This is a genomic window from Aeromonas sp. S11(2024), from assembly GCF_041402345.1.
Lineage (GTDB): Bacteria > Pseudomonadota > Gammaproteobacteria > Enterobacterales > Aeromonadaceae > Aeromonas > Aeromonas veronii.
In genome coordinates this window covers 1-113,753 of sequence record NZ_JBGLRC010000008.1, presented here as the reverse complement: position 1 = coordinate 113,753, position 113,753 = coordinate 1, and the positions used below count along the sequence as shown (strand labels likewise).

The 113,753-nt window shown below is 59.2% G+C and carries 100 protein-coding genes, 3 tRNA genes, 1 pseudogene and 1 riboswitch (1 of these 105 running past the window's edge); of the genes and pseudogenes, 62 read left to right on the top strand and 42 right to left on the bottom strand.

The genetic code is table 11. The annotated features are described in order from the left end of the window. On the top strand, positions 1–1,581 hold the 3' portion of the coding sequence (gene glnS, locus ACB040_RS09410; RefSeq protein ID WP_005350535.1) for a glutamine--tRNA ligase. Its footprint begins 81 nt before the window's first position; only the last 1,581 of its 1,662 coding nucleotides appear in the window; its start codon lies beyond the left edge, outside the window; it ends in the stop codon at positions 1,579–1,581. A gap of 116 nt (positions 1,582–1,697) precedes the next feature. Here glnS and fur read toward each other — a convergent pair whose 3' ends face one another. Then, positions 1,698–2,126 carry a ferric iron uptake transcriptional regulator gene (gene fur, locus ACB040_RS09405; RefSeq protein WP_005334301.1) on the bottom strand — a complete coding sequence of 143 codons (429 nt, stop codon included), beginning with the start codon at positions 2,124–2,126 and terminating at the stop codon, positions 1,698–1,700. Between the two features lie 241 nt (positions 2,127–2,367). Between fur and ACB040_RS09400 the strand changes: the two genes are divergently transcribed. Continuing rightward, a complete protein-coding gene (locus ACB040_RS09400) occupies positions 2,368–2,841 on the top strand; it encodes a DUF4442 domain-containing protein (RefSeq protein WP_371154447.1) in 474 nt (157 codons plus the stop codon). Positions 2,842–2,931: 90 nt separating this feature from the next. On the opposite strand, the gene fldA is transcribed toward ACB040_RS09400, so the two are convergent. From fldA to ACB040_RS09380, 4 genes are read right to left on the bottom strand one after another with little or no spacing between them, the layout of a single operon-like run. Next, on the bottom strand, positions 2,932–3,456 hold the full coding sequence (gene fldA, locus ACB040_RS09395) for a flavodoxin FldA (protein WP_005334298.1): 525 nt from the start codon (positions 3,454–3,456) through the stop codon (positions 2,932–2,934). Positions 3,457–3,495: 39 nt separating this feature from the next. Next, positions 3,496–3,792: a LexA regulated protein gene (ybfE, locus tag ACB040_RS09390; protein ID WP_005334297.1), complete on the bottom strand. Its 297-nt coding sequence runs from the start codon at positions 3,790–3,792 to the stop codon at positions 3,496–3,498. A gap of 20 nt (positions 3,793–3,812) precedes the next feature. After that, positions 3,813–4,034 (bottom strand): DUF2788 domain-containing protein, encoded by a 222-nt coding sequence (locus tag ACB040_RS09385; RefSeq protein WP_005334296.1) that lies wholly within the window; start codon positions 4,032–4,034, stop codon positions 3,813–3,815. A 55-nt stretch (positions 4,035–4,089) separates the two neighbouring features. Then, entirely contained in the window at positions 4,090–4,872 is a 783-nt protein-coding gene (locus ACB040_RS09380) for an alpha/beta fold hydrolase (RefSeq protein WP_371154450.1), read from the bottom strand. A 274-nt stretch (positions 4,873–5,146) separates the two neighbouring features. Between ACB040_RS09380 and seqA the strand changes: the two genes are divergently transcribed. Both seqA and pgm read left to right on the top strand, forming a co-directional pair. Further along, positions 5,147–5,656, top strand: coding sequence for a replication initiation negative regulator SeqA (gene seqA, locus ACB040_RS09375; protein WP_227094906.1), 510 nt, complete (start codon positions 5,147–5,149; stop codon positions 5,654–5,656). A gap of 58 nt (positions 5,657–5,714) precedes the next feature. Further along, positions 5,715–7,379, top strand: a complete 1,665-nt coding sequence (gene pgm, locus ACB040_RS09370) for a phosphoglucomutase (alpha-D-glucose-1,6-bisphosphate-dependent) (RefSeq protein WP_371154453.1) — start codon at positions 5,715–5,717, stop codon at positions 7,377–7,379. Between the two features lie 84 nt (positions 7,380–7,463). Here pgm and ACB040_RS09365 read toward each other — a convergent pair whose 3' ends face one another. Continuing rightward, the gene (locus ACB040_RS09365) at positions 7,464–8,345 is read right to left on the bottom strand and encodes a DMT family transporter (RefSeq protein WP_123173378.1); all 882 of its coding nucleotides are present in this window, start codon (positions 8,343–8,345) and stop codon (positions 7,464–7,466) included. Between the two features lie 95 nt (positions 8,346–8,440). Between ACB040_RS09365 and ACB040_RS09360 the strand changes: the two genes are divergently transcribed. Beyond that, entirely contained in the window at positions 8,441–8,923 is a 483-nt protein-coding gene (locus ACB040_RS09360) for a MarR family winged helix-turn-helix transcriptional regulator (RefSeq protein ID WP_005334289.1), read from the top strand. A gap of 48 nt (positions 8,924–8,971) precedes the next feature. Here ACB040_RS09360 and mltB read toward each other — a convergent pair whose 3' ends face one another. The 10 genes from mltB to ACB040_RS09310 all read right to left on the bottom strand — a co-directional run bounded on the left by mltB (position 8,972) and on the right by ACB040_RS09310 (position 18,823). Continuing rightward, the gene (gene mltB / locus ACB040_RS09355) at positions 8,972–10,063 is read right to left on the bottom strand and encodes a lytic murein transglycosylase B (RefSeq protein ID WP_338771681.1); all 1,092 of its coding nucleotides are present in this window, start codon (positions 10,061–10,063) and stop codon (positions 8,972–8,974) included. Between the two features lie 105 nt (positions 10,064–10,168). Beyond that, the gene (locus tag ACB040_RS09350) at positions 10,169–10,810 is read right to left on the bottom strand and encodes a CDP-alcohol phosphatidyltransferase family protein (RefSeq protein ID WP_338771678.1); all 642 of its coding nucleotides are present in this window, start codon (positions 10,808–10,810) and stop codon (positions 10,169–10,171) included. 14 nt (positions 10,811–10,824) lie between these two features. Beyond that, positions 10,825–11,475: an ATP-binding cassette domain-containing protein gene (locus ACB040_RS09345; protein WP_338771676.1), complete on the bottom strand. Its 651-nt coding sequence runs from the start codon at positions 11,473–11,475 to the stop codon at positions 10,825–10,827. 23 nt (positions 11,476–11,498) lie between these two features. Further along, a complete protein-coding gene (locus ACB040_RS09340; protein WP_371154457.1) occupies positions 11,499–13,133 on the bottom strand; it encodes an ABC transporter permease in 1,635 nt (544 codons plus the stop codon). Between the two features lie 77 nt (positions 13,134–13,210). Beyond that, entirely contained in the window at positions 13,211–14,407 is a 1,197-nt protein-coding gene (locus ACB040_RS09335) for an ABC transporter substrate-binding protein (RefSeq protein WP_371154459.1), read from the bottom strand. 17 nt (positions 14,408–14,424) lie between these two features. Then, positions 14,425–16,578, bottom strand: a complete 2,154-nt coding sequence (locus ACB040_RS09330; protein WP_371154461.1) for an FAD-dependent oxidoreductase — start codon at positions 16,576–16,578, stop codon at positions 14,425–14,427. Further along, positions 16,578–17,159: a carboxymuconolactone decarboxylase family protein gene (locus tag ACB040_RS09325; RefSeq protein ID WP_338771667.1), complete on the bottom strand. Its 582-nt coding sequence runs from the start codon at positions 17,157–17,159 to the stop codon at positions 16,578–16,580. Before ACB040_RS09325 ends, ACB040_RS09330 begins: the two co-directional genes overlap by 1 nt. Before the next feature lie 25 nt (positions 17,160–17,184). Beyond that, positions 17,185–17,859 (bottom strand): DUF1499 domain-containing protein, encoded by a 675-nt coding sequence (locus tag ACB040_RS09320; protein WP_338771664.1) that lies wholly within the window; start codon positions 17,857–17,859, stop codon positions 17,185–17,187. A gap of 179 nt (positions 17,860–18,038) precedes the next feature. Beyond that, positions 18,039–18,317 (bottom strand): peptidylprolyl isomerase, encoded by a 279-nt coding sequence (locus tag ACB040_RS09315; RefSeq protein WP_005334269.1) that lies wholly within the window; start codon positions 18,315–18,317, stop codon positions 18,039–18,041. Positions 18,318–18,448: 131 nt separating this feature from the next. Continuing rightward, positions 18,449–18,823 carry a hypothetical protein gene (locus tag ACB040_RS09310; RefSeq protein WP_005334267.1) on the bottom strand — a complete coding sequence of 125 codons (375 nt, stop codon included), beginning with the start codon at positions 18,821–18,823 and terminating at the stop codon, positions 18,449–18,451. A 514-nt stretch (positions 18,824–19,337) separates the two neighbouring features. Between ACB040_RS09310 and ACB040_RS09305 the strand changes: the two genes are divergently transcribed. After that, positions 19,338–21,113 carry an autotransporter assembly complex family protein gene (locus ACB040_RS09305; protein WP_005334265.1) on the top strand — a complete coding sequence of 592 codons (1,776 nt, stop codon included), beginning with the start codon at positions 19,338–19,340 and terminating at the stop codon, positions 21,111–21,113. 61 nt (positions 21,114–21,174) lie between these two features. Continuing rightward, a complete protein-coding gene (locus tag ACB040_RS09300) occupies positions 21,175–24,975 on the top strand; it encodes a translocation/assembly module TamB domain-containing protein (RefSeq protein ID WP_338771659.1) in 3,801 nt (1,266 codons plus the stop codon). 175 nt (positions 24,976–25,150) lie between these two features. On the opposite strand, the gene ACB040_RS09295 is transcribed toward ACB040_RS09300, so the two are convergent. Together ACB040_RS09295 and ACB040_RS09290 are read right to left on the bottom strand one after the other, a co-directional pair. Then, positions 25,151–25,235 (bottom strand) — tRNA-Tyr (locus ACB040_RS09295). Positions 25,236–25,269: 34 nt separating this feature from the next. Then, positions 25,270–25,354: transfer RNA gene (locus tag ACB040_RS09290), tRNA-Tyr, on the bottom strand. 124 nt (positions 25,355–25,478) lie between these two features. Here ACB040_RS09290 and ACB040_RS09285 point away from each other — a divergent pair. Beyond that, positions 25,479–25,988 carry a VC2046/SO_2500 family protein gene (locus tag ACB040_RS09285; RefSeq protein ID WP_338771657.1) on the top strand — a complete coding sequence of 170 codons (510 nt, stop codon included), beginning with the start codon at positions 25,479–25,481 and terminating at the stop codon, positions 25,986–25,988. A 111-nt stretch (positions 25,989–26,099) separates the two neighbouring features. Here the strand turns inward: ACB040_RS09285 and hpf are convergent, their stop codons facing one another. Then, complete coding sequence (gene hpf, locus ACB040_RS09280; RefSeq protein WP_005334257.1) at positions 26,100–26,438, bottom strand: ribosome hibernation-promoting factor, HPF/YfiA family; 339 nt, start codon at positions 26,436–26,438, stop codon at positions 26,100–26,102. A gap of 368 nt (positions 26,439–26,806) precedes the next feature. On the opposite strand from hpf, the gene ACB040_RS09275 reads away from it, so the two are divergent. From ACB040_RS09275 to ACB040_RS09265, 3 genes are all read left to right on the top strand, one after another. After that, positions 26,807–29,311, top strand: coding sequence for a putative bifunctional diguanylate cyclase/phosphodiesterase (locus ACB040_RS09275; protein ID WP_371154466.1), 2,505 nt, complete (start codon positions 26,807–26,809; stop codon positions 29,309–29,311). Positions 29,312–29,410: 99 nt separating this feature from the next. After that, on the top strand, positions 29,411–31,312 hold the full coding sequence (locus tag ACB040_RS09270; protein WP_181224383.1) for a transglycosylase SLT domain-containing protein: 1,902 nt from the start codon (positions 29,411–29,413) through the stop codon (positions 31,310–31,312). Between the two features lie 177 nt (positions 31,313–31,489). Beyond that, entirely contained in the window at positions 31,490–32,488 is a 999-nt protein-coding gene (locus ACB040_RS09265; protein ID WP_005350588.1) for a LacI family DNA-binding transcriptional regulator, read from the top strand. A 77-nt stretch (positions 32,489–32,565) separates the two neighbouring features. On the opposite strand, the gene ACB040_RS09260 is transcribed toward ACB040_RS09265, so the two are convergent. Both ACB040_RS09260 and ACB040_RS09255 read right to left on the bottom strand, forming a co-directional pair. Then, positions 32,566–33,630 carry a 3-deoxy-7-phosphoheptulonate synthase gene (locus ACB040_RS09260; RefSeq protein ID WP_129504332.1) on the bottom strand — a complete coding sequence of 355 codons (1,065 nt, stop codon included), beginning with the start codon at positions 33,628–33,630 and terminating at the stop codon, positions 32,566–32,568. A 125-nt stretch (positions 33,631–33,755) separates the two neighbouring features. Continuing rightward, complete coding sequence (locus ACB040_RS09255; protein WP_338771643.1) at positions 33,756–35,717, bottom strand: TonB-dependent receptor domain-containing protein; 1,962 nt, start codon at positions 35,715–35,717, stop codon at positions 33,756–33,758. Positions 35,718–35,983: 266 nt separating this feature from the next. Between ACB040_RS09255 and ACB040_RS09250 the strand changes: the two genes are divergently transcribed. The 11 genes from ACB040_RS09250 to ACB040_RS09200 all read left to right on the top strand — a co-directional run bounded on the left by ACB040_RS09250 (position 35,984) and on the right by ACB040_RS09200 (position 49,713). Then, entirely contained in the window at positions 35,984–37,132 is a 1,149-nt protein-coding gene (locus ACB040_RS09250) for an isochorismate synthase (RefSeq protein ID WP_338771640.1), read from the top strand. After that, positions 37,129–38,775 (top strand): (2,3-dihydroxybenzoyl)adenylate synthase, encoded by a 1,647-nt coding sequence (locus ACB040_RS09245; RefSeq protein ID WP_338771637.1) that lies wholly within the window; start codon positions 37,129–37,131, stop codon positions 38,773–38,775. The genes ACB040_RS09250 and ACB040_RS09245 overlap by 4 nt, the downstream gene beginning before the upstream one ends. Continuing rightward, positions 38,772–39,704: an isochorismatase family protein gene (locus tag ACB040_RS09240; protein ID WP_371154470.1), complete on the top strand. Its 933-nt coding sequence runs from the start codon at positions 38,772–38,774 to the stop codon at positions 39,702–39,704. The genes ACB040_RS09245 and ACB040_RS09240 overlap by 4 nt, the downstream gene beginning before the upstream one ends. Further along, positions 39,701–40,468 carry a 2,3-dihydro-2,3-dihydroxybenzoate dehydrogenase gene (gene dhbA / locus ACB040_RS09235; RefSeq protein ID WP_371154472.1) on the top strand — a complete coding sequence of 256 codons (768 nt, stop codon included), beginning with the start codon at positions 39,701–39,703 and terminating at the stop codon, positions 40,466–40,468. The genes ACB040_RS09240 and dhbA overlap by 4 nt, the downstream gene beginning before the upstream one ends. A 125-nt stretch (positions 40,469–40,593) precedes the next feature. Next, the gene (locus ACB040_RS09230; RefSeq protein WP_371154474.1) at positions 40,594–44,583 is read left to right on the top strand and encodes an amino acid adenylation domain-containing protein; all 3,990 of its coding nucleotides are present in this window, start codon (positions 40,594–40,596) and stop codon (positions 44,581–44,583) included. After that, positions 44,580–45,449 carry a hypothetical protein gene (locus ACB040_RS09225; RefSeq protein ID WP_371154476.1) on the top strand — a complete coding sequence of 290 codons (870 nt, stop codon included), beginning with the start codon at positions 44,580–44,582 and terminating at the stop codon, positions 45,447–45,449. The genes ACB040_RS09230 and ACB040_RS09225 overlap by 4 nt, the downstream gene beginning before the upstream one ends. Positions 45,450–45,734: 285 nt before the next feature. Next, entirely contained in the window at positions 45,735–46,823 is a 1,089-nt protein-coding gene (gene pdhA / locus ACB040_RS09220) for a pyruvate dehydrogenase (acetyl-transferring) E1 component subunit alpha (RefSeq protein ID WP_317113706.1), read from the top strand. Further along, positions 46,816–47,802, top strand: coding sequence for an alpha-ketoacid dehydrogenase subunit beta (locus tag ACB040_RS09215; RefSeq protein WP_021231077.1), 987 nt, complete (start codon positions 46,816–46,818; stop codon positions 47,800–47,802). Before pdhA ends, ACB040_RS09215 begins: the two co-directional genes overlap by 8 nt. Continuing rightward, positions 47,799–48,899 carry a dihydrolipoamide acetyltransferase family protein gene (locus tag ACB040_RS09210; protein ID WP_371154479.1) on the top strand — a complete coding sequence of 367 codons (1,101 nt, stop codon included), beginning with the start codon at positions 47,799–47,801 and terminating at the stop codon, positions 48,897–48,899. The genes ACB040_RS09215 and ACB040_RS09210 overlap by 4 nt, the downstream gene beginning before the upstream one ends. A 208-nt stretch (positions 48,900–49,107) precedes the next feature. Beyond that, entirely contained in the window at positions 49,108–49,317 is a 210-nt protein-coding gene (locus tag ACB040_RS09205; RefSeq protein ID WP_005302803.1) for a cold-shock protein, read from the top strand. A gap of 90 nt (positions 49,318–49,407) precedes the next feature. Continuing rightward, on the top strand, positions 49,408–49,713 hold the full coding sequence (locus ACB040_RS09200) for a hypothetical protein (RefSeq protein ID WP_338771620.1): 306 nt from the start codon (positions 49,408–49,410) through the stop codon (positions 49,711–49,713). On the opposite strand, the gene ACB040_RS09195 is transcribed toward ACB040_RS09200, so the two are convergent. After that, positions 49,700–49,948: a TIGR02647 family protein gene (locus tag ACB040_RS09195; protein ID WP_005334209.1), complete on the bottom strand. Its 249-nt coding sequence runs from the start codon at positions 49,946–49,948 to the stop codon at positions 49,700–49,702. The genes ACB040_RS09200 and ACB040_RS09195 overlap by 14 nt on opposite strands. Before the next feature lie 245 nt (positions 49,949–50,193). Here ACB040_RS09195 and ACB040_RS09190 point away from each other — a divergent pair, with 245 nt between their 5' ends. Next, complete coding sequence (locus ACB040_RS09190) at positions 50,194–50,742, top strand: hypothetical protein (protein ID WP_108540237.1); 549 nt, start codon at positions 50,194–50,196, stop codon at positions 50,740–50,742. A gap of 159 nt (positions 50,743–50,901) precedes the next feature. Continuing rightward, the gene (locus ACB040_RS09185) at positions 50,902–51,294 is read left to right on the top strand and encodes a DUF2750 domain-containing protein (protein WP_005334204.1); all 393 of its coding nucleotides are present in this window, start codon (positions 50,902–50,904) and stop codon (positions 51,292–51,294) included. A gap of 94 nt (positions 51,295–51,388) precedes the next feature. On the opposite strand, the gene ACB040_RS09180 is transcribed toward ACB040_RS09185, so the two are convergent. From ACB040_RS09180 to ACB040_RS09165, 4 genes are all read right to left on the bottom strand, one after another. Further along, the gene (locus ACB040_RS09180) at positions 51,389–53,239 is read right to left on the bottom strand and encodes an extracellular solute-binding protein (RefSeq protein ID WP_371154483.1); all 1,851 of its coding nucleotides are present in this window, start codon (positions 53,237–53,239) and stop codon (positions 51,389–51,391) included. Positions 53,240–53,366: 127 nt separating this feature from the next. Beyond that, positions 53,367–54,113 (bottom strand): DNA-binding transcriptional regulator YciT, encoded by a 747-nt coding sequence (locus ACB040_RS09175; RefSeq protein WP_139472878.1) that lies wholly within the window; start codon positions 54,111–54,113, stop codon positions 53,367–53,369. 96 nt (positions 54,114–54,209) lie between these two features. Further along, entirely contained in the window at positions 54,210–56,642 is a 2,433-nt protein-coding gene (locus ACB040_RS09170; RefSeq protein ID WP_371154485.1) for a formate C-acetyltransferase/glycerol dehydratase family glycyl radical enzyme, read from the bottom strand. A gap of 4 nt (positions 56,643–56,646) precedes the next feature. Continuing rightward, positions 56,647–57,543, bottom strand: a complete 897-nt coding sequence (locus ACB040_RS09165) for a glycyl-radical enzyme activating protein (protein WP_157161058.1) — start codon at positions 57,541–57,543, stop codon at positions 56,647–56,649. A 128-nt stretch (positions 57,544–57,671) separates the two neighbouring features. Between ACB040_RS09165 and fsa the strand changes: the two genes are divergently transcribed. Both fsa and ACB040_RS09155 read left to right on the top strand, forming a co-directional pair. Further along, complete coding sequence (gene fsa / locus ACB040_RS09160) at positions 57,672–58,325, top strand: fructose-6-phosphate aldolase (protein ID WP_338771603.1); 654 nt, start codon at positions 57,672–57,674, stop codon at positions 58,323–58,325. Positions 58,326–58,458: 133 nt separating this feature from the next. Further along, on the top strand, positions 58,459–58,638 hold the full coding sequence (locus ACB040_RS09155; RefSeq protein WP_338771601.1) for a hypothetical protein: 180 nt from the start codon (positions 58,459–58,461) through the stop codon (positions 58,636–58,638). Positions 58,639–58,656: 18 nt separating this feature from the next. On the opposite strand, the gene ACB040_RS09150 is transcribed toward ACB040_RS09155, so the two are convergent. Further along, entirely contained in the window at positions 58,657–59,856 is a 1,200-nt protein-coding gene (locus tag ACB040_RS09150) for an HD-GYP domain-containing protein (protein ID WP_019446125.1), read from the bottom strand. A gap of 168 nt (positions 59,857–60,024) precedes the next feature. Between ACB040_RS09150 and rsuA the strand changes: the two genes are divergently transcribed. Next, positions 60,025–60,717 carry a 16S rRNA pseudouridine(516) synthase RsuA gene (gene rsuA / locus ACB040_RS09145; RefSeq protein WP_371154489.1) on the top strand — a complete coding sequence of 231 codons (693 nt, stop codon included), beginning with the start codon at positions 60,025–60,027 and terminating at the stop codon, positions 60,715–60,717. A 19-nt stretch (positions 60,718–60,736) separates the two neighbouring features. Here rsuA and ACB040_RS09140 read toward each other — a convergent pair whose 3' ends face one another. Then, positions 60,737–61,636, bottom strand: coding sequence for a DMT family transporter (locus ACB040_RS09140; protein ID WP_101529462.1), 900 nt, complete (start codon positions 61,634–61,636; stop codon positions 60,737–60,739). A gap of 156 nt (positions 61,637–61,792) precedes the next feature. Between ACB040_RS09140 and ACB040_RS09135 the strand changes: the two genes are divergently transcribed. Both ACB040_RS09135 and yfcE read left to right on the top strand, forming a co-directional pair. Continuing rightward, positions 61,793–63,430 carry a peptide ABC transporter substrate-binding protein gene (locus ACB040_RS09135; RefSeq protein ID WP_338771594.1) on the top strand — a complete coding sequence of 546 codons (1,638 nt, stop codon included), beginning with the start codon at positions 61,793–61,795 and terminating at the stop codon, positions 63,428–63,430. Between the two features lie 10 nt (positions 63,431–63,440). Beyond that, positions 63,441–63,983, top strand: coding sequence for a phosphodiesterase (gene yfcE / locus ACB040_RS09130; protein ID WP_103250538.1), 543 nt, complete (start codon positions 63,441–63,443; stop codon positions 63,981–63,983). 36 nt (positions 63,984–64,019) lie between these two features. Here yfcE and ACB040_RS09125 read toward each other — a convergent pair whose 3' ends face one another. From ACB040_RS09125 to flgA, 3 genes are all read right to left on the bottom strand, one after another. After that, positions 64,020–64,436 (bottom strand): flagella synthesis protein FlgN, encoded by a 417-nt coding sequence (locus ACB040_RS09125; protein WP_040066163.1) that lies wholly within the window; start codon positions 64,434–64,436, stop codon positions 64,020–64,022. After that, complete coding sequence (gene flgM / locus ACB040_RS09120) at positions 64,433–64,753, bottom strand: flagellar biosynthesis anti-sigma factor FlgM (protein WP_005334177.1); 321 nt, start codon at positions 64,751–64,753, stop codon at positions 64,433–64,435. Before flgM ends, ACB040_RS09125 begins: the two co-directional genes overlap by 4 nt. A 91-nt stretch (positions 64,754–64,844) precedes the next feature. After that, positions 64,845–65,528 carry a flagellar basal body P-ring formation chaperone FlgA gene (flgA, locus tag ACB040_RS09115; protein ID WP_081990713.1) on the bottom strand — a complete coding sequence of 228 codons (684 nt, stop codon included), beginning with the start codon at positions 65,526–65,528 and terminating at the stop codon, positions 64,845–64,847. Between the two features lie 144 nt (positions 65,529–65,672). Here flgA and ACB040_RS09110 point away from each other — a divergent pair, with 144 nt between their 5' ends. The 14 genes from ACB040_RS09110 (at position 65,673) to mgtE (ending at position 80,327) form a co-directional block, all read left to right on the top strand. Next, on the top strand, positions 65,673–66,584 hold the full coding sequence (locus ACB040_RS09110; RefSeq protein ID WP_005334174.1) for a chemotaxis protein CheV: 912 nt from the start codon (positions 65,673–65,675) through the stop codon (positions 66,582–66,584). 17 nt (positions 66,585–66,601) lie between these two features. After that, entirely contained in the window at positions 66,602–67,426 is an 825-nt protein-coding gene (locus ACB040_RS09105; RefSeq protein WP_005350656.1) for a protein-glutamate O-methyltransferase CheR, read from the top strand. A gap of 295 nt (positions 67,427–67,721) precedes the next feature. Beyond that, entirely contained in the window at positions 67,722–68,120 is a 399-nt protein-coding gene (gene flgB / locus ACB040_RS09100) for a flagellar basal body rod protein FlgB (RefSeq protein ID WP_005334169.1), read from the top strand. Then, positions 68,120–68,539, top strand: coding sequence for a flagellar basal body rod protein FlgC (gene flgC, locus ACB040_RS09095; RefSeq protein ID WP_005350658.1), 420 nt, complete (start codon positions 68,120–68,122; stop codon positions 68,537–68,539). Before flgB ends, flgC begins: the two co-directional genes overlap by 1 nt. A 15-nt stretch (positions 68,540–68,554) precedes the next feature. Beyond that, on the top strand, positions 68,555–69,295 hold the full coding sequence (locus tag ACB040_RS09090) for a flagellar hook assembly protein FlgD (protein ID WP_076492060.1): 741 nt from the start codon (positions 68,555–68,557) through the stop codon (positions 69,293–69,295). 10 nt (positions 69,296–69,305) lie between these two features. Next, entirely contained in the window at positions 69,306–70,691 is a 1,386-nt protein-coding gene (gene flgE / locus ACB040_RS09085; RefSeq protein ID WP_005334163.1) for a flagellar hook protein FlgE, read from the top strand. A gap of 141 nt (positions 70,692–70,832) precedes the next feature. Further along, positions 70,833–71,579, top strand: a complete 747-nt coding sequence (gene flgF / locus ACB040_RS09080; RefSeq protein WP_005334159.1) for a flagellar basal-body rod protein FlgF — start codon at positions 70,833–70,835, stop codon at positions 71,577–71,579. A 14-nt stretch (positions 71,580–71,593) separates the two neighbouring features. Beyond that, a complete protein-coding gene (gene flgG / locus ACB040_RS09075; protein ID WP_005334158.1) occupies positions 71,594–72,382 on the top strand; it encodes a flagellar basal-body rod protein FlgG in 789 nt (262 codons plus the stop codon). A gap of 14 nt (positions 72,383–72,396) precedes the next feature. Beyond that, positions 72,397–73,068: a flagellar basal body L-ring protein FlgH gene (flgH, locus tag ACB040_RS09070; RefSeq protein WP_005334152.1), complete on the top strand. Its 672-nt coding sequence runs from the start codon at positions 72,397–72,399 to the stop codon at positions 73,066–73,068. An 8-nt stretch (positions 73,069–73,076) separates the two neighbouring features. After that, on the top strand, positions 73,077–74,174 hold the full coding sequence (locus ACB040_RS09065; protein ID WP_005350664.1) for a flagellar basal body P-ring protein FlgI: 1,098 nt from the start codon (positions 73,077–73,079) through the stop codon (positions 74,172–74,174). A 43-nt stretch (positions 74,175–74,217) separates the two neighbouring features. Further along, positions 74,218–75,291 carry a flagellar assembly peptidoglycan hydrolase FlgJ gene (gene flgJ / locus ACB040_RS09060; protein ID WP_338771586.1) on the top strand — a complete coding sequence of 358 codons (1,074 nt, stop codon included), beginning with the start codon at positions 74,218–74,220 and terminating at the stop codon, positions 75,289–75,291. A gap of 3 nt (positions 75,292–75,294) precedes the next feature. Next, the gene (gene flgK / locus ACB040_RS09055) at positions 75,295–77,298 is read left to right on the top strand and encodes a flagellar hook-associated protein FlgK (RefSeq protein WP_338771583.1); all 2,004 of its coding nucleotides are present in this window, start codon (positions 75,295–75,297) and stop codon (positions 77,296–77,298) included. Between the two features lie 4 nt (positions 77,299–77,302). Next, positions 77,303–78,508: a flagellar hook-associated protein FlgL gene (gene flgL, locus ACB040_RS09050; RefSeq protein WP_270819028.1), complete on the top strand. Its 1,206-nt coding sequence runs from the start codon at positions 77,303–77,305 to the stop codon at positions 78,506–78,508. Positions 78,509–78,691: 183 nt separating this feature from the next. Beyond that, positions 78,692–78,861, top strand: a riboswitch (M-box (ykoK) riboswitch). A 122-nt stretch (positions 78,862–78,983) separates the two neighbouring features. Beyond that, positions 78,984–80,327, top strand: a complete 1,344-nt coding sequence (mgtE, locus tag ACB040_RS09045; protein ID WP_160881801.1) for a magnesium transporter — start codon at positions 78,984–78,986, stop codon at positions 80,325–80,327. Positions 80,328–80,387: 60 nt separating this feature from the next. Here mgtE and ppx read toward each other — a convergent pair whose 3' ends face one another. The 3 genes from ppx to ACB040_RS09030 all read right to left on the bottom strand — a co-directional run bounded on the left by ppx (position 80,388) and on the right by ACB040_RS09030 (position 84,527). Next, a complete protein-coding gene (gene ppx / locus ACB040_RS09040) occupies positions 80,388–81,878 on the bottom strand; it encodes an exopolyphosphatase (RefSeq protein ID WP_069555280.1) in 1,491 nt (496 codons plus the stop codon). Beyond that, a complete protein-coding gene (ppk1, locus tag ACB040_RS09035; protein WP_005350671.1) occupies positions 81,868–83,937 on the bottom strand; it encodes a polyphosphate kinase 1 in 2,070 nt (689 codons plus the stop codon). Before ppk1 ends, ppx begins: the two co-directional genes overlap by 11 nt. 74 nt (positions 83,938–84,011) lie before the next feature. After that, a complete protein-coding gene (locus ACB040_RS09030; protein ID WP_047437655.1) occupies positions 84,012–84,527 on the bottom strand; it encodes a glycine cleavage system protein R in 516 nt (171 codons plus the stop codon). A gap of 196 nt (positions 84,528–84,723) precedes the next feature. Between ACB040_RS09030 and ACB040_RS09025 the strand changes: the two genes are divergently transcribed. From ACB040_RS09025 to ACB040_RS09005, 5 genes are all read left to right on the top strand, one after another. Continuing rightward, positions 84,724–85,602, top strand: a complete 879-nt coding sequence (locus ACB040_RS09025; protein WP_338771575.1) for a DUF2726 domain-containing protein — start codon at positions 84,724–84,726, stop codon at positions 85,600–85,602. Between the two features lie 268 nt (positions 85,603–85,870). Beyond that, positions 85,871–87,292 (top strand): sigma-54 dependent transcriptional regulator, encoded by a 1,422-nt coding sequence (locus tag ACB040_RS09020; protein WP_005350678.1) that lies wholly within the window; start codon positions 85,871–85,873, stop codon positions 87,290–87,292. Between the two features lie 106 nt (positions 87,293–87,398). Further along, positions 87,399–88,433: a PAS domain-containing sensor histidine kinase gene (locus tag ACB040_RS09015; RefSeq protein ID WP_005334126.1), complete on the top strand. Its 1,035-nt coding sequence runs from the start codon at positions 87,399–87,401 to the stop codon at positions 88,431–88,433. Then, complete coding sequence (locus ACB040_RS09010) at positions 88,430–89,773, top strand: sigma-54 dependent transcriptional regulator (protein ID WP_058056053.1); 1,344 nt, start codon at positions 88,430–88,432, stop codon at positions 89,771–89,773. Before ACB040_RS09015 ends, ACB040_RS09010 begins: the two co-directional genes overlap by 4 nt. 141 nt (positions 89,774–89,914) lie before the next feature. Continuing rightward, positions 89,915–90,676: a Nif3-like dinuclear metal center hexameric protein gene (locus ACB040_RS09005; protein ID WP_371154501.1), complete on the top strand. Its 762-nt coding sequence runs from the start codon at positions 89,915–89,917 to the stop codon at positions 90,674–90,676. Positions 90,677–90,793: 117 nt separating this feature from the next. On the opposite strand, the gene purN is transcribed toward ACB040_RS09005, so the two are convergent. Then, positions 90,794–91,432, bottom strand: coding sequence for a phosphoribosylglycinamide formyltransferase (gene purN, locus ACB040_RS09000; RefSeq protein ID WP_371154503.1), 639 nt, complete (start codon positions 91,430–91,432; stop codon positions 90,794–90,796). A gap of 32 nt (positions 91,433–91,464) precedes the next feature. Continuing rightward, a complete protein-coding gene (gene purM, locus ACB040_RS08995; protein ID WP_371154505.1) occupies positions 91,465–92,502 on the bottom strand; it encodes a phosphoribosylformylglycinamidine cyclo-ligase in 1,038 nt (345 codons plus the stop codon). 176 nt (positions 92,503–92,678) lie between these two features. Here purM and upp point away from each other — a divergent pair, with 176 nt between their 5' ends. From upp to hda, 3 genes are all read left to right on the top strand, one after another. Next, complete coding sequence (upp, locus tag ACB040_RS08990) at positions 92,679–93,305, top strand: uracil phosphoribosyltransferase (protein ID WP_005334115.1); 627 nt, start codon at positions 92,679–92,681, stop codon at positions 93,303–93,305. 150 nt (positions 93,306–93,455) lie between these two features. Then, the gene (locus ACB040_RS08985) at positions 93,456–94,475 is read left to right on the top strand and encodes a DUF2066 domain-containing protein (protein WP_338771562.1); all 1,020 of its coding nucleotides are present in this window, start codon (positions 93,456–93,458) and stop codon (positions 94,473–94,475) included. A gap of 102 nt (positions 94,476–94,577) precedes the next feature. After that, positions 94,578–95,279: a DnaA inactivator Hda gene (gene hda / locus ACB040_RS08980; RefSeq protein WP_021231044.1), complete on the top strand. Its 702-nt coding sequence runs from the start codon at positions 94,578–94,580 to the stop codon at positions 95,277–95,279. Positions 95,280–95,386: 107 nt separating this feature from the next. On the opposite strand, the gene aceA is transcribed toward hda, so the two are convergent. The 4 genes from aceA to ACB040_RS08960 form a co-directional block, all read right to left on the bottom strand. After that, positions 95,387–96,700, bottom strand: coding sequence for an isocitrate lyase (aceA, locus tag ACB040_RS08975; RefSeq protein WP_005344572.1), 1,314 nt, complete (start codon positions 96,698–96,700; stop codon positions 95,387–95,389). A 73-nt stretch (positions 96,701–96,773) separates the two neighbouring features. Further along, positions 96,774–98,381, bottom strand: a complete 1,608-nt coding sequence (gene aceB / locus ACB040_RS08970; protein ID WP_371154509.1) for a malate synthase A — start codon at positions 98,379–98,381, stop codon at positions 96,774–96,776. 687 nt (positions 98,382–99,068) lie between these two features. Beyond that, positions 99,069–99,209 (bottom strand): hypothetical protein, encoded by a 141-nt coding sequence (locus ACB040_RS08965; RefSeq protein WP_005334106.1) that lies wholly within the window; start codon positions 99,207–99,209, stop codon positions 99,069–99,071. Positions 99,210–99,432: 223 nt separating this feature from the next. After that, positions 99,433–99,509, bottom strand: a tRNA-Pro gene (locus ACB040_RS08960). 249 nt (positions 99,510–99,758) lie between these two features. Between ACB040_RS08960 and tadA the strand changes: the two genes are divergently transcribed. The 9 genes from tadA (at position 99,759) to ACB040_RS08915 (ending at position 110,868) form a co-directional block, all read left to right on the top strand. Further along, positions 99,759–100,304: a tRNA adenosine(34) deaminase TadA gene (gene tadA, locus ACB040_RS08955; RefSeq protein ID WP_371154511.1), complete on the top strand. Its 546-nt coding sequence runs from the start codon at positions 99,759–99,761 to the stop codon at positions 100,302–100,304. A 203-nt stretch (positions 100,305–100,507) separates the two neighbouring features. Next, positions 100,508–102,745, top strand: a complete 2,238-nt coding sequence (locus ACB040_RS08950; protein ID WP_371154513.1) for a phosphate ABC transporter permease — start codon at positions 100,508–100,510, stop codon at positions 102,743–102,745. A gap of 32 nt (positions 102,746–102,777) precedes the next feature. Continuing rightward, positions 102,778–104,427 (top strand): phosphate ABC transporter permease PstA, encoded by a 1,650-nt coding sequence (gene pstA / locus ACB040_RS08945; protein WP_371154515.1) that lies wholly within the window; start codon positions 102,778–102,780, stop codon positions 104,425–104,427. Positions 104,428–104,560: 133 nt separating this feature from the next. Then, complete coding sequence (pstB, locus tag ACB040_RS08940; protein ID WP_005334102.1) at positions 104,561–105,379, top strand: phosphate ABC transporter ATP-binding protein PstB; 819 nt, start codon at positions 104,561–104,563, stop codon at positions 105,377–105,379. 85 nt (positions 105,380–105,464) lie between these two features. Beyond that, a complete protein-coding gene (gene phoU, locus ACB040_RS08935; RefSeq protein ID WP_005334097.1) occupies positions 105,465–106,175 on the top strand; it encodes a phosphate signaling complex protein PhoU in 711 nt (236 codons plus the stop codon). Between the two features lie 190 nt (positions 106,176–106,365). Further along, a complete protein-coding gene (locus tag ACB040_RS08930; protein ID WP_201990378.1) occupies positions 106,366–107,685 on the top strand; it encodes a hemolysin family protein in 1,320 nt (439 codons plus the stop codon). Positions 107,686–107,704: 19 nt separating this feature from the next. Further along, on the top strand, positions 107,705–108,247 hold the full coding sequence (locus ACB040_RS08925; RefSeq protein ID WP_069555291.1) for a hypothetical protein: 543 nt from the start codon (positions 107,705–107,707) through the stop codon (positions 108,245–108,247). Positions 108,248–108,540: 293 nt separating this feature from the next. Further along, positions 108,541–109,443 carry a homocysteine S-methyltransferase family protein gene (locus ACB040_RS08920; RefSeq protein WP_371154518.1) on the top strand — a complete coding sequence of 301 codons (903 nt, stop codon included), beginning with the start codon at positions 108,541–108,543 and terminating at the stop codon, positions 109,441–109,443. A gap of 9 nt (positions 109,444–109,452) precedes the next feature. After that, positions 109,453–110,868 carry a basic amino acid/polyamine antiporter gene (locus ACB040_RS08915; RefSeq protein ID WP_338771545.1) on the top strand — a complete coding sequence of 472 codons (1,416 nt, stop codon included), beginning with the start codon at positions 109,453–109,455 and terminating at the stop codon, positions 110,866–110,868. Positions 110,869–110,963: 95 nt separating this feature from the next. Here the strand turns inward: ACB040_RS08915 and ACB040_RS08910 are convergent, their stop codons facing one another. Further along, the gene (locus ACB040_RS08910) at positions 110,964–111,803 is read right to left on the bottom strand and encodes a sterol desaturase family protein (RefSeq protein WP_371154521.1); all 840 of its coding nucleotides are present in this window, start codon (positions 111,801–111,803) and stop codon (positions 110,964–110,966) included. A gap of 169 nt (positions 111,804–111,972) precedes the next feature. Here ACB040_RS08910 and ACB040_RS08905 point away from each other — a divergent pair, with 169 nt between their 5' ends. Continuing rightward, positions 111,973–112,764, top strand: coding sequence for an ABC transporter substrate-binding protein (locus tag ACB040_RS08905; protein WP_005334089.1), 792 nt, complete (start codon positions 111,973–111,975; stop codon positions 112,762–112,764). A 129-nt stretch (positions 112,765–112,893) separates the two neighbouring features. Then, positions 112,894–113,175: pseudogene (locus tag ACB040_RS08900) on the top strand (transposase); the annotation flags it as partial. A gap of 7 nt (positions 113,176–113,182) precedes the next feature. Here ACB040_RS08900 and ACB040_RS08895 read toward each other — a convergent pair. Then, the coding region (locus tag ACB040_RS08895; RefSeq protein ID WP_371154523.1) for an IS3 family transposase at positions 113,183–113,753 on the bottom strand (571 nt) is incomplete at its 5' end.

Sequence of the window (113,753 nt, the reverse complement as noted above, 5' to 3'; positions counted from 1 at the left end):
CATACCCGTTTTCCGCCCGAGCCGAACGGTTATCTCCATATCGGCCACGCCAAGTCCATCTGCCTGAACTTCGGCATCGCCCGCGACTATCAGGGCCAGTGCAACCTGCGTTTCGATGACACCAACCCGGTGAAGGAAGATATCGAGTACGTAGAGTCCATCAAGCAGGACGTTCAGTGGCTCGGCTTCCAGTGGAATGGCGAGATCTGCTACTCCTCCGACTATTTCGACAAGCTGCATGGCTACGCCATCGAGCTGATTGAAAAGGGTCTGGCCTATGTGGACGAGCTGACGCCCGAGCAGATGCGTGAGTACCGTGGCACCCTGACTGAAGCTGGCAAGAACAGCCCGTTCCGCGATCGCAGCGTGGAAGAGAACCTGGCGCTGTTTGCCAAGATGAAGAACGGCGAGTTCGCCGAAGGCACCGCCTGCCTGCGCGCCAAGATCGACATGGCTTCTCCCTTCATGGTGATGCGCGATCCGGTTATCTACCGTATCAAGTTTGCCCATCACCACCAGACCGGTGACAAGTGGTGCATCTACCCGATGTATGACTTCACTCACTGCATCTCGGACGCGCTGGAAGGGATCACCCACTCCATCTGTACTCTGGAGTTCCAGGACAACCGTCGTCTGTACGACTGGGTGCTGGACAACATCACCATCGACTGCCACCCGCGTCAGTACGAGTTCTCTCGTCTGAACCTCGAATACACCGTCATGTCCAAGCGCAAGCTGAACCTGCTGGTGACCGAGAAGCACGTCGATGGTTGGGACGACCCGCGCATGCTGACCGTCTCCGGTCTGCGTCGTCGTGGTTACACCCCGGCCTCCATCCGCGAGTTCTGCAAGCGCATCGGCGTCACCAAGCAGGACAACATCGTCGAGATGAGCATGCTGGAAGCCTGCATCCGTGAAGACCTCAACGAGAATGCGCCGCGCGCCATGGCCGTGCTGCATCCGGTGAAAGTGGTCATCGAGAACCTGGCTGCCGACGAAGTGCTGACTGCCCCGGCCCACCCGAGCAATGCCGAGATGGGTACCCGCGAGCTGAACTTTACCCGCGAAATCTTCATCGACGAAGCGGACTTCAAAGAAGAGGCGAACAAGCAGTTCAAGCGTCTGGTGCTGGGCAAGGAAGTGCGTCTGCGCAATGCCTATGTGATCAAGGCCGAGCGCATCGAGAAGGACGCCGATGGCAAAGTCACCTGCATCTACTGCTCCTACGATCCCGAGACTCTGGGCAAGGATCCGGCCGATGGCCGCAAGGTGAAAGGGGTGATCCACTGGGTCAGCGCTACTCACTCCCTGCCAGCGGAAGTGCGTCTCTACGACCGTCTGTTCAAGGTACCGAACCCGGGCGCCGAGGATGACTTCGAAGCCGCGCTGAACCCGGAATCCCTGGTGATCATCGAGGGGGCCCGTGTTGAGGCTTCGCTCAAGAACGCCAAGCCGGAGCAGGCTTACCAGTTCGAGCGTGAAGGTTACTTCTGCGCCGACAACAAGCTCTCCAGCCCGGAACATCTGGTGTTCAACCGCACCGTTGCCCTGCGCGACTCCTGGGGAAAGGTAGAAGGCTAAGCCGATGGGGCAGGGGAGACCCTGCCCTGTGTGCTGCCAGCGGCCTTCGCCGGACAATAAAAAAGCCAGCATCAGCTGGCTTTTTTATTGTTCGTTATCTGCAAGTCGCGGCCGACTTATTCGTCGTGCTTGCACTCACCGGTAGCACAGTGACCGTAGAGGTAGAGGCTGTGGTTGGTGAGACGGATATTGAATTTCTTGGCGATCTCGCGCTGACGCTGTTCGATCACTTCGTCGGAGAACTCGATCACTTTGCCGCAGTCGAGGCAAACCAGGTGGTCGTGGTGCTCCTGAGTGGCCAGTTCGAATACCGACTTGCCACCTTCGAAGTGGTGACGGGTAACGATACCGGCATCATCAAACTGGTTGAGAACGCGATAGACGGTAGCGAGACCAATCTCTTCACCCAGGTCGATCAGTCGTTTATAGAGATCTTCGGCGCTGGTGTGCTGGCAGTCCGGCTGTTGCAGGATTTCCAGGATTTTGACCCGGGGCAAGGTGATCTTGAGCCCGGCCTTTTTTAACGCTTGGTTGTTGTCTGCCATATTCTACTTATTCGCATTCTCGAAGGTGGGGTTATTCTGATGGACTGCCGCAGGAATGGCAACCTTGAACTCGCTTGGCCTGTCATTATAGGTCGTAGCCTCCCTAAAAATAAACCTAGCAATTCAAGGGGTTTAGCCATAAATGGCCGGTTGGATTGAAATAATCAATCGTGTTGTCCGACTTGCTGGCATGGCAGATGTTGATAAGATGTAACTTTCATATTCTGGTCGGATGAGATCCATGGATTGGCTTTTTGACAATGCGGCCTGGGTGCGCCGCGCACTCAACGCTTGGCCCCCTTTCTGGGGTGCCGGTATCAAGATAGAGACCCTGAGCGATGACTTTCGCTACTGCCGGGTGACCCTCAAATCCCGCTGGTGGAACAAGAACGCCAACCGCACCCAGTTTGGCGGCAGCATGTTTGCCATGACGGACCCCATCTATCCGCTGATGCTGATGGGCTACTTCAAGAATCGCTACTATGTCTGGGACAAGGCGGGCAGCATCAACTACATCAAGCCGGGCAAGGGCAAGCTGGTGGCCGAGTTCAACCTGACCGAGGGCAAGCTGGACGAAATCGTGGCGGCGACTGAAGGTGGCAACAAACACTTCCCAGAATTCGAGGTCTCGGTGCAGGACAAGAGCGGCGAGCTGGTGGCGCAGGTCAAGCGCACCCTCTATGTGCGGGCCAAACCGGAGCACAGAGGTGAATAACAGGGGAGAATAAAGGCAGGCATCGCAACAAGCAGATACAACAAGGGCCCCGTCGGGGCCCTTGTTGTCAGAGAGAAGAGGGGAGGCGGATTACTCCAGCTCGCCCAGGCACATCTCTTCGTGCAGCTGCTTGCACCAGCCCTTGACGCGCTCGGCAGTCAGCTCCGGCTGGCGATCTTCATCGATACCCAGACCGACAAAGTGCTTGTCATCGACCAGTGCCTTTGAGGCTTCGAACTCGTAGCCGGCAGTCGGCCAGTGACCGATGATGATGGCGCCTTTGGCTTCGACGATGTCGCGCAGTGTGCCCATGGCGTCGAGGAAGTACTCGGAATAGTCTTCCTGATCACCGCAACCGAAGATGGCGACCAGCTTGTTGGTGAAGTCGATTTCGCCCAGATCGGGGAAGAAGTCGTCCCAGTCGGCCTGGGCTTCGCCGTAGTACCAAGTCGGGATGCCGAACATCAGCAGATCAAAGCTCTCGATGTCGGCCTTGCTGCTCTTGGCGATGTCACGGACTTCAATCAGGTTTTTGCCCAGCTCTTTCTGGATCATCTTGGCGACAGCTTCGGTGTTACCGGTATCGCTGCCAAAAAACAGACCTACACTTGCCATAGTGTTTAGTTACCCGTATTTGGTGTTAATGCTCAACGCTCAGACTGCAATGTCCACCGCAAAGGCGGACTCAATCTGTTGTTTCAGGATAGATTGGATCAGCTCGGCTCGGCTGATGTTCTGTTGTAACGCAAGTTGGTTCAGGCGCTCCAGCAACTCGGCCTCCACCTTTAACTCTACCCGCTTCAGCCCATTTTCCCGATCGCGCTTAAGCTGGTTACGCTTGTTGATCTTGAGCTGGGTCTCGCGGGGGAGTGGATTGGTCTTTGGCCTGCCGGGGCGCTTCTCATTTGCGAACAGATCCAGTGTTGTTCGATCAGTTTGCTGTTTGGCCATACATCACAGATGAAAATAAGTTAGCCGAGTCCTGAGCCTTCCCAGCCCAGTTCGATCAGCCCCTTGGCGACAAAACCCGCACAACCCAGAAACAGTACCAACCAGACGATAAAACGACCGAAACGGGGCACGTTGCCGCGCTTGAGCACGTCCTGAATGGCCAGGCCAATCAATATGAAAATGGCCACAAAGAATAACTTGAGGCCCAAACTTTCGATCAGGTCGATATGTTCACTTAGCATGGATTGCGCACACTCCTTATGACGGGCGCACTATATCACAAAGGATTTGAAACTGTTAACCGCCTGTCGACAGGAAATCCACAACCAATTTGTTGAACAGAGCCGGTTTTTCCGCATGCAGCCAGTGGCCGGTACCCGCGATGACACGCACCTTTGCCGCCGGGAATTGGGCCAGTGCCGTCTCGCTGTATTGGGGCTGCATATAGTCAGAACCCCCCCCCTTGATAAAGAGCACAGGCCCCTCGAAGCGATGCTCATCCTCTGGCCAGCCCATGATGTTGGCGTAGTTTTGCTCAAGGGCGGGCACATTGAAGCGCCAACCCCAGCCATGCTCGCCTCTGGCGAACGATTTGAGCAGGAACTGGCGTACCCCGGCGATCTCGATATGCTGCGCCAGCATGGCTTCCGCTTCACTGCGGCTTTGCGGCGGCGTGCGCAGTGTGGCGTTGAGTCCGGCAAAGACATTCTGGTGGCGGGAGTGAGGATAGGCGACCGGTGCCATGTCGGCCACCACCAGCTTGGTCACCCGCTCTGGCGCCAGCTTGGCGACCTGCATCGCCACCTTGCCACCCATCGAGTGGCCAATCAGGGTCGCTTCGGCAATCTTCAGCCGATCCATCAGGGTGAGGATATCGGCCGCTTGTGCCGGATAGCTCATCTCGCTGCTATGAAAGGAGGCGCCGTGGTTGCGCAGATCGACGCTGATGACCCGGTACTGTTCGCAGAGGGCTCGGGCCAGCAGGCCGAGGTTGTCGAGGCTGCCAAACAGGCCGTGGATCAGAATGACCGCCGGGCCCTGACCTTGCTCCTTGAAGTTCAATATGCTGTTTTGTTGCAAAATGACACCTTGTCGGTCGTGGGTGCGTATCGCTGTTTTATTTAACGCACTGGAAAGAAAAGGATTTCGTCCAATGGATTGGGATTTTATGTAGTTTTTTTTCTAAAAAATCCCGTCCGGATCGGCTATCAGTGCGGCTGATCACACACTTGGCCCGCTATTATGCCGTATTCTCGATGAGATTCATGTACATCTGCCAGCCCCTTGCTTGGGCTGTCGGGTTTGCCTATGTATAATCGCCGCATCCGAATTTCGACGAGTCCAGCGCATCCCTATGAAAACCATCGAGCTTGATGACGATCTCTACTTCTATATCGCCAGCCAGACCCGGCACATTGGTGAGAGTGCCTCCGATATCCTGCGCCGTCTGCTGGAACAGCCTGCTCACCAAGGTGTGCCGGTTGCCGAGCCCGTTGCCGTCGCGCAGCCCAGTACGGTAGCCACCCAACAAGGGCTGCAAGCCTTGCTCGATTCCAGTGAGCTGCAAAAAGAAGAGAAGTCCATCAACCGCTTTATGCTGGTGCTGAGTACCCTCTACCGGGATAACCCGGAAGGCTTTACCCAGGCTACCGAAATCAAGGGGCGCAAGCGCGTCTATTTCTCGCAGGATCCCGAGGCTCTGCGCGCCAGTGGCAGCACCACCAAGCCCAAGCCGGTACCGGAGACCCCGTTCTGGGTGATCACCAACACCAACACCAGCCGCAAGCAGAACATGGTGGCCCAGCTGATGGCCAGCATGGGCTATGGCGAAGAGGTGATCGCGCAGGTGTGCGGCGCCATTTAACGATTCTTCAAGACTCAGGCCTTGCCCGGCAAGGCCGCCATTACGCAAGGAAAACGCCATGGCTCAGCATTCCCACGCCGGTCAACCGGCCCGTTTAAGCGACCTGACCAATATCCCCCGTCTGGTCAGCGCCTACTACCTCAACAAGCCGGACATGAGCCGCCCCGAGCAGCGGGTTGCCTTTGGTACCTCCGGCCACCGTGGCAGTGCCTTGCACAGCGCCTTTACCGAATCCCATATTCTGGCGGTGACCCAGGCGCTGGTGGAGTATCGCCAGCAGGCCGGCATCACTGGCCCGCTGTTTGTCGGCATGGATACCCACGCCCTGTCTGAATCCGCCTTTGCCAGCGCCGTCGAAGTGCTGGCGGCCAACGGCGTCGAGACCCACATTCAGGCTGGCCTCGGCTTTACCCCGACCCCGGTCATTTCGCACGCCATCCTACGCCACAACTCTGGCAAAGAGGGGGCCAGCAAACCTGCTGCACGTGCTGACGGCGTGGTGATCACCCCGTCTCACAACCCGCCGGAAGATGGTGGCTTCAAGTACAACCCGCCCCACGGTGGCCCTGCCGAAGGGGAGATCACCAAGTGGGTGGAGGATCGTGCCAACGCCATTCTGGAAGCGGGTCTGGCTGGCGTGAAACGGATGCCGTTTGCCGAGGCGCTCAAGAGCCCGTTCGTGGTCGAGCACGACTATGTCACCCCTTACGTGGATGACCTGAAAAACGTGCTGGACATGGATGCCATCAAGAATGCGGGCATCAAGATCGGTGTCGATCCGCTGGGCGGCTCCGGCGTCGCCTACTGGGACGTCATCGCCAAGACCTACGGCCTGAACATCGAGGTGGTGAACTACAAGGTCGACCCGACCTTCTCCTTCATGACCCTGGATAAAGATGGCAAGATCCGGATGGACTGCTCCAGCCCGTTCGCCATGGCGAGCCTGATCGCTCTCAAGGACAAGTTCGACATCGCCCTTGGCAACGATCCTGACTACGACCGTCACGGTATCGTTACCAAGTCTGGCCTGATGAACCCGAACCACTATCTGGCGGTGGCAATCCAGTATCTGTTTACCCATCGCACCGGCTGGTCTGCCGATGCAGCCGTTGGCAAGACGCTGGTCTCCTCATCCATGATTGACCGGGTGGCCGGCGAGATTGGCCGCACCCTGAAAGAGGTGCCGGTCGGCTTCAAGTGGTTCGTGGATGGCCTCTACAGCGGTGAGTTCGGTTTTGGTGGCGAGGAGAGCGCGGGCGCCTCCTTCCTGCGTAAAGATGGCACCGTCTGGACCACCGACAAGGATGGTTTCATTCTGGCGCTGCTGGCTGCGGAAATTCTGGCGGTGACCGGCAAGGATCCGCAGGCCCACTACGACGCACTGGAAGCCAAGTTTGGTCGCTCCAGCTATCGCCGTATCGACGCCCCGGCCAACAGTGCCCAGAAAGCGGTGCTCTCCAAGCTGGATCCGGCACTGGTGGAAGCCTCAACGCTTGCCGGTGAGCCCATCATCGCCAAGCTGACCAAGGCGCCGGGCAACGATGCAGCCATCGGTGGTCTCAAGGTGGTGACCGAGAACGGCTGGTTCGCGGCGCGCCCCTCCGGCACCGAGTCCATCTACAAGATCTATATGGAGAGCTTCAAGGGCGACGCGCACCTAGATCTGATCCAGCAGGAAGCCCAGCAGATCGTCTCTGCAGCGCTGGCCAAGGCAGGCGTATAAGCCACCTTCCTGTCGCTGACCGTTGACAAAAGAGGAGCCGCAATGGCTCCTCTTGTTTATGCGCGGATTGAGGTGGTCTGGTGTTTACGCCTCGTTACAGATCCCTGTACTCGCTCGGCGGGCTTGCCAACGTTTGAAGAAGGGGCGTGCTGGCAGCTTCATCAGGAAGAGGGAGAGCAGGATCACCCCGATGCCGATCCACTGGCTGACATCCAGGGTTTCACCCACCATCAATACCCCAAGCGACACAGCCATCATGGGATTGGTGAGGGCCAGCATGCCCATTACCTCCGGGCCGTGGTGCTTTAATCCCCACAACCAGGCCCAGTAGCCCAGCGCGGTGTTGAGCAGGATCAACCAGAGCAATCCCGGCGCACTGGCCGGATCCGGTAACGGCATTGGGCCAGCCAGCCACCAGGCGAGCGGGATCAGCATCAAGCCCCCAAGCAGCAATTGCCATGCGGTCAGCGCCAGCAGATCGTTTACCGGCCAGTGGCGCATCCAGCGGCTGGATTGGCCGATCAGCACTGTGGCCAGCATGGCGCATGCGACTCCGACAGGATCCAGATTGGCAGAGGGGTTGAGCAACAGTAATACCCCAGCCAACCCCATCAATCCCAGCAGTAGCCATTTCAGGCTCGGTCGTGCGCCATCTTGCAACCAGGCCAGTAGCATCAGCACCAGCGGCAGGGTGGCACCAAGTGTACCTGCTACTGCCCCCGGCAGCCGGAAGGCCGCCACAAACAGCAAAGCGAAGAAGGCGGCAATGTTGCAAAACGCCAACAGGAACTGCTTGCCCCAGGGCAGAGGCGGCATGCGCGGATGCAACAGTAACAAGAGCAGCCCGGCAGGCAGTGCCCGCCATACGGCAACCCAGTAGGGTGAGTAGTCAGTCAGGTAGAGGCTGACGACAGCATAGGTGCTGCCCCACAGCAGTGGAGCCAGCAAGGCGATCAGCATTGGCATTATTTATCTCTTCACAAAGTATCTTTAAGTGAAGATAAATTAGCGCCAAATTGATTTATCATCAAGTATCTCGATATAAAGATAAGTGGTTGGCGATGGAATCAGATCATGTAGACCTGCTGCTGGCTCAGTGGGCCCGGCAGCGGCCGGATCTCGACTGTTCTCCTATGGGGGTGCTGGGTCGGGTAGCCCGGATGGCGGCAATTGCCGGTCGTGAGGTGAGTGAAGAGCTCAAGGAGTGCGGCCTGCTTGGCACGGACTTCGACATTTTGGCGACCCTGCGTCGGTCGGGTGAGCCACTGACGCCGACAGTGCTCTACCAATCGGCCATGTTGAGTTCGGGTGCCATGACGGCTCGGCTCGACAAGCTGGCCGAGCGGGGACTGATAGAGCGGCAAGCGGCGCCTAGCGATCGGCGCAGCCTGCTGGTCTGCCTCACCGAATCGGGCAAAGCGCTTATCGACCGGGCGGTTGAGCTGCACGTGGCCAACGAGCGTCGCCTGCTGGCGCCACTGACCGAGGCGGAGCAGGCTCAGTTAGCGGCACTGCTCAAACGCTGGTTGCTGGAAAACGAATAACAAAAACGGGCCAGCAGGCCCGTTTTTGTTGGCAAATCAGTGCTTGACTCAGTAACCGCCTTTGGCCTCTTTCACCGCCAGCCCCAGCTGCCACACCGCCATAGCGTAGTGGGTGCTGTGGTTGTAGCGGGTGATGGTGTAGAAGTTGGGCAGACCGTACCAGTATTGGTAGCCGGTGCCCACATCGAGGCGTAGCAGGCTCGACTCGCTGTGGTTGCCGAGGGGGCTGGTGGGCGTCAGCCCTGCGCGGCGCAGGGTGGCGACCGGGTAGCGGGTCTGGAAGCCATGCTCATAGCCGGGCAGTTGGCCCTGACCGCGCACCGCAACCGGTTGGCCTTTCTCCCAGCCGTGGGCCTTGAAGTAGTTGGCGACGCTGCCGATGGCATCTACCGGATCCCACAGGTTGGTGTGGCCGTTGCCGTCAAAGTCCACCGCATAGCGCTGGAAGCTGGAGGGCATAAACTGGCCGTAGCCCATGGCTCCCGCATAGGAGCCCTTGGGTTCGGTGGGATCCATCCCCTCGTCGCGGGTCATCACCAGGAAGGCTTCCAGCTCGCTCGTGAAGAACTCGGCGCGGCGCGGATAATCAAATGCCAGCGTGGCCAGCGCATCCAGAATGCGGGTCTTGCCCATCACCCGGCCCCAGCGGGTCTCCACCCCGATAATGCCGACGATGATCTCCGGTGGCACCCCGTAGATCTGCTCTGCCCGGTTCAGCTCGCTTGCGTATTCACGCCAGAAGTTGACGCCGTTCTGTACGTTGTCCGGGGTGATGAACTTGGCGCGATAGCGGTTCCAGGCGCCGGTCGGGCCGGTGGGCTTGGCGGTGGTCGGCGCCTGGGCATCCATCAGGCGGATGATCCAGTCGTAACGCTCTGCCTGTGCCAGCACCTGATGCAGCTGGGCGTTGTCAAAACCGTGCTTCTCGACCATTTTCTGGACGAACCTGTCCACGTTGGGGCGATTGGCGAAGTCCCCCTTGCTAACCCATTGTGTATAAACGGGTTTGCTCGATGGTGCCTGATTGATAAAGGCGCTCTTGGGCTGGGGGACGACCACGGGTTTTGGCGCTGGGGCGCTGCTGCAGCCACCGAGCAGGGGGAAGAACGACAGAGTGAGAAGAGAGGCAAGGCGACGCATAGGGTTCTCAAAGAGACTGATAAAAGTGTCGCAATGGTAAAACATTGTCATCCCCGTGCAAGTGTTCCGTGCGCCTTGTTTGCCGCCAATTCATCGTGCGATGGATTAGCCCTTCTGTGAGGGCTGTGCTGTTTCGCGCTGGGGGTGACGTAGCGTGTGGTAGCCGCTCCAGAGCCGGGTCAGGGTGGTGATGGCGCAGAGCAGGGCAAAGCCGTAGGCGAGCGGGGTAAAAGCGGCGGGCCACAGGCACATCAGCACAAAGAGGGCGATGGTCTCGCTCCCCTCGGTGAGGCCACCCAGATAGTAGAGGGATTTGTGGTGGTAGACCGGATTGTCGATGCCCCGCTTGCCCGCCATGATGGCAAACGCCAGAAAGCTCGACCCTGTGCCCATAAAGGCAAACAGCAGGGTGGCGGCGGGCAGTGCATTGGCGGGGGCGGCGAGGGCAAAGCCCAGCACCACAGCGGCGTAGAAAATAAAGTCGAGCGTGATGTCGAGAAAGCCGCCGCAGTCGGTGATGCCGGTTTCCCGCGCCACGGCGCCGTCGAGCCCGTCCAGCAGCCGGTTGAGCAGGATGGCCGCCAGTGCCCACTGATAGCAGCCAAAGGCCAGCAGCGGCAGCGCCAGCATGCCGATGGCAAAGCCGGTGAGGCTCACCTGATTGGCACTGACCCCGGCACGGCAGAGCGGTTTGGCGAGCTGGGTGAGAGGGCTGCGGATCACGGGGATCAGGTGGCGGTCAAACAAGGTGAACTCCTCGGTTAAAAACAGGATTCGGTGAGGTTGAGTATGGTGCCCGGCGCGTCTTCCGCATCGTGGGTCACCAGGATGGCGGGGATGGCCAGCGCCTTGATCTGCGCGAACACCAGTTCGCGAAAGGCGGCCCGCAGCGGCTTGTCGAGACGGGAGAAGGGCTCGTCCAGCAGCAGGGCGTCGGGTTCCGCCAACAGCGCCCGCAGCAGGCTGACCCGCGCCCGCTGACCGCCGGAGAGCAGTTGCGGCAGCTTGTCCGCCTGATCCGCCAGCGCGACCTGCGTTAACGCTGTCAGTGCCTTTTCCCGCCGAGCGTATTTTCCCTTGATGGTCGCAGGCATACCGAACATCAGGTTCTCCGCCACCGTCAGATGGTCGAACAGCAGGTCATCCTGAAACAGCATGCCGATGCGCCGCGCCTGCGCAGGCAAGGTGTTGAGTGGCCGCTCGCCGAGCCTTATCTCCCCCTCCAGCCGGATCGGGCTGCTCCCCGTCAGTGCGCCCGGTAGTACCCCGGCGAGCCCTGCCAGCAGGGAGCTTTTACCGCAGCCGCTCGGGCCCATCAGGGTCAATACCTCGCCGGGGGCCACCTGCAGGGCAGGGAGTGAAAGCAGCGGATTTTCAGCAAGGTAAAGTCGAAGAGGCGTGGTGCTCAGCATATGGCTGTTTCCATCATGAGAGTTCATCGTGAGCCGCCCCCCTTGAGCGCCGGATTGATCCGCGCCGGCAGCCAGAGCGCCAGCAGGTAGATAACGAGTGGCAACAGCAGTTGCAGCAGGCCGTATAGACCCGCCAGCCGCCGATTGAGGCCGCTGCCGATGGCCACCGCTTCGGTGGTGATGGTGACTACCCTGCCTGCGCCAAAGAGCAGGGTCGGCAGATATTGGGCCAAACTCACCGCCGCCCCGACGCTGAAGGCAAACAGCAGCGGGCGCGCCAGTAGCGGCGCTTTGACCTGCCACCAGGCTCGCCATGGCGTAGCCCCCAGCAGCAGGGCGCTCTGGGTGATCCGCGGATCGAACTGGCGATAGGGGCCGTGCAGGCACAAATAGACATAGGGAAAGACAAACAGCAGCTGGCTCCAGAGCACCCAGCCCCAGCCAATACCGCTGCTTATCGAGTCATGTGCAAGCCAGTCCAACCCGAGCCGGATGCCAAACAGCAGGCTTGCCTGCGGCAGCAACAGCGGCAGGCAGATAAGCCAGAGTGGCCAGGGGCGGCGCCCGGATTGTGCCTCCAGACTGCACACCGCCATCACCAGTGCCAGCAAGCCGCTCACCAGCGCCAGCAGTGCGCTGGTTGCCAGCAGCGGCAGCAGGGTTGGCAGCAGATCCAGCCAGTAGTGGCTGCTCCACTGACTGGGCCAGAGGGCGGGAAAGGGCCAGCGGCGCGCCAGCGACCAGAGCAGCAGGGCCACCAGCACCGCCAGATTGAGGGTGATCAGGGTGAAGGCAAAGCCTGCTGCGAGCCGGTTGGCAAAGGAGTGGGACGCAGCTCGTTTGCCATCGAGCCAGCAGCCTTTGCCCATCTCTTTATGAAGCCACTCCAGTAATCTGAGCAGAGCGATGAGCAACGCCGTGATGGCGAGCAGCAGCAGGGCGCCGCTGGCGGTGGCTCCGCGCCAGAGTAGATCCGGGTCCTGATACCAGAGCCACAACCGCACCGCCAGCGGGGTGGGGGCATCGGGCCCGAGCAGCTGGGCGAGATCCACCACCGCCACTCCGTAGGCCGCCACCGCATAGATGGGCAGGCGCAGGGCAGGCCAGAGTGCTGGCAGCAGCAGGCGCCACCAGATCTGGGGGGCGCTGAAACCGAGGCTCTCCCCCAGCCACTGCTGGCGTGCCAGCAGGATGGGTTGCTGCGCGGCCATCGCCATCAGCAGCAAAAAGGGGGTCTCCTTGAAAACGAGCAGTGCAATCAGCCCGAGCCCCAGAGGGTCACGAATGGTCTGCCAGTCGGGGGGGAGATCAAACCCCGTCAGAGCTGGCGAGACGAGCCGCAGCAGCCAGCCGGAGGGGGCTAGCAGAAAGGCAAAACCGATGGCAAAGGCGACGTGGGGCATGGCCAGCATGGGCGAGAGCAGGCGATGGAGCAGCCCGAAAGCCCGGTTGTTGCTGTGGGCCAGCAGCAGGGCGGTCAACAGCAGACTACCGAGGGTTGAGGCGGCGCCAATCCACAGGCTCAGTGCTGCTGAGTGCCAAAGAGCGGGTTGGGCGAGCAGCAAGGCGAGATGAGAGGCGGCCATCCCCTCCGCCAGCAGTTGCCACAGTCCCGCCAGCAATGGGATGACGAAGATCGCCAGATAAATGACCGCCATCCCTGTACTCATACTGGGGGGGCGTGTCAACTGGCGCCACGGTCGGGAGCGGGAAAGCGGGTGACCAGCGGCACTCATCAGTGACCGTAACGCTCGGCCCAGGCCGCTTCCAGCTTGAGCTGCCAGCTGGGGTGAGGCTCGGCCACCGCTTTGAAGCGCAGCGCCGGTTGCTCTTTGGCGGAGTCAGGCAGCATATCGGCCCGCAGCACGCTGGGATCACCCCAGAAGGCCGGATTGGCCTTGCGCGCCTGCGCCGCCGGGCTCAGCAGGAAGTTTGCCACCACCTTGGCACCCGCACGGGCACTGGCGTTGAAGGGGATGGCGAGAAAATGGCTGTTGGTGAGTGCCCCTTTCTCCATGGCCACCGCCTCCACGCTGGGGGGCAGGGCGCCAATCTGGGCGGCGCTCTGCGCCTCCTGCGGATTGAAGCTGATGGCCATGGCCAGTTCGCCATCATCGAGTAGCTGGCGGGTTTCGGCGGCGCTGGTGGGGAACAGTTTGCCCTTGCGCCAGAGTGCCGGATGCAGCTCATCGAGCCAGGCCCAGAGCGGGGCGGTGAGCTTGGCAAAGTCGCTCTCGGTCGCCTCCCGATAGAGGGGGGCGGGGTTTGGCGTCAACTCCAGCAGGATCTGCTTGAGAAAACTGGAGCCATGGAACTGGGGCGGCTTGGGATAGGTGAAGCGGCCGGGATGGGCCTTGGCCCACGCCAGCAGGGCTGATGCCGAGGTGGGCGCTCTGGTGACCTCTTCGGTGTCGACCATCAGATTGAGCTGGCCGATACCCCAGGGTGCTTCTAGCCCTTCCACCGGTAGGGTGAAGTCTTCACTCACCGGCAGGCTGCTGTCTACCAGCGCCATGTTGGGTAGCTCGGCGGTAAAGGGCGCGCCGAGCAGTCCCTGCTCCTTGAGCGCCTTGAAATTCTCGCCGTTGACCCAGAGCAGGTCGATGGGGCCGCCAGCTTGCTTGCCCGCCTGCTTGTTGGCCAGCAGCTGGCTGACGCTCTGGGCGATATCATCCACCTTCACCTGCACCAGCTTGACCTGATAGTCGCGCGCCAGCTCCTGCCCGGCCCACACCAGATAGGCGTTGATCTCCGGGCTGCCGCCCCAGGCGTTGAAGTAGACGGTCTGCCCCTTCGCCTCCTCAAGGGTCCGTTGCCAGTTGTCATCAGGAGTGGCTAACAGCGGGCCGCTGGCCAGCAGTGGCAGGGCGCACAGCAGGGCGTTTAGCCGCTGTTTGAGCTGTGAGTTGAGTTGTGAGAATGGCTTGAGCATAAACGTTTCCCTGATTGTCAGGCGCCACGGCGCCAGCGGTGATAACGGGCCAGCAACGCCAGCACCCGGGTGGGCTGGTGGGCCCGTTTCCATTCACCCGCCACGTATTTGTTCCCCTCCATCAGGGTGGGATAGGCGTGAATGGTGCCGAGGATCTTGCCAAGGCCGAGGCGGTGACGCATGGCGAGCACGAACTCGGCGATCCGCTCACCGGCGTGAGTGCCCACTATGGTGGCGCCAAGGATAGTATCCTTGCCCGGCACGGTCAGCACCTCGACAAAACCGTGGCGCTCCCCATCGGCAATGGCTCTGTCCAGCTCGGCCAGCTCGAAGCGGGTCGCCTCGAAGGGGATCCCCTGCGCTTCGGCTTCCTTGCGATTTAGGCCGACCCGGGCAATCTCCGGCGTGGTGTAGGTGGCCGCCGGAATGACCCGATAGTCGGCCCGAAAGCGCTTGAACTGGCCAAACAGGGCATTTACTGCCGCATACCAGGCCTGATGGGCGGCAAAGTGGGTGAACTGGTAAGGGCCCGCTACGTCTCCTACCGCCAGTATGCTGGGGAAGTTGGTGGCAAGAAAACCATCGACCGCTAGGGTGCCGCGGGGGGCAAGCTCGACTCCCAACGCTTCGAGCCCGAAGCCGCTCACATTGGCGACCCGACCCAGTGCCAGCAGCAGTTGATCCCCTTCCACCACTTGTGTCTCATCGCCCCGGCGCAGTTGCAGCCGGATGGGGAGATCCCCCTTGGCTGCGGGCAGATAGTCGGCTCGTTCGGCGCGCCAGCCGGTGAGGAGCCGCACGCCATCGCGGCTCATCTGCTCGGTCAGGGTGTCGGCTACCTCTCTATCTTCGCGGGGCAGTAGTTGCTCCGAGAGTTCCACCAAGGTCACGGGAATGCCGAGCAGGGCGAAGCTCTGGGCCAGCTCGCAGCCGATGGGGCCGCCGCCCAGCACCAGCAGGCGGCGCGGCGGAGTGCGCAGTTGCCAGAGACTATCCGAGGTGAGGTAAGGCACCTGATCCAGCCCCGGCAGGTTGGGCTCCAGCGGTCGGGCGCCGGTGGCGATGACGATATGGCGGCTGGCGAGGCGCTGGCCATTGACTTCTACCTCCCAGGGGGAGACCAGCCGCGCCTCCCCCTCGATGCACTCCACCCCAAGCCCCTGATAACGTGCGATGGAGTCGTGGGGCTCGAACTCCTTGATAACCTCAGCCACCCGCTCCATCACGGCGGCAAAATCGGCGCGGGAGTGGCTTGGGCTAAAGCCCAGCTCGTCGGCTTTACGCTGCTCTGCGGCAAAGCGGGCGCTTCGGATCAGCGCCTTGGAGGGGACGCAGCCGCTGTTGAGGCAATCGCCCCCCATCTTGTGTTTCTCGATGAGCGCCACCTTTGCCTTCACCGCTGCCGCGATATAGCTGGTAACCAGCCCACCTGCACCCGCACCGATCACCAGCAGGTTGTAGTCATAGCGAGCGGGTTTGCGGTAAGGGGCGAGCAGGCGCCGTTGGGCGAGGTGTGTGGTCAATTTCTTGACCAGCCAGGGCATCAGCCCCAGCAGGGTCAACGCGACCATCAGGCCGGGGGAGAGGATATTGCCGGTGCTGGTTAACTGGCCAAGCTCGCTGCCCGCCAGCACATAGACGAAGGTGCCAGGCAGCATGCCAAGCTGGCTGACCCAGTAGTAGGTGCTGACTCTGATGGGGGTGAGCCCCATCAGCAGATTGACCAGAAAGAAGGGAAAGATGGGGATGAGGCGCAGGCTCAGCAGATAGAAGGCCCCCTCCTTCGCCATGCCGGACTGAAAGGTGGCCAGCTTGTCGCCAAAGCGGGCGGTGACCCAGTCGCGCAGCAGAAAACGGGCGCTGAGAAAGGCCAGGGTCGCGCCTAGGGTGCTGGCAAAGGAGACCAGCAGCAGCCCCCAGGCGACGCCGAACACCGCGCTGCCACCCAGGGTGAGCAGGCTGGCGCCGGGTAGGGAGAGGGCAGTGCTCAGCACATAGATAAGCACGAACAGCAGGCTGGCCGAGACAAAGTGGCTGTCGACCCATTGCGCCACTGCCGCCTGCTGGGCCTGCAAGGCGTCCAGAGTGAGGTAACGACCGAGATCGAGGGCAAAAAAGGCGCCGATAAGGCCCCCCATCACCAGTGCAAGCAGCAGGCGGGTCCGGTTCATCAGGCGTCCTTGCTGTCTGGCTGGGCAGGGCGTTCCGGTTGCACCGGCAGCTGGCAGAAGCCCTGCGGCGCGATATCGAGGGCGGCGTTGAACTTGGCCGACATGTTCTGGAAGGCGATAAGACCGGTCAACTCCACCATGGCATCGTCATCGAACCAGAGCTTGAGGTGGGCCGCCTGTTCATCGCTGACCCCATCGAGGCCAGTCATCGCTTCGGTGTAGTCGAGCACTGCTTTCTCCCGCTCGTCGAACAAGGGGCTTTCGCGCCAGTTGGCCAGCGCCTCCACCTTCTCGCTGGAGCCGGCTCTCTTTACCAGGGTCATGGCGTTGATGTCGACGCAAAAACGACACCAGTTGAGCTGGGAGACCCGCACCGTCACCAGCGAGCGCAGCACGGGATCGATGGGGGAGCGCTTGCGGTTGATGACCCCGTAGAGGGTGGCGACGGCGGCAAAGAGGCGCGGCGAGCGGCCCCAGCACTTGCCCGGAATAAGCACCTGACCATAGTTGCGCTTTTGCAGCCAGAAAAAGGGGCGGATAAACCAGGCATATTCCCGGTCGGGTTTGACCTCAACGCGCATCAGTTACCTTCTTGTTGTTTCACACTTACGGTTTCAAATTGGGTTTGTAGGCCTGGCCGAGGCGCTCGTTCAGGCGGGTCAGGAAATCCTCGATCCGCGCCCGGTTGGTGCCCAGATCGCTTTGCCCCTGACGGGAGGCTGATCGCATATCGATGCGGGTCTCTTTGGGGCCAGCAAAGACCCGCAGCGCCACATCATCCTGAAAGCCGAACCAGCCGGTGGTAACCACCGCATCCAGACCGTCGGGGCTGAGTCGTACCTGCCAGCCCAGCTCCTGCATCAGTTCGTTGGCTTCAATCACCACTTCGGCAGGAGAGGCCCTGGTAAAGAGAGGACCGGGTTTTGCCTCAACTGCTTTCAGCGGAGCGCTATTTATTGGCAGATCCTGCGCTGTTCTGAGCTCTGCCGCCCAGCGTAGCTGGGGGGGATTGTAGGGATCTGTGCTCACATCGTTGATCAGCGGCATACGTAGCGCCTGCAGCACAAAGGTCAGCGGTAGCAGCAGTGGCAAGGCGCCAAGGCCGCTGGCGTAGCGGTTGCGGCTCCAGGGCAGACGCACCAGCAAGATCAGGGAGACAAGGGCTCCGATGAGACAGATCGCAAAACCTATCCACCAGGGCCAGAGATGAAGGCGGCTGCCGAGGGCGCCAGCGAGCGGGAGTAACCAGGCCAGCAGGGGCCACAAGCAAGAGCGGGGCATAGCACGGGATCCATCGTCGAATGTGGACAATGCCGAGAAGGATAAACTTAATTGCCTGATAACGTTAGTAAATTGATGAGAGTTTGGCGTGGTTTTGGTCAGTTTTGCGAGGGGAATGCAGAGGGAGGTGAAGCCCGCCTGACGGGAGCTTCACCGAGAAGATGGTCAGTTGTGATGACTTAGTTGCGATAGAGCACTTTGATCAGATGGAAGCCGAACTTGGTGCGCACCGGCCCCAGCACCTTGAGCAGTTCACCCTTGAAGACGGCATCGTCGAAGGGCTTGACCATGTCCCCCTTGTTGAACTCCCCCAGATCGCCGCTGCGTTTTGCAGAAGCGCAGGTGGAGAAGCGCTTGGCCATCTGGCCGAAGTCGGCTCCCTTCTCGATCTTCTCCTTGATCTCCAGACACTGTTTTTCGGTCTTGACCAGAATGTGCTGGGCACAGGCTTTTTTCATCGGGGCGCTCCTGGGAGTGATGGCGAAGGTTGTTAACGCCAAGGGTGGTAGCAAATGGGGGCGCAAGAGTACCCCAATTTGCCACCGGCGTCAGCCATCACCCCGCCATTTACCGGCGTTCGTCAGCCCTGTTACTGGCGAGCGCGGGTGGCCAGCATGGCGCGAGGACGCGCTTGCCAGATGATCTCCAGCCCGAGCAGGGCGTAGAGGCTCCAGATGGCCAGCGGATTGAGCCATTCGCCCCCCAGTTGCAGGGTCATCAGGGCGCAACCTGCCAGCAGCAAGGTGATCCCCGGCAGCCGCCAGTGGACGGGCAGGGGGGCCAGCAGCGCCATCGCCAGCAGAATGCCGAGGCCAAACGGCAGGTTCAGGGCGGTAAAGGCCAGCGCCTGTTGGCCACTCATGCCGGTCAGCAGGGCCAGCAGGGCGCTGCAACAGGCGAGAAAGGTGATGAACTCGAGACGATCGGCAATATAGTCAGCCATCTGTTCGCTACGTGCATGCATGATGTGTCTCCTTCAGTTGATGGTTCAAGTGTGAGGGAGGGACGCTTGCAAAGGCAGCGGGATAATTCGATTGCGCTGAACGAGCAATTCTTAATCACCCACTACGGCGGGCTTTGGTGTGTGCCGGGCCAGTTAAACGGTGAGGGTGGGGCGATGCCGACAAACTCTGTCGTGGTGGGTTTCTGGTGGTAAAGAGAGGGGGAGAGGTGACAAATGGTGCCTGACGACGAAGTGAACCTTGTTCAGGGCAGGTCAATTCGCCCTCATCATGAAAGCGGGCGGCGTCATTGTCACCAAAATGTGTGATTTGTGGTCAACCTCTTAAAAGATATGGTGAATTTGCCAATGGCGCCGCGCTGTCGCTGGCCGATGCCTATGTTAGGATAAGGTTCGCCATTTTTCTGGCGCGCATTTTTGTGTCACGGCCATGCACGGCATGGCGTGCTGCGCCGCATTCGGGGTTGGCCCGAAAGGGCGCTGGTTTCCTTCACCACAGATTCAGGAAAATTGACCTTTGACAGGATGCATTTCATCCCTGCTGGCAGGGCGTTCACTGTCCGGCCCTGCGTTTCGCCGCGGCCTGCGGGTACTGGGGGTGGGCCTGTTGCTGTCGCTGCTGGCTTCGCCCGCGTTTGCCGCCAAGCTCACCTATCAGGTCAAGGGGTTGAAAGGGGAGAACAAGGATAACGTTGAAGCCTACCTCAATGCCCTGCCGGTCTATCAGGAGCGGCAATATCGCCCGGCCCGCGCCAAAATCACCGAGAGTGTGCAAAAGGCGCTGCAGGTATATGGCTACTACCAGCCGAAAATCACCCTGAGTCGCGACAAGAAAACCCCGTCCAAAGTGGTGATTGAGGTGGACAAGGGGGAGCCGGTCATCGTCTCGCGCCTCGATATTCTGCTGGAGGGGGATGCGGGCAGCGACGAGCTCTACAGCGCCCTGCTGGACAAGTTGCCCCTCAAAGAGGGGGAGCCCCTCAACCACGCCAAATATGAATCCATCAAGGCCGATCTGGGCAGCCTCGGGCTGGCCCGCGGTTACTTTGATGCCAAGCTGAGCAAGAGTCAGGTCAAGGTGTTCCCGGACAAGGGGACGGCAGAGATATTCATTTTGTTCGAATCGGGCCATCGCTACCGTTTTGGCGAGATCCGCTACGATGCCACTCCCGAAGCGCTTCACCTGATCCGCCCGCTTATCAACATCAAGAGCGGTGACCCCTATCTCGCCATCCGTCTGGCCGAGATGTCGCAGGATGTCTCCTCCACCAAGCTGTTCCGTCAGGTCGATATCAAGCCGGTATTAAGCGAGGCGAGCAACTATCGGGTGCCCATCGCGGTGACGCTGGATAACAGGGTTGATCACGAAATCGAGACAGGTATCGGTTACGCCACCGACGTGGGGCCGCGGATGAGTGCCACCTGGGAGAAGCCCTGGGTCAACCGCTATGGCCACCGTCTGTTTGCCACCGCCAAGGTGTCGGCGCCGGAGGCCGAGCTCAGCTTCGACTACCAGATCCCGGTGGGTAACCCGCTGCGGGACTACTACTCCATCCAGACCGGTTACCAGTACAAGGACAACAACGATACCCGCTCCGATCTCACTACCATCGGTGTGCACCGCTGGACGCGGCGGCCGGAGAGCTGGGATCGGGACGTCTTTATCCGGCTGGAGAACGAGATCTATACCCAGGGCGCCGACGAGGGGAACAGCTTGCTGCTGATCCCCGGGGTCTCCTGGTCCCGACTGCGGGTGCGCGGCACCCTGGTGCCCGACTGGGGGGATCGCCAGCAGTTGACGCTGGAGTTCTCCGACCCCAGATGGGGCTCCGACATCAGCTTTATGCGGGTGTGGGGGCGCAGCAAGTGGCTGCGAACTCTTGGCGATAACCACAGATTCCTGATGCGGGCAGAGCAGGGGGCCATTATAGGTGACAGCTTCTCGTTGGTGCCGCCGTCCTTGCGCTTCTTTACCGGTGGCGATCAGACGGTGCGCGGCTTTGGTTACGAGAGCATCTCCCCCACCGGGCCGGATGGCAAGCTGACCGGTGGTCGCTACACCAGCGTGGCCAGTCTGGAATACAACTACCGCTTCAGCGAGAAGTGGCTGGGGGCCATGTTTGTGGATGGCGGCACCTCCACCACCGATTACAGCGAACCCTGGAAAATAGGTACCGGCGTCGGTGTGCGCTGGGTCACCCCCATCGGTCAGGTCAGGCTGGATCTGGCGGTCGGGGTATCTGAGGAGGACAAGCCCTTGCGGCTGCATTTCGCATTGGGGCCTGAATTATGATGTTGTCTAAACGCTTTTTTCTTTGGCCGCTGCGGCTGTATCTTGCGCGGGGGTCTGCATTGTGATCTGGCTAAAACGCATCTTTCTCTGGCTGATGGGGCTGGTGTTCCTGCTGCTTATCGGCGTCAGCCTGCTGGGCTTTACCCATCAGGGCAACAAGTGGTTGTGGCAACAGGCCAAGGGAGCGCTGCCCTCCCTAAAGGGGGAGCTGGTGGCCGGTCAGCTTGGCTATGGCTGGACCCTGGAAGGGGCCGGCTGGCAGGATGAGCTGGTGGATGTGACGGTGGATCGCGCCGTGCTCGACTGGGATCTGGGCAAGTTGCTGCAGGGGAAGCTCTGGATAAAATCCCTGGCGGTGACCCATCCGGTGGTCAAGGTAGCCGACTCCGAGCCTGCGCCGGAAGAGCCTTCCGAACCCTTTGTCTGGCACCCGTTGCCACTCAAAATTCAGGTCGACAGCCTTAAGGTGGCCGATCTCGATCTGGCTGTGCCCGGCGTGGCCGTGACCCTGGGGTCCCTGGATATCGGCGCCACCCTCAATCGCAAGGGGCTGATTGTGCGCGGCCCGGTGCTCGATAACCTGAAGGTGACGCTGGATGATGCGGCACCCGCCAGCGCAGCCAAATCTGCCAAGCAGCCGGCCGCTAACGAGAAGCAAGCCGGTGCTGCGGTGGCGCGCAACAACAAGGCCAGCGCCAAGATCCCCAAACAGGGCAAAGGGACGCCAGCTGCAAATACGGCAAAGGCTGCCCCCATTCTCCTGCCCGCCATTCATCTTCCTTTCCCCATCCAGCTGGAAGGGGTCAGCGCGACCCGGGTGCAATATAAGCAGGGCGAGCTGATCGAAGGGCTCGACAAGCTGCTGCTGTCGGCCACTGCCGCCGACGATCGCATCGAGGTGCGCGAGCTCTCGCTGCGCCACGCCATGGCCGATCTGGCGCTCAAGGGCCATATCCAGCTAAGTGATGACTACCCGCTGGCGGTGACGCTGGATGCCAAGGCCCGCAAGGGACTGCTGGATGGCGAGTTGCAAGGGGAGCAGGCCACGCTGGCGCTGAGCGGTTCGGTTGGCAAGCTGGGGTTGGCGTTGTCGGCCAAGGGGCCGATTGCAGCCAATCTCAAGGGCTCGCTGGCTGCTCTCGACCCGGATCTGCCTTTTGATGTGGCCCTCGACTGGAAGAGCCTCGGTTGGCCTCTTCACAAGCCCGCCAAAGATGAGCCGAGCTATCGGCTGGACAAGGGGAGCCTGACCGCCAAGGGCAAGCTCTCCGGCTACCAGTTTGCCCTCAATACCTCCGGCAAGGGGACCGATGTGCCCCCCTTCAAGCTTGCGCTGGACGGCAAGGGGGATCTGGAGCGGCTCAGCAAGATCGCCTTGCAGCTCAACGCCCTCAAGGGGGAGTTGAAGCTCGATGGCAAACTCGCCTGGAACAAGGGGATCGATTGGCAGGGAACCACCCTGTTCAAGGGGATCAATCCGGCCGAGCTGCTGCCCGAGCTGAAAGGGACGCTGGCCGGTGAGCTGGAGAGCCGCTTCGTGATGAACGAGGCGGGCCACTGGGAGCTGAAACTGCCCAAGCTCAAGGTGGATGGCAAGCTCAACCAGTACCCGCTGGCCCTCAAGGGTGAGCTTAGCGGCAACGACAAGATGGAGTGGCTGATCCCGGCGCTCTCGCTGCAAAGTGGCCCCAACCAGTTGCAGGCCAAGGGCAGTATCAGCAGCGCCCAGTGGAGGCTTGATGCCAACCTGCAGGCTCCCCAGCTGGGGGGCATCTATCCCGGCCTGAAAGGGGATATCAAGGGGCAGGTGAAGGTCAGTGGCAATCAGCAGACGCCAAAAATCGATGCGGATCTGGCCTCCGACCGGCTCTACTATGCCGGCACCGACCTGAAGGGGAGCAGTCTCAAGGGCAATGCGGTGATCGGCGCCAAACCGGCCGGTGAGCTCGCGTTGTTGGTGGCGCAGTTGAAACAGGGCGAAACCAAGCTCAGCCAGCTGGCCCTGAACCTCAGCGGCGATATCAGTCAGCATCTGTTGACCTTGACCATGAAGGGTGACCCTGTAGCGGCCAACCTCAAGCTCGGTGGCGGCGTGCGCGGGGATCACTGGCGCGGGGCGCTCTCCGAGTTGCAATTGAAAACCCCGCTGCGCCGTTGGGACTTGAGCTCCCCCTGGGCACTGGATCTCGATCTGCCGCGTCAGCGGCTGGCGATGGGGGATCTCTGCCTCGGCTCCCAGGGGGCCAGCCTCTGCGTCAAGGGAAGTCAGGTCTCCGCTGCACAGGGCACTCTGGAGTTTGCCCTGAGCGAGTTTGATCTCAAGCGGCTGCGCCCCTGGTTGCCGGACAACTTCCGCTGGCAGGCGATGCTCTCGGCCGATGGCCGCGCCAGCTGGCGTGGCAATCAGCCGACCCTGCATGCTGTGGTACGCACCACGCCGGGCACTTTTGTGGCAGATGGCCTCAAGACCGACTATCAGCAGCTGGCTCTGGCCCTGGATTTCGAGCGGCAGCAGGCGGCCATTAGACTCGATTTTGCCTCCAAACAGATCGGCAATATCGATACCGATCTGCTGATCAGGGAGCCTGCCGGTCGCGGTCTGCTCGGTGGTCAGCTCAAGTTTGACGATCTCAAGCTCAATACCTTCGCGCCGCTCATCCCTGAGGTGCGCTCCCTGCAAGGGATCATCTCCGCCGATGCCCGTTTCGACGGCACGCTTGCGGCGCCCCTGCTGTTTGGCCAGCTCAACCTGCGTGACGGTGAAGTGCAGACTCACTCCGATATGGTGACCCTGACCAAGCTGGTGACCCGCCTCAAGATCGAGGGAAATCGCGCCGAGCTCGATGGCTCCATGCTGGTGGGCAAGGGGCCGCTGGCACTGGGAGGCTGGCTCAGCTGGGCCAAGATGCCGGTCAGCGGCAGCCTCACCATTCAGGGCAAGGATCTGGAGGCGCAATATCCAGGCATGGGCCGGGTCAGAGTCTCGCCCGATATCGCGGTGTCGCTGGGGGAGGAGACCCGCATTACCGGTCAGGTGGATATTCCCTGGGCGCGCATTCTGGTCAAGAGCTTGCCGGATTCGGCGGTGGCGGTCTCAGACGATGTGACCGTGGTCTATGACGATCTGCCCCCGGCTCCCAAGCAGGCCAGCCTGCCGCTGGCGATGAAGGTGGCGATCCGCCTTGGCAACGATGTGAAGCTTGATGCCATGGGGCTGAAGACCGATGTCTCTGGCGGTCTCAATATCCGTCAGGATCCCGAGAAACCGCTGGCAGGCAACGGCCAGCTGGTGCTGACCAATGGCCGCTTCAAGGCCTATGGTCAGAACCTCATCATCAAGGAGGGGCGGATCCTCTTCTCCGGTCCGCTGGATCGGCCGTTCCTCAACATCGAGGCCAACCGGGATCCCGATACCATCGAAGGTCAGGTGACGGTCGGGGTGCGGGTGACCGGGCCTGCCAGCAAGCCGGAGATAACTGTCTACTCCGAGCCGCAGATGGCGCAGTCGGAACAGCTCTCCTATCTGCTGCGCGGCAAAGGGCTGCAAACCAACGGAGAAGATGGCGGTTTCAACGGTCTGCTGGTGGCCGGTGCGGTCAATCAGGCCAATGGCGTGGTGTCGAGCATCGGCGAGTCGCTCGGGATGAGCGATGTCTCCCTCGATACCGCGGGCAGTGGTGACAACACCCAGGTGACGCTGTCTGCATATCTGCTGCCGGGCTTGCAGTTCCAGTACGGGGTCGGGGTCTTCAGCCCCATCGCCGAATTCAAGCTGCGCTACGAGGTATTGCCACGACTCTATCTGCAGGCGATGAGCGGGGTGGCTCAGGCGGTCGATATCTTCTATCGCTTTACTCTGTAACGCATCATCCCGTAACAGGGCTGATATGAACGTAAACGGGAGGCACAGACCTCCCGTTTTTTATTGCACGATCGGCTGCAGGCAAACAGCGATAAGGGGCTGGAGGGTAGAGGAATAACGGATTGGGCAGACCAGAAATGCGAAAACCCGGCGCTAGGCCGGGTTTTCTGAATGATGGTGGAGGGAGAAGGATTCGAACCTTCGAAGGCAGAGCCGTCAGATTTACAGTCTGATCCCTTTGGCCGCTCGGGAACCCCTCCACGGGGTATTGCTTTCAAATTGTCGCACTTGAAATGGTGGAGGGAGAAGGATTCGAACCTTCGAAGGCAGAGCCGTCAGATTTACAGTCTGATCCCTTTGGCCGCTCGGGAACCCCTCCACAAGTGCGAGGCGCATACTAACAGATCCTCCGGTTTTGTGAACCCCCAAGCAGGATTTTTCCATTAAAAGAATTGGATTTGTGGCCGATAACCAGTGAAATCGCCATTTTCGAGAGTTATCTCATGCTGCCCAGTTCAATCCGTAATCACCTGCTCGTCGATGAGGGCCAGTTGGGGCAGCGCCTAAACCGTGACCTGCAGCATGGGGATCGGGCGGATTTCCGGTTGCATCTGGCCCTGCTGACCGACGCGGTGGAGGAGCAGCCCTGGTTTGATGCCAAACCGGCGGCCAGTTCCCAGAGCCGTGACTGGCGTCTGCACTTTGACCTGAGACCGTCAGAGGTGCTGGTGGCTGAAGGGGCGGGGAGTGACTGCAGTGCCATCAATGAGCGGTTGCAACAGGGGGGAAGCATGGTGGATGTGCGGCTCTGGCTGGCGCTGCAAACACCGCCGTTGGCGGTCAAACAGCCACTGCTCGATGAGGCTGTCTACGACAACCTGTCGCCGCTGGCGCGGGAGCGGTTGCAAGGAAAGCTGGCCGATATGCCACGCCAGGAGGATCCGCTGGTATTGCTGCCGATCCTCGATCGTTTGCAACAGGGGGTGGATACCCGGTTGCACTGGCTCAGTTGATGGTGCCTGTTTACTGGTGTAATGCTGTGCTTGTCGGGAGATCACAGGCAACAAAAAGGCGGGTAACCCCGCCTTTATGCTCTTTGGAATTTTTAGCCTTGCAGCATGCAATCAAGCGTCAGCTTCATCCGGTTGCGGCTGCTCTTTGAGCGCGGCATTGGCACGACGGGCAATCGGCTTTTCGGTGTGACGGTTGAGTTGGCGCTCCAGTTTTTGCCCCAGTTCGTTGATGGCGGCGTAGAGATCCTCATGCTCTGCCTGGGCAAACAGTTTGCCGTTGGGGATGCCAGCACTGGCTTCGACAGTGAACATCAGACGCTCTTTGGAAACAATCACATGGGGTGTGATGAGAGGCACCTGAAGACGTTCGAGCTTTTCAAAACGGGATTCGATGCGCTCGCGGATAGCCGGGGTGATGTCGATGATTTTGCTGGTAATTTCGATTTTCATATTGGCCCCCTTCGGGTCGTCTTGCTTGTGTCTTCACCTTCAGATTACTCATTGGTAAAGATTGAAATGTGATCCATGTCACATAACCTTCCCTTGGCTATTCAGCAACTTATAAATTGTGATCTTTTCCGGTTTCGTGCCAAAAACAGCTTGAGCTCCATGAAACGGGCAGGCAGTATGACGGGAATAGGATCGTTTCTGTCCCTTCTTGGCAGCACTTCGTGTCGACCTCATGTCCGGTTTTCACTGCTTGATATCGCATGTTTGTACTCTTCCCTCGCAACCTCTGATCTGATGAGCGGATGCAGGGGGCGTTGCTATGCCTGATTGGACATCAAACGTGGTTGGTTGTTGTGTTGGAGTGGTAAATGAAGCAGCAGGCCACGCAAGTCATGTGGTTTTTCGATCGGCAACATGATCAGTGGAGTCTCTCTGATCAGGGGGCCTACCAGCAGTGGCAAGGGGAGGGCAATCATCCCTGGGCCGCTCGCCTGTTACCGGAAGATGAGGCAGGCTTTGCCGACTTTCTTGTCCGGCTTCATGAATCACATCTGCCTGAACAGTTCATCGGTCATCTGAAAGATGATCAGGGGCAGCTCAACCATGTGCTCTGGAGCGGCCAGTTTGTGCCCACCCAGCAGATCTGCTGTGGCTGGCTGGCCCCTCTTGATACCGCTAACAGTGCAGTATCCTCTCTCAACCTCTCTTTGCCGTTGCTGCAAACCACCCTGCTCACCCAGTTGGCGCAGGCGCTCTCTGCCCGAACCGGGCTCGATTTCTTCAATACCCTGGTCAGCCAGCTGGCTCATATTCTCAAGGTGGATGCGGTCTGGGTGGGTGAGCTGTGCGGTACCGACCGGGTCAAAGTGCTGGCCGCCGACGGGCTGGCGCAGAAGGACTACCCGCTGGCGGGCTCCCCCTGTCAGGAGCTCTACAAGCAAGGGGCCATCTGTTTCGAGGTGATCGACGAGTCGCAGGAGTATCAACCCTGGCTGGCGGCTGGGCAGACTTATTATGGTCAGCCGCTGTTTGATGTCAGAGGCCAACTTCTGGGCCATCTGGCGCTGCTCTATTCGGCCCCGGCAGATACCAGCAATCTCACCTCGGTGCTCAATACCTTTTCGGTACGGATGGTGGCCGAGCTGGAGCGATTGCAATCAGATGCCCAGATGCGCCTCTCTGCCGTTGCATTCGAGACCCACGAAGGGATCATCATTACGGATCCGGGGTTCAAGATCCTGCGGGTCAACAACGCCTTCAGCCAGATCACCGGCTTTGACAGCCAGTCGGTGCTGGGCCTGCATCTGGAAGAGGATCTCTGGCCCAATCTGGGTGGGCTCGGCTACGAGCTCAATACCCTCAGCCGCTGGCAGGGGGAGACCCAGCGTCGCCATGTCGATGGTCACACCTATCCCCAGTGGGAGATAGTGACGCCGGTGCAGGACGAGAAAGGGGTGATCAGCCACTTTGTCATCTGTTTTGAGGATATCTCCGAGCGCAAGGCGGCCGAGCGGCGCATCCAGGATCTCGCCTATTACGACGAGCTGACCGGATTGCCCAATCGCCGTCAGCTCCACGAGACCCTGGTGCAGACCTTCAACGAGGCGACCCGTGACGGTCTGATTGGCGCCCTGCTCTTTATCGACCTCGATCACTTCAAGACCATCAACGACTCCCTCGGCCACGCCACCGGTGACTGGCTGCTCAAGGAGGTCGCCGCCCGTCTCAAACGGTTGGTGAGACAGGGGGATTGTCTGGCCCGCCTCGGCGGTGACGAGTTTGTGTTGCTGCTGCCATCACTCTCGGCCAGCCCGCCCCAGGCGGAGATGCAGGCCGATATCATTGCCGAACGGCTTATCACCGAGATTGCCGCTCCTTATACCTATGTGGGGCAGGTGCTGCACATCGGAGCCAGCGTCGGCATTACCCTGTTTCCGGATCGGGAGCAGGGGGTCGATGATCTGCTCAAGCAGGCGGATACCGCCATGTATCAGGCCAAGTCCGCTGGCCGCAAGACCCGTCGCTTCTTCGATGCCTCGATGCAGCAGCAGGCGGATCGCCGTCTGCTCATTCACAACGAACTGCGTAACGCCCTCAGCCAGCAAGAGCTGACCCTCTATTATCAGCCCCAGCATATGGTCGATGGCGGCGATATCATTGGTGTCGAGGCGCTCATTCGCTGGCAGCCGGCCGGTCGCTCGCTGGTCTCGCCGGCCGAGTTTATTCCCATCGCTGAGGAGACGGACCTGATTGTCGATATCGGCAACTGGGTGCTGCACGAGGCGTGCGCCCAGTATGTGCTGTGGGAGGAGAACGGCATCCATATTCCGCAGATCTCGGTCAACGTCAGTGCCAAGCAGTTCCATGCCACCGATTTTGTCGAGCGGATCCACGATGTGTTGGCGCAAACCGGCATGGATCCGGCCTGCCTCAATCTGGAGATCACCGAGTCCGTGGTGCTGGGTCATGCCGAGGACACCATCAGCAAGATGACCGAGCTCAAGGAGCTCGGCATCAGCTTTGCCATCGACGATTTTGGCGCCGGTTATTCCTCCCTGAGCTATCTCAAGCGGCTGCCTGCCGATGAGCTCAAGATCGACCGCTCCTTCATTCAGGACATCCCGAAAGATGGTGACAACATGGCCATCGTCGAGGCGGTGATCGCCATGGCGCGACATATGGGGTTCAACGTCACGGCGGAAGGGGTGGAATCCCGTCAGCAACTGGAGTTTCTCAAGGCGCAGGGGTGCAGTTTTTATCAGGGCTATCTCGCCTCCAAGCCGCTGCCGGTGCCCTATCTGGAGAAATATGTACAGCGGCTGACCAGACCGGAGCAACTGCGTGAAATGCAGCTGAGCGAGCCAGAAAAATAGTCCTTGCTCCCCGCTGTAGCGCTGCCCGGCAACGGGTAGAATGAGAGGCAGTAGACCCACCGCCACCGGGCGGTGTATTGCCCTCAATGGAGATGTTCAGTGAAAGCTGTATGGGGAATTGTTTTGTCGGCGCTGTTTGTGCCGACCCTGATGGCGCAGACTGCCGACCAGACGCTCTACCGTCAGGCGTATGACGCCGTACGGGCCAATGATCAGGCCCGTTTTCAGCAAATTCGTGCCCGTTTGACCCATTACCCCCTGCTCCCTTACCTCGATTACTATCAGCTCGCCTTTCGTCCGGGGGCGGCGGATTACAACGATGTGACCCGCTTTATCCGCCAGCATGGGGATACCCCCCAGTCCAACCGGCTGGAGCGCAGTTATCTGACCTATCTGGCCCAGAGCCAGCAGTGGTCGCAGTTCCTGCGCTTCTATCCGGCCAAGCCGAGCTCCACCGACCTGCTCTGCATGCACTATCAGGCGCTCTATTACACCGGCAAGCCGAAAGAGGCGTTGCAGGGGGCGGGCAAGATCTGGATGAGCGGCCAATCCCGTCCCGATGCCTGCTCACCGCTGTTCCAGCTGTGGCAGGCATCCGGTCAGCGAACCCAGGAGAAGATCTGGCAGCGGATGACGCTGGCGTTCGAGGCGGAAAACCCCAATCTGATCCGCCATCTTGGCGCGACCCTGGGTAGCGGCTTGCAAAGCTATGGCGATCAGATGGTGACCCTGTTTGAGCAGCCCGCCAAGGCGATGAACCCGGCCTATTTCAGCAGCAACCCCTATTCCCGCAAGCTGCTCTCCCTCGGTTTGACCCGCTATGCCAATCAGGAGCCGGAGTCGGTGCTGCGCCAGCTTGCTCTGTTTCGCAGCCGTTTCGGCCTGACCCAGGCCGAGGTGAAACCGGTAGAGCGTGCCATTGCCCGCCGCCTGCTGCTGGATCGCTCCATAGCCCAGCGCAGCTGGGTCGACAGCACGGTGAAAAAGCTGGCGGATCCTGACATCACCGAGCTTCGGGCGCGACTGGCCATCTGGGAGCAGGATTGGCGTAGCCTCTCCGGCTGGGTGAAGATGATGCCGATGGCCCGTCAGAAAGAGGATCGCTGGCGCTACTGGATGGCGCGCTCCCTTGAGGTGCAGGGGCAGCAAAAACCGGCGCGGGATCTCTATCTGGAGACTGCCAACCTGCGCGGTTTCTACGGTTTCATGGCGGCCCAGCGCACCGGTGTTCCCTATCGCATCAAGAACCAGAGCGTCAAGCATGTACCGGACTGGCGTACGGCCAGCCAGCGCTGGCCCTTCCTGTTGCGGGTACGCGAGCTGCTGTCGATGAACGAGATTGCGGCGGCCCGCTCGGAGTGGATCCACAATATGGATCGCAATCCGGTGGCCCAGCGCATCGAGTTTGGTCATATCGCCCTCAATCAGGGGTGGCACGAGCTGGCCATTCTCGCCAGCATTCGCGCCGAGGCGTGGGATGCCCTCGACCTGCGCTTTCCGCTGCCGCTCAAACGCACCTTCTCCCAGATGGCGCAAGAGCGCACCATGAACACCAGCCTGCTCTATGCCATCTCCCGTCAGGAGAGTGCCCTCTATCCGCTGGCACAGTCGCCGGTGGGGGCGCGCGGTCTGATGCAACTGATGCCTGCTACTGCCAAAGAGACAGCCGGCAAGCTGGGGGTGCCCTATCGCAACGAGCAGCAACTGTTTGATCCGACGATGAATATTCGTCTGGGAAGCGCCTATCTCAAACGCTTGCTGGATGTCTATGACGGCAACCGGATCCTGGCGGCGGCCGCCTACAACGCCGGGCCGGGACGGGTAAAACGCTGGCGAGAGCAGAGTGACAACAAGCCGATGGACGTGTGGGTCGAGAGCATCCCCTACAAGGAGACCCGCAACTACGTGCAAAACGTGTTGTCGTTCGATCTCATCTATCAGCACAAGCTGCAGCAGCCGCTGCGCTTCATGTCAGAGCGGGAGCTCAATCACGCCTATTGAGTCGGGGGCCGCCAGCCGGCCCCTGTTTTCAAATTTCCCTGCTGCCGGGTATCATCGGGTAAGGTTTTGTTACCAAAGGAAACATGCCTGGTGACCTGGCTCCGGGAATTGCATCAGGCCGCAGGGTATACTCGGGCGTCGGCACCGACAGGTTCCCCCACAATAAAGGAATGGATAGTGGCAACGATTAAAGACGTTTCTCAGCTGGCAAATGTGTCTATCTCCACCGTGTCGCGGGTTATCAACAACACGGCACAGGTAGCACCGGAAAAGCGTGAGGCCGTACTGGCGGCCATGAAGGAACTGAATTTTCGACCCAACAGTTTTGCCCAGGCACTGGTCAGCAAGCGTTCCAACTGCATTGGCGTGCTGGTTGGCGACCTCTGCGGCGGCCCCTTCTTTGCCCAGATGATGCGTGGCATCGAAACCATGGTCGATCAGGCCAACAAGTTCACCATCGTCATGTCTGGCAACCACGATATCGCGCGCGAGCGTCACGCCATTCAGGCGCTGCTGCAGCGCCAGTGCGATGCGCTGATCCTCCACAGCAAGGCGCTTCCGGACGAGGAGCTGAGCGAGCTGGCGGCTGGCTCTACCCCCATCGTGTTTATCAACCGTCAGGTGCCGGGCGCGGAAGATCGCTGCGTCTGGCTCGATAACCAAGCGGGGATCACCACCGCGTGCCAGCACTTGCTGGATGCCGGTCATCGCAACATCGCCTTTATCACCTCCGATGATGAAGAGTTTGTCGATGGTCAGCAGCGGATGGCCGGTTACACCCAGACCCTGGCGAGAGCCGGGATCGCCTTTGATCCTGCTCTCGTCAGCCGCGCCTATGCCGACGAAAATGGCGGATATGTGGCGATGAGTGAACTGCTGGCCCGTGGTGTCGAGTTCACGGCCGTGCTCGGTTTCAACGACGGTATGGTGGCGGGGGCGATCTCTTGCCTGCTGGAGCGGGGTTACAAGATCCCGCAGCAGGTATCGGTGGTGGGGTTCGACGATATCCCCTACGCCCGCTACATCTATCCCAAGCTCACCACGGTGCGCTACCCCATCGAGGAGATGGGCAGCCGCGCAGCCGAGTTGGCACTGCGTCTGCTCGATCACAAGCCGGTGGACGGCCTGGCGCTCAAGTTTGAAGCCCAGCTGGTGGAGCGTGAGTCAGTCGCCTGATGTGCGTCAGACAGTGAACAACAAGGTGGCCCCATTGGGGCCACACTGTTTTCTGCGTTATCTGAATAATCCGCCATTTATCCCGCCAGGGCGATCCGCTGCTGGCGGCGTGCCTCCACCCCTTCTGCTACCATATCGAGCAGCCGCCTTGTCTGTGCCCAGCCGATACAACTATCGGTGATCGACTGGCCGTAGCGCAGCGGTTTGCTGCCAATCTCCTGACGCCCTTCGCAGATAAAACTTTCCACCATGATGGCGGCGATGGCATGGCTACCAGCGCCCAGCTGGTCGGCAATGTCACGGGCAACCAGCAGCTGGCGGGCATGCTGTTTCTGGCTGTTGCCGTGGCTGCAATCGATCATCAGCCGGGGTGACAGATGATGTTGGCGCAGCAAGTCGCCAGCCTCTGTAACATGATTGCTCTGATAGTTGGGTTGGCGGCCACCGCGCAGGATCAGATGACAGTCGGGGTTGCCATGGCTGCGCACCAGTGCCAGCTGGCCATCACCGGAAGGCTGGGTATAGAGGTGGGCCGCCCGGCTGGCGAGGATCGCCTCGACTGCGATCCGGATATTGCCATCGGTGCCGTTTTTAAAACCGATGGGGCAGGGGAGAGCGGAGGCTAGCTGGCGGTGGAGCTGGGATTCGGTGGTGCGGGCACCGATAGCGCCCCAGCTGATGAGATCCCCCAGATAGAGCATGCTGGTGAGATCGAGAAATTCGGTGGCACAGGCGAGCCCTTCCTGTCCAAGTGCCAACAGTAACTCCCGAGCCTGGGTTAGTCCCTTTTCCAGTTGATCGCTGCCATCGAGGTCGGGATCGAAGATAAATCCTTTCCAGCCGAGCGTCGTGCGCGGCTTTTCGAAATAGGTGCGCATCACCAGTTGCAGTTGCTCCCCGTATTGGCCCTGCAGTTCAGCCAGCCGGCCACCATAGTCGCGGGCGGCTACCGGATCGTGAATGGAGCAGGGGCCGATCACCAGCAGCAGGCGATCATCCTCTCCCTGCAGAATATGGCGGGCTTGCTGGCGGCTGCGAGCGATCTGGCGAGCGAGCCGTGCCGGACAGGATCTGGCCTTTAACATCTCGTCAGGGGTGGGCAGGGTGGCAAGGGGTGAAGCATTCAGAAGTGAGGTGAACATGAGCGATCCTGATGAAAATGGAAATCTGCATGCTCTTTGCTGTCCAGTGGGGATCTTCCCCTTATTCTCTTGGTTAACAGAGCACGGGCATGGGCCCGCGCTCTGTTATATCGGCCTTGGCTACCTTAGAAGCGGGCTGAGCCGCTGACGTAGTAGCTGCGACCCGGTTCGACGTTCTGGAAGACGGTGTCTTTCTCTTGCAGGCGCACGTCGGTCAGGTTGTTGATCCCCAGTCGCAGGTCAAAGTTCTCGGTGACCTTGAAGCCGGTGCCGAGATCGAAGGTTTGATAGCTGGGCAGTTTGTCTCTCACGGTTGCATTATTTACCTTGTGTTCGATGAACTGGGTGCCGGTGTAGGTGGTGCCGACAAAGGCATTGACCCGCTCGGTGGCCTGCCAGGTTAGCTTTGCGTTGGTCTTGTGTTTGGGGCGATTAATGATTTGCAGACCTTTGTCATCTTCTGCTTTGAGATAGGTGTAGTTGGCGCCAAGGTTGATATCGTCGGTCAGATCGAGCTTGCCGGTCAGCTCCAGCCCCTTATTGGTAGCCTTATCCAGGTTGTACCAGGTGCGGTCAGAATATTGCTTTTGAGAACCAGGCGGCTCCTTGCCGATTAGCATGTCGTCGATGTCGGAGTAGAAGAGGGTGGAGCTGGTCTCCCAGACCCCCTCTCCTGCGATGATCCCCAGCTCGTAGTTGGTGCTGGTTTCCGGTTTGACCTTGTCATTACCATAGATGCTGCAGCGGCCCCCACAGCTCTCAGTGCTGTAGCCGTTTGTATACTGATGCGAGGCTGGCGCTTTGAAAGCTTGGCTAACGCCGCCTTTCACGGTCACCACCTCGTTCATCTCATAGACCAGATAGCCGCGCGGGGTGAAGTGGCTGCCGTAGAGCCCGTGGTGATCGTAACGGCCACCGAGAGTCAGGTTCAGGCTGTCGGTCAGGCCGATCTCGTCCTGGGCGAACAGCGCCTCCTGGGAGTGACTCTCCTTGCCGCCGATATCCTTGTAACTCACCGCATCCACCAGCTCCCGATCCAGATATTCGCCACCCAGGGTCAGGTAGTGGTTGGCCAGCGTCAGGTTGGTGTAGCCCTTCACAGTAAAGTTGTTCTCTTCTTTAGGCTGCTGGTGGATTTTTAAAATGTCGTTGAAGTCATCTATCTTGGAACTTTCGTAGTTGACCATGACGGTGGTGTCACCCCAGTTCCAGTTCCCCTTGTGGGTCAGCCCAAACAGGTTGCGGTCGTTTTGCTGTTGGCGGCTGTGCACCTTGTTGCCGATTTTGCGGAAGATATCGAGAGGACGCTCATCCTGGTTGTAGAGGTAATCCAGCTCGAAGCGCTGCTGCTCATCCACCAGCCAGCTTAGGGTAGAGGCGAAGTTCCGGGTCTGCTTGGCTTCGATAAGGGGGATGCCATACGCCGCTTCCGGCGGAGTCCAGGCCTGACGGTCGTACACTTCGCCATTCATCCGGATCAGCAGGTTATCGGTCAGCGGGCCGGTAAAGCCCAGGTTGGTTCTGTGCTGATCGCCGCCATCCTTGCCCTCGATGGCCTTGAAGTCGGCATCGGCCGCCCCTTGCCAGGTTTTACCCGGCTGCTTGGTGATGATATTGATGACACCCCCGATGGCATCGGAGCCATAAAGTGCCGACATGGGGCCACGGATCACCTCGACCCGCTGGATCATGCCAAGGGGAACCGGGGTGTTGTCGAAGTCGCCGCCGCGCCACATGGCATTGGAGGAGGAGAGGCGTTTGCCATCCACCAGCACAAGTGTGTACTTGCCGGACATGCCGCGAATACCTATTTCGCTGCGACCATTGAGGTTAGCTTCTGCCTGAATGCCCACTTCGTGGCGCAACAGGTCGGCAAGGTCATTGACCGGTGCGGCCTTGATCTGTTCGGCCGTGATGACAGAGATGGAAGCGGGTGCCGATCGGGTATTGTGCGCCGTGGTGGTGACGGTGATCACCTCATCGGCTTGAGGCGCGTTGTTGGCGGCGATCGCTTGCTGGGTCAGCAGGGTGACGATGGTGGTAGCCAGCAGGCTGGGAGCAATAAAACGGGAGGTTGAGGATTTCATTATTTACATCTTCCATAATATTCAAATGATAAGCGTTATCATTATCAAATTGAATTTGCTCCGATCGCAACTCTTTTTTATCGGCGAAGTTCAGTTTCGTTCGTCACCCTCTTTTGACTAAAATGAAGTTAATGAAATTGATTCTCATTTGTATTGATCGTTTTTTCGCTCCTTGTTAGGATGCCGTTCACCCTGATACTTGGTGAGTCAAATGACTCACCTTAAGTCGTGTCAGGCAGTGATTCATTCCAAGGAGTAGCACCGTCATGTGTGACCATGCACTGGAAGGAGAGTGGCCCACCACAGCGGTCGGGTTGGATAAAGTGTGCTGTTTTGCCAGCGGTGACAGGGTTCTGGTCGCCTCCGGTATTCACGACAGTTTTACCGGCATCCCGCCGGAGAAGCTGCTCGCCCATCTGCGTCAGTTGCGCCAGCAGGGGATGGTCAATCCCATCGCCATCGGCGCCATTCCGTTTGATACCCAATCCCCCTGGCATCTGGTGATCCCGGCGCAATCGCAGTGGGTCGCAAGGGATGCGATGTTGCCCACCAGCTGTTGCCAGCTCCATGGCGAGGTGAGCGAAGTGACCGGCTCAGCCCACTATCAGGGGGCTGTGCGGGCAGCGTTGCAGCAGTTTAGCGAGGGGCAGCTCGAGAAAGTGGTGTTGTCGCGCGCCATCGATGTGCAGAGCGCAGAGCAGACCTCCCCCGCACACGCCTATGGCTCTCTGTTGGCCCAGAATCCGGGGGCCTATGTGTTCCAGATCCCGCTGCCGGAGGGGGAGACCCTGCTTGGCGCCAGCCCCGAGCTGCTGGTATCGCGCAGCGAGATGGCGGTGGTGAGCAATCCGCTGGCGGGCTCCCGTCCGCGCCACGCTTTTTCCGATCAACAGGCGGCCAGTGCCGAACTGCTTGGGGCGCAGAAGGATCGCTATGAACATGCGCTGGTGGCCGATGCGGTCGCCGCCGCCCTCGCTCCCTTCTGTAGCGAGCTGGATGTCCCCCTTGAGCCGCAGGTGATCGCGACCCCTACCATGTGGCACCTCTCGACCCGCATCGCCGGGCGGCTCCATGAACCCTCTCCCGTGCTGGCACTGGCGTTGGCGCTACACCCGACACCGGCGGTATGCGGCACGCCGCTCTCGGCTGCGCGTCAGGCCATCGCCCGGCTCGAGGGGTACGATCGCCGCTTCTACTGTGGCGCCGTCGGCTGGATGGATGCCGATGGCAATGGCGAGTGGGTTGTCACCATTCGCTGTGGCGTGCTGGCCGGTAGGCAACTGCGGCTCTATGCCGGCGCCGGGGTAGTGGTGGGCTCTTCGCCGGAAGCTGAGTGGCAGGAGACCGCCGCCAAGCTCGGCACCATGCTGCGCGCCTTCGGCCTCGAAAGCCGGGAGCCGGAGGTAACCGCATGAAGCCGCTGGTGCCCTTTACCCCCTGGCCCGCCGAGCTGGCAGCCCACTACCGGGCACAAGGGTGGTGGCGCGGACAACCGCTCACCGCCCTGCTCGATGACTCTGCCGAACGGTATCCCGAGCGCACGGCCCTGATCTGCGGCGAACGCACCCTTAGTTATGGCCAGTTAAAGCGTGAGGTCGATGCGCTGGCGGCGCGGTTGGCCGCGCGCGGGCTGGGCCACGGTGATACCGCGCTGGTGCAGTTGCCCAACTGCGCCGAGTTCTATATCTGCTGGTTTGCCCTGATCCGCTGCGGCGTAGTGGCGGTGCATGCCCTCTACAGCCATCAGCGGCGCGAGCTGGTGGCCTTTGCCCGCCAGATTGAGCCCGCCTTGCTGGTACTCAGCCCCTCCCATCCCGGCTTTGCCGGTGAAGCGGGGAGCCTCGCGGCCCTTGATGAGTTGGTATATCCCTCCTGCCAGACACTGCTGTTCGAGCAGGCAGAAGGCTCCGATCTTCAGTCAGGATTTGCATGGTGTCAGCCTGACCCGATAGCCCGTGCTGATGGTTCGCCGCTGACGGCTATCGAGCCAACTCCTACCCCGGCCGATCAAGTCGCTTTTTTCCAGCTCTCCGGCGGCAGTACCGGCACTCCCAAACTGATCCCCCGTACCCACGATGACTATGGCTACAGCGTGCGCCAGAGCGTGGCGGTGTGTGGTTGGGATGAGCGGGTGATCTATCTCTGCGCCCTGCCGGCGCCCCACAACTTTCCCCTGAGCTCCCCCGGGGCACTCGGAGTGTTTTATGCCGGTGGCTGCGTGGTGCTGGCAAAGGATCCCTCTGCAGCAACCTGTCTGCCGCTGGTGCAGCGCCATCAGATCAACTGGGCGGCGCTGGTGCCACCGGCCCTAGCGCTCTGGCTGGAGGCGGCCAGCCACTATCCGCAGACCTCTCTGGAGTGTGTGCAGGTGGGCGGTGCGCGCCTCAGCCCGGCTCATGCCGATGCGGTAGAGAGCCTCCTTGGTTGCCGCTTGCAGCAGGTGTTTGGCATGGCCGAGGGGCTGGTCAACTACACCCGCATCGAGGATGACCAGTGGCACATCGTCAATACCCAGGGCCGCCCGATGAGCCCAGGCGACGAGGTCGAGGTGCGGGATAGCGACGGGCGCCCCTTGCCCGATGGTGAGTGCGGCGAGCTCTGGACGCGCGGCCCTTATACCTTTCGTGGCTACTTCAAGGCTGATGCCCACAATCAGCGGGCTTTTGACCGGGACGGTTTCTACTGCACCGGCGATCTGGTCTGCCGCTTGCCCGGCGGCCATCTGATGGTGGTGGGGCGCAACAAGGATCAGATCAACCGGGGCGGAGAGAAGATCGACGCCCTCGAGATTGAAGAGCTGTTGCTGACCCACCCGGAAGTGCGGCAGGCGGCGCTGGTCGCCATGCCTGATCCCATGCTCGGGGAGCGCAGCTGCGCCTTTTTGATGTGCCGCGAGCCCCTCAATCTGCCCCGCTTGCGCCGTTTCCTGCGCGAGCAGGGGGTAGCCGATTACAAACTGCCCGATCGCCTGGTGCTGGTGGAGCAACTGCCCCACACCCCGGTCGGCAAGATAGACAAACAGACGCTGCGCGAGCAGCTCGCCAAGGAGTGTGCATGACCATTCAATCCCTCGCCGCCTATCCGCTGCCTACCGCCGAGGAGCTGCCCACCGGGCGGGTGAACTGGCCCTTCGAACCGGGCCGCGCCGCCTTGCTGGTCCACGATATGCAGCACTATTTCGTCGACTTCTATGGGGCGGACAATCCGCTGATCAATCAGGTCATCGACCATATCGCCACCCTGATCCGTCAGGCGCGTATTCTTGGCATGCCGGTGGTCTATACCGCCCAGCCCGCCGAGCAGAGTCAGGCCGATCGGGCGCTGCTCAACGACATGTGGGGGCCGGGGTTGACCCGGGCGCCGGAGCGTCAACCCATCGTTTCGGCGCTGGCGCCCGAGCCGCAGGATACGGTGCTGACCAAGTGGCGCTACAGCGCTTTTTGCCGCTCACCGCTGGCGGAGCTGATGGCCGAATGGGAGCGGGATCAGCTGGTGATCTGCGGCATCTACGGCCATATCGGGGTGATGCAGACGGCGGTCGATGCCTTTATGCGGGATATCCGCCCCTTCCTGGTGGCAGATGCCATCGCCGACTTCTCCCGCGAGGATCATCTGCTGGCGCTCTCCTACGTCAGCCGCAATGCCGGTCGGGTGATTACCGTGGCCGAGGTGATGGCGGCCAGCAAACGCCCCCTGACTCGGGAGTCGCTGCGTGCTCAGGTGTTGGCGCGGCTGCCCGCCGAGATGCAGCATGAGCAGCCCACCGAGGATGACAACCTGCTCGACTACGGTCTCGACTCGCTGGCGGTGATGGGGCTGGTGGAAGAGTGGCGTCAGCAGGGGCTGGTGGTGGAGCTGGCCGAGCTGGCCCGCACGCCGACCCTGGCTCACTGGTGGGCGCTCCTCTCCCGTCAGCTGAATGTCAGTCAGGACACGGCTTATCAGGTCAACGAAGATCACGTCAGCGAACCGGAGTGCACCCCATGAGCGAGTGGCAAGGCAGAACCGTCTGGGTAACCGGTGCGGCGCAGGGAATTGGCCATGCGGTGGCGCGCACCTTTGCCGAGGCGGGTGCCAGCGTGGTGGCGTTCGATCTGCAACTGGCCGAGGCACTGCCCGGCAACGTGAAGGGAGTGGTGATCGATGTCAGCGACAGCGAGGCCGTGACCCGCTGCTGCGAACAGCTGCTGGATGAGGGGCTGGGGCCCGATGTGCTGGTCAATGTCGCGGGCGTACTGGCGACCGGCAGGCTCGATGAGGTGGATGACGCCCTCTTGCAGCGCACCTTCGCCATCAACACCTTCGCCCCCTTCTACCTGATGCGGGCCCTGACCCCCTGGTTTCAGGGACGGCGCAGGGGCGCCATCGTCAATGTCTCCTCCAATGCCGGTCGGGTGCCGCGAGTGGGGATGGGCATCTATGGCGCCTCCAAGGCGGCGCTGACCAGCCTCACTCAAACGGCAGGGCTGGAACTTGCCCCCTATGGGGTGCGCTGCAATCTGGTGTCGCCGGGCTCGACCCGCACCCCCATGCTGTACGGCATGTGGCAGGAGGGGGAGGCTGAGCAGCGGGAGGGAGAGCAGCGCACCATCGCGGGCTTGCCCAGGCAGTTCAAGCTGGGGATCCCCCTTGGCAAACTTGGGACCCCCGACGAGGTGGCAGCCTGTGTGATGTTTCTCGCCTCCGATGCGGCCAGCCATATCACCCTGCAGGATCTGGTGGTCGATGGCGGTGCCACCCTGGGGGGCTAGCCCGCGCGCTGCCGATCTGGCAGGCGTGACACTCTCTTTATGGAGGAGGCCAGGCCTCCTCGCTTTTCAGCCATGCGGGCAGGAGCAACTCACTGCCCGCTCGATGTTTGCGCAAGGACATTCTCATGGAACAGACAATGGCGATGCGCGCCACCCACCAGCGTGGTGAGCACCCGCGCTGGCCGCTTACCACTGCTCAGGCGGGCATCTGGTTTGCCCAGCAAAAATATCCGCAGAGCCCCGCCTGCAATACCGGCGAATACTGGCTGCTGGAGGGGGCGCTGGCTCCCCATCACTTCACCCGCGCGGTGCGCCAGACTATCGACGAGATCCCCGGTCTGCACTGCGCCTTTGTGGCTACTGCCGATGGCCCGCAGATGGTGGCCAACCCCGCTTGCTGGCAGCTGGCAGAGCGGGATCTGCGCAGCGAAGCCGACCCACTCGCGGCCGCGCAGGTCGAGATGCGTGCGCAGTTGGCCGTCCCCTTCAATCTGGCCGGGGGGCCGCTGTTTGCCACGACGCTCTATCGCCTTGGCGAGGGGCGGTGGGCCTGGTTTATCGCCGTGCACCATATCGCCATCGATGGCTTTGGCCTGAGCCTGCTCTTCCAGCGGGTGGCAAATTGGTATGAGGCGCTCTGTGCCGGCGAGCAGCCTGTACCCTGCCGTTATGCATCCCAGCAGGAGTTGCTGGCCGAAGAGGCGGCTTATCAGGATTCGCCGCGCGCCGCGCGGGATCGCGATTTCTTCATGCAGCAGCTGGCCGGGGTGGAGAATCCGGCGTCGCTCTCCCGCCGTCCGGCGCAAGGGCCGGGCCCCACATATCGTCTTGAGCAGCGGCTTGCTGGCCGCCAGTGGCAGGCATTGGTGGCACGGGCGAGCCGCTCGGCCTGTCACCCCTATAGCCTGCTGCTGGCAGCAGTGGCCAGCTATGTGCAGCGGATGAGCGGTGCTGGCGAGGTAGTGCTGGGTATCCCGCTGATGGGGCGGCTGGGCTCAGCGGCGGCCGATACCCCCTGCATGAAGGTCAATGTGGTGCCCCTGCGCATCGAGCTGAGCGGCACCAGCCGGGTAGGGGAGTTGCTGGCACAGGTCGAGCGGCAATTTGCCGCCCTGCGCCGTCATCAGGGCTGCCGTCAGGAGTGGTTGCAACAGCGTCAGCCGGGCCAGCCGCTGTTTGGCCCTCAGGTCAACCTGATGCCCTTTGCCCGTACCCTCAGCTTTGGTGAAGGGCACAACCAGGTTCGTGGCGAGGTGCAGGTGCTGGCGGCAGGGCCGGTGGAGGAGTGCGCCTTTTACTTTGCCGAGGAGGCTGGCGCGATGACCCTGACCCTCGAAGCACATCAGGGGCGCTTCAGCCAACAGGAGAGTGAACGTCATCTGGCCCGGCTGGTAGCTTATCTGGCGGCCTGGAGTGAGGCGGATGACGAGGCCCTGGCGGTGCGCTTGCCGCTGCTGCTGCCTTGCGAGCAGGGTGAGCTGGCGCGCTGGAACCAGACCGACCATCCGTTGCCGATTACCACTCTGAGCGCACTGCTGGCCGAGGGGCTGGCGGCGGCAGATCAGAGCGCCATCGCGCTGGAGTGTGGTACCGAGCGCTGGAGTGTGACCGAGCTGCGCCAGCGTACCCGTCAGTTGGCCAGCTATCTGGCGGGAAGGGGCGTGGGCCCCGGTTGCCGGGTGGCGGTGGTGATCCCGCGCTCTCCCGAGCTTATTCTCGCCCAGCAGGCCATCATGGCGGTGGGAGCGGTCTACGTGCCCGTTGATCCGGACTATCCGGCGGAGCGGATCGGCTACATTCTCGCCAGCAGTGATCCTGCGCTGGTGTTGACCAGTCATACGCTTCAGATGCCGCTCGACGTGGCCGCGCCACTTGTCTGCCTCGATGCCCCCGGTGTGGCAGAGCAGCTGGCGACGATAGACGTGGCGGGGATAGCACCTTGTGATCTGCCAGCCCCCAAACCGGAAGATGCGGCCTACATCATCTACACCTCCGGTTCGACCGGTCGGCCCAAAGGGGTGGTGGTGAGCCATGGCGCCATCGTCAACCGGCTGCTCTGGATGCAGCACATGTATCCCATCGGCCCGGCGGATCGGGTGCTGCAAAAGACCCCGGCCGGTTTCGATGTCTCCATCTGGGAGTTTTTCTGGCCCTTTATGACCGGGGCGCGGCTGGTGCTCGCCAAACCGGGCGGCCACAAGGATCCCGCCTACCTTGCCGAGCTGATTGAGCAGGCCGGGATCACCACCTTGCACTTTGTCCCCTCCATGCTGCAGATCTTCGTCGCACAAGCCGAGCCTGCCCGTTGCCGCGCCCTGCGGCAGGTCTTCTGCTCCGGTGAGGCGCTGTCCGCGGATCTGGTGCAGCGCTGGTATGGGACATTCTCCGCCCCTCTGCACAACCTCTATGGCCCGACCGAGGCGGCGGTGGATGTCACCTGGTATCCCTGCCGGGCAGACGAGGCGGTGACCAGCGTGCCCATCGGCTATCCGGTCTGGAATACCTGCATCCACATTCTCGACCCCTGGTTGCAGCCGGTGCCCCCCGGTGTAGCGGGTGAGCTCTGGATCGGCGGCGTGCAGGTGGCGGAGGGCTACTTTGGCCAGCCCGAGCTCACCGCCGAGCGCTTTATTGCCAACCCCTTCGGAGCGGGACGGCTCTATCGCAGCGGCGATCTGGCCGCCTGGCGCGAGGATGGCGCCATCGAGTATCTGGGGCGCCTCGATTTTCAGGTGAAGATCCGTGGCCAGCGCATCGAACTGGAGGAGATCGAGCAGTTGCTGCTGCGCCATCCCCGAGTGGCGCAGGCGGTAGTGTTGGCCCCCGAATTTGCCCCCGGCGATCGCCGTCTGGTGGCCTACGTGGTGGCCGCAGATAGCACAGAGCTGACGCTGGCCGAGCTGGCACCTGCCCTTGGCGCTGCCTTGCCTGACTACATGGTGCCGGGGCTCCTGGTAAACCTGGCTGAGCTGCCGCTTACCCCCAATGGCAAGCTGGATCGCAAGGGGCTGCCGCTGCCCGACATGGCGTCGGCGGTGGGTCAGTCACTGCCGAAAACCCTGCTGGAGGAGCGGCTCTGTCGCCTCTTCGCCGAGATACTGGGGCTGGCGCGGGTCGGCGCCGACGATAACTTCTTTGCCCTCGGCGGCCACTCCCTGCTGGCGGCGCAACTGGTGGTGCGCGTTGAAGAGTCGACCGGACAGGCGCTCACTTTGGCCAGTCTGTTCGAAGCACCGAGCCCTGCCCAGCTGGCGCGTCGTCTTGGCGGCGAGCGGGAGGCGATGCCCATGCTGTTGCCCCTGCGGGCGCATGGTGCGCAGTCTGGCACATCGTGCCCCACCCTCTTTTGCGTCCACCCCGCAGGGGGGCTCGGCTGGTGTTATGCGCCACTGGTGCCCCATCTGCCGACCGACATGGCGGTCTATGCCCTGCAGGCGCGGGCGCTTTGTCAGCCGGATGCGCCGCTGCCCGCCTGTTTCGACGAGCTGGCACTTGACTATGTGACCGAGCTGCGTCGTCAGCAGAGCGAGGGGCCCTACTGGCTGCTCGGCTGGTCCCTCGGGGGCATGCTGGTGCACCGGATGGCCGCCATGCTGCAAGAGCAGGGACAAGAGGTGGCCATGGTGCTGCTGCTCGATGCCTACCCCTGTCAGCAGTGGCAGACCCAGCCGTTGCCCGACGAGCAGCGGATGCTCGATGCGCTGCTGCGGATGGGGGGCATTGCGGTTGCGGACGATGCGCTCGATTCCCTTACTCGTGACGAAGTGGTGGCCCGACTGGGGGCAGAGGGGAGTGCGCTGGCCATGCTCGATGAGCAGGTGGTGAGCGCCATGATCGAGCTGGTGGGCCACAACAACAGGCTTATCCGTGAGCCGGTCGACTACTGCTACCACGGGGAGGTGATCTTTATCGAGGCCTCAGCCTCCCGCCAGCCCTGGCTGGATGGACGTGGCTGGGAGCTGCTGACAAAAGGGGAGATCCGCTATGAGCGCTTCCCCTGTCTGCATCAGGAGATGGTGCATCCCGACTGGTTGGCGAAGATCGGCGCCCTTATTGGTGAGCGGGTCGATGGGGTCGGGCAACAACCGCACATCCGGCAGGAGGGGGACGCATGACCCCGGTTGCCGCCATCCGGGAAGCCTTGCAGGCGGGCAAGCTGGTGGGGCTGGGGGAGCCGCACTGGCACCCAGATTTTATCCGGCGCCAGCACGCCTGGTTGTGTGATCCGGCGCTCTGGGGAGTCATGACCGATCTGGTGCTGGAGTGCGGCAACCGCCGCCATCAGGGCCTGCTCGATGCCTGGCTGACGGGGCAGGAGAGCTGGCAGGGGGAGCCGCTGACGCTGGCACGGCTCTATCCGGTCTGGCTTGACTCTTGCGCCTTTCCTGCCTGGATGGCCCCCGAGTTTCCGGCTCTCTTTTCCGCTCTGCGCCAGAGCAATCTGGTGCGCCCTGAACATGTGCGGCTGCGGGTGCATCTCTGCGAGCCCTCATTCGAGTGGCAGGAGATGAGCCCGGAGCGGTGGCAGCAACACAACAGGGGGCGGGATCAGGCGCTGGCCGACTATCTTCTTGCACTTCCCGCCCGCGGCGTGGTGGTGCTGGCAGGGGCGCGCCATCTGCTCAAAGCCGCAGGGGATCCCCATTTTGCGCAGCCGACGCTGGGCCAGTTGCTGGAGGTGGCACGGCCGGGCTGGCTGCATGTCCTTCACCCCTGGCCAATGGTTGCTGGGAAGGGAGATGAGAAAGAGGAGCGGGAGTGCGAGTTGGCCGATATCACAACTGCTGACCTCTATCCTCACTGGCCGGTGCATCCGCCGCTGGAGACCCTCATCGATCGGTTGGTGCGCGTGGCTGACCGGGGACGGGAGATACGAATTTGCCCGACCTTGCTGGCCGAGCCCTGGCGCAGCCACTTGCTAAGCCGCGTTCACTTGCTGCCAGTTGGCATGGCCCGCCAGCTGCAACACTGGCTGGCGTAACTGCTGGTTGGAGTCACCCCTGACAGAAGTAACAGCTAACTGAAACAACCCAATGGGGGAGCCAGGCTCCCCTTTTTCACATTTGGCATCCTGCGTTCAGCGCTGCAAAGTTGCACCATTTACGGCATACCTTGCCACTCATCGCCGAAAATTCAGCTCCTTCGCTACTTTAAAGAAGTTTCTACTGGTCTTACCTGAATAAATCCCTTTGCTTTTTATTTAACAAGGTATTTACATCTAGGTGTCATCAGCATCGGTGACGCTCACAACGGCAAGGAGCCAGTTATGACCCATGTCGACATCCCTTTCCTTCGTTACCTCGATGCGGAAGGGTGCCCGGTCGCCACCTTACCGACCTGGCTGGACAAGGCGATACTGCACACCTTCTACCGCAATATGGTGATGGTGCGCAGCTATGACAAAAAAGCGATTGCGCTGCAACGAACCGGCAAACTCGGTACTTTTCCCTCCCATCTCGGCGCAGAAGCCGTGGGGATTGGCATTGGTCTCGCCATGCAGCCGCAGGATGTCTACGTTCCCTACTATCGGGACATGCCCACCCTCTATGTGCGGGGCGTGCCGATGGAGAAAAACCTGCAATATTGGGGTGGTGACGAGCGGGGCAGTTATTTTCTCAAACCCGATGGGACTCCCTCTGAAGATCTCCCTATCTGCGTCCCCATCGCCACCCAGATCACCCACGCCTGCGGTATTGCCTCGGCTTTCAAACTGCGTAATCAACCGCGCGTCGCCGTAGTCACCATCGGCGATGGCGGCACCTCCAAGGGGGATTTTCTGGAGGGGCTCAACTGCGCCGGTGTCTGGCACCTGCCCATGGTCATCATCGTCAACAACAACCAGTGGGCCATCTCGGTGCCACGCAAATTGCAATCGAGCGCTCCTACACTGGCCCAGAAAGGGATTGGTGCCGGGGTGCGCAGTCTGCAGGTGGATGGCAACGATGTGGTGGCGGTCTATGATGCTGCACGCAGTGCCGTCGAACGGGCCCGCAGCGGCAAGGGGCCGACCCTGATAGAAGCGGTCAGTTATCGCCTCGGCGATCACACCACGGCCGACGATGCCACTCGCTATCGCGATGGGGCCGAGGTCGAGGCCGCCTGGGCGAAAGAGCCGGTCAAGCGGCTGCGCCAGTTTATGCACAGCCAGGGGTGGTGGGATGAAGAGCAGGAGCAGAGCCTGCTGGCGGAGGCTACCCGAGAGGTCGAACAGGCGGTCACCCGTTATGAGGCGATGGTGCCTCAGCCACCGGAGGCGATGCTCGATTATCACTACGCCAGCCTGCCCGCCGAACTCTTGCCCCAGCGCGAGCGAGTGATTGCCAAGGGGATGAAGCAGGAGGTTGGCCATGAGTGAGATCAGTTTGCTGGAAGCGGTCAACATGGCCCTTCACTACGAGATGGAACACGACCCGGATGTGGTGGTACTGGGCGAGGATGTCGGGGTCAACGGCGGGGTGTTTCGCGCTACCGTAGGGCTGCGCGACAAGTTCGGTTTCAAGCGGGTGATCGACACGCCGCTGGCCGAGGGATTGATCGCCGGGGTGGCGGTCGGCATGGCGACCCAGGGGCTCAAGCCGGTGGCTGAGTTCCAGTTTCAGGGTTTCATCTTCCCCGGGATGGAGCAGATCATCTGTCAGGCGGCGCGGATGCGAAACCGCACCCGTGGCCGCCTCTCCTGTCCCCTCGTCTATCGCTCCCCGTATGGCGCGGGCATTCATTCGCCTGAACATCACAGCGAGAGTGTCGAGGCGCTGTTTGCCCATATTCCGGGGCTGCGGGTAGTGATCCCCTCCAGCCCGAGACGCGCCTATGGCCTGCTGCTCTCGGCCATCCGCGATCCGGATCCCGTGATGTTTTTCGAACCGGACCGCATCTATCGCTCGATGAAATCCGAGGTGGTGGATGATGGTGTCGGCCTGCCGCTGGATGTCTGCTTCACCCTGCGCCCGGGCCGGGATATCACAGTAGTGGCCTGGGGGGCCTGCATCCAGGAGGTGATGCGGGCGGCGAACCTGCTGGCCGAGCAGGATATTCAGTGCGAGGTGCTGGATCTGGCCACCATCAAGCCGCTGGATATGGAAACCATCCTCACCTCGGTACGCAAGACCGGCCGGTTGCTGGTGGTACACGAGGCGTGTGGCAGCTTCGGGGTCGGGGCCGAAATTGTGGCGCGAGTGACCGAGCAGGCACTCCCCAGCCTCAAGGCGCCGCCCAAACGGCTGACCGGCGTGGATGCCGCCGTTCCCTACTATCGCAACGAAGCGTATTACCTCATCACCGAGCAGGATATCGCCGATGCCGCTCACCAGCTGATGGAGAACCAGTGGCTATGAAATTTTTCAAATTACCGGATCTGGGTGAAGGGTTGGCCGAAGCCGAGATCGTCGAATGGAAGGTGAGTGCCGGTGATACCGTCGCGGTCGATCAGGTGCTCTTGTCGGTGGAAACGGCCAAGGCGCTGGTGGATGTACCCTCTCCGGTGGCCGGGGTAATCGCCCGTCTCTGCTGCGCCGAGGGGGATATCCTCCATATCGGTGCGCCGCTGGTGGAGTTCGAGGGGGGCGAAGATGATGGCACTGTGGTGGGCAAGGTGAGCGCCCATCAGCAACATATCGAGGATCACTTCGTGGTGGGGGCCATTGCCCCGGGGGGATCGCTGGTGCAAGCCATGCCTGCGGTGCGACTGTTGGCACAAAAACTGGGTCTGGATATCGACCGGATCAAGGGAAGTGGCAGCGGCGGCATGGTGACCGAGCTGGATGTGCAGCAGGCATTCGAGGCCCAGCAGAGCAGTGGCAACGAATTCCTCAAAGGGTCACGGCGTGCCATGGCCAAGGCGATGGAGCTCTCTCATCAGACTGTGGTGCCGGTCAGCATCACCGATGAGGTGGATTTGCGTCACTGGCGCCCTGATGAGGATGTGACGGTGCGCCTTATCAAGGCCATTGGCGTGGCGTGCCGCGCCGAGCCCTCGATGAACGCCTGGTTTGATGGTGAAACCCTGTCACGGCGGCTGTTCAAAGAGGTCAATGTAGCCATCGCGGTGGATTCAAAGCATGGCCTTTATGTGCCGGTGATGGAGAACGTGGCCGAGCGGGAGGGGGCGGATATCCGGCAGGGGCTGGATCGGATGATCGCCGATGTGAAGGCGCGCGCCGTGCCGCGCGAGATGTTGCAGGGGGCGACCATCACGCTCACCAACTTCGGCGCCATCGCAGGCCGTTATGCCAGCCCCATCGTGACGCCGCCGCAGGTGGCCATCATAGGGGCAGGCAAACTGTTCGAAAAAGTGGTGTTCATCCATGGTGAAGCGCGTCCCGTCAGGGCATTGCCGCTGTCGATGACATTTGACCACAGAGCCTGCACTGGCGGGGAAGCGGCTCGTTTTCTCAGAGCGCTGGTCGAAGCGTTGGAAGCGGCCACCTTATAACGGTTTGTGCCCTGCCGTTGGCAGGGCACAAATTTGTTTGCGTAATCTACAAAGCCACGTATAATCCAAACCAGCTTGAAAGGGCGATAGTTATGTCAATGAATACGATGTTTCACATCTTGTCCTGTTGTTCATAAGTTAATCCCGTTTTTTGAGCTTTACCCGCTGAAAAGCATAAGTAATTATTTTGAATACAGGTTTAAAAGATATGTCTAACATGATCACCGGTACCGTTAAGTTTTTCAACGAAACCAAAGGTTTTGGCTTCATCCAGCAAGAAAACGGCCCGGACGTTTTCGTTCACTTCAGCGCCATTCAAGGTAACGGTTTCCGTACCCTGGCTGAAGGTCAGCGCGTACAGTTCTCTGTGACCCAAGGTCAGAAAGGCCCGCAGGCTGAGAACGTAACCGCTCTGTAATTCTTACAGAATTTAAGAAAGCCGTGGTACCTCTGGTGCCACGGCTTTTTGTTTATATGGCTTCTGCTACTGACTCCCATGTGCTGAATCATGCTGCTATCGCTCCTGCTTGCTGCCACCTTGACTCCGACGTCCGATGCGCCTGTACCGGTTCAATCCGCGATGGAAGCGCAGGTGATCTGCCAGCAATTTGTCCAGGTCCGGATGGGCACTGCACAGCAACCCGATGAGGTGAATGCGCGACTGGTGCCTGAAAGGGAGGGGGAGTGGCTGGTGGATGGCAAAATAAAAGGACCCGAAGGTCCTTTGCTGTTTGCCTGTCATCTTCACCAAGGGAAGCGCTGGGAGCTACTCAACTTTTCGCTCTGGGCACCACAGCCGGTCAAAGCGGTTTGAGTGCGACCAACAGATGTTGCAGGTGTTCAACCATGGTCATGCCAAACGGGGTGAGATAGCCGCCATCTTCTGCGCTGATGAGCCCCTGTTGATGCAGACGGGCTGCCGCTTGGCACAACTCTTCAGACATATCGCTGCGTAATTTAATCCCTAGGCTCATGTTGGCCGGATCAAAGCATGCCAGTATTTTCAAATCGTTCACGAATTCGTTAGAAACCTGGTCGATCCCAATCATGGATTTACTCCTTACGCTAAAGATGTATGCAAACTAGCATCCCCGGATCCACTTTAGTGGGCGCTGGCTCAAATTATTGACCTTTGACTGGATGCTGCGTTTCAAATGCTGTTTTTTTCGGCGTAATCAGATGGTTGGCTGACAGCTTCGCCAAGGGCCGAGCCGGACCAAACGTGGTAGGATAGGGCACTTCTTTATATCGGACGGTCTATTGGTGGCTGTCCGCCCTGTTCAAGGTATCGCTCATGGTCAAGATCACTCTGGTATCCCTGCTGCATTCACTTTGTACCCGCTTTCCGGTTTACCCCGCTGCTTCGTTGACGTCCCTGTTGGATGCCCATCAGGGCGAGGTGTGGTTACCTGCACGCAAGGGGGCCGACATTGCGCTGTTACGCAAGCATGCCAAGGGGGCTCATGAGCTGGCGTCACTCGATGCGGGCTGGTGTGATTTTGCCGCCAGCGACAGCGGTGATACACCCGAGCTGGATGCACTGGCCAACTACGACAGCGAGATGATGGATAACCTGCTGATGTACTGGCACACCGCCGCCAAGATCAACAGCCCGATCACCGATAACCTGTTCGAGCTGCGTCGCGAAGTGGTGGATGAGGCCCACGGTGCCAAACTCGCTGCCGCCTGGGAGCAGCAACAACAGCTGCGTTTTGAGCAGCTGATGGCGATGGCGGCCAATGGCCGGGATCTGCTCTGCTTTGTCGAGGTGGAGTCCGCCTACTGGCTGCGGCAAAAGCTGAGCGAGCAGCCTGATGTGGAGCTGATCACCCCTGCGCTGTAAAAGGGGCAATATGATTGCTGGCGGTCTCGTTATCGAGGAGGCTGCTCTATCCTTATTTGCGTCATTGTCCTCCCCATCCGGTGCCAAGGGGCTGCAAGCTGGACAAGCTGACGACAAGATGTGAACATGGCGCCCTTTATCGAGAGAGAGACTTGGCCAATGAGCTATGAACTGAGCGACACCGAGCGCAATGCCGCGCTGCAACTGAACGCTGATTACCGTTACGATCACTTCATCAGCAAGCTGGTCGAGCATGAAGAGCTATTCGTCCTGACTGACGAGCATGGCGTCATGATGCTGACCACCGACGATGAAGATTGCATCCCGGTATGGCCGCACCCGGAGTACGCCAAGGCGTGGGCCGAAGGTGAGTGGGCCGATTGCAAGCCGCAGTCCATCACCCTGAAGGTGTGGCTGGAGCGCTGGGTTGACGGTATGGAGCAGGACGAGCTGTGTGTTGCCGTGTTCCCGACCCCGGATCAGGAAGGCATCGTACTGGAGCCGGCTGACGTGGCTGACGCCATTGCCGAGAAGCAGGCCAAACGCGGCTGATCACCGCTCGATTCGCAACACCGGTTGCCAACAAAGACCCCGCTATCTGGCGGGGTCTTTGTTTTAGGTCTGTTTGCCAAACGAGTTGTGGCTATCAGGGCTGGCGATAGGTGGTGTCGATGATGGGCGCGGCCGGGAAGGTTTTGCCGCTCTTGATGGCTGCCCTGGTCTCGGTTTTTAGCTCTTCATCGATCCACAGCAGACCGCCATAGCTGTAACCGCTGTTGTCGCCCCCAAGAGGCCAGTAAAGCTGCTCGCTCTTGGGGGTTGCTGGTACTTTTGGCAGTTTGATCCAGCGCCATGCCCCTTCCCGGGTGTAGGGCACCTGATACGCAGGCACGAAGCTGGCCAGCTCATAGAGCCGCTGCTGGATCTGCCGTGACAGGGCCGCCTTTTTGGCAAAGTCGAACTCCTTGTCATACTGCTCCACCAGAGCCGTGATGGCGTCATCATCGATGTTCATGATGTTGTTGGTCTGGGGCTTGTTGGCGTTGACCTTGTGGAAGAACTCCCAATAGGCGGGATAGCGGCTACCCGCCCAGGCCATCCAGGCGCTCTGGTGTTTTTTCTCCAGCATCGATTTGAACCCGGCCGAGGCATCCATCAGGTTGAGCTCCAGATTAAGCCCCGCCTTCTTGGCCTCTTCCCGTAGCAAGGTGAGCCGCTGGGCGTGCTCCGCCGTGGTGTAGGTGATAGCGAGGGTCAGTGACTGCCCCTTGTCGTTTTGCAAAATCCCCTGTGGCCCAACCTTGTCAAAGCCTGCCTTGGCAAAGTATTCCCGTGCCAGTTTGGGATCGAACGGACGGGCCTTGATCTCGCTGTTGGTAAATTCACCCTGACCTGAGCCATAACTGTTGAGTCGCTGGTAATCCCCCCGCAGCAGGGTGGTGAGCATCTTGTCGAGGTTGAGGGCATGCTGGATCCCGAGCCGCACATATCGATTATTCAGCAGCGGATCGGCGGTGTTGAGATAGAGCCCCATTGGCGATTGCGGGGTCTGGTTGTAGAACCAGGTACGCGCGATGTAACCCTTCTCGAACTCGGCGGTGTTGGTCTTGTCGTGCCACCAGTTGGGCATCACCAGCGGGAAGGTGTCGAGATCGCCGCGCAGGAAGTGTTGCCAGGCGATGTTCAGATCCCTGAGCACCTTGATCTCGATCCGCGCAGGATTGAAGCGATGCTGGAAATAGCGCTCGTCATCCCCCCACCAGTGTTCAATCCGTTTGAAGGTGACCGATTTGCCCTTTTTCACCTGATCGATCTGATAGGGACCGGTGACCGGCAACACCTTCCAGTTGTACTCCTTGACCCAGTTGGCGGTGAGCTTGATGGCGTGGCTCGGCTCCGGGCTAATGGGCAGTGACTCGAGCAAATCCTGGCGGCTCTTTTCGGTACCGCTGGTGATGGCCAGGGTGTGATCATCAAACTTGGTGATATCGGCTATCTGGGTGCTGTAGTAGTTGTTGTACCAAGGATCGTTGATCTCTTTGCTGCGCATCATCTTGAGGGTAAAGAGCCAGTCATCGGCGGTCACCGGTTGGCCGTCTGACCAGCGCGCTTTGGGATTGATGCGAAAATAGAGGGTCTTGTTGTCGGCGCCGAAGGCCCACTCGTTTGCCAGCATCGGCATGGGGTTGCCGGTAACGGGATGAGTGCTCAGCAGTGGCAGGTTGGTTTCCCGCATGTAACCTGCAAAGCCGCCGTTGGAGTCGGGGCCATATTTGCGCAGGGTCAGGGGGAAGCTGGTCATAAAGGTGCGAAAGGTGCCGCCGCGCTTGGCGGCCGGATCGGCATAGAGAGGATCCTGGTTGTTGTTCTCCCACTTCAAGTCGGCGGGTAGTGTGGCACTCCAGCCAAACGGGCTCCAGCACAGGGTCAGGGTGATGGCGGTGGCGCGAATGATAGGGGAGAGTCGGCGCTCCCCGGCGGTGATGGTCGATGGCATGTCCTTGCTCTCCTGAAGTCTGCTTCCTGCAGATCACGCACTGGTGATGTCAGTCCCGATGGGGACTGGCTCATCATGAAAATTTTATCCTGTCAGGTCAATGAAATAGCGTGAATTAGCGGGTGGCCTAGGCCGCAACGCAGTGCATGGTGATCCCCTTGGCCGCGATGGCCGCACGCATGGGGGCGGGAAGTGCATCGTCGGTAACCAGCACGTTGATCTGACCCGGCGCGCCAAGCTGGCTCGGGTGGATGGCGCCAAATTTGCTGCTGTCGGTGATCACCACATTGGTCATCCCCTTGGCCAGCACGCTGTTGACCACGTCGGCCCGCATCATGTCGCGGCCGGTGAAACCCATCTCGGGATGAAAGCCATCCACCCCGATGAAGGCCTTGGAGAAGTGCACCTGCTCGATGCAGAGGCGAGTGAGCGGCCCCACCACGCTCTCGCTCTGATGCTGGAACAGCCCACCGAGCAGCACCACCTGAGCCGGGGTATCTTTGAGCAGATGGGCGATATAGCTGCTGATGGTGATGATGGTGACCCGTTTGTGCAGGGCCAGATGGCGCGCCAGCATGGCGTTGGCGCTGCCCCCTTCGATAAAGACTGTTTCGCCATCCTCTACCAGCTGGGCTGCACGCTCGGCGAGGCGCTCCTTGAGCAGGTAGTTGATGTTCATCCGGGCATCCGGGTCATCGGTCTCCAGCGCCATGGCCGAGCCGTGTACCCGTCTGAGCAGTCCCTGCTTCTCCAGCGCGGTGAGGTCATTGCGCACCGTCACCTCAGACACGCCGGTATGTCGGGAGAGTTCACTCACGCTCATCTTGCGAGCCTGATGGACCAGAGTGAGGATCAGTTGGTGGCGTGGATTCATGGTGCGCTCACATAGAAGGTGGTGGATAGCGGCAAGCCACCCGTGAGGGTGGCTTGCCAATCATATGACGTCACAGGCGCCATGGGGTGCGCCCCGTCAGAGACTGTGCTCGGTGCGGGCGATGATATCATCTTGCGCATCCGGGGATAAGGCGGTGAAAAAGGCCGAATAGCCCGCCACCCGTACCACCAGATCCCGGTATTGATCCGGATTGGCTTTGGCCGCCAGCAGGGTTTCCCGCGAGACAATGTTGTACTGCACGTGCCACCCCTTGTGCACTTCGAAGAAGGTGCGCAGCAGGCTCATCAGCTTGGCTTTGTCCCGCTCGTTCTCAAGGCTCGCAGGGCTCAGCTTCTGGTTGAGCAGTACCCCGCCGAGGATGGCCGCCGTGGGCAGCTTGCCGATGGAGTTGAACACCGCCGTCGGGCCGAGACGATCCGAACCCGACGAGGGGCTTGCCCCTTCCGCCAGCGGCGTGCGGGCGTGGCGGCCATCCGGTGTGGCCATGGTGGCGGCACCGAACGGCACGTTGGCGGAGATGGAGGAGGTGCCCGCATAGTAGGTGCCGCCGATGGGGCCGCGTCCGAAGCGGGTGTTGTGCAGTCCCTTGAGCTCGTCGATGTAGCTCTGGTAGGCCTGCACCAGCAGCAGGTCAACCTCGTCCAGATCGTTGCCATATTTGGGGGCGGCGTTGGTGAGGCGCTGACGCAGCTGCTCCCCCGCCAGTCCTGAAAAATCTTGCTCCAGGGCGGCAGCCAGCTCTTGCTGATCCACAATCCCCTGCTCGAACACCAGTTTCTTCAGGGCAGCCAGGCTGTTACCGAGGTTGGCAATTCCCACCTGTAGACCTGAGACCCAGTCATAGACGGCGCCTCCCTCTTTGATGGTTTTGCCGCGCTCGATGCAGTCATCCACCAGGGTGCTGCAGAGGATGTCATGGGCTTGAGCCTCCAGCACGCTGTCGACCACGCAGTCGATCTCGATGGATTTGCGGGTGAAGTAGCGCACCTGCTCATCCCAGCGGGCCATCACCTCGTCAAAGTTGCCAAAGCTCCCGTCTCGCAGCGACTGGGGCTGGGGCAGGAATATCTTGCCGGTGGTGGCATCGCGGCCGCCATCAAGGGAGGCCAGCAGGATGCGGGCGAAGTTGATAAAGCTCATGCCGGTGCAGCGATAGCCCCATTTGCCGGGCACGGCGGTCTCGATGCAACCGATGGCGGCGTAGTGGTGGGCATCTTCCACGCTCACCCCGAGCTTGATGAACTCGGGGATCACCACCTCGTCGTTGTTGAAGGCGGGCATGCCAAAGCCGCAGCGGATCACCTGAATGCAGGTGTCGAGGAAATCCTCGCTCATCCCGGCATGGTAGCGCACCGAGAGGTTGGGCTGGGTGGATCGCAGCTGGCCGCAGGACTCCAGAATCGCGTAGGAGAGGCCATTGACCGCGTCATGGGCTGCACCATCCCGCCAGTTCTGGCCGCCGATGGTGACGTTCTGATAGAGCGGGCTGCCGGCGGAGGCCTTGGAGTGGGTGCCGGAGCGGATCTTGTTCACCTCCAGCAACTTGAGCCAGCACCCTTGCAGCAGTTCGATGGCGTGCGTCCGAGGCAGGGATTCCGACAATTCCACCTCGCGGCGATACCAAGGGTAGAGGTACTGATCCATCCGGCCAAACGACACCGAGTGACCGTTGGATTCGATCTGCAGGATGAGCTGGATAAAGTAGCAGAGCTGCAGCGCCTGCCAGAAGGTCTCGGGGGGCTGGTGGGCGATGTGGGCGCAGTTGAGCGCGATGGTCTCAAGCTCGTTTCGGCGCTCGGGGCGAGATTCTTGTGCTGCCATATCATGGGCAAGTGCGGCGTAGCGCGAGATATGAGCGCTGACCGCATCCAGAGTGATGGCGATGGCGTGCAGGAACTGCTCGCGCGGCAGATCGGCCCAATCCGCCAAATCCAGCCGACTGCGCCGCTCGGCCACCTTGGCCTTGAAGCCATCGAGCCCCAGCGTGAGCAGCTCCTCATAGTTGACCGCGAGGTGGGCATCCCCCGAGGTCATGTTGCCCTCGGCCTTGATGATGCCGCTCTCCAGCAGCGCTTTCTGCTCGTCGGTAAAGAGGCCGAAGCAGCGATCCTGCACCGTCTGGCCGCGCCAGAAGGGGGTGAGGGCGTGGATGATCTCCTTGTCGGTTTCGCTGACTGCAAAACCGGCGCCGGGACGGTCTGCCAGCTCGTCGATCTCCTTCTCAATCCAGTTCACCGTGTACTCAGGAAACAGTGGTGCCGCCCGTACCTGACTGGCCTGATTGCCGACGATCAGCTCGTCGTGTTTGATCCAGATGGTGCGCTCCTTGAGGTGATGGGCCAACGCCAGAGCGCGGCGCACCGGCAGCGGCCGGGCGAGATGAGCCTGATAGGCCTCGGTGTAGTGGCGGGCACGCTCGGTGCAGACCGGCGGCTGAACGATGTGGATCAGGCTCTCTTTGTGGGCGCGGATCCGCGGGCTGAGGGTATTGAGGTCGAGCTGGGTCATGATCTTATCCTCTGGTCACAGGGGTCAGCCCCTGACGTTGGGCGTATGCATGGGCAAAGTGGAGTAAATCGGGGTCGTCGAGCGGTGTCTCCGGCGCCTGATAGGGCAGATCCAGCAGGGCATATTTGCCCACGCCTAAGGTGTGGTAGGGGAGGAAGTGGATCTCCTGCACCGTGCCGAGACTGGCGGCGGTGTCGGTGATGGCTTCGATCGATGCGCGGTCGGCATTGAAGCCGGGAATGAGCGGCACCCGGATCTGCATCGGCACGCCGTGCTCGGCGAGGCGTTTGAGGTTCGCGATGGGCAGATCCACCTTGCCGCGGGTCCAGTGGAAGAAACGTTCTTTATCCACGTGTTTGAGATCCGCCAGCACCAGATCCAGTGAGGGGAGGCTTGGCTCAATCTGGTGCCAGGGCACATGCAGGCAGCTCTCGACCGCCGTGTGCAGCCCTTCTGCCTTGCAGCGGGCCAGCAAAGCGGCGGCAAAGTCGGGCTGCATGAAGGGCTCGCCGCCGGAGAGGGTGACGCCACCGCCGCTGCGCTCGAAGAAGGGGCGATCCCGCAAGATGGTGTCCATCAGGGTGTCCAGGGTTTCATCGCGGCCGCACACCTGCAGCGCTTCGCTGGGGCAGAGGCCGCGCAGCCGTTCCATATCGTCGGCCTTGAGGGCAGAACGACTGAGCTGGATGCCCTCGCTGTCACGCAAGATTGCCGGACAGGCCTGGCAGCAGAGCTGGCATCCCTCGATGCATTGGCGCCGGTCGAGTAGTATGTCCGGCTTGGGAGAGCGGCTTTCCGGGTTTTGACACCAGCGACAGGCCAGCGAGCACCCCTTGAGAAACACCAGGGTGCGAATGCCGGGGCCGTCGTGAGTTGAATATCGTTGCAGGTCGAAAATCATACCGCCTCCTTTTGTATTTGCATTCTATTTGCTTTCATTCGAAAGTTGATTTGATTTTGATCAAGCTATTTGCAGATGTTTTATCGCTAGAATGGCGACATATTGAACATCCCGTTAAGGAGTTAGAGATGGAGCTGTATCTCGATACCGCCGATGTGGCGGCAGTGCGTCGCTGGTCACGGATCCTGCCGTTGGCCGGTGTCACCACCAATCCTTCCATTACCGCCGCCGGGGGATTGCCGCTCTGTGAGCTGCTGCCCGCCCTGCGCGACGTGCTGGGCCCCAAGGCGCGCCTGTTTGCCCAAGTGATGGCCAAAACCGAAACCGAGATGGTGCGCGAGGCATTTGCCCTGCGTGAGCTGGACCCGGATCTGGTGATCAAAATCCCTGTATGCGTAGAGGGGCTGGCGGCCATCAAGAGCCTGACCGCCAACGGTGTGCCGACTTTGGGCACCGCTGTCTATACCCCGCTGCAAGGTTGGCTGGCGGCGGTGGCGGGGGCGGAATATGTCGCGCCCTACGTTAACCGGCTGGATGCCCAAGGTGGCGATGGCATTGCCACCGTGCAGGAGTTGCAACAGCTGCTTACGCTGCACGCACCGAACAGCAAGGTGCTGGCGGCGTCATTCCGTACCCCGCGCCAGGCGCTCGACTGCCTGCTGGCCGGTTGCCAATCCATCACATTGCCGCTCGATGTGGCGGAGCAGCTGCTGAACGTGCCGGCGGTGGATGCGGCGCTAGCGAAGTTCGATCAGGATTGGCTGCGCGCTTTCGGTCGCTGATCCCGGTGACAAGCTGATTGCCGTGATTGAGGGGGGGGAGGGTGAAGAAGCGCGGGTGATGGAGATTGACCGACTAGACTGGAAAGAGGTGGCCACTTTCGCTGGCCGCCCTGCAGTCTACCGGAGGTATCCCATGAGCGACCATCTGCTACTCCCCCATGGTGAAGATTTGCGTCGTGCGGTGCTTTGGCTCAGCGAGCATCATCAGCACGATATCGCCGCCATTGAAGAGGCCTGCCTGCGTTTTGATCTCTCGCCGCTGGATGAGGAGTTTCTGATCCAGCACTGGCTCGACAGCCAGCGCCAATCATGAATATCTGAGGTGAGAGATTTAGAAGAAGTTGGCGAGGTTGATGCCAAACTCTTTGGGGTCGACCGTGTTTTCGATGCTCTCCTGCACCCCTGACTTGGCCAGATCCAGCCACTGTACCTCGAGGTAGTGACGCTGGGTGGCGTGATAGATCACCTTGACCACTGGCTTGAGCGGCTGCTGCTCGTTGCGCTGCATCACGATAGCCAGGCGCTGGTTTGAGAGCTGTACCAGGGTTCCCACCGGATAGACTCCCATGCACTTGATGAACTTGGTGACCAGTTCAGCATCGAAGTGCTGATTGATCCCCTTGAGCAGAATGCGGAAGGCCTGGGTCGGCTGCATACCTGCTTTGTAGACCCGATCCGCGGTGATGGCATCATAGACATCGACGATGCCGCTCATCCGGGTATAGAGGGAGAGCTGCTCCCCCTTCAGTCGTTGCGGGTAGCCGGAGCCATCGAGCCGCTCGTGGTGGTTGGCGGCCACCTCCAGCATGGTGGGGGTAATGCCAGGGGTATTGCTGAGGATCTCGTAACTGTGCACCACATGCTGACGCATGATGGCGAACTCCTCATCGGTCAGCTTGCCCGGTTTGTGGAGCACCTCGTCCGGGGTCATGATCTTGCCCACGTCGTGCAGCAGGCCACCCAGGGTCAGCTCCTTGAGCACGCTGCGCTCCAGTCCCAGATAGCGGCCGAAGTTGGCCAGCAGAATGGCCACGTTCATGGAGTGCTCCATCAGGTAGGCATCCTTGGCGCGAATACGAGCCAGACAGAGCATGGCATCGCCGTGGGTGAACATGGTGTCCACCATCTCTTCGGCGACTTCGGCCAGCGGAGTGATGTCGATGGGCTCACCCGCTTTGAGGTGGCGAATGAACTTGCCTTGCAGCTCGCGCGCTTCCTGATAGAGGCGGCGGATTTTAAGCTCTCGTCCTTCGCCGTTGGCACTGGCACGGCGCCCTACCTGGGCGCTGTTGGCATTGAGGTCGGGGGAGGTAACGGCGTCACTCTCGGCACTGCCCAGCTTGCTGCGGGCCAGATCGATGCGTACCGTGAGCACCCCCTGACGCACCAGATTGGCAATTTGCGCCACGCTGGTCACCAAGCCCATCTGGGCGATCTCCATCCCACCTGTCTGGCTGGCGATAGCAATGACATACATGCCGGGTTTCAACTGGTTGACGGGAATGACGGGATAGGATGCTTGAGACTTCATGAAGGCTTCCTGACTCTTATTATTATGAGTATCGTTCGGATGGGTCACACCGGAGAAGTGTAACATCGGATGACCAGTTCGTCATAATTGGCAACCCCTTAACAGTGGCGTTGTCGCCCCCGCCCGATATAATGACGCCCCTTTACTTGTTGGACTCCGAGGTTGTGAATGCGGCTTGATAAATTTCTGTGCGATTGTTCCGATTTGACCCGCTCGCTGGCAGGCAAACTGATCCGTCAGGGTGAGGTCATGGTGGATGGCATTGTGGTCAAGCAGCCCGCCTTTCATATCAATGAGCAGAGCCAGATCGAGTTTGACGGCGTGCTGCTGACGCTGGAGCAGCGCAACCGCTATTTCATGCTGCACAAGCCGGAAGGTTACGTCTGCTCCAACGAGGATCCGGATCACCCGACAGTCTTCTTCCTGATGGATGAACCGGCGATGGGCAAGCTGCATGTAGTGGGGCGCCTCGACCTCGATACCACGGGTCTGGTGCTGGTGACCGACGACGGTCAGTGGTCCCACCGCATCACCTCGCCGCGCCATGAGTGTGCCAAGACCTATCACGTCTGGCTGGCCGATCCGGTAAGCCCGGATGCAATCGCGCTGTTCGCCGAAGGGGTCTACCTGCGTAACGAGACCGATAAAACCCGTCCTGCCCAGCTGGAAATTCTCGGCGAGTGCGAGGCCCGCCTGACCATCCACGAAGGCAAGTACCATCAGGTCAAGCGGATGTTTGCCCCCATCGGCAACAAGGTCGTTGGCTTGCATCGCGAGCGGGTGGGCGGTCTGACGCTGGATGAAGAGTTGGCACCCGGTGAATATCGTGAGCTGACCGCTGAGGAGATTGCCCTGTTCTGATCTGGGATGGTGCCGGGTGTCAGTGAGTGCTGAAACCCAGCACCAGTGCGGTGCCTAGGGTGGCAATCAGTGCCCCCGCCCAGGCGGCAATGGATGGCCGCTCTCCCGAGTGCCACCACAATAGCGGCAGCAGCAGTACCGGCGTGGTGGAGGAGAGAATGGCCACCATGCCCACCTCGCCCTGCCGCAGCGCCATCAGGATCAGCGTCATCCCCAGCCCCATCGCCAGAAAACCGTTGGTGGCAATCATGGCGAGGATATGTCGATTGACCGGTTTGAGCGGCATGGTCAGCGGCAAGCGCCCCAGCCGCAGGACGCAGTGGGCCAGCAGGGCACTGCCCATCCGGATACCCGATGCACTCACCGCATCCACCTCACCACTCATCATCACTGGCTTGGCGATGATGGCTCCCACGCTCTGACACAGTGCCGCCGTCAGGCCAAGGCCAATTCCCAGCGCCAGATTGCCACGGATCTGCTCCCACTCGTTGCTGCTACTGCGTCTGCCAAACAGGATTGCCAGCATCACGCCGGCAAAGACCAGCACTGCCCCCAGCAGTCGCCAGCCTGTCAGCTGTTCATTAAAGAGCCACAGCCCAAGCAGGGCGGAAAACAGCGCATGGCAGGAGAAGAGCAGGGCACTGCGTCTTGGCCCCAGCCGATTCATGCAGGCAAACAGCGCGGTATCGCCCACGAAGATACCGACCAGCCCCGAGATGGCGAGCAGGGGCAGGGCGCTTGCGGTGAGGGTTTGCCAGCCACCGGTGAGCAGACTCATGGTGCCGAGCATCAGGCTGACCAGAAACATGCGCCAGCGGCTGTAGGCAAATGCGCCGAGATGACGGGCCGGTTTGACCGAAATTAGCGCTGCAACTGCCCATAAACTGGCCGACGCGAGGGCCAGCCACTCATAACCCATAAAAACTCCTGAAAAAATTAACCCGAAAGACTCCATCTCCCGGGCAAGCCCGATACAATACGGGGCGTTTTCGGGGATAACAAGAGCGGCATCAGGCATTCATCAGGCGCGCCGCCGGCCTTCCCCTCCTGCAGTGGTTTTATTCGAGGTTTTGTCATGAGGTATGGTTTCTTCCCCAAGCTGGCGCAACGCTGGCTCTCCCCGCTATTGCTTGCCGTGCTGGCAGGGCCCCTGGCCCATGCCACCACCGTTGAGCAGCAGCCTCTGCTTGCCGATCGGCAAATCCTGGTCAAGGGCAACGGTGCCGAGCCGGAGTCACTGGATCCGGCCCTGGTGCGCTCCGGTTTCCCGGGGGAGGCCGTACTGGTCGATCTGTTTGAAGGGCTGGTCAGCGAAGATGGTCAGGGGCATATCGTCCCCGCTCAGGCACAGCGCTGGGAGGTGAGTGAAGATGGGCTGGAGTGGCGATTCTTCCTGCGCCCCCAACTGAAGTGGTCCAATGGCGAGCCGCTGGTGGCCGCTGATTTTGTCTATGCCTGGCGCCGTCTGCTCGATCCGGCTATCAACTCCCCTTCTGCCGGATTGCTGCTGGCAACGGGGATCAACAATGCGCAATCCATCTATGCCGGCGCGCTGGAGCTCGGCAATCTGGGCATTGAAGCGCAAAGCGATCAGATCCTGAAAATCACCTTGGAGCGGCCGGCTCCCTATTTCCTGCAGCTCATCAGTCAGCGCCCCTTTGTGCCAGTCAATCAGAAGGCGATAGCTAAATTTGGCAAACAGTGGACCGAGCCCGGCAAGCTGGTGAGCAATGGTGCGTACCGGCTGGCAAGCTGGACGCCGAACGAGCGGATCGAAGCCGAGCGCAATATCCACTACTGGGATGACCTTCACACCCGTATCGGACGGGTCACCTATCTGCCTATCACTTCGCAACATGCCGAACGGCTGCGCTATGAGGCTGGTGAAATACAGCTCACCAACAAGGTCTCCCTCGGCTATTACCAGAAGATGAAGCGCGAATCTCCGGAGCGGCTCTGGGGCTTGCCGCTGTTTGGCACCTATCTCTATGCGTTCAATCTGAAGCGCCCCGAACTGCAGGATGTGCGGGTGCGTCAGGCGCTCTCCATGGCGGTTGATCGACAGCAGCTCATTGGATCGGTGAGCGGGCAGGATGAACAGGCGGCATGGTCGCTGTTGCCGGAGATGCCGGGTTACCCCCGGGTGATATTGCCTGTGGCGCTTGAGGATATGCCAACCCGCCAGGCCAAAGCGGCAGCGTTGTTGTCAGCGGCCGGGTATAACAGTGCCAATCCACTCAAGCTGAGCATTACCTACAACAGCGCAGAAACCCACAAGCAGATGGCGATGGCCATTGCCGCCATGTGGCAGAAGCTGGGGGTACAGGTCACCCTCAGCAGTCTGGAGTGGGGAGCTTATCAGGTGGCCAAGGATAGCGGTGATTTCCAGGTGGCCAGAAGCTTCCTGTTTGGCGATTACGTGGAGCCATCAGCCATGCTGGGCAGCTTCCGTTGTCAGGATCTGCGCAACGAGAGCGGCTACTGCAATCCCGACTTTGATCTGCTGCTGGAGCAGGCAGCCAATACGCTGGACAGCGCGAGCCGGGTTGAACTCTACCGGCATGCCGAACAGTTGCTGCTTGAGGAGGCGCCGATCCTCCCCGTGTATCATTACAATCAGATGAGACTGGTCGATCCCGCGCTGCGAGGGCTGCCCAGCCAGAATTTGAAAGGGACGATTGCCACCAAGGATCTCTATTTCAGCCCGCAGTGAGGAGCATTTCATGAAACTTGCCATCATTTCCGACATCCACGGCAGCATCATTGCGCTGGAACGGGTGCTGACCCAACTTGAGCCCTGGCAGCCGGACCACTATCTGCTGCTCGGCGATCTGCTCAACCATGGCCCGCGCAATCCTCTGCCGGAGGGATATAACCCGGCCGCCGTGGCTGATCGGCTCAACGAGCTGGCACAGCAGATCATCGCGGTGCGGGGCAATTGTGATTCCGAAGTGGATCAGATGCTGTTGCGCTTTCCCATCACCGCCCCCTACAACCAGTTGCTGATCGATGAGCGGCGCTGGTTTGTCAGCCATGGTCATCTTTATCACCCGGACGAGGTACAACTGCCGGAGGGCAGTCTGTTCCTGAGCGGTCACACCCATGTGCCGGTGCTGGAGTGGCAGGGGGAGCGGGTATTGATGAACCCGGGGTCGATCTGTTTCCCGCGCGGCGAGTTGCCTGCCAGTTACGGGAGCTATGAGGACGGGGTACTGCGCGTCAACGCGTGTGAGGACGGGCGAGAGTTGTTGCGACTGGTGCTTTAAAACGGAGTGCAAAAATGCAAGGCCTGATAAGAGATGTCAGGCCTTGATACCGTAGGAGCGGGTGCCAGAGCGAGTGTTGCCCTTGGCGTCATAGGTCAGGCTGTTGCGATCGCGCAGCTGACTCAGAAAGGTTGCCAGACGACGGTTTGAGACGATGCTCAATTCAAGCAAGCGACCGTTGATATCATTTTGTGCCTGGCAGGCATCCAGTTTTGCACGAAGCTGTGCCATCTCGTCGGGATAGGCTGCCAGCTGCAGTGCCAGTTCCGGCATCTCTGCCAGTGTCTTGTCCAGGGTTTCTATCGCAGCAAGCAACTGCTGTTTGCGCTCGGTCAGTGCGGGCAGGGCCAGTGCCTGATGCTGTTCGAGCAAGCTGAACTCCTCTTCCAGAATGCCTTGCATCTGGCTGAGGTAATCATCTTGGGTGTGCAGTAACGAAGGTAAATCCATCATCCCAGAACTTTGTCCAGATTGGCCTCGAAACTGAACATCTTCTTGGCCACAGCGTCGCTGTTAACCTGATATTCACCACTCGCGACGGCTTTTTTCAGCCGTTCGACCTTGCTCTCATTGCCGGTCGAGGCGGTATTGAGGTTTTGTTGCATCTTTTGCAATTGTTGCGCCTCACTGGTCAAGGAGACGGAGTCCAGCTTGACAGTAGCCGCTTTGTTTTCGGGCGATGAGGTGACTGACTTGCTGCCTGTCCCCTGGCTATTAGCGGTATTTTGCAACCGATTATTCGCCAAGTTGTTGATATTGTTGATGGCCATTTTAGTTACCTTCGTCTGCTTTAAGGTTTGCTTACCTGTTTATCGGTGCGGCAGATCAAAACTTTAGAAAAAAGTTGTCAAGGATCCGGATTTAAAAAGTGACCGATACGGCACCTACTGCACTGACTTTACCCTCAACGGTTTTGCCGGAGCGAATATTGACGAGTTTGATGATCTCTCCGAAGCTGCCATCTTGCAAGGCTCGGGCCATGGTTTTGATCTGGAAGTTGCTGTTTTCTGCCGTCAGGGTGACCTGGTCCCCTTTGCACACGACACAAACCTGGCTCAAACGGATGGGTTGCCCAGGTTTTAGCTCCCGCTTGCTGCGTACTCCGATAAGAGGGGCTGTGTCAGTCAGGTAGTCGCCGCGGATCAGGGTCTGATCTTGATAGGCCAACACCAGCTGGCTTTCACTCAGCAGGTCCCCCTTGGCGATGGGGTTGGTCACAGTGACATAGGGTTTTTGAATGCTGACCCGCACCGGGAGATAGACGTCCCAAGGTTTGTCTTCCTCACACTTAAGGTAAACTGTTGTATTACGCCGAATTTCCATTTTTGCTGGTAAGCTGATAGTGAGCAGATCTTCGCAGCGGGTCAGTGGGAGCCGTTCATCCAGTGTGGCAGAGGTGACCTCGGCTCTGGCATCCAACGGAATATCCAGCTGGCTATAAACGAACTCTTGTGCCTTTTCTTGCAGATAAGTAGTGACGTCCGAGGCGTAGCTGGAAGATATGCTGCCAAAAAAGAGGCTGATGAGTAAAAGTCGGTTAATCATTTTCGCTCGTTGGTCGATAAGTTGTTCACGCATATCACCATATTTAACTATGATTGCTTCAGAATCTGTTCGTTGTCACATCGATAGTCTGACGCAATCCATCACGCATGCATGATTAATGCCAAGCGTTTTTAGGGAGTGTTTATGGCCAGTATCCTGGACTCGGTCAACCAACGTACCCAGCTAGTGGGGCAAAACCGGCTGGAGTTGTTGTTGTTTCGTCTCAATGGACGTCAAAGATTTGGCATCAACGTATTCAAAGTGCGTGAAGTGTTGCAGTGCCCCCCCTTGACTGTGATGCCAAAATTGAACTCCTGCATTCGCGGAGTGGCTCATATTCGTGGCCAGACGATCTCGGTTATCGACCTCAGCATGGCGGTTGGCAAACGCCCGATTGATGATCTGAGCAAATGCTTCATTATCATCTCCGAGTACAACCGCTCTATTCAGGGATTTCTGGTGCATTCGGTCGAGCGCATCATCAATATGAACTGGGAATCCATCCTGCCTCCGCCCAAAGGTGCGGGTCGCATCAACTACATGACAGCCGTGACTGAAGTCGACGGCGAGTTGGTCGAAATTCTTGATGTTGAGCGGATATTGAACGAAATTTCGCCGGTTGCAACGGATGTGAGTGAGGAGTTGGTTCAGGCCAGTGTCGACCACCCGACTCTGGGGCGTCCTGTTCTTGTTGCGGATGACTCCTCAGTGGCACGCAAACAGGTACAACGTGCGCTTGAGGCTATCGGTGTCGAGTGCGTGTTGGCAAAAGATGGCCGCGAAGCATTGAACATGCTGCTGGAAATGACCAAAAATGGTCCTATCAAGGATCAGGTTGCGCTGGTTATTTCGGATATCGAAATGCCGGAAATGGATGGCTATACCTTCACTGCCGAGATCCGGAATAATCCCAATCTCAAGGATTTGCATGTTATTCTGCATACCTCGCTCAGTGGAGTATTCAACCAGGCAATGGTGCAGAAAGTTGGTGCGAACAATTTTATCGCCAAGTTCCAGCCTGATGAATTGGCCAAGGCCGTACAAAACGCACTCTAATAAAGAAGAACAGCTGCATGAAGACACTTTCGGACGACTTATACAAACAGTTCAGCAACTTTCTGGCGGTACAGAGCGGAATTGTGCTGGGGGATAACAAACAGTATCTGGTGAAGAGCCGTCTTTCACCTTTGATGGCTCAGTTTGGCATCGAGAGTCTGTCTGATCTGGTTACCCGTGCAATGAGTGTGCGAGAGCGTGACCTGAAAATGGCCGTGGTGGATGCCATGACGACCAACGAGACCCTCTGGTTTCGTGATACCTATCCGTTTCAGCTTCTTACCGACAAGATTTTCCCCGAGTTGGGGAAAAGTGGCCGCCCCATCAAGATCTGGTCGGCTGCATCCTCGTCAGGTCAGGAGCCCTATTCCATTGCCATGACGGCACTGGAGCAGCAGATGAAAAAGCCGGGGACCTTGCCTGGTGGCGTGCAGATTGTCGGGACGGATATTTCGACGACCATGCTCAATCAGTGTAAGGAAGGCGTTTACGATAGCCTTGCTCTGGCGCGCGGTTTGTCACCGGAGCGCAAGAAGATGTTTTTTGAGCCCTACGGTGACAACAAGATGCGGGTTGCCGAGCGAGTCAGAAAATTGACCACCTTCCGGCCACTCAACTTGCTGGAGAGCTATAGTCTGCTCGGCAAGTTTGACATTATCTTTTGCCGTAACGTGCTCATTTATTTTGCGCCGGAAGTGAAGTCGAAGATCCTCAACCAGTTTGCTGCCAGTCTCAATCCCGGTGGATATCTGATGCTGGGCGCGTCGGAGTCACTGGCCGGGTTAACCGATCGGTTTGAGATGATCCGCTGCAACCCGGGGATTGTCTACAAGGTCAAATAGGCCTGACCGCCTTGATATTCGGGGTCTGCCGAATATTGTCACCTCATGTAAAGAGGGAAGCTACGAGCTTCCCTCTTGCTTTATCTACAGCTCAGTCTTTCTATATACCTACCATATCTCGCCACTGCAAAAGTGGTTGAAGCCTTAAGGTGGCCAAATGATGCCGTCTGACTCAAGGCACTAGATGTTCCTGCCGTTTTCGGTCTGAAATGTGCTCATACCCAAACCATCGAACTGAGTGATTTGCTTATGGCACACCTCTTGCAAACAAAATATACCAAGCAGGAGGTGTGCTATGGCTCTTTCATTTGACAAGGCATTCGGTGTGCATCAACACACCATAAGCGTTCGCGCCAAGCGTGCTGAGGTGCTTTCCAGCAATATTGCCAACGCAGATACCCCGGGCTTCAAAGCCAGGGATATCAATTTTGCTCAGGCATTGCAGGAGGCCCAGTCGCATCAGGGGTTTGGTTTGGCAACGACCAGCGAAAAGCACTTTGCCTTGAATATGGACGCTCCGGGTACTGTGCAATATCGCAACCCGTTGCAGCCGGATACCGGTGACGGCAATACAGTCGATGTGCAGCAGGAGCGCAGCGAATTTCTGCGTAATAGCCTCGAGTATCAAACCTCCCTTGAATTTATGAATAGCAAGATCAGTGGCCTGCTAAAGGCCCTGAAAGGAGAGCAGTGATGAGTTTGTTCAAGGTCTTTGACATAGCAGGCTCGGCTATGAGCGCACAGTCAGTGCGCCTCAACACGGTTGCCAGCAACATGGCCAACGCGGACAGCGTCAGCTCCAGTGTGGAAAATACTTACCACGCCAGGCGGCCAGTCTTTGCCGCCCAGCTCGATCAGGCGATGTCTGACAAGCAGGGCTCGGTCGGGGTGGAGGTGAAGGGGATTGTCGAGAGCAAGGCGCCACTGCTTAAGGAGTACAACCCCAACCACCCGATGGCGGATAAAGACGGTTTTATCTTCAAGCCAAACGTCAACATGGTTGAAGAGATGGCCGACATGATCAACGCCTCGCGCAGCTACCAGACCAACGTACAGGTTGCAGATTCGGCCAAGAAGATGCTGCAGCAGACGCTCCAGCTTGGCAAGTCCTGATAGGAGGGATGCAGCATGGTCGATACAACCAATAATGTGAACGGCATCAGCCGTACCACGACCCAGACGACAGGCACAACCACGACGCCCAAGAAAGAGCTGGATCAGGCTTCATTTATGAAACTGCTGACCATGCAGCTGTCATATCAGGATCCCTTCAAGCCGGTCGACAATGCCCAGATGCTTTCCCAGATGGCATCCATGTCGACATCCGAGGGGATCAGTAGTCTGTCTACCCAGATGGGCAAGCTTAATGACCAGATGATATCCAGCCAGGCTCTCCAAGCGTCTTCTCTGGTGGGCCAAAATGTATTGCTACAGGGCAATACAGGATTTTTAGACAAGGATGGTTCGTTATCTGCGGTCGTTGCTGTAGGCACAACGAATAAATATGCGGGCGTCAAAATTACCGTTGAGGATGAAAAGGGACAGGTTATCAAGGAGTTTCCCCTCGAAGGCGACCAAAAAGGTAATGTGGAAATTGCTTGGGATGGTAAAGACAAGGCCGGTAACCGAGTCGCCGCAGGCAAGTATGTCATCAAAGCCAGCGGCACTCTCGATGGCAAGTCGGAAAGTATTGCCACATTTGCTTATGCCAAAGTAGATAGCGTTGCTTTGGGCAATGCCACCAACCCGACTCGCCTCAATTTGAGAGGGCTGGGGAGCGAATATCTTAACAATATTCTGCAAATTTCAGGCACCAATTCAAATCCGACGGTTACACCGTCAAAAACCACGTCGACAGCATCGATCTAAGGAGCTGGATATGTCATTTAACAATGCCTTGAGCGGTGTCAACGCGGCACAAAAAGACTTGAACGTCACCGCTAACAACATTGCCAACGTTAACACCATGGGCTTTAAAGAGTCCCGTGCCGAGTTTGCGGATGTCTACGCCAACTCCATCTTTGTCAATGCCAAGACCCAGGTCGGTAACGGTGTGGCAACCGGTGCGGTTGCCCAGCAGTTCCATCAGGGGGCGCTGCAATTTACCAATAACGCGCTGGACCTGGCGATTCAGGGGAATGGATTCTTTGTGACCTCCGATGGCCTGACCAACCTGGATCGCACCTATACCCGTGCCGGCGCCTTCAAGCTCAATGAAAACAGCTATATGGTCAACAATCAGGGCCATTATCTGCAAGGTTACGAAATCAACGCCGATGGCACCCCGAAGGCGGTCAGTATTAACTCTACCAAGCCGATCCAGATCCCTGATAAGGCGGGTGAGCCTGTGAAAACGACCAAGATCGAGGCAAGTTACAACTTGCCAGCTAATACAAAGCCGCTTCCGGCCGGTGCTACGGCACCAACGGTTCCTGTTCCTAACCCGCCTGATGCATCTACATTTAATCGAAAAGACTCAAATACCTATTCTGCATCCACGTCAATTACGGTTTACGATTCGCTTGGTGAGCCACATACCATTACCCAATATTTTGTTAAAGAAGCAGATCCTGCCAATCTTGCTAACCCAGCAAATCCTACAGCATGGCGCATGTATCTTTACCAGGGAGATAAGCCTATTGATATCGATGGTGTTGGTGCGGTTACTCCGACGATGGCACCTGGTTTGGATCAGGCTCCTGCTGGTGCGAGAATCACATTTGATGCTGATGGAAAAATGATTTCACCGACTGCACCGGCGGTTATCAAGACCGAAGCATTAGGAGCTGGCGCAGGGATAATCAATAATGGTGCAGACCCTACCCAAGTCATTGAAATTTCTTTAGGTAATCTTACCTCTTACGCTTCTCCTTTCGAGGCCTATAAGTTGACGCAAGACGGCTCGACAGTCGGTCGTTTGACCAAAGTTGAAATTACCCCTGACGGTATTGTGTCTGCAACTTATAGCAATGCGACTACTGTCAAAGTTGCCATGGTGGCAATGGCCAAGTTTGCTAATGCGCAAGGACTAACTCAGGTCGGAGATACTTCCTGGAGACAATCGTTGCTTTCCGGAGACGCGTTACCGGGTATGGCAAACTCGGGCACTTTCGGGACCATCAAATCATCGGCGCTGGAGCAGTCCAACGTGGATTTGACCTCCGAGCTTGTTGACCTGATCACGGCCCAGCGTAACTTCCAGGCCAACTCCCGTTCTCTGGAGGTCAACAGTTCGCTGCAGCAAACCATCCTGCAGATCCGTTAATCTCGCAATACATGATAATGAGAGGGGGCTTGGCCCCCTCTCTGTTTCTGTCGCATTCCCATCCTTATCCCCCCATATTTCTGCTATTGGCACTCTAATTGCATTTCTCCTGTCAGAGTCATCTGTTTGACGGAGAATTCCATGGATCACCTGCTTTATATCGCCATGTCCGGGGCCAAAGAGACCATGAACAGCTTGGCTGTTCGCGGCAACAACCTCGCCAATGCCAATACCACCGGCTTCAAGTCCGATTTTGAGCAGGCCAGAAGCATGCAGGCATTCGGAGAGGGCTTGCCAAGCCGGGTGTTTGCCATGGCTGAGCGCCCGGGTCAGAACCTGCAGCATGGCATGCTGATGACCACCGGACGGGATCTGGACGTGGCGGTGGATGGGCCGGGCTGGATTGCCGTGCAGGATCCAAAGGGCGGCGAGGCCTATACCCGCATGGGGAATTTGCAGGTCAATGCGACCGGCAACTTGCAAACCTCGACCGGCCTGAATGTGGTTGATGACGGCGGTCAGCCAATCGTGTTGCCGATGCCGATGGAGAAACTCGAGATCAATCGGGATGGCACCATCAGCGGTCGACCGGAAGGGGCTGCCGCCAACTTGCCGGAAGATTTCCAGCGGATCAAGCTGGTCAACCCGGCCGCCGATGCGGTGGAGAAGGGGCAAGATGGTCTGTTTCGCCGCAAGGATGGTCAGAATGAACCCGCCTCTGCCAATGTCGGCCTGATTGCCGGCTCCCTTGAGGGGAGCAACGTCAATGTGGTGGATGAGATGACCAACCTGATCCGGCTGCAACGCCAGTTCGAAACCCAGGTCAAAATCATGAAGACGGCCGAAGAGAATGATGAAGCTCAAACCCAACTGCTGCGAATCAGCTAATCAAGGAGTTACCTATGAATCCCGCACTCTGGATCAGCAAGACCGGGTTGGATGCACAGCAGACCAATATTTCGGTCACCTCGAACAACCTGGCGAACGCCAGCACCGTGGGCTTTAAAAAGTCACGGGCCATCTTTGAAGATCTGCTGTATCAAAACATCAATCAGCCCGGTGGCCGCTCCTCTGCCGATACCGAGCTCCCCTCCGGCTTGATGCTGGGGGCGGGTGCCAAGGTGGTGGCGACCCAGAAAAACCACAGCCAGGGCAATGTGCAAACCACCGACAACTCCCTCGATTTGATGATCAGTGGTCGTGGCTACTTTGAAATTCAGCTGCCGGATGGCAGTGCGGCCTATACCCGCAACGGTCAGTTCACCCTCAACGATGAAGGGACCATAGTGACTCCGGGTAATGGTTACCCGCTGCAACCGGAAATCCAGATCCCGGAAAACGCCCAGAGCGTTACGGTGGGTGAAGATGGCCAGGTCTCGGTGCAGCTCAAGGGGGATGGCGCTTCTCAGGTAGTCGGTCAGATCAACATCTCTGACTTCGTCAACGCCAGCGGCTTGCAGCCGATGGGGGAAAACATGTTTGTCGAGACCCAATCCAGCGGCGCTGCTGCGCAGGGGACTGCCGGTGCCGATGGCTTGGGGGTGATCAAGCAGGGGATGCTGGAGACTTCCAACGTCAACGTGACCGAAGAGTTGGTGAACCTCATTCAGGCTCAGCGGGTCTACGAGATGAACTCCAAGGTGCTCTCCGCCGTGGACGGCATGATGTCCTTCCTGATCCAGCGTACCTAATTAGGAGGTGCATGATGAAAGCCGTATGGATGCTGGGATTGCTGGTGCTGGGAGGGTGTAGCAGCACGCCCAATACGCCCAAGCCTGATGATCCCGAGTTTTCCCCCGTCTACGGGGAGTCGGAGCCGGTTTCGGTGCGGCCGACAGGGGCTATCTTCCAGCCGGATCAGGTCAATGGCATCTATTCGGATATCAAGGCGCACAAGGTAGGCGACATCATTACCATCGAGTTGTCGGAGTCGACCTCCGCCTCGAAAAAGGCCAATACCCAGAGTGGTAAGGACAATAAATTCAATCTGGATCCGGTCAAGCTGGGTGGCGTGCCGGTCACCGCCAGTCCATATGATCTTTCGGCTTCCATTGGTCAGAACAGCGCATTCAAGGGGCAGGCCAAAGCGGACCAGAGCAACAGCCTGCAGGGCAATATTTCGGTCAGCGTGGCCAAGGTGCTGCCCAACGGCAATCTGGTGGTGCGCGGCGAGAAGTGGATCATGCTCAACAATGGCAATGAATATATCCGGATCACCGGCCTTATTCGCCCGGAGGACGTGACGTCTGATAACAGCGTTTCGTCCCAGAAAGTGGCCAATGCCCGCATTTACTACGGTGGTACCGGCGATCTGGCCAATAGCCAGGAGCAAGGGTGGCTTACCAGCTTTTTCAATGGTCCCTGGTGGCCGCTCTAGGAGATGTTATGAAGTCACTCCGTCTTGTCACTCTGCTCTGCTGTCTGCTGCCCTTGGGTGTGGCCAATGCGGCCCGGATCAAGGACATCAGCTCGGTTGAAGGGGTGCGTAACAACCAGCTGATTGGTTACGGTCTGGTGGTGGGATTGCCCGGCACTGGCGAGAAGAACAACGCCTTCACCGAGCAGACCTTCCGCACCATGCTCAACAACTTTGGCATCAAGGTGCCGGATAACATCAAGCCCAAGATCAAGGATGTGGCGCCGGTGGCGATCCATGCCGACCTGCCCCCCTTCTCCAAGCCGGGCCAGACCATCGACGTGACGGTGTCGGCCATTGGCGAGGCCAAGAGCCTGCGGGGCGGCACTCTGCTGCAAAGCTTCTTGAAAGGGCTCGATGGGCGGGTTTATGCGGTCGCCCAGGGCAGTCTGGTGGTCGGTGGTCTGGGGGCCGAGGGGGCTGACGGTTCCAAGGTAGTGATCAATACCCCGACCGTCGGGCGGATTGCCAACGGTGCGACCGTGGAGCGGGAGGTGCCCAACTCCTTCAGTCAGGGGGACACCATCACCTTCAACCTTAACCGACCCGACTTTACTACAGCGCGCCGTCTGGCCGATGTGGTCAACGATCTGGTGGGGCCCAATACCGCTCAGGCGCTCGATGCCACCTCGGTCAAGGTCTATGCCCCGCGGGATCCGGGTCAGCGCGTCTCCTATCTCGCCACCATCGAGAATCTGGAGGTGGATCCGGCCAACGAGGCGGCCAAGATCATCGTTAACTCCCGCACCGGCACCATAGTGATCGGCAGTCAGGTCAAGCTCAAACCGGCGGCCATCAGCCATGGCGGGTTGACGGTGACCATCGCCGAAAACCAGCAGGTCTCCCAGCCCAACCCGTTGGCGGGAGGAGAGACGACGGTGACCAACAACTCGACCATCAATGTCCAGCAGGAGCCGGGGCGGATGTTCAAGTTTGATACCGGTGCGACCCTGGACGATCTGGTCCGGGCGGTCAATCAGGTTGGGGTCGCCCCGGGTGATTTGATGGCCATCCTTGAGGCGCTGCAGCAGGCAGGCGCCATCGAAGGGCAACTGGTCATATTGTAACAAGCGGCAAGTGGTTGCCACGGGTGGCAATGAGGTAAGCAAAATGGCGGAGTTTGACAGCAACAGCGGCATGAATCTCGGGATAGTACAGGACATCAAGAACCTGGACCGTCTGCGCCAGATGAGCCAAAGCAAAGAGGGACAGGCCGAAGCGCTCAAGAGTGCGTCACGCCAGTTCGAGTCAATCTTTACCCAGATGCTGTTTCAGAGCATGCGTCAGGCCAACGGGGTGTTGACTCAGGACAACCCGATGAACAGCAGCTATACCCAGTTCTATGAAGGGATGCTGGATGAGCAGCGAGTCGCCGACATGTCCAGCAAGGGGGGGCTGGGATTGGCTGACATGGTGGCCAAACAGCTCTCTCCCGAGACCTTTACCCATCAGGATGGACGGGTGCTCAAGATGCCGCAGCGTACCGAACGGACCTACAAACCCTATCAGCCACCCACGGCGGCGGCCGATGATTTGATCGCAGCATCAAAAGTTGGCAAAGATTTTGCTGAAAAAGAGATGACCGAGGGGGTCAAGGAGAGCCACGCACTCACTATGCCCCATCGACCGCACCGCAGGATTCCGCCCATGGGACGCATGACCAGCGAAGAGGGCAGTGCCACCGGTAGTGGGGGCAAAGAGTTCGATACGCCGGAAGAGTTCGTTAATCGCCTGATGCCGCTGGCCAAGAAAGCGGCCGACAAGTTGGGATTAAGCCCGGCGGTACTGGTCGCCCAGGCAGCACTGGAGAGCGGTTGGGGCAAGCGGGTGATCAAGGATGGCGAGGGGCAGGTGACCCATAACCTGTTTGGCATCAAGGCGGATCCGCGCTGGGAAGGGCCAAAGGCGGTGGTCAGCACGCTAGAGTATGAGCAAGGCATCGCCTCCCGCCAGAAAGCGGCATTTCGCTCCTATGAGTCGTTTGAAGAGAGCTTCAACGACTACGTGGACTTCCTCACTTCCGGCTCTCGCTACAAGGGAGCCCTGGCGAAGGTGGATAGTCCTGATCGCTACTTCGAGGCGCTGCAACAGGCGGGTTATGCCACCGACCCGCACTACGCCAGAAAATTGAAACAGGTATTGCGCAGTGATGCCATTGCCCAATACAACGAGATGGAGCTGTAACGTATGGCAAGCGACCTGCTTGGGATTGGTTCATCGGGCGTGCTGGCACAGCAACGCCTGCTGCAGACCACCAGTAACAACATAGTGAACGTCAATAGCCAGGGCTATGTGCGTGAGCGTACGCTGGTGTATACCAATACCATCGGTCTTGGGACCGGTGACATCAAGACCCAGCGGGTGATCAATGACTATATGCAGGGGGAGGTGCGCCGTGATACCTCCGCCTATCATGCCTCCCTGACCCATTATGAACAGCTGGCTGGCGTTGACAGCTTGTTGGGGGATACCAGCAACAGCGTGGGGGCAGCCATCACCTCCTACTTCAAGTCATTTCACTCTGCCAATCAATCGCCTGCCGAGATCGGTGGGCGCAAGGTGGTGATGACGGAGTTGAGTGGCATGGTCAACCGTTTTCATACTCTCTCGGCGCAGCTCGACAAGCAGAGCGATACCCTCAATACCCGCATTGAAGATGAAACCAAGCAGGTCAACAGCCTGCTCACCAGCATCAATGATCTTAATCAGGCCATCATCCGCACCCAGGGGTCACCCGAAGAGAACCTGATGCTGTTTGATCAGCGGGATGAGGCGATCCGCCAGCTGTCGGAGAAGATGGATATTCGCACCGTAGCCCAACCCAACGGCAGCATGTTGGTCAATATGAGCACTGGCCATTCGTTGGTACTAAACGGCGGCGTGGCTCAGTTTAAAGTGATGCCCAGTGATCCTGATTCGAGAGATTTAGAGCTGCAATTAACTTTGGGTGATAATGAGGCGCTTATTGACAACGAGACCTTTGGTGGCGCCGTGGGAGGCCTTTTCAAAGCACGTAACGACCTTGAACCGACCAAGCGCGAACTGGGGCAGCTGGCCGTGGCGATGGCCGATGCAATGAACCAGCAGAACCGCCTCGGGATGGATCTGGATAATGAAATTGGTGGTGATATCTTCACCCTGCCAACCAGCAAGGGATTACCCTACGACGACAACACGGGGACGGTCGGGGCGAATGTCAGCTTCGTGCCGGGTAAGGGGACATCAGTGACCCCGTTTGATTACGAAGTGCGCTTTAGCAGCGCCACCGGTTATGAGGTGTTCTCGCTGGACAAGTCTGGTAATCGAACCTCTGTGGCGACTGGCACGACCCCTCCTGCAACGTTTGAACTCACGGGTCACGGCATTTCAATCGATCTCACCGGTGTGCCGGCTGCGGGTGACAGACTGTTGCTGCAACCGACCAAAAGTGCGGCCGCCGGTTTGGGTCAGCTGATCATCCGACCGGAAGATTTGGCCCTGGCCTCTCCGCTTAAAGCGGAAAAGACCACCAATAATGGCGGCGGGGCTGATATCAAACTGGGTGGTGTATTCAATACAGGTGCAGGGTCAGGTTTTGGTACCAATAGTCTGAGCCCGACAGCGCCTCAGGTGGTCAAAATCGATGCCAGTGGTAACTATCAGGTGTTTCAAGCAGATGGTACTACCCTGATAGGTACGGCACCCGCGAGCAGCAAGGGGCAGAATTTAATGGCAGCCTTGCAACTGCCACCACCCACTGGTGGACCAGCTTATCCAAATCCGAAACAGGCCCCCGGTTACGAGTTCAGCATCACCGGAACGGTGGATGCCGGTGACAGCTTCAAGCTCAGTTACAACAGCAACGGCTTTGCCGATAACAGCAATGGACTGGTTCTGGCCGAGCTGCAAAACAAGGATCTGGTGCGCAAGAGCACCAATGGTGGGACGACAAACGACAAGATGACCTTCAATCAGGCCTATTCCGGGCTGGTGATGGAAGTGGGCAACAATACCAGTCAGGCAAAAACGCTGCTCAAGGCCAATGAGTCCAAGCTTATCCAGAGCACCGGCATCTTTGAAAGCGTGTCTGGGGTCAATCTGGAGGAGGAGGCGGCCAATCTGATCCGCTTCCAGCAATCCTATGCGGCATCGGCGCAAATCGTCAGCACGGCCAAAACCATTTTCGATACACTGCTCTCTTCCGTGAGGTAACGTCATGCGCATCACCACCAACATGATCTACGACCGGAATATCTATTCCCTCAACAGTGCCAACGAGCGGTTGAATACTGCCTACCAACAGCTGCAAACCGGTAATAAATTTCAGACTGCCGGCGAAGATCCCGCGGGGATGAGCCAGAAGATGGCACTGACCAAGGAGATTGACCTGTTTAAGCAGTACAGTGTCAATGGCAGCTTGCTGGAAAACAGCCTGGGACATGAGGAGACGGTATTAACGTCGATTAATAATGCGATGCTTAGTGCCCAGACCCTGATCCAGAAGTCAAATAATGGCGCTATCAGCATGGATGATCGCAAGGCCATAGCCAGCGAGCTGGAAGGGTTGCAGCAGCAGATGTTTGACCTGATGAATAGCAAAAACTCCTCGGGTGAATTTATATTTGGCGGCAATCAGAGCAAGACCCAGCCATATATAAAAGACGCTAACGGAAAATATATTTATCAGGGTGACCCTGGTCAGCGAAATATTCAGGTCTCACCCACGGTACAAATTGCTGCCAATGATTCCGGGCAAGATCTGTTTGAAATCGTGGCGACCAGAAGAACCGCCAGTGCAACCACAGCAAATATCAAGGTTGGGATAGGCGATCAGGGTAACTTTGATAATTTCTATAAGTCCAATTATAACTCGGCACTGCCCAGTAATACCTATACCGTATCAACCACCATAGGCCCACCGGATACCTACGATATCAAGGATGCCGGTGGTGCTACCCTGCAAACGGGTAACTACACTGCTGGCACCAAGATCCCTTTCAATGGATTGGAGTTGACCGTCAGCTCGCCTGCGGGCAGTTCTGAGCAGTTTGATCTTAATCCACCGAAGAATGACAACATATTGAATGGTATGTCGGATTTTATTACCGCCTTGCGTGATCCCGCTATTACCGCTGACAACTTTGCGCTGGAAGTAGCCGATGCTACCGTCCATATGAAAAATGCTCGTCTGAATATCGATCATGGATTGGGGGAGTTGGGTGGCAGGATGAACAGTCTCGAGGCAGTCATGGATTCTAACGAGGGGTTGAGTACCCTCAACGCCGAGGCGAGAGCCAAGGTATCGGAAGCGGATCTCTATGAAGTGATTTCCGCGCTGTCAAAAGAGGATGCGGCATTGAGTGCCTCGCAACTCTCTTTCAGCAAAATAAGTCGTCTGACGCTATTTGACTATATTCGCTAATTAAAGAAGGGCCCCTTTGGGGCCTTTTCTTTTGTCCAGACTATGAAAATTGGTTCCGTGTCATCTCCTGCCAATTGTAACAAGCTGTTGCCGTTGCCCATTTAATGGGAGCTGCGGGGTTGACCTCCCTGCGGGATTGGATAATCATGACGCCCGCACAACAGAGGGTTGTGCGAATTATTTGCAGCATCTCGTTAGGCGAGGCTCCTGTATAAACACAGGCCACTGATCTCACGACGTCCAGAGACGCCCAAGATCAGGACAGTTTTCATCGGATTAAGGTGTAAACCCAAGTGGCTTCCGGCATGCCGGATACGTTATACAGTGCTAAAGCTGGTACGTGGGGATGATGACACGCCGAACGGCGTCATTTCCTGCCTATTACTCGTCAATCAAATTGCTGTTTTCTTGTCGTTGCACCCGGCTATTTCCGGAGGCATTCAGGCTCGCCTGAAATCACATGAGGATATCTGTGATGAAGAAAACACATACCATTCTTAACCGTCACCAACTGCTCGATCTGGCCGCCCTGCAGGGTTGGCTGGAACATAATCTGGATCCGGTTCAGCGCGCCGATCAACTGCTGACCCTGCGTCCGGAAGAGCTCAACTGCATCTTTGATACCCTGCCAATCCCGCAAGGGGCCGAACTGCTTGGTTCACTCTCGGCCGAGAGTGCCGGGCGCCTGTTGCAGCGGCTCCATGGCAGCATCGTCAGCGTGTTGCAGGAGGCCATTCCCCGCCGTGATATGGTCGCCATCCTGCGCAAACTGAGTCGTCAGGATCGCACCATGTTGCTGGCTCGCTTCCCGACCCAGGCTCAGGCCATCTATTACTCCCTGCTGGATTGGCCCACCGAGTCGGTGGGGGCCAACATGCGCCACGAATATCTGGCGGTGCGGGAGGAGGACACGGTCGGTCACGCCAAACAGCTGATCCACGATGCCTGGGACAATGCCCAGCTGTTTCGCCATATCTATGTGGTCAACGGGGACGGTCGTCTGCAAGGAAGCCTCTCCCTCAAGACCTTGCTGATCGCCGACCCGCTGGCCAGTGTCGCGACCCTGATGGATCGGGAGACGGTGCGGATCAACGCCCGTGCGGATCAGGAGCTGGCAGCGCGCCTGCTCATCGACCGTGACCTGTCGGTATTGCCGGTCGAGGATCAGGGGCGACTGGTCGGTATTTTCCACGTCGATGATGCGGCGGATATTCTGGAGCTCGAATCCACCGAGGATGCCGAGATGCAGGGTGGCTCCTCGCCACTCGATACTCCCTATCTGCAGGCGACCCCCTGGCAGCTGTGGCGCAAACGGGTGGGCTGGCTGCTTATCCTGTTTGTGGCGGAAGCCTACACCGGCACAGTGCTGCGGGCATTTGAGGAGCAGCTGGAAGCGGCCATCGCGCTGGCTTTCTTTATCCCCTTGCTGATCGGTACTGGTGGTAACAGCGGCACCCAGATCACCACCACCATAGTACGAGCCATGGCGGTCGGGGAGGTGAGTCTGCGCAATCTCGGCACAGTGCTGAAAAAGGAGCTCTCCACCGGTCTGCTCATCTCGGGTGCCATTGCCATGGCGGCTTGGGTACGGGCATGGAGTCTCGGCGTCGGTCCCCAGATTGGCATGGTGGTGACCTTTACCATCATCGCCATCGTGCTCTGGAGTGCTACGGTCGCGTCCATTATTCCCATGGTGCTGCGCCGTTTCCGCATCGATCCGGCGGTGGTCTCTGCGCCATTCATCGCGACACTGGTGGATGGTACCGGCCTTATCATCTACTTCGAGATGGCCAAGTGGTTGTTGCCCGAGTTGCAGTAACCGGGAGATTGAGATGAAAAAGGCAGCCATTGGGCTGCCTTTTGCATTTATCTTTCCGGTTTAGCCGAGCTGGAACAACAGTGGCCAGCCCTGCTCCTGGCAATAACGATGCTCCTTCTCCAGATTCTGCATCAGGAGACGGTTCTCCTCGCACCAGTCGATCGGCAGGGTCACGACCAGCTGATCCCCTTGCACTGCGACTTTCCACTCAGGCAGCAGGTTGTCCTGCCGCTTGTGGTGAGCGGCGACTGCGAGGCGCAGTATACGGATGCAACGCAGCACCGTCTGCATGTCGTGGTTGGGCAGGGGCGGCAGCTCGGAGAGCTTGAGCCCCTTGCGCTGAAAGCGTACCAGCGCCGCCAGCAGAGCCTGATCGTCCTGGTTGAAGCCGGGCAGGTCGGTGTGTTGCAGGATATAGGCGGAATGGCGGTGAATGCCGCTGTAGTTGATGGCAAGGCCAATTTCGTGCAGCCGCGCCGCCCAGCCGAGGATGGCGCGATAGGGCTCTACCTCCATCTGCCAGGGCTCTTGCAAGGCATCGAACAGCGTCAGCACGCTCTGCTCCACCCGGGCGGCTTGTTTGCGGTCCATCCGGTAGTGGGTACCGAGCGCCTGTGCCGTCCGTTCGCGAATATCGTGGTGCTGCAAGCGCTCCTCGAACTCATACAGCAATCCTTCGCGCAGAGCACCGTCGGAGTAGTCGAGCCGCTCGATGGGCAGCGAGGTAAACAGGCCGAGCAGGATGGCGACCGCAGCGGCAAACACCTCCTGACGCTCCTCGGTAAGCCCTGTCAGCTTGAGGTTATCGACTCGCTTGCGCTCAATCATCAGCGCCTTGAGCCGCTCCAGCCCCTCCAGCGTAATACTGCCATCGGTCAGCCCCTCACCTTGCAGCACGTCGCGCACGGTGCGGATCGAACCTGAGCTGCCAAGACAGCTCTGCCAGCCCAGCTTGCGGTACTGGTTGACGATGGGGGCGAGCTGGTGCTGCGCCTCCAGCACGGCATTGGTGAAGTGTTTGTCGCTCAGCTTGCCGCTGGCAAAGAAGCTCTGGGTAAAGCTGACGCAGCCCATCTTGCGGCTGGTGAGGGCCTTGTGTTCAAACCCTTCACCGATGATGAGCTCGGTGCTGCCGCCGCCGATATCGATGACCAGTACCTGGCCCTCGATATGCTGGGTATGGGCAACCCCCTGATAGATGAGGCGTGCTTCTTCCTGCCCGCTGATGATCTCGATGGGGTGGTTGAGCACCTTGGCTGCTTCACTCACAAATTCGCGGGCGTTGCTGGCGCGGCGCAGGGTATAGGTACCTGCGATGCGGATCTGATCCGGTTTGATGTTGGTGAGGCGCTCGGCAAACAGTGACAGACAGGCGAGGCCGCGTTCCATCGCCTCCGGGCTCATGCGTTTCTGCTCATCCATCCCTTCCGCCAGACGCACCCGCTCCTTGATGCGATCGACGATGCGAAAACGCCCTTCGCTCAGATGGGCGATCACCATGTGAAAACTGTTGGAGCCGAGATCTACGGCGGCATAGAGACTATTGTCCATTGTTTGACTCGATACGTTTGAGATAGTCGTAAATCGCCACCTGAGAGCGGATCTTGCGGCGGTTGCCCCGCTTCACATATTCGTTCTGCTGGTCGGCATCAATGACCCGCGCCTTGCAGGTATCACTCAGTTGTAGCTCGAGAATGTCCATGATGCGCTGCTTGAGCCGCTCGTCATAAATGGGGGTGCCCACCTCAATACGGCCGTCGATATTACGGCTCATCCAGTCGGCGCTGGAGATATAGAGCTGGGGGTTGCCCTTGTTGTGGAACACCATCACCCGAGGGTGCTCGAGGAAGCGGTCGATGATGCTGATCACCTTGATGTTGTCACTGAGGCCCGGCACGCCCGGACGCAGGGCGCACATGCCACGGATGATCATCTGGATCGGCACCCCGGCCTGACCGGCGGCATAGAGTCGGTTGATGAGATCCTTGTCCACCAGATTGTTGATCTTGAGGATGATACCGCTCGGCTGGCCCGCCTTGGCGTTGGAGAGCTCGTTGTCGATGAGACGATAGAGCTGACGGCGGCTGTTGATGGGGGAGACCAGTAGGTGGTTGAATTTGTATCGCTTATAGGGGTACTCGATGTATTCAAACACCCCTTCCACTTCGGCGGTGATATCCGGATTGCGGGTCAGCAGCGAGAAGTCGGTGTAGATCTTGGCGGTCTTCTCGTTGAAGTTGCCGGTACCGATATGGGCATAGCGCACCGCCTCGCCATTTTCGTGGCGGGTGATGAGGCAGAGCTTGGAGTGGATCTTGAGGCTCGGCACCCCGAACACCACCTTGACCCCGGCATCGGTGAGAATATTGGCCCAGTCGATGTTGGCCGCTTCGTCGAAACGGGCGCGCAGCTCGACCACCACGGTCACCTTCTTGCCGTTGTTGGCGGCATCGATGAGGGAGTGGATGATCCGCGACTTCTTGGCCACCCGATAAATGTTGATGCGAATGGCGCTGACCGCCGGATCGAACGCCGCCTGGCGCACCAGCTCGGTGAAGTGGTGGAACTTGTGGTACGGGTAGTAGAGCAGGATATCCTGCTTGGTAATCGCATCGAAGGCGTTGACGAAGCCGTCAAAATCGCGGCAATCGAGGGCCGGCAGCTTGGGGTTTTCCAGATAGTCACGGCCCACGTTGGGGAAGCCGATGAAATCCTTGAAGTTGTGGTAACGCCCGCCCGGCATGATGGCGTCGTAGGAGCTGATCTGCAGCTTGAGCTTGAGGAAGCTAATCATGGCGGCGGGCATCTCCCGCTCGTAGACGAAGCGCACCGGCATGGCGGTGAGGCGCTGCTTCAAGCCGTCACTCATCTTGTCCACCAGGCTCAAATCCAGCTGGTCGGAGAGATCATATTCGGCATCCCGGGTCAGCTTCACCGCATAGGCGGCAATCTCGTCGTAGTCGAAGAAGCCTTTGAAGATCTCGTCGAGGCAGAAGCGGATGACGTTATCCAGAATGATGATCTGCTTCTTGCGGCGGGTCCCTTCCGGCGGCAGCTGGAAGAAGCGGGGCAGGTCGTCGGTCGGCACTTCCACCAGGGCGTACTGGATCACCTGACCGTTCTTCTTCATCTCGATGGCCAGATAGGTGTACTCATCCTTGAGGAATTTGACCGGATTGACCTCTTTGTTGAGCAGGATCGGGATGATGTGACGCAGCACCTTCTCCTTGAAGAAGACCCGCAGCCACTTCTGAATGGCATCGGAGAGCTGGTTCTCGTTGACCAGAAAGATGTTGTGGCGGGCCAGCGCAATCAACAGCTCTTTATAGGTATTGTCGAACGCTTCACCGAGCGCCATCACTTTTTGCTGGATGGCGCGCAGCAGCACTTTCGCTTCATCGTCGCCACCATGTACTTCATTGATGAGGATGCGACGCTTGACGTCCGATACCCGTACCTTGAAGAACTCATCCTGGTTGGAGGAGAAGATCCCCAGAAAACGAACCCGCTCGATGAGGGGCACCGTCTTGTCCATTGCCTCTTGCAACACCCGTTCATTGAATGAGAGCCAGCTCAGCTCTTTCTCTTCATACTGCTTGTCGGTGCTCATCTTGTGCCTCTGTTTCAGGTCGCGTCTGCGCGGCAGTTATGGCGTTAATATATGACAAATAAATGACAGTATTGTTACTGCTCGCTGAACGCTTCGTCGATGTCGACCACCAGATCGTCGGAGAGGGATTCCAGCGCGGTGATCAGCGTATCCATCGCGAGCCCGTCGGGCAGGGCAACCAGCGCATGGGCATAGAAGAGCGGGGCGCCGGAGTGGGGAGCCGGTTCACAGCCGGTGGTGAGATCGGCCACGTTGATCTCGAGTTGGCGCAGGATGCTGGCCACTTCGTGGACGATGCCGGGGCGGTCGTTGCCGGTCACCGTCATCATGACTTGATGGGCTGGCTCGGCGGTCGGTGTCCCTTCGGCAAAGCTGATGGTCAGACCCGGTAGCAGGGCCAGTGCTTCGCACAGGCTGCGATAGTGCTCATCGGGGACAGAGACATGGAGAATACCGGCAAACTGGCCCGCCAGTTCGCTCATGGCGCTGCCCAGCCAGTTGCCCTGCTCGCGGCTGATGACAGCTGCCAGACTCTCGACGATCCCGGGTTTGTCTGCACCGATCACGGTGACCACCAATTGCTTTTGCATCCTGCTCTCCTTGAAATGGGATTTCTTGCTCTATCCCTATTGTGCCTGCTGGGGCTGGTCATATGAACCCCCGCCTGCTGACAAATAGATAAAAAGACGGGACTTTTCACTTTCTATACACGGGTCTGCTGCCTTGCTCCGTGGCGGCTGTGGTAAAGTAATTCCCCTTTCGTGTCGTGAACTGGATCGTGCTCTCATGAATACCCTTGTCCTATCGGGATTGTTGTTGCTGGCGCTGCTTGTGCTGGCGATCTTCTGGAGCAGAGGCAGACAGCAAAAGCGCCTGCCCTATGATATGCAGGAGACCCTTTTCAGTCCCGCCGAGCGATCCTTCCTCGGGGTGCTGGATCTGGCGGTGGGTGACAAGGCCCGGGTCTTTGCCAAGGTGCGGGTGGCCGATGTGCTGACGCCGCAGGCCGGGATCGGCAAAAGCAAATGGCAGCAGTACTTCAACAAGATCAGCGCCAAGCATTTCGACTATCTGCTTTGCCACCCTGCGGATCTCTCCTTTATCTGCGCCATCGAACTCGATGACAGCTCCCATCGTCACCAGAAGCGCAAGGCGCGGGATCTCTTTCTGAAAACCGCCTGCGACAGCGCCGGTCTGCCGTTGCTGCAGATCCCGGCAAGTGCCAGCTATCTGGTGGAAGAGCTGCGCGAACAGATCCTGCCGCTGCTGGTCAAAACCAGCGAACCATTGATCGACGATCTGCCGCACGGGGCGCGCCGCGAGCCGACGTTCAACCCTCTGCTGCTGGACGGCGTGGATGTCGGTGCCGGGATGCGTGGCCGCACTGCCCATGCCGAGGCCATCTCGCCTGCGTCGCTCCGCGAGCCCGCCATCCAGCCCAAGGGGGTGATGGAGGCGCCACAGAGTGAGGGTGAGCTGGTCGATGGCTTGTTTGCCGATGTGGAGGATGATGAAGAGCACGAGGTACACCACTGCCCTCGTTGTGATGCACCTCTGGTGGAGCGGGAGGCGAAAAAAGGCCCCCACGCCGGTCGACTCTTTCTGGCTTGCAGCCGTTTTCCCGAGTGTCGTTACGCGGCGCCGCACCACCATAATCGCCACTGAATGCGCTTCACCGTGTCCCATGCTGCTCTCTGACGAGGGCAGTTTTCTTTCCGCTATTGGCGGCGTTTGTTAACGGCGCCAATGCAGAAAATTCCTCGGCAAAATTTATCTAATCTCTCGTTTCTGTCGATACACTTAGCCTGAATACGACAATTTTTGACAATGTGTCGGAATTTTGGCACTTTGTGTGCCAGCAAAAAGACAGTCGGTAGCTGTTTTATCATCAAATAAAACAATAAGTTAGTTCAGGACATCGCGAGGAATGGATATGGTGGAGATGGGCGTGTTGATTGTTGATGCCGATGCGCAGCGGCGCCAACAGTTGGGAACCGTGCTCTCGTTTATGGGGATCCCGTGGCAGGAGGTGGCACAAAGCGATCTGGATGTGGCCATCGAATCCTCCGGTCCGCTGCAAGGGGTACTGGTAGGTGAGCTGACCGACCGTCCCTTGTCAGAGCTGCTGGCTGCCTTCCCCCGTACCCCCTTCCTCTCGCTGGTTGAGGCCGATCTGCCCAACAGCAACTTTATCGGGGTCGCGCTCTCGCCCTTTACCTATGAATCCCTTACCCGTCATTTGCACTTCTGTCAGGCGTTCGTCTCCTTGCATCCTCGTCAGCAGACCCATGACAAGGGTCAGGCCCTGCTGCGCTTGCTGGTGGGTAAAGGGAAGGGGATCCAGGAGGTACGCCGCCTCATCAGCCAGGTGGCCGAGACCGATGCCAACGTGCTGATCCTCGGGGAGTCTGGCACTGGTAAAGAGGTGGTGGCGCGCGCCATCCACGAACTCTCTTCCCGCAGCAGTGGCCCCTTCGTGCCCATCAACTGCGGCGCTATTCCGGCCGAATTGCTGGAGAGCGAACTGTTTGGCCATGAGAAGGGGGCGTTTACCGGCGCCATCGCAGCCCGTCGCGGTCGCTTCGAGCTGGCGCAGGGGGGCACCCTGTTTCTCGACGAGATCGGCGACATGCCGATGCCGATGCAGGTCAAACTGCTGCGGGTATTGCAGGAGCGGCTGTTCGACAGGGTCGGTGGCGGCAAGCCCATTCAGGCCGATGTGCGCATCATAGCGGCGACCCACCGGGATCTGGAGGCGATGATCCGCACTCAGGGTTTTCGCGAAGATCTCTACTACCGCCTCAACGTCTTCCCCATTGAGACGCCGCCGCTGCGGGATCGCATCGATGACATCCCGCTGCTGCTGCAGGAGCTGCTCAACCGCCATGCCGAGCAGCACCACGGCTTTATCCGGTTGACCCAGCGGGCGCTGGAGTCGCTGATGCAGTACCCCTGGCCCGGTAACGTGCGCGAGCTATCCAACCTGCTGGAGCGGCTGTTGATCCTCTACCCGCACCAGATCGTCGATGTGGCCGATCTGCCGAGCCGTTATCGTCTGCTGCCGAGCGAGCCGCGGGATGAGCGGCTGACCGAGATGGATGAACGGGATGCGCTGGCGGCGGTGTTTCAGGACCCGCCCGAGCTGGATCACTCCCTCGCCTCGGCTCGCACCATGCAGTTGCCGGAGGAGGGGGTCAACCTCAAAGAGATGCTGGCCGACCTTGAAGTGGAGCTGATCCGTCAGGCGCTGGAGTCTCAGGACGGTGTGGTGGCCCGCGCCGCCGATCTGCTCGGCATGCGCCGTACCACCCTGGTGGAGAAGATGAAAAAGTACGGGATGAGCAAGGACGTCTGAGGGTCAAAGCCTTGACGCCAACATGCAATCTATTGTTTTAATTGAAATATTTTAGTGGCATGGAAATTGAATAACCTGACCCAATAGCCAGTTTGAGGTCAGGTTTATGACAATCCAGCAGCAGGACATGCCACTCCAGTCCCACGAAGTGAGCCAGCTCTATGCCATCTTCAAGGCGCTCCCCACCGGGGTGTTGCTGCTTGACGGGGCAGGGGTGGTCACCCGCGCGAATCCGGCGGCCATCTCCTTGCTGGGGGAGCCGTTGGAAGGGGAGCTCTGGCGCCACATCATTGCCCGCTGCTTTGAGCCGCGCGAGGATGATGGCCACGAGATCTCCCTGCGCGACGGGCGCCGGGTGCAGCTCTCGACCCAACCGCTGCCGGATCAGCCCGGCCAGCTGGTCTTTATCAATGACCTGACCGAAACCCGTAAACTGCAAGACCGCATCAACCACATGAAGCGGCTGTCGGCGCTGGGCAATATGGCGGCCTCGCTTGCCCACCAGATCCGCACGCCGCTCTCCGCTGCCATGCTCTATGCCGCCAACCTGGCCAACCGCACCCTCAAGCCGGAATCTCGCACTCAGTTTCAGCAAAAGTTGATGGCCCGTTTGCAGGATCTGGAGAAGCAGATCAACGACATCCTGCTGTTTGCCCGCAACGGTGACAATCAGGTGGTCACCCCCATCTCGGTACAAGGGCTGCTGGCCGAAGTGCAGGCTGGTGCCGAGGCCTTCTGCCAGCAGCAGGGCTGCGAGCTGCACATGGAGGCGCCAGAGCCCGATCTCTGTCTGCTGGCCAACAGCAGTGCGCTGGCGGGTGCCATCAACAACCTGATTGCCAATGCCCAGCAGGCAGGGGCCACCTCGCTGCTGGTCAGCGCGGTGCGCAGTGGCGCCCGGGTGGAGATGCGGGTCATCGATAATGGCAAGGGGATCCCTTCCCATCAGCTCGGTCAGGTATTCGAACCCTTCTTTACCACTCGCTCCCAAGGCACTGGTCTCGGGCTGGCGGTGGTGCAATCTGTAGTGCGTGCCCATCAGGGGGAGGTCGGTGTGGCCTCGGTTCCCGGTGAAGGCACCTGCTTTACTCTGTCGTTCCCCCTGCACCAGCAACCGGTGCAGCTTGGAGGTGTAGCATGACACAGGCCAGGATCCTGGTAGTTGAAGATGACAATGGCCTGCGCGAAGCGCTGGTGGATACCCTTTTGCTCGGCGGTTATGAGTGCCGTGAAGCGGACAGCGGCGAGCGGGCTCTGTTAGCCCTCTCCCGTCAGCCGTTTGACATGGTGATCTCCGATATCCAGATGGGGGGAATGGACGGCCTCACCCTGCTGGCGACCATTCGCCAGCAATATCCGCAGATACCCGTGCTGCTGATGACCGCCTACGCCAATATCGACGGCGCGGTGCGCGCCATGCGCGAAGGGGCCATCGACTATCTGGCCAAGCCGTTCTCGCCGGAGGTGCTGCTCAATCAGGTCAGTCGCTATGTGCCCGCCCAGAAGGTGGAGAAACGCGCCGTGGTCTACGGGGACCCCAAAACTGCCGAGCTGTTCCAGCTGGCGACCCGTGTTGCCAGAAGCGAAGCGACCGTGATGGTGACCGGCCCGAGCGGGACGGGTAAAGAGGTGCTGGCCCGTTACATTCACGATAACTCCAGCCGCGCCGAGCAGCCCTTCGTCGCCATCAACTGCGCCGCCATTCCGGAAAACATGCTGGAGGCGACCCTGTTTGGCTACGAGAAGGGGGCCTTCACCGGTGCGGTGCAGGGATGCCCGGGCAAGTTCGAGCAGGCGCAGGGGGGCACCCTGCTGCTTGACGAGATCACCGAGATGGATCAGGGGCTGCAAGCCAAATTGCTGCGGGTACTGCAGGAGAAAGAGGTGGAGCGGCTCGGCAGTCGCAAGATGATCCCGCTGGATGTGCGGGTCATCGCCACCAGCAACCGGGATTTGAAAAAAGCGGTGCAGGATGGTCAGTTCCGCGAAGATCTCTACTATCGCCTCAACGTCTTTCCGCTGCGCTGGTCTGCCCTGTGCGAGCGACCGGGGGATATTCTGCCGCTGGCGGAGCATCTGCTGGCCCTCCATGCCAGTCAGCAGGGGCTGCCGACACCACAGTTGACAGATGCCTCGCGGGAACGGTTGCTGGCCCACCCCTGGCCCGGCAATGTGCGGGAGCTGGACAACGTGGTACAGCGCGCCCTGATCCTCAGCCCCGACGGGGTCATTGATTGTGACCACCTCATTCTGGAGGAGCTGGATGAGCAGGAGATGGAGTTTGTCAGCGTGGAGCGCAGCTATGGTGGCGATCGCCTCGGCAGCGAGCTCAAGCAGCAGGAGCACCAGATCATCCTCGACACCCTGCAAGATTGTAACGGCAGCCGCAAGGCGGTGGCCGACCGACTCGGCATCAGCCCGCGCACCCTGCGCTACAAGCTGGCCCAGATGCGGGAGGCGGGGATCGACCTGCCAGCCTGAGGCCGAGAGGGAAACCGCACTGTGTGGGGGCTGTCATGGTCTTGACGGCCCGGCTCGATTATCATGGGGCCCTTGGCGTTTTGAGCCTGGGCCCTGTTTTTATTGGTAAAGCAGGGGACCGAGCCTTAATAAGGGACCCCTATGATCTCTCATCGAAAACTCGAAACCGTACTGAACCATCTGCTCGAACCGCACGCTATCAAGGATTACTGCCCCAACGGCTTGCAAGTGGAGGGGCGTGAGCGCATTCGCAAGGTAGTGACCGGTGTCACCGCCAGTCAGGCGCTTATCGACGCGGCGGTGGCTGCCGAGGCCGATGCCATCCTGGTCCATCACGGCTACTTCTGGAGCGGTGAACCGGCCCAGATCACCGGCATGAAGCAGCGTCGGCTCAAGACCCTGCTGACCCACGATATCAACCTGTTTGCCTACCATTTGCCGCTCGATGTCCATCCCGAGGTGGGTAACAACGCCCAGCTTGCCAAGCTGCTCGACATCAAAGTGCGTCGCGGTCTGGAGCCGTGGAACAGCAAAAGCGTCGCCATGGTGGGCAAGCTGGAAGAGCCGATGAGCGGCAGCGATTTTGCCAAGCTGATTGCCGAGCGCCTTGGCCGCAAACCACTCTATTGTGGCGATACAGGCCCCGAGCTTATCCGCTCCGTGGCCTGGTGCACCGGTGGCGGTCAGAGCTACATCAATCTGGCGGCGGAGCAGGGAATCGATGCCTTTATCTCCGGTGAAGCCTCCGAGCAGACCATTCACACCGCCCGCGAGATGGGGATGCACTTCTACGCCGCAGGCCATCACGCCACCGAGCGTTACGGCGTCAAGGCGCTGGGGGAGTGGCTGGCGACCGTGCACGGGCTGGATGTTACCTTTATCGATATCGACAATCCGGTGTAGGGTCGCTTGGCCGCGTAGCGGTGTCATCGGACCTGACCTAAGCCATCGTGTGGTAGATAGAAATGACAAGGGAGGCCTAAGCCTCCCTTGTTTTTTCTGACATACAGTTGTCAGCGATTACTCGCAGGCGTAACCAGCGGGGCCCAGCAGGGTGCCATCCAGTTGCACGGCGCCGTCCACCATCTGCAGCCTGCCTTCGCAGAACCAGTGTACCACCAGCGGGTAGATGCTGTGCTCCTGCGCCTGTACCCGTGCCGCTACCTCGTCCGCCGTGTCTCCTTCAAAGATGGGCACGCGGGCCTGCAGGATCACAGGACCCCCGTCCAGCTCTTCGGTGACAAAGTGGACGCTGGCGCCGTGTTCACTGTCACCGGCATCTATGGCGCGCTGGTGAGTGTGCAAGCCCTGATACTTGGGCAGCAGGGAGGGGTGGATATTGATCATTCTGCCGGCGAAATGGCGCACCAGATCGCCGCTCAATATCCGCATAAACCCGGCCAGCACCACCAGATCCGGCTGATAGTCTGCCATCAGCGCCAGCAGGGCGGCGTCATACTCCTCCCGGCTGGCAAACTGCTGCTGGGCCAGAATGGAGGTCGCCACCCCCGCTTCTTTGGCGCGAACCAGACCATAGGCATCAGCCTTGTTGCTGATAACGCCGACCACTTCACCGGCAATCTTGCCGCTAGCGCAGTGGTCGAGGATCGCCTGCAGGTTGCTGCCGCTGCCTGAGATGAGGACGAGGATGCGTTTCATAGGGGAGGTCATCTGGCCGTTGATCCGATCATTCATTGAATGATGACCTGCTCCTCACCGTCTGTTGCCTTGGCGATATGACCGATGTGCCATGCGTTCTCGCCTTCCGCTTTGAGCAGGGTCAGCGCCTTCTCCAGCTGATTGGCAGGCAGGGCGATGATCATGCCGACGCCACAGTTGAAGGTGCGATACATCTCGTGACGGGTGACGTTGCCAGCCTGCTGCAGCCAGCTGAACACCGCCGGCCACTGCCAGCTCTGCTCGTCGATCACCGCTTGAGTATTGGCAGGCAATACGCGGGGGATGTTCTCCCAGAAGCCACCGCCGGTGATGTGGGAGAGGGCGTGGATCTCGCACTCCTTGATGAGCTTGAGCACAGGTTTCACATAGATGCGGGTCGGCTCCAGCAAGGCATCTGCGAGGGTGCGGTCACCCAGCGGCTGATGCACGTCGGCTTTGGAGACTTCCAGAATTTTACGGATCAGGGAGAAGCCGTTGGAGTGAGGGCCGCTGGCAGCCAGCGCGATCAGGGCATCCCCTTCACCGACCTTGCTGCCGTCGATGATTTCGCTCTTCTCCACCACACCGACGCAGAAACCGGCGATGTCGTAGTCTTCCCCTTCATACATACCCGGCATCTCGGCGGTCTCGCCGCCCACCAGGGCACAGCCTGATTGCTCGCAACCGGCACCGATCCCGGTGACTACCGCGGCTGCGGTGTCCACGTCCAGCTTGCCGGTTGCATAGTAGTCGAGGAAGAACAGCGGCTCGGCGCCCTGTACGATCAGGTCATTGACGCACATGGCCACCAGATCGATGCCCACGGTGTCGTGCTTCTTCAGGTCGATGGCCAGCCGCAGCTTGGTGCCCACACCATCGGTACCGGAGACCAGTACCGGCTCCTTGTAGCCCGCAGGGATTTGACACAAGGCCCCAAAGCCGCCAAGACCACCAAGGACTTCAGGACGACGAGTGCGCTTTGACACGCCCTTGATACGTTCAACCAGTGCATTGCCGGCATCGATATCTACGCCAGCATCCTTGTAGCTCAGTGAGGTTTTGTCAGTCACGAGTATTCCCCGTCATGTAAAGAAGTGGAGGGTAAAATTCGGGGCGTATTCTAACAGTGGCGGTGAAAAACCAGAAAGGAAATCGTTTGCGCGTTTTTGCGCGGAAATGCTCTACAAGCGGGGGCTTTTGTTGTATGATTCCGCGATTTTTTTGCGGCAGGTTAGAGGAGATAATAATGAAAGTCGTTGAAGTCAAACACCCCCTGGTCAAACACAAGATCGGTCTGATGCGTGAAGGCGATATCAGCACCAAGCGTTTCCGTGAACTGGCCAAAGAAGTGGGCAGTTTGTTGACCTATGAAGCGACCTCTGACTTCGAAACCGAGAAGGTTATCATCGATGGCTGGAATGGGCCAGTAGAAGTTGACCAGATCAAAGGCAAGAAGGTAACCGTCGTACCCATCCTGCGTGCCGGCCTTGGCATGATGGATGGCGTGCTGGAGCACATGCCGAGCGCCCGCGTCAGCGTGGTCGGTATCTACCGCGATGAAGAGACCCTGCAACCGGTTCCCTATTTCGAGAAGATCGTCAGCAACATCGAAGAGCGTCTGGCGCTGGTCATCGATCCGATGCTGGCCACCGGTGGTTCCATGATCGCCACCATCGATCTGCTCAAGAAGAAAGGCTGCCAATCCATCAAGGTGCTGGTACTGGTTGCCGCGCCGGAAGGGATCAAGGCGCTGGAAGCCGCTCACCCTGACGTAGAGCTCTATTGCGCTTCTGTCGACCAGGGGCTGAACGAGAAAGGCTACATCGTGCCGGGTCTGGGCGATGCAGGCGACAAGATCTTCGGTACCAAATAAGTTAATGCCTTGACCCGCTTCCCATGTGGAAGGGGTGATCGGAGCCGGCGCATCGCCGGCTCTGCTGTTTGTGGCCGCTTGTGCCAGCCTTGCCGCAGGATGCGCCTTGCCGCTACCATAAGCACACTCTCCCATTTCGAGACTCTGTTCATGTTCAAACGTGTTGTGACCGCCCTCTGCTGCGGCTTGTCATTCATGGCCTCGGCCGCTCAGGTGACCGACCTCTATCAGGGCAAGGCCCCGACCAGTGGTGACATGGTGGCCGCTCAGGGGCAGGCACTGGGTCAGGTGCTGATCAAGGTGACCGGCAAGCGTGACATCCTCACCCAGCCGGTGGTGGTCAAGGCGCTGGCGGACCCGGGCGACTATGTCAAAAGCTATGGTTATCAGGATCAGGACTCCGTCAAGTATCTGAAAGCCGAGTTCAAGAGTGACAAGGTCAACAGCCTGGTTTCCGAGAGCCAGTTTGCCCTGCTTGGCCCGGCTCGTCCCCAAATGGCCATCTGGCTGGTGGTGGATCAGGGTGAGCGTCGCTTGCTGGCGGATCAATCCAGCGATGGTTGGGCGCAAGCCTTGCGCGAGCAGGCCCAGATGCTGGGGCTGCCCATCAGCATTCCGCTGATGGATCTCGATGACAACATGGCGGTCAGTGCCACCGACGTCTGGGGACGCTTTGCCGACCCGATTTTGCAGGCAAGCCAGCGCTATGGCGCCGAGATGGTGGTGCTGGGCAAGCTGACACCAGAAGGTGACAAGTGGAGCATCGATTGGGGACTCTACGGCCCCAAAGCGGCCGGTGAAGTGACCGAGCTGACCCGTGGCAATAGCACCGGCACTCAGGCCGAAGTGGCGCAAGGGTTTGCCGATACCCTGGCGGCCTGGCTGGTGAAAAACTACGGTGCCCGCATTTCGGGTCCGGCAACCAGCCAGACCCTGGTGGTGGATGGCCTCTCCGAAGTGGACAGCATGATCGCCGTGCAGAAGATGCTGCAAGGGATGGCCAACGTCAGCAAGGTGGCGATCGGCAAGCTGGAGGGGGACCAGGTCACCTTCAACTTTACCCTGCAAGGGGATCAGGCCGAACTGGTGCGGGCACTGCAGCTCGAGAGTCGTTTGCGCAAGGTTGACGATAATGGCAGCGGTTTGCGTTACCAATGGTCGCAGCCCTGATTTTATAAGGCTTTTGTAGACCGCCCAGCTTGCCCGGGCGGTTCTCTATCTGCCTTTGCGATGATACACTTAGCCACAAATGTCACAGTCAAAGCCCAACGAGTGAAGCAACCGGCCCAACTGTCTTTAGCCGTACAACTACCGGATGATGAAACCTTCGTCAGTTTTTATCCCGGCACCAATGCTCATCTGATCACCGCCCTCAAGAATGCGGCCATCGGTCAGGGGTCGCCTTTCCTCTATTTCTGGGGAGCCAAGGGATCCGGACGCTCTCATCTGCTCCACGCCACCTGTGCCGAGGTCAACGCCCGCGATGCAGCGGCGGCCTATCTCTCCCTCGATCAGTTTGAACAGCTTGATCCGAGCATGCTCGATGCTCTCGAAAGCTTGCCGCTGGTCTGTCTCGACAGCCTCGAGGCGATCGCCGGCAATGCCGTGTGGGAGCGGGCGCTGTTCGATTTCTATAACCGCTGGCAGGAGAAGGGGGAGGGGACGCTGGTGGTCACTGGCTGCAGCGCGCCGCGCAAACTGGGGCTGCAACTGCCGGATCTCGCTTCGCGCCTCGACTGGGGGGTGAGTTTCCATCTCGAAGAGCTGGATGACGAAGGCAAGCTCAGTGCCCTGCAGCTGCGTGCCGAGCTGCGGGGCTTCAAATTGCCCATCGATGTGGGCCGCTTCCTGCTCAACCGACTCTCCCGCGATATGCGCACCCTGCTCACCACTCTCAATCAGCTCGACAACGCCTCATTTCGCGCCAAGCGCAAGCTGACCATTCCCTTTGTCAAAGAGATCCTCGAGCTCTGAGCCTCTCGACTGTGTGCGGTTGTGCGCCTGACTTTCGTTTGAATTACAGATAAAAAGAAACCCCGGCTTCAGGCCGGGGTTTTGCTATTTCAAGACAGCTCTGCCTATCAGTGGAACTGATCTTCTTCGGTGGAACCGGTCAGCGCGGTGACCGAGGATTGGCCACCCTGAATGACGGTAGTCACCTTGTCGAAGTAACCGGTACCGACCTCCTGCTGGTGTGCCACGAAGGTGTAGCCACGGCTGGCGGCGGCAAATTCCGGCTCCTGCACCATCTCGACGTAGTGCTTCATCCCTTCGCCACGGGCGTACTGGTAGGCCAGCTCGTACATGTGGAACCACATGTTGTGGATACCCGCGAGGGTGATGAACTGGTACTTGTAGCCCATGTCGGAGAGCTCCTGCTGGAAGCGGGCGATGGTGGCATCGTCCAGATTCTTCTTCCAGTTGAAGCTCGGGGAGCAGTTGTAGGCCAGGATGCGATCCGGGAACTTGGCCTTGATTGCTTCGGCAAATTTACGCGCTTCGTCCAGATCCGGCTTGGCGGTTTCACACCACACCATGTCTGCGTAGGGTGCGTAAGCCAGACCGCGAGCGATGGCCTGATCGATACCGGCACGTACCTTGTAGAACCCTTCGGCAGTGCGCTCGCCAGTCAGGAAGTCTGCATCGTACGGGTCGGCGTCGGTGGTCAACAGGTCAGCGGCGTTGGCGTCGGTACGGGCGATCACCAGGGTGGTGGTGCCGCACACATCGGCTGCCAGACGGGCAGCAACCAGCTTCTGCACCGCTTCCTGAGTCGGTACCAGCACCTTGCCGCCCATATGACCGCACTTCTTGACGGAAGCGAGCTGATCCTCGAAGTGCACGCCTGCGGCGCCCGCTTCAATCATCCCCTTCATCAGTTCGAAGGCGTTCAGCACGCCGCCGAAACCGGCTTCCGCATCGGCCACGATCGGCAGGAAGTAGTCGATAAAGCCCTCATCCTGCGGCCCAACCTTGTTGGCCCACTGGATCTGGTCGGCACGGGCGAAGGAGTTGTTGATGCGCTCCACCACGGACGGTACCGAGTTGGCCGGGTAGAGGGACTGATCCGGATACATGGTGGAGGACAAGTTGTTGTCTGCCGCCACCTGCCAGCCGGAGAGGTAGATCGCCTCGATCCCCGCCTTGGCCTGCTGCACCGCCTGACCACCGGTCAGGGCGCCGAGGCAGTTGACGTAGCCTTTCTTGGCGTCGCCGTGGATCAGACCCCACAGCTTGTCGGCACCACGCTGGGCCAGGGTGTGCACCGGCTGCAAGCTGCCGCGCAGATTCACCACGTCTTCGGCGCTGTAGCCGCGCTTGATCCCTTTCCAGCGGGGGTTTTCCGCCCAGTCTTTCTCGATAGCCTGGATCTGTTGCTCACGGGTCAGTGCCATATCAGTTCCCTCTTTCATTGATTTCACGTTTCCATTGACTTGTTATTGGCGAGCCCCGCTGGGGGCCCGTGATTCAGAGCCGCTCGTAACCGGGCAGCGTCAGAAAATCGATCAGGGTATCGGCGCAGGTGATCTCTTCCATCAGTTCGCTTGCCTCGGCAAAGCGTCCTGCCTGCCAGCGTGCTGTGCCCACCTCGGCTTTGACTACCTCCAGCTCCTCGGCCAGCATCTGGCGGAACAGCGCCTTGGTCACCACCTTGCCGTTGGCGAGGCTTTTGCCGTGGCGGATCCACTGCCAGATGGAGGTGCGGGAGATCTCGGCGGTGGCGGCATCTTCCATCAGACCGTAGATGGGCACGCAGCCGTTGCCGTTGATCCAGGCCTCCAGATATTGCAGGGCAACCCGGATATTGGTGCGCATCCCCGCCTCGGTGCGCTCGCCCTCACAGGGTGCCAGCAGGTCGGCGGCGGTGATGGGGGCATCCTGCTCGCGCAGCATGCCGATCTGGTTCTTGGCACCAGCCGCAATGGTGGCGTTGAACACCGCCATGGCGGTGTCGGCCAGACCAGGGTGGGCGACCCAGGTACCGTCGTGGCCGTTGTTGGCTTCGCGCTCCTTGTCGGCCTTGACCTTGGCGAAGACCTGCTCGTTGACGGCAGCGTCCTTGGCCGGAATAAAGGCGGCCATGCCACCCATCGCCAGCGCACCGCGCTTGTGACAGGTCTTGATCAGCAGCCGCGAGTAGGCGGAGAGGAACGGCTTGTCCATGGTTACCACCTGACGATCAGGCAGTACCCGGTCCGGATGGTTCTTCAAGGTTTTGATATAGCTGAAAATGTAGTCCCAGCGGCCGCAGTTCAGCGCGACGATGTGATCCTTCATTTGATAGAGCAGCTCATCCATCTCGAATACGGCCGGCAGGGTTTCGATCAGCACGGTGGCTTTGATGGTGCCGCGGGGCAGACCGAACTTGTCCTCGGTCCAGGCGAACACTTCGCTCCACCAGCGCCCTTCCAGATGGCTCTGCAACTTGGGCACGTAGAAATAGGGGCCCGAGCCTTTGGCCAGCAGCGCCTGATAGTTGTGCAGGAAATAGAGGGCAAAATCGAACAGGCCTCCGGGAATGGGCTCGCCATCGAAGGTGACATGTTTTTCCGGCAGGTGCAGACCGCGTACCCGGCAGATGAGGACGGCCGGATTGGCGTTCAGGGTATAGGCCTTTCCTTCCGGACTGGTGTAAGAGATGGTGCCGTTGACCGCATCACGCAGGTTGATTTGACCCTCGATCACCTTATTCCAGGCGGGAGCCAGTGAGTCCTCGAAGTCCGCCATGAACACCTTGACGTTGGCGTTGAGGGCGTTGATCACCATCTTGCGCTCGACCGGGCCGGTGATCTCCACACGGCGGTCTTGCAGGTCGGCGGGAATGCCGCGAATGGTCCAGTCACCTTCACGGATGTGGGCGGTTTCCGGCAGGAAGTCCGGCAGCTCGCCGCCATCGATACGGGCCTGGCGTGCCACACGTTGTTTCAGCAATTCCCCTCTTTGGGGAGCAAAACGTTCCACCAGTTCGGAGACCAGAGCCACCGCGTCCGGCGTCAGAATTTGCGCGTATTCGGGCAGCATCTCGCCCTGGATGCGAAGGCGGGCGCTGCAGTGGGTCTGAGCCGGTGCCGACATAAGTTTCACTCCTTTGAGAATTACATTTTGAACTTACTAACTACGACTAAAGTCGAATCCCTGTTCCTGAAACGTTCCCGCAACAACGGGGTAACACGATTGATAAGGTGCGAAATATTGTTGAGTACGTCAACAGTTTTTTTTAAACACCTGTTTTTTGGATATAGTTAAGTTGATGTTTTTTATTGCTTTATTGGGTTGGTATAAAAGCTCTACGCAGATGGTTATGCTCCTGCTTTTTCCCATCTGACAACGGCTAATTTGGGCCGTTACCCTGCCCCTCATTTTGTAACTTATTACGTAATAAAATTACAAATGCAAAAACAAATCCCGACCTAACTCCAGGCTTTGCCAAAACAGCCGTATAAAGTGCGTTTGAATGTGGCAATGAATGTTTTGCTATTGCTAGACCTGAATGGTGAACGCGCGTTTTAAACTTGGCGTGGTGATGCAGGCTCTGTTGGCACCAGTGGTTGCAACGATGGAAAGTGAAGCGCAATAACGTAGGTTTGTATCAGTTGTCGGGGGGTATGCCGGGGAGGAAAGGGGGAGATACATCAGTCAATAATACTGCCATCCTTGATAAAATTAGCAGTTTGTCGTTTTTTGCAGATTTCTCGCCAAGGGCCTGAAACGGAGAGAGTTGAACAGACGATGTGCTGGTGATGAGCGGCCATCTGGCCGGGCTCAATAGTCATCATCCGGTTCGGCAAGATCGATCACATCCAGCTGGATGACCTGTTCATTTTCGCTTTCGGTGTGGCAAGGGGTGTCGTGAGGAACGGAATAAAGCGTAATGGCGGGTGCGAAATCGGTGTTTTGGTTCATGCCTGGTCCTGTGCTGCACGCAAGCCGGACAGTGATCCCTTCACTCGTGTTTCCACCTCCCTGTGTTGTCTACCGGCGGAAAGTTGCACATCTTAATGAGTTCGGCAAAAAGATTCAAGTGGTTCTGAATGTTTTTTGTGCTTGATAGGTAGGCATCGTCAGGAGGATAAATCGGAGGCAAAAAAATAGCCCAGTCGTTTGACTGGGCTATTCTCGGGGAAAATGGTCGGTGTGAGAGGATTCGAACCTCCGACCCTCTACACCCCATGCAGATGCGCTACCTGGCTGCGCTACACACCGACGGAGTCAGACTCGGCTGACGGGAAAGAAGTCTAATAGCATGACCAAACGGGTGCAACTCCTTTTTTATCATAGAGATGCCGATTGCTTCTTTATTGCTCAGTCGGGATGCGGCTTGGGTCTGACGTGCAGATTTGGCATAATCGCCGCCCTGTCACCGCGAGCTATCATGCCTGCTATCTATGGATTCATCTGACAGGTATGGATAGCTGGAATGTAAACAGCACAATTGAACAATATAAAGAGGGGATGGGCGTGAAACCATCAGAGGTCCCAGAAATACCGAGTCAGACCGAGCAGGACGAACAGTGGATGCGCCATGCCATGGCATTGGCCGCCCGGGCCGAAGGGATTGGCGAGATCCCGGTCGGTGCCGTACTGGTGCTGGATGGTCAGGTGGTGGGAGAGGGGTGGAACCGCTCCATCAGCGAACACGATGCCTGTGCCCATGCCGAGGTGATGGCAATCCGGGCGGCGGGCAAGCAGCTGGCGAACTACCGCCTGCTCGACACCACTCTTTATGTGACGCTGGAGCCCTGCTGTATGTGTGCCGGTGCGCTGATCCATAGCCGGGTCAAGCGGGTGGTTTACGGCGCCCGAGATCTCAAGACCGGTGCCGCGGGGTCGGTGTTCGAGATCTTGCAGGACCCGCGCCACAATCATAGAGTCGAGCTGACCGGCGGCGTGCTGGCCGATGCTTGCTCGGCCAAGTTGTCGGCCTTCTTCAAGCGCCGCCGTGCCGAGAAAAAGGCAGCCAAACTGGCGCTGCAACAATCAAACGATACCCTTTCCTGAATCATTCGGGGGCAGCACAGGCTGCCCTTGCTGATTGCCTTCATAAATATCACTTTATAAACAGTGTGTTGTGTTCGCCTTCCTTCGACATAATCCCCGCGTTTTTTCCGTTAACAACCGCTGTTAAAGCGGTTCCGATGTAACAAAACTGTCATGCAACCGCCATATAATGCCGCGAAGCCTAGCTTACATTGAGGTCTTGCATGTCATCGGAATCGTTAAACCTGGTCATGGCGGGCAGTAGAAAACGCCGGATCAAGGATAAATTGGCCAAATATGGCGTCACCACAGGCGGAGCCCTGGTACTGGTGGCGCTGCTGCTAATCTTCTTTTATCTGCTCTATGTGGTGAAACCCATCTTCAATGGCGCCTCCATGGAGCCGGCCACCTCGTTTACCCTGCCCGTCGCAGGGAAGACAGCCTGGCTCGGCATGGAAGAGCAGAACGAGATCGGCTATCGCTTCAGCGATAAAGGTCAGGTCAACTTCTTCGCGCTACAAGGAGATGACAAGATCAAGGTTGGCCAGTCACTGGGCCAAGCCCAGGTTGCTGGCGACATCAGCACGGCCACAACGCCGGCGCCGGGCCAAAAGCTGATTGCCTACGGCTTTGCCGATGGCAAGGCACTGGTTGTCCAGCCAGCGTTCAAGGTCTCCTATCCCAACGATGTGAGGGTGATTGAACCCAGCCTGCAATATCCCTTCGGCGAAGAGCCTGTGGTGATCGACCCGCAAGGGAAGGCACTGCAACTGATGGTGTTCGAAGCCACCAAGGAGAAGATGGCGACCGCCGCCGTGACCGAAGATGGTCGTGGCGTGATGACGGTGATGAGCGGTGAGGAGAACTTTATCTCCGGGGAGATTGAGTGGAGCAGTGAAAACTACACGATTCCCTCCCTGCCGCGCCATGTGGATCAGATGTTGCTGACCCCTAATCTGCGGATCCTGTTCGTGCGCGAGGGTAATCGCCTCTCCGTCTATGACATTCATAACCTGAGCGAAATCTCCCTGCGCAACGTGTTGGAGATCAATGCCCCCAACGCCAATGTGACCCGGGTTCAGCTGCTCTCCGGCGCCTCTTCACTGCTGGTGGGTAATGACAACGGCGTGATTTCCCAGTGGTTCGAAGTGGCGAAGGATGGCAAACGCCAGTTCACCCAAATTCGTGACTTCAAGGGTGATGGTGCGGTAGATCTGCTGACTCCCGAGCACTTTCGCAAAGGCTTCATCAGTGCCGACAAGGATGGCATCATCAGCTTCTTCCACGCCACCGGCGAGACCAAGCTGCTGACCGAGACGGTGGAAGGGGGCGAACTCTCTGCTCTGGCCATCTCCCCCCGTCACAACCTGTTGCTGATGCAGCAAGGGAATACCTTCAAGCTCTTCTCGGTGGAGAACGAACACCCCGAAGTGACCTGGTCTGCCCTCTGGCAACAGGTGTGGTACGAAGGGTATCCGGAGCCCCAGTATGTGTGGCAATCCACCTCCGCCAGCAACGACTTTGAAGCCAAGCTGAGCCTAGTGCCACTGGTATTCGGTACTCTGAAGGCCTCTTTCTACGCCATGGTGTTTGCTGTGCCGCTCGGCGTGGCCGGTGCCATCTATACCGCCTACTTCATGTCGGCGGGGCTGCGCAAATACGTCAAGCCGACGGTCGAGATCATGGCAGCGCTGCCGACCGTTATCCTGGGCTTCCTGGCGGGTCTGTGGCTGGCGCCCATCATCGAGGGTGCCTTGCCCGGGGTGATCCTGCTGCTGATATTGCTGCCGATGGGGATGCTGCTGACTGCATTGCTCTGGAACTATCTGCCGGAGCGCGGCAAGTCCTGGCTGCCGGAGGGGTGGCACGCCATCCTGCTGATCCCGGTGCTGCTACTGATTGGCTGGGGGGCCTTCGCCCTGAGCCCGCTCATCGAGAATGCTTTTATGCACGGCGATTCGCGTATCTGGCTGACTCACGAAATGGGCATCAAGTTTGACCAGCGCAACTCGCTGGTGGTTGGTATCGCCATGGGCTTTGCGGTCATCCCCACCATCTTCTCCATCGCTGAAGATGCGGTCTTCTCGGTGCCCAAGCACCTGACCCAGGGCTCGCTGGCGCTGGGGGCCACTCCGTGGCAGACCCTGAGCCGGGTGGTGATCCTCACCGCCAGCCCGGGCATCTTCTCTGCGGTGATGATGGGCCTTGGCCGCGCCGTGGGCGAGACCATGATCGTGCTGATGGCTACCGGCAACACCCCCATCATGGACTTCTCCATGTTCCAGGGGCTGCGCACCCTCGCCGCCAACATCGCGGTGGAGATGCCGGAATCGGAAGTGGGCAGCTCCCACTATCGGGTGCTGTTCCTCGCGGCCTTCGTCCTGTTTGTGTTCACCTTTTTGTTCAACACCCTGGCCGAGTTTGTCCGTCAGCGGTTGCGTGAAAAATACAGCTCGATGTAAGGGGCGACTCTGTAATGGACAAGGAATCGACAATGGGTAAGTGGTTTAAATCAGGGGCCCCCTGGATCTGGATGACCGGCGGTGCCGTCAGCCTGAGTCTGGTGGCGGTACTGGGTCTGCTGCTGCTGATCGGCTGGCGTGGTCTGGTCTACTTCTGGCCGCACCCCATCTATGAGTGGCAGCTGGAAGACGCCAGCGGCAACAAGAGCGTACTGATCGGCGAGATCAACGATCGCGAGCAGGTACCGGTGGAGCGACTGCGCGCTGCAGGTCTGGCGCTGGAAGGGGAAGAGCGCGAGCTGCTGACCCGCTATCTGGTCAAGACCGGCAACCGCGAGTTCGTTGACCTCGATTTTCGCTGGGTGCTGGAGACGGACATCAAGTCCCAGAGCCAGCCAGCCGAGCTGGCCATGGTTGAGCGTGCCACCAACGGCAACTTCTATGGCTATATCGTCGGGGTGAAAGAGGATGGTCGCGAGCTCACCTCTGATCTGCATCCTGCCCTGCAGCGGGTGCTGGCGCGAGCCAATGCCCTTTCAGAACAGGCCAACGATCTGCAAAAAGGGGACATCGGTAGCATCAACTATCAACTGGAGCGGCTGCGCCTGAAAGAGCGCAAGGCCGAGCTGGATGACAAGCTGACCGATCAGCTCAAAGCCGAGCTGGCCAGCGAGCGTCAGGCCCTCAACGATCGTTATCAGGTGCTGGAAAAAGAGCTCTTCTCCCTGCGCAGTCAGGCCGATCGCGATGCCATCACCGTCAAGGATATGCGTGGCGAGCTGGTGATCATGCCGATGTCCAAGGTACTGGATGTGGTATGGCCCAACGACATGAGCCTGCTGGCCAAGGTGGGTCACTGGTTCCACCAGATCGGCAAGTTCGTCTCTGACGATCCCCGTGAAGCCAACACCGAGGGCGGGGTGTTCCCGGCCATCTTCGGTACTGTGTTCATGGTGTTCCTGATGGCGATCATCGTGACCCCGCTGGGGGTGGTTGCGGCAGTCTACCTGCACGAATATGCGGGCAAGAACAGCCTGACCAAGATCATCCGTATCGCGGTGATCAATCTGGCGGGCGTGCCCTCCATCGTCTACGGCGTGTTTGGTCTGGGCTTCTTCGTCTACACACTCGGCGGTTCGTTAGACCAGCTGTTCTACCCGGAAGCGCTGCCGAGCCCCACCTTTGGTTCACCCGGCGTGATCTGGTCGGCGCTGACCCTGGCTATCCTGACCCTGCCGGTGGTGATTGTCTCCACCGAAGAGGGGCTGGCGCGGATCCCGAGCACCATCCGTCAGGGCTCGCTGGCACTGGGCGCGACCCAGGCCGAGACCCTGTGGCGCATTGTGCTGCCGATGGCGAGCCCGGCCATCATGACCGGCCTTATTCTGGCGATTGCCCGTGCAGCCGGTGAAGTGGCGCCGCTGATGCTGGTAGGGGTGGTGAAACTGGCGCCGACCCTGCCGATGGATGGCAACTTCCCGTATCTGCATGTGGAGCGCAAGTTCATGCACCTGGGCTTCCACATCTATGACGTCGGCTTCCAGAGCCCCAACGTCGAGGCGGCCCGCCCGCTGGTCTACGCCACCTCCTTCCTGCTGGTGACGGTGATCGTGGGCCTGAACCTGACGGCTATCGGTATTCGTAACCACTTGCGCGAGAAATTCCGGTCGCTGGAGCATTAATCCGGCGCCGCATGAGTGATACAAGAGTGAGATAACAGAGGGGCGGCCGAGCGCGAGCCGCCATCTCTCTGCACCAATACGTGAGGGGCGCCGGCAGCAGTCCGGCCACTCCAGATTGATTTTGAGGTAACAGATGATCAACGTAACGACCACGTCTACCCAGCACACCGCGCTGGACCTGCTCAACCTGACCCCGGAGCAGACCGCGCTGGAGGTGAAGGATCTCAACCTGTACTACGGCAGCAAGCAGGCGCTGTTCAACGTCAACATGAAGATCCCCAAAGGGCAGGTGACCGCCTTTATCGGCCCGTCAGGCTGTGGCAAATCGACCCTGCTGCGCTGCATCAACCGGATGAACGATCTGGTGGAGATCTGCCGCATCGAGGGGGAAATCCAGCTGCACGGCCACAACATCTATGACAAGAGCGTCGATGTTTCCGCCCTGCGCCGTCAGGTGGGCATGGTGTTCCAGCGCCCGAACCCGTTCCCCAAGTCCATCTACGAGAACGTGGTCTATGGTCTGCGCCTGCAGGGGATCAACGATCGTCGCACTCTGGATGAAGCGGCCGAGCGCTCCCTGCGCGGTGCGGCCCTGTGGGACGAGGTGAAGGATCGTCTGCATGACAACGCCTTCGGTCTCTCCGGTGGTCAGCAGCAGCGTCTGGTGATTGCCCGCGCCATTGCCATCGAGCCGGAAGTGTTGCTGCTCGATGAACCGACCTCGGCGCTCGACCCCATCTCCACCCTCACCATCGAGGAGCTGATCAACGAGCTCAAGAGCCAGTTCACCGTGGTGATCGTGACCCACAACATGCAACAGGCTGCGCGTGTATCGGATCAGACCGCCTTCATGTATATGGGCGAGCTTATCGAGTACTCGGATACCAACACCATTTTCACCACCCCGGCCAAGAAAAAGACCGAAGATTACATTACCGGTCGTTACGGCTAAGGAGAGGAGAGGATGAATCTCAGCAAACAGATTGGCAGTCGGTTCAACGGCTAAGGCATAATCGGAGCAATCAAGGATTATTTGTATGGACAATATGAACCTCAATAAACACATCTCCGGTCAGTTCAATGCCGAGCTAGAGAGCGTGCGCAACCAGGTGCTGGTGATGGGCGGTCTGGTAGAGCAGCAACTCACCGACGCCATCGCGGCGATCCACGATCAGGATCTCGATGCGGCGCGTAAAATCGTGGCCAACGACCACAAGGTCAACGCGATGGAAGTGGCGATCGATGAGGAGTGCACCCGCATCATCGCCAAGCGTCAGCCGACTGCCTCCGACCTGCGACTGGTGATGGCCATCATCAAGACCATCACCGATCTGGAGCGCATTGGCGACGTGGCCGACAAGATCGCCCGCATGCTGACCGACAACGCCAACAAGCCGCAGCCGCCGCTGGTGTCGCTGGAGAACATGGGCCGTCGTACCATCAAGATGCTGCACGATGTGCTCGACGCCTTCGCCCGCATGGATCTGGATGCGGCGCTGGCGGTCTACAAAGAAGATGACAAGGTAGACCGGGAGTACGAGTCCATCATCCGCGAGCTGATGACCTATATGATGGAAGATCCCCGCACCATCCCCCAGGTGCTCAACGTGCTGTGGGCGGCGCGAGCCATCGAGCGGGTCGGCGATCGTTGCCAGCACATCTGCGAGTACATCGTCTACTACGTGAAAGGCAAGGATGTGCGCCATACCAAGGCGGACGATCTGGGCACCCTGCTGGGCAAGGGCTAACCGGAAGTGAATAAAAAGGCGCGTGAAGCGCCTTTTTTGTTGCATAACTGGTCGGAGTAAGATAAAGCCCCCAACTGGCTGTTTTCTGATAGAATACTCCCCCTGTGTGAGTCCCGGATGGGCTCACGGTCCGGTCTCCCGGGCCCAGTTTGCCGTCTTGTGCTAAGGCGGGTGTAGCAATAGGTTAATCATGAGTTTTGCCGATAGTTTGTTCTTTTTAATGCTGCTGGTTGGCGGCAGTGTGTTCTTCTCCCTCTCCGAGATCTCTCTCGCCGCGTCTCGCAAAATCAAATTGCAGGTGATGGCGGATGAAGGTAATCGCCAGGCCGAAAAGGTGCTGGCCCTGCAGGCCCAGCCGGGCAACTTTTTCACCGTGGTGCAGATTGGCCTCAATACCGTCGCCATTCTGGGCGGTATCCTGGGTGAGTCTGCCCTCAACCCCGCCATCAAGGGGATTGTCTCCCAGTTCTACCAAGGGCCCTGGCTTGGCGAGATCAGCTCCGGTGCCTCCTTCGTGTTCGTCACCGGCATGTTTATCCTGATCGCCGATCTGATGCCCAAGCGTCTGGCCATGACCATGCCCGAGCAGATTGCCGTGGTGGTGGTACGCCCCATGCTCTTCTTCGTCACCGTGTTGATGCCGCTGGTGTGGGTCTTCAACGGATTGGCGAACTCCCTGTTCCGTCTGATGCGCGTCTCCACGGTGCGCAACGACGAGATCACCTCCGACGATATCTATGCGGTGATGGATGCCGGTGCCGAGGCGGGGGTTATCCAGCGCGAGGAGCATCAGCTCATCGAGAACGTGTTCGAGTTGCAGTCCCTTGGTGTCACCTCTGCCATGACGGCCCGCGAGAGCCTCATCTACTTCACCCTGCAAGAGAGTGAAGAGAGCATCAAGGCGAAGATCGCCGAACATCCCCACAACAAGTTTCTGGTCTGTGACCACAACCTCGACAGCATCAAGGGCTTTGTCGATGCAAAAGAGCTGCTGATCCGCGTTATCGGCGGCCAGAGCATCGACCTTATCGGTGGCAACCTGGTGCAGAACGTCATCATCATCCCCGATACCTTGAACCTCTATGAGGCGATGGAGTACTTCAAGAATCATCGTGGCGACTTTGCCGTGGTGATGAACGAGTACGCGTTGGTGGTGGGGATTGTCACCATGAACGACCTGATGAGTACCGTCATGGGCGAGTGGGCCACCCACGTGGTGGAAGAGCAGATCGTCCAGCGCGACGAGAACTCCTGGCTGGTGGACGGGGTCACCCCCATCTCCGACGTGATGCGCGCCTTCGATATCGAAGAGTTCCCCGAGAACCAGAACTACGAGACCATCGCCGGCTTTATCATGTATATGCTGCGCAAGATCCCCAAGCGCACTGACTCGGTCAAATACGCCGGTTACAAGTTCGAAGTGGTCGATATCGACAGTTACAAGATTGATCAGCTGCTGGTTACCCGGGTCGAACCGGCTGTGGCCGAGAAGCTAGCTCAGGAATCGTAAAAGGAGCGACATAAGAGTCATGAAGATGCAGTCTCATTCCCGTGCGCTGGCCTGTGTCGCGCTCGCCCTGGCACTGGGTGCCTGTAGTCAGAGTGCGCCGCGCAAAGCCACAGTGGCAGCCAAGCCGGTTGCCCCCAAGCCTGCCGTGGTCGTGCCGCAGCCGGATCCCGATGCGGTGGTACAAAGCGGCATGGCCGAGCCGAGCCCGGTCTTTGATGAGCAGTATCATGGCCCGGATCAGGGGTCGCTGGAGTCGGTGACCGCCCTGTTTGCCCGTGGCTACATCGAGTCCGCCATGCGCGAGACCATGCTGGCGGCGGTGCACAATGACTATCCGCTGCTCGGCATGCGGGATGTGCGGTTGACCGATCCGGTCTCCAAATTCCTCACCTCCGAGCATGCGGCCACCACGGCCCATGACTACCTCTATGCGGGTGTGCAGCGTCGTCTCGGTCGTCCGCTCAGCCCTGCCCAGTGGGAGCAGATCTGGCGCGGTTTGCCGCAGCAGGGTCGGGTCTCCGACTGGGTCAAACAGATCAAGCGAGTGCTGGCCGGGCGTTAAGTCGCCAGCGGATCAAGATAGTGATGAGGCCACCTTCGGGTGGCCTCTTGCATTTCTGCGTTTGCCTCGCCGTTTGCACGCTGATTTCTGCTGATACTGATTGCCGCCCGTGGCACTTTGTTTTATCTTGCCTTGGCCATCTAAACATCCATATGTTTTTATGGCTGCATAATAAAAGGGCTCCCCAAGATGAAGCGGGACGATCTGCAGCGATTCGATGCGAAACCGCAGATCAACAAAACAAACAGATAAATACGCAAATAAACAACGCATATAACAAAGAGACACGACAGATGAAAACCAGGGAATTGTGGGTGCTGGATGGGGGCATGGGGCGCGAGTTGGCACGGCGGGGGGCACCGTTTCGTCAACCCGAGTGGTCGGCGCTGGCCTTGATGGAGGCGCCAGAGACGGTGCGTGATGTGCATCAGGCCTATGTGGCGAGCGGAGCTCGGGTCATCACCACCAACAGCTATGCGCTGGTGCCGTTTCATATCGGCGATGAGCGTTTCTTTGCCGACGGGGAGGGGTTGGCAGCACTGGCTGGTCAGCTGGCCCGTGAGGTGGCTGACGCGCAGAAGGGCGCCGTGCAGGTGGCGGGTTCTCTGCCACCGTTGTTTGGCTCCTACCGTGCCGACCTGTTCAAGGTGGACCGGGTGAGCGAGCTGGCGACGCCGCTTATCCGGGCGCTATCCCCTTATGTGGATATCTGGTTGGCCGAGACCATGAGCCTGATTGCCGAGCCACTGGCCCTGAAAGCGCTGTTGCCTGACGATGGCAAGCCGTTCTGGGTCTCCTTCACGCTGGAAGATGAGGCGCCGGGCAACGAACCGCGACTGCGTTCCGGCGAGCAGGTGGCTGATGCGGTGACCACGTTAGTGGCGGCCGGGGTCGATGCCATCCTGTTCAACTGCTGTCAGCCCGAGGTGATCGAGGGAGCGCTCAAGGTGGCAAGTGCTGCGTTGCAGGCAGAGGGTCGCAGCGACATCCGCCTCGGAGCCTATGCCAACGCTTTCCCGCCGCAGCCCAAAGAGGCCACCGCCAACGACGGACTGGACGAGATCCGCGCCGATCTGGGGCCGCTGGATTATCTCGGCTGGGCCGAGCGCTGGCGCGGGGCCGGGGCGAACTTGATCGGCGGTTGCTGCGGTATCGGCCCCGAGCATATTCAGGCGCTGAGCAGCCGGTTGCGCTAAGGAGCACCCATGAAAGAGAACAAGATTGGGCTCTGGTCCCTCACCGCGCTGGTATTCAGCTCCATGGTGGGGGCGGGGATTTTCAGCCTGCCCCAGAACATGGCCGAGGTGGCGGGGGCGCGCGCTGTGCTGATCGGCTGGGGCGTGACGGGGGTGGGCATCCTGGCGCTCGCCATGAGTTTTCTCTATCTGTCGCGACTCAGGCCCGATCTCGACGGCGGCATCTACAGCTATGCCCGCGCCGGTTTTGGCGATCTGGTGGGCTTCTTCTCCGCCTGGGGTTATTGGCTCTGTGCCACCATCGGCGTGGTGGGTTATCTGGTCATTGCCTTTGCGGCGCTGGGCAGTTTTATCGATACCCCCGAGCAGGTCTGGTTTGGTGAGGGCAACACTCTGGCAGCGTTTGTCGGCGAGTCCTGCATCCTCTGGGCGGTGCACCTGCTGGTGGCCCGCGGCGTGCAGCAGGCGGCGCTGTTCAATCTGGTGGCGACCCTGGCCAAGAGCCTGCCGCTGCTGCTGTTTATCCTGTTCGCCTGCTACTGGTTCGATCCGGTCACCTTCGCGGCGGATCAGCAGGGCAGCACCCTGGCGGTGCCGGTCTCCGAGCAGGTGCGCAATACCATGCTGATCACTCTCTGGGTCTTCACCGGTATCGAGGGGGCAGCGGTGCTGTCGGCCCGCGCCCGAAACCGGCGGGATGTGGGCACGGCCACTGTGCTCGGCGTGGTGCTGGCGCTGCTGCTCTATGTGCTTATCTCGGTGCTGGCGCTCGGAATATTGAGTCGGCCCGAGCTGGCGGCGCTGCCCAACCCCTCCATGGCGGGGCTGATGGCCCAGATGACCGGCTCCTGGGGCAAGCTGCTCATCAGCGTCGGCCTGATCGTCTCGGTGCTTGCCTCCTACGTGAGCTGGACCCTCTTCTCGGCGGAGGTGCCGTTCAGCGCAGCCCGCCACGGTGCATTTCCCGCCATCTTCCGGCGCCAGAACCGCAATGGGACGCCTATCGCCTCGCTCTGGCTCACCAGCCTGACGGTGCAGACTTGCCTGCTGCTGGTGTGGCTGCTCGGCAAGGGCTACACCAGTCTGCTGCTTATCTCTACCTCGATGATTTTGGTGCCCTACCTGCTGATCGGTCTGTTCTTGCTCAAGCTCTCGTTCAGCAAGAAGGGTGAGGGCGGGCAGGGCCGCGGTCTGATGCGGGCGGTGGCACTGGTATCGAGTTGTTACGGTTTCTGGCTGCTCTATGCTGCCGGGGTTGAGTATCTGCTGCTCTCCTTACTGCTCTACGGGCCGGGTCTGCTGCTGTTTCTCTACAGCCGTCGTCAGCTGGGCACAGATCTTTGTCTGAGTGGTCGCGAACGGCTGTTGGCCGGAGTGACCTTGCTGAGCCTGATCCCCGCCGTCTGGTCGTTCGCCCATCTCTGACATCGAAGATGTGACTGACCATAAGAGAGCGCCACTGTGGCGCTCTCTTGTTATCAGGGACTTGCTATCCGGGAGTTGCGATTCGGGGCGAAGGCTCAGCGGCTGGCAGGTCCGGCCGGTTTGCCAAACAGCACGGCGAGCTTTTGTCGCCAGGGCAGGCCACGAGCATCACGTAGCATGTCGCGCCACTCATGGAAGGTGAGAGTGAGGGGGTTGAAGCTGTGGATCGGCTTGGTGATGCCAAAGCGACACGGCTCGGCCGGATCCTCCTCGACAAAGGTACCAAACAGCCGATCCCAGATGATCAGCACCCCGGCGAAGTTGCGGTCTATGTACTTGGCATTGCTGGCGTGGTGCACCCTGTGGTGGGAGGGGGTGTTGAAGATCCACTCAAGCCAGCCGAGCTTGTCCACCACCTGGGTGTGGACGAAAAACTGGAAGCCCAGACTCAATAGCACGGTGGCGACCACCGCCTCGGGCGGGAAGCCGATGACAATCATCGGGATCCAGAACAGCCACATGCCGGAGATGGGATACATCAGGCTCTGGCGAAAGGCGGTGGAGAGATTGAGCCGCTCCGAGCTGTGGTGCACCACGTGGGAGGCCCACAGCCAGCGAACATGGTGGCTGGTGAAGTGGAACAGCCAGTAACAAAGATCCTGCAACAGGAAGAGCAGCAATACGCTCCAGAAGGTGAGGTCGATGTCGAACAGTCGCCAGCCCCAGAGGGTGTCATACAGATAAGCAATGGCGATGGCCGCCAGCGCATCGCCCCCTTGGTGCATCAGGGCCAGGGCTGCGTTGGCGAACAGATCCCGCCACTGGTAGGTGGCGGTTGGAAAGGCCGCGCCATGTTTGCGCAGGTAGAGCATCTCCCAGCCGATAAAGGCCAGAAAAACCGGGGAGAGGTAGAGCAAAAGCAGTTGCACATCCATATGCGGCCATCCATTCAGAGCAATTGCTCTCCAGCATAAAGGATGGTTTTAGTATTTCATTAACATTTTTTCAGCCAACGAAGAGATGGCATGAAATATGGCGCGCCAGCAGAGGAAGGCGCGCTGGATGGCTATGCTTGATGCAGGCTTTTTCAGGAGGTGCTGGCTTATGCGCGTCTGGTGTTGCTTGTTACTGGGGTTGTGCATGATGGCGCATGCCAAGACCCGGGTCGAGATCCTGGCGGATGCCGCCTATCCCCCCTACTCCTGGCAGGAAGGGGAGGAGGTCAGGGGGATCTATGCCGACATCATCCGCGAGGTGACCTCTGCCATGCCTGACTATGAGGTGGTGCTCAAGCCTATGCCGTGGCGGCGCGGTCTGAGCATGGTGGAACAGGGGACCGCCTTCGCCATTTTTCCACCCTACTATATGCCCGATACCCGCCCTTATATGTGGCCCTACTCCCAGCCGATGCTGGATGAAGAGTTGGTGGTGATGTGCGGCGCCAGTGTGGCGGCCAATACCCCGCAGGCCAGGTTTCCGCTCGATTATCATGGTTTACGCTTTGGCATGAACGCCGGTTTTGCCGTCGGTGGCGATGCCTTTTGGCAGGCAGTAAAAGAGAAGCAGATCGACGTGGAGGAGGTGAAAAGCAATCGGGAGAACCTGCTCAAGATTGTCCGCGGCAGGGTCGATTGCACCATCAATGATCGTCTCTCCCTGCTCTATGAGTTGCTCAACATGATAAAGGCCGATCAGCTGGCGGTGGCCGATATGTCCCTGCTCAAACAGGGTCCGGTGCTCAGCAAGGAGCAGGGGTTTCTCGGATACAGCCGCAAGGGGGAGTACCCCTACAAACAGGCCTTTATCGACCAGTTTGACAAGGAGCTCTATCAGCTCAAAAAACGTGACGGGGTGAAAGTGATCGTGGAGCGCTATCTGGGAAAGTCCCCGCGCTGAGCCGATGAGATGGGCACTCGGGTTCAGCTGGGTTAAGCCTGCTCAGCGTGATGCACAAAAAGAGAGCTGAGGTATCCTGATTTTCACAGACAGTTCCGATTGTTACGATGAGACAATCGGGGGTATTGAATGAAATCGAGAGAACACAATTCACCAGAGTTTCGGGCAGAGTCGGTTCGACTGGTGTTGGAGCAAGGCCTTGGCCAAGCTGAAGCCGCCAGAAGGTTGTGTATAGCCAAGGGCACACTGAGCAACTGGGTGGTCGTAGCCAAAGGAGGAAATGATACATCGGCCCGCGTTCTGTCGCCGAGCTGGAGGCTGAAGTGGCCCGGCTACGCAACGCTCTCGCACAAGCCAACATGGAGCGCGACATCATAAAATGGTCGCCGCGTACTTTGCTCAGGAGTCACTGTAGTGGTCAACTAAATCCGGACACTTGGTTAGGCCGTTCTTCGGCTTTTGCTGGCGGTATCCCGTTATTGTGTTGATGTGGACGCCGCCAGTTGTAGTAATCCATCAGGTAGTAACTGATATCCCGCTTCGCCTCTCGCAAGCTCATATATCCCAGAGCCGGGAGCCACTCTGACTTCAGGCTTCTGAACAATCGCTCCATCGGGGCGTTATCCCAGCAGTTGCCACGCCGACTCATACTCTGGGTCATGCGATAGCACCACAGTCGTTGCCGAAATGCCCGGCTGCCATATTGGCAGCCCTGATCGGAGTGAAACAGCACACCGGATGGGCAACCCCGCTGCTGATAGGCCATCTCCAGTGCTTTGATGGCCAGCTCTGCATCAGGCTTATCAGACATCGCCCAGCCCACGACCCGCCGAGTGTGCAGGTCAAGCACCGCTGCCAGGTAATGCCAGCGACCACCGGCCCAGACGTAGGTGATATCGCCACACCACACCTGATTGGGTTGCTGGACATCAAATTCGCGGGCCAGCAGATTGGGTATGTCCGGTCGTTCAGACTGTGCCACCTTATAG

Excerpts from the sequence above, each read along its gene's own strand:
- fur (WP_005334301.1), bottom strand. The coding sequence starts at position 2,126 with ATGGCAGACAACAACCAAGCGTTAAAAAAGGCCGGGCTCAAGATCACC.
- ACB040_RS09400 (WP_371154447.1), top strand. The coding sequence starts at position 2,368 with ATGGATTGGCTTTTTGACAATGCGGCCTGGGTGCGCCGCGCACTCAAC.
- fldA (WP_005334298.1), bottom strand. The coding sequence starts at position 3,456 with ATGGCAAGTGTAGGTCTGTTTTTTGGCAGCGATACCGGTAACACCGAA.
- ybfE (WP_005334297.1), bottom strand. The coding sequence starts at position 3,792 with ATGGCCAAACAGCAAACTGATCGAACAACACTGGATCTGTTCGCAAAT.
- ACB040_RS09385 (WP_005334296.1), bottom strand. The coding sequence starts at position 4,034 with ATGCTAAGTGAACATATCGACCTGATCGAAAGTTTGGGCCTCAAGTTA.
- seqA (WP_227094906.1), top strand. The coding sequence starts at position 5,147 with ATGAAAACCATCGAGCTTGATGACGATCTCTACTTCTATATCGCCAGC.
- pgm (WP_371154453.1), top strand. The coding sequence starts at position 5,715 with ATGGCTCAGCATTCCCACGCCGGTCAACCGGCCCGTTTAAGCGACCTG.
- ACB040_RS09365 (WP_123173378.1), bottom strand. The coding sequence starts at position 8,345 with ATGCCAATGCTGATCGCCTTGCTGGCTCCACTGCTGTGGGGCAGCACC.
- ACB040_RS09360 (WP_005334289.1), top strand. The coding sequence starts at position 8,441 with ATGGAATCAGATCATGTAGACCTGCTGCTGGCTCAGTGGGCCCGGCAG.
- mltB (WP_338771681.1), bottom strand. The coding sequence starts at position 10,063 with ATGCGTCGCCTTGCCTCTCTTCTCACTCTGTCGTTCTTCCCCCTGCTC.
- ACB040_RS09345 (WP_338771676.1), bottom strand. The coding sequence starts at position 11,475 with ATGCTGAGCACCACGCCTCTTCGACTTTACCTTGCTGAAAATCCGCTG.
- ACB040_RS09340 (WP_371154457.1), bottom strand. The coding sequence starts at position 13,133 with ATGGCGGTCATTTATCTGGCGATCTTCGTCATCCCATTGCTGGCGGGA.
- ACB040_RS09335 (WP_371154459.1), bottom strand. The coding sequence starts at position 14,407 with ATGCTCAAGCCATTCTCACAACTCAACTCACAGCTCAAACAGCGGCTA.
- ACB040_RS09330 (WP_371154461.1), bottom strand. The coding sequence starts at position 16,578 with ATGAACCGGACCCGCCTGCTGCTTGCACTGGTGATGGGGGGCCTTATC.
- ACB040_RS09325 (WP_338771667.1), bottom strand. The coding sequence starts at position 17,159 with ATGCGCGTTGAGGTCAAACCCGACCGGGAATATGCCTGGTTTATCCGC.
- ACB040_RS09320 (WP_338771664.1), bottom strand. The coding sequence starts at position 17,859 with ATGCCCCGCTCTTGCTTGTGGCCCCTGCTGGCCTGGTTACTCCCGCTC.
- ACB040_RS09315 (WP_005334269.1), bottom strand. The coding sequence starts at position 18,317 with ATGAAAAAAGCCTGTGCCCAGCACATTCTGGTCAAGACCGAAAAACAG.
- ACB040_RS09310 (WP_005334267.1), bottom strand. The coding sequence starts at position 18,823 with ATGCATGCACGTAGCGAACAGATGGCTGACTATATTGCCGATCGTCTC.
- ACB040_RS09285 (WP_338771657.1), top strand. The coding sequence starts at position 25,479 with ATGCTGCCCAGTTCAATCCGTAATCACCTGCTCGTCGATGAGGGCCAG.
- hpf (WP_005334257.1), bottom strand. The coding sequence starts at position 26,438 with ATGAAAATCGAAATTACCAGCAAAATCATCGACATCACCCCGGCTATC.
- ACB040_RS09275 (WP_371154466.1), top strand. The coding sequence starts at position 26,807 with ATGAAGCAGCAGGCCACGCAAGTCATGTGGTTTTTCGATCGGCAACAT.
- ACB040_RS09260 (WP_129504332.1), bottom strand. The coding sequence starts at position 33,630 with ATGTTCACCTCACTTCTGAATGCTTCACCCCTTGCCACCCTGCCCACC.
- ACB040_RS09255 (WP_338771643.1), bottom strand. The coding sequence starts at position 35,717 with ATGAAATCCTCAACCTCCCGTTTTATTGCTCCCAGCCTGCTGGCTACC.
- ACB040_RS09250 (WP_338771640.1), top strand. The coding sequence starts at position 35,984 with ATGTGTGACCATGCACTGGAAGGAGAGTGGCCCACCACAGCGGTCGGG.
- ACB040_RS09245 (WP_338771637.1), top strand. The coding sequence starts at position 37,129 with ATGAAGCCGCTGGTGCCCTTTACCCCCTGGCCCGCCGAGCTGGCAGCC.
- ACB040_RS09240 (WP_371154470.1), top strand. The coding sequence starts at position 38,772 with ATGACCATTCAATCCCTCGCCGCCTATCCGCTGCCTACCGCCGAGGAG.
- dhbA (WP_371154472.1), top strand. The coding sequence starts at position 39,701 with ATGAGCGAGTGGCAAGGCAGAACCGTCTGGGTAACCGGTGCGGCGCAG.
- ACB040_RS09230 (WP_371154474.1), top strand. The coding sequence starts at position 40,594 with ATGGAACAGACAATGGCGATGCGCGCCACCCACCAGCGTGGTGAGCAC.
- ACB040_RS09225 (WP_371154476.1), top strand. The coding sequence starts at position 44,580 with ATGACCCCGGTTGCCGCCATCCGGGAAGCCTTGCAGGCGGGCAAGCTG.
- pdhA (WP_317113706.1), top strand. The coding sequence starts at position 45,735 with ATGACCCATGTCGACATCCCTTTCCTTCGTTACCTCGATGCGGAAGGG.
- ACB040_RS09215 (WP_021231077.1), top strand. The coding sequence starts at position 46,816 with ATGAGTGAGATCAGTTTGCTGGAAGCGGTCAACATGGCCCTTCACTAC.
- ACB040_RS09210 (WP_371154479.1), top strand. The coding sequence starts at position 47,799 with ATGAAATTTTTCAAATTACCGGATCTGGGTGAAGGGTTGGCCGAAGCC.
- ACB040_RS09205 (WP_005302803.1), top strand. The coding sequence starts at position 49,108 with ATGTCTAACATGATCACCGGTACCGTTAAGTTTTTCAACGAAACCAAA.
- ACB040_RS09200 (WP_338771620.1), top strand. The coding sequence starts at position 49,408 with ATGCTGCTATCGCTCCTGCTTGCTGCCACCTTGACTCCGACGTCCGAT.
- ACB040_RS09195 (WP_005334209.1), bottom strand. The coding sequence starts at position 49,948 with ATGATTGGGATCGACCAGGTTTCTAACGAATTCGTGAACGATTTGAAA.
- ACB040_RS09190 (WP_108540237.1), top strand. The coding sequence starts at position 50,194 with ATGGTCAAGATCACTCTGGTATCCCTGCTGCATTCACTTTGTACCCGC.
- ACB040_RS09185 (WP_005334204.1), top strand. The coding sequence starts at position 50,902 with ATGAGCTATGAACTGAGCGACACCGAGCGCAATGCCGCGCTGCAACTG.
- ACB040_RS09180 (WP_371154483.1), bottom strand. The coding sequence starts at position 53,239 with ATGCCATCGACCATCACCGCCGGGGAGCGCCGACTCTCCCCTATCATT.
- ACB040_RS09175 (WP_139472878.1), bottom strand. The coding sequence starts at position 54,113 with ATGAATCCACGCCACCAACTGATCCTCACTCTGGTCCATCAGGCTCGC.
- ACB040_RS09170 (WP_371154485.1), bottom strand. The coding sequence starts at position 56,642 with ATGACCCAGCTCGACCTCAATACCCTCAGCCCGCGGATCCGCGCCCAC.
- ACB040_RS09165 (WP_157161058.1), bottom strand. The coding sequence starts at position 57,543 with ATGATTTTCGACCTGCAACGATATTCAACTCACGACGGCCCCGGCATT.
- fsa (WP_338771603.1), top strand. The coding sequence starts at position 57,672 with ATGGAGCTGTATCTCGATACCGCCGATGTGGCGGCAGTGCGTCGCTGG.
- ACB040_RS09155 (WP_338771601.1), top strand. The coding sequence starts at position 58,459 with ATGAGCGACCATCTGCTACTCCCCCATGGTGAAGATTTGCGTCGTGCG.
- ACB040_RS09150 (WP_019446125.1), bottom strand. The coding sequence starts at position 59,856 with ATGAAGTCTCAAGCATCCTATCCCGTCATTCCCGTCAACCAGTTGAAA.
- rsuA (WP_371154489.1), top strand. The coding sequence starts at position 60,025 with ATGCGGCTTGATAAATTTCTGTGCGATTGTTCCGATTTGACCCGCTCG.
- ACB040_RS09140 (WP_101529462.1), bottom strand. The coding sequence starts at position 61,636 with ATGGGTTATGAGTGGCTGGCCCTCGCGTCGGCCAGTTTATGGGCAGTT.
- ACB040_RS09135 (WP_338771594.1), top strand. The coding sequence starts at position 61,793 with ATGAGGTATGGTTTCTTCCCCAAGCTGGCGCAACGCTGGCTCTCCCCG.
- yfcE (WP_103250538.1), top strand. The coding sequence starts at position 63,441 with ATGAAACTTGCCATCATTTCCGACATCCACGGCAGCATCATTGCGCTG.
- ACB040_RS09125 (WP_040066163.1), bottom strand. The coding sequence starts at position 64,436 with ATGATGGATTTACCTTCGTTACTGCACACCCAAGATGATTACCTCAGC.
- flgM (WP_005334177.1), bottom strand. The coding sequence starts at position 64,753 with ATGGCCATCAACAATATCAACAACTTGGCGAATAATCGGTTGCAAAAT.
- flgA (WP_081990713.1), bottom strand. The coding sequence starts at position 65,528 with ATGATTAACCGACTTTTACTCATCAGCCTCTTTTTTGGCAGCATATCT.
- ACB040_RS09110 (WP_005334174.1), top strand. The coding sequence starts at position 65,673 with ATGGCCAGTATCCTGGACTCGGTCAACCAACGTACCCAGCTAGTGGGG.
- ACB040_RS09105 (WP_005350656.1), top strand. The coding sequence starts at position 66,602 with ATGAAGACACTTTCGGACGACTTATACAAACAGTTCAGCAACTTTCTG.
- flgB (WP_005334169.1), top strand. The coding sequence starts at position 67,722 with ATGGCTCTTTCATTTGACAAGGCATTCGGTGTGCATCAACACACCATA.
- flgC (WP_005350658.1), top strand. The coding sequence starts at position 68,120 with ATGAGTTTGTTCAAGGTCTTTGACATAGCAGGCTCGGCTATGAGCGCA.
- ACB040_RS09090 (WP_076492060.1), top strand. The coding sequence starts at position 68,555 with ATGGTCGATACAACCAATAATGTGAACGGCATCAGCCGTACCACGACC.
- flgE (WP_005334163.1), top strand. The coding sequence starts at position 69,306 with ATGTCATTTAACAATGCCTTGAGCGGTGTCAACGCGGCACAAAAAGAC.
- flgF (WP_005334159.1), top strand. The coding sequence starts at position 70,833 with ATGGATCACCTGCTTTATATCGCCATGTCCGGGGCCAAAGAGACCATG.
- flgG (WP_005334158.1), top strand. The coding sequence starts at position 71,594 with ATGAATCCCGCACTCTGGATCAGCAAGACCGGGTTGGATGCACAGCAG.
- flgH (WP_005334152.1), top strand. The coding sequence starts at position 72,397 with ATGAAAGCCGTATGGATGCTGGGATTGCTGGTGCTGGGAGGGTGTAGC.
- ACB040_RS09065 (WP_005350664.1), top strand. The coding sequence starts at position 73,077 with ATGAAGTCACTCCGTCTTGTCACTCTGCTCTGCTGTCTGCTGCCCTTG.
- flgJ (WP_338771586.1), top strand. The coding sequence starts at position 74,218 with ATGGCGGAGTTTGACAGCAACAGCGGCATGAATCTCGGGATAGTACAG.
- flgK (WP_338771583.1), top strand. The coding sequence starts at position 75,295 with ATGGCAAGCGACCTGCTTGGGATTGGTTCATCGGGCGTGCTGGCACAG.
- flgL (WP_270819028.1), top strand. The coding sequence starts at position 77,303 with ATGCGCATCACCACCAACATGATCTACGACCGGAATATCTATTCCCTC.
- mgtE (WP_160881801.1), top strand. The coding sequence starts at position 78,984 with ATGAAGAAAACACATACCATTCTTAACCGTCACCAACTGCTCGATCTG.
- ppx (WP_069555280.1), bottom strand. The coding sequence starts at position 81,878 with ATGGACAATAGTCTCTATGCCGCCGTAGATCTCGGCTCCAACAGTTTT.
- ppk1 (WP_005350671.1), bottom strand. The coding sequence starts at position 83,937 with ATGAGCACCGACAAGCAGTATGAAGAGAAAGAGCTGAGCTGGCTCTCA.
- ACB040_RS09030 (WP_047437655.1), bottom strand. The coding sequence starts at position 84,527 with ATGCAAAAGCAATTGGTGGTCACCGTGATCGGTGCAGACAAACCCGGG.
- ACB040_RS09025 (WP_338771575.1), top strand. The coding sequence starts at position 84,724 with ATGAATACCCTTGTCCTATCGGGATTGTTGTTGCTGGCGCTGCTTGTG.
- ACB040_RS09020 (WP_005350678.1), top strand. The coding sequence starts at position 85,871 with ATGGTGGAGATGGGCGTGTTGATTGTTGATGCCGATGCGCAGCGGCGC.
- ACB040_RS09015 (WP_005334126.1), top strand. The coding sequence starts at position 87,399 with ATGACAATCCAGCAGCAGGACATGCCACTCCAGTCCCACGAAGTGAGC.
- ACB040_RS09010 (WP_058056053.1), top strand. The coding sequence starts at position 88,430 with ATGACACAGGCCAGGATCCTGGTAGTTGAAGATGACAATGGCCTGCGC.
- ACB040_RS09005 (WP_371154501.1), top strand. The coding sequence starts at position 89,915 with ATGATCTCTCATCGAAAACTCGAAACCGTACTGAACCATCTGCTCGAA.
- purN (WP_371154503.1), bottom strand. The coding sequence starts at position 91,432 with ATGAAACGCATCCTCGTCCTCATCTCAGGCAGCGGCAGCAACCTGCAG.
- upp (WP_005334115.1), top strand. The coding sequence starts at position 92,679 with ATGAAAGTCGTTGAAGTCAAACACCCCCTGGTCAAACACAAGATCGGT.
- ACB040_RS08985 (WP_338771562.1), top strand. The coding sequence starts at position 93,456 with ATGTTCAAACGTGTTGTGACCGCCCTCTGCTGCGGCTTGTCATTCATG.
- aceA (WP_005344572.1), bottom strand. The coding sequence starts at position 96,700 with ATGGCACTGACCCGTGAGCAACAGATCCAGGCTATCGAGAAAGACTGG.
- aceB (WP_371154509.1), bottom strand. The coding sequence starts at position 98,381 with ATGTCGGCACCGGCTCAGACCCACTGCAGCGCCCGCCTTCGCATCCAG.
- ACB040_RS08965 (WP_005334106.1), bottom strand. The coding sequence starts at position 99,209 with ATGAACCAAAACACCGATTTCGCACCCGCCATTACGCTTTATTCCGTT.
- tadA (WP_371154511.1), top strand. The coding sequence starts at position 99,759 with ATGGGCGTGAAACCATCAGAGGTCCCAGAAATACCGAGTCAGACCGAG.
- ACB040_RS08950 (WP_371154513.1), top strand. The coding sequence starts at position 100,508 with ATGTCATCGGAATCGTTAAACCTGGTCATGGCGGGCAGTAGAAAACGC.
- pstA (WP_371154515.1), top strand. The coding sequence starts at position 102,778 with ATGGGTAAGTGGTTTAAATCAGGGGCCCCCTGGATCTGGATGACCGGC.
- pstB (WP_005334102.1), top strand. The coding sequence starts at position 104,561 with ATGATCAACGTAACGACCACGTCTACCCAGCACACCGCGCTGGACCTG.
- phoU (WP_005334097.1), top strand. The coding sequence starts at position 105,465 with ATGGACAATATGAACCTCAATAAACACATCTCCGGTCAGTTCAATGCC.
- ACB040_RS08930 (WP_201990378.1), top strand. The coding sequence starts at position 106,366 with ATGAGTTTTGCCGATAGTTTGTTCTTTTTAATGCTGCTGGTTGGCGGC.
- ACB040_RS08925 (WP_069555291.1), top strand. The coding sequence starts at position 107,705 with ATGAAGATGCAGTCTCATTCCCGTGCGCTGGCCTGTGTCGCGCTCGCC.
- ACB040_RS08920 (WP_371154518.1), top strand. The coding sequence starts at position 108,541 with ATGAAAACCAGGGAATTGTGGGTGCTGGATGGGGGCATGGGGCGCGAG.
- ACB040_RS08915 (WP_338771545.1), top strand. The coding sequence starts at position 109,453 with ATGAAAGAGAACAAGATTGGGCTCTGGTCCCTCACCGCGCTGGTATTC.
- ACB040_RS08910 (WP_371154521.1), bottom strand. The coding sequence starts at position 111,803 with ATGGATGTGCAACTGCTTTTGCTCTACCTCTCCCCGGTTTTTCTGGCC.
- ACB040_RS08905 (WP_005334089.1), top strand. The coding sequence starts at position 111,973 with ATGCGCGTCTGGTGTTGCTTGTTACTGGGGTTGTGCATGATGGCGCAT.